The 108,418-nt window shown below is 43.5% G+C and carries 90 protein-coding genes, 3 pseudogenes and 1 other annotated feature; of the genes and pseudogenes, 17 read left to right on the top strand and 76 right to left on the bottom strand.

From position 1 onward, the window contains the following. The first annotated feature begins 175 nt into the window (after positions 1–175). The 5 genes and pseudogenes from M72_RS00530 to M72_RS16160 form a co-directional block, all read left to right on the top strand. Entirely contained in the window at positions 176–889 is a 714-nt protein-coding gene (locus M72_RS00530; protein ID WP_022046012.1) for a LytR/AlgR family response regulator transcription factor, read from the top strand. Between the two features lie 2 nt (positions 890–891). Further along, positions 892–2,169 (top strand): sensor histidine kinase, encoded by a 1,278-nt coding sequence (locus M72_RS00535; protein ID WP_022046013.1) that lies wholly within the window; start codon positions 892–894, stop codon positions 2,167–2,169. Between the two features lie 111 nt (positions 2,170–2,280). Continuing rightward, positions 2,281–3,543 (top strand): FKBP-type peptidyl-prolyl cis-trans isomerase, encoded by a 1,263-nt coding sequence (locus M72_RS17440; protein WP_055066801.1) that lies wholly within the window; start codon positions 2,281–2,283, stop codon positions 3,541–3,543. Positions 3,544–3,839: 296 nt separating this feature from the next. After that, positions 3,840–5,843 (top strand): cellulase family glycosylhydrolase, encoded by a 2,004-nt coding sequence (locus tag M72_RS16660; protein ID WP_070103550.1) that lies wholly within the window; start codon positions 3,840–3,842, stop codon positions 5,841–5,843. A 131-nt stretch (positions 5,844–5,974) separates the two neighbouring features. Next, a pseudogene (locus M72_RS16160) lies at positions 5,975–6,415 on the top strand (AIM24 family protein); the annotation flags it as partial. 83 nt (positions 6,416–6,498) lie between these two features. Here the strand turns inward: M72_RS16160 and M72_RS00555 are convergent. From M72_RS00555 to M72_RS00625, 15 genes are all read right to left on the bottom strand, one after another. Beyond that, positions 6,499–8,466 carry an oleate hydratase gene (locus tag M72_RS00555; protein WP_055066802.1) on the bottom strand — a complete coding sequence of 656 codons (1,968 nt, stop codon included), beginning with the start codon at positions 8,464–8,466 and terminating at the stop codon, positions 6,499–6,501. A gap of 230 nt (positions 8,467–8,696) precedes the next feature. After that, positions 8,697–9,254, bottom strand: a complete 558-nt coding sequence (locus M72_RS00560) for a TetR/AcrR family transcriptional regulator (protein ID WP_022046775.1) — start codon at positions 9,252–9,254, stop codon at positions 8,697–8,699. A 245-nt stretch (positions 9,255–9,499) separates the two neighbouring features. Further along, positions 9,500–9,790 (bottom strand): hypothetical protein, encoded by a 291-nt coding sequence (locus M72_RS00565; protein ID WP_055066803.1) that lies wholly within the window; start codon positions 9,788–9,790, stop codon positions 9,500–9,502. A gap of 215 nt (positions 9,791–10,005) precedes the next feature. Beyond that, a complete protein-coding gene (locus M72_RS00570) occupies positions 10,006–10,791 on the bottom strand; it encodes an endo alpha-1,4 polygalactosaminidase (protein ID WP_055066804.1) in 786 nt (261 codons plus the stop codon). Between the two features lie 125 nt (positions 10,792–10,916). Then, entirely contained in the window at positions 10,917–11,459 is a 543-nt protein-coding gene (locus M72_RS00575) for a Uma2 family endonuclease (protein ID WP_022046773.1), read from the bottom strand. Between the two features lie 199 nt (positions 11,460–11,658). Then, complete coding sequence (locus M72_RS00580) at positions 11,659–12,354, bottom strand: L-ribulose-5-phosphate 4-epimerase (RefSeq protein WP_022046772.1); 696 nt, start codon at positions 12,352–12,354, stop codon at positions 11,659–11,661. 80 nt (positions 12,355–12,434) lie between these two features. Then, the gene (locus tag M72_RS00585; RefSeq protein WP_055066805.1) at positions 12,435–14,048 is read right to left on the bottom strand and encodes a xylulokinase; all 1,614 of its coding nucleotides are present in this window, start codon (positions 14,046–14,048) and stop codon (positions 12,435–12,437) included. Between the two features lie 45 nt (positions 14,049–14,093). Beyond that, complete coding sequence (gene araA / locus M72_RS00590; RefSeq protein ID WP_055066806.1) at positions 14,094–15,590, bottom strand: L-arabinose isomerase; 1,497 nt, start codon at positions 15,588–15,590, stop codon at positions 14,094–14,096. 165 nt (positions 15,591–15,755) lie between these two features. Beyond that, positions 15,756–16,862, bottom strand: coding sequence for a GntR family transcriptional regulator (locus M72_RS00595; RefSeq protein ID WP_055066807.1), 1,107 nt, complete (start codon positions 16,860–16,862; stop codon positions 15,756–15,758). A 170-nt stretch (positions 16,863–17,032) separates the two neighbouring features. Further along, a complete protein-coding gene (locus M72_RS16165) occupies positions 17,033–17,356 on the bottom strand; it encodes an SHOCT domain-containing protein (RefSeq protein ID WP_022046768.1) in 324 nt (107 codons plus the stop codon). A 253-nt stretch (positions 17,357–17,609) separates the two neighbouring features. After that, a complete protein-coding gene (locus tag M72_RS00605; RefSeq protein WP_022046767.1) occupies positions 17,610–18,827 on the bottom strand; it encodes an iron-containing alcohol dehydrogenase in 1,218 nt (405 codons plus the stop codon). Between the two features lie 200 nt (positions 18,828–19,027). Next, positions 19,028–19,678, bottom strand: coding sequence for a YesL family protein (locus M72_RS00610; RefSeq protein WP_055066808.1), 651 nt, complete (start codon positions 19,676–19,678; stop codon positions 19,028–19,030). A gap of 142 nt (positions 19,679–19,820) precedes the next feature. Further along, a complete protein-coding gene (locus tag M72_RS00615) occupies positions 19,821–20,690 on the bottom strand; it encodes a carbohydrate ABC transporter permease (RefSeq protein ID WP_022046765.1) in 870 nt (289 codons plus the stop codon). 11 nt (positions 20,691–20,701) lie between these two features. Beyond that, complete coding sequence (locus tag M72_RS00620) at positions 20,702–21,625, bottom strand: carbohydrate ABC transporter permease (protein WP_022046764.1); 924 nt, start codon at positions 21,623–21,625, stop codon at positions 20,702–20,704. A 54-nt stretch (positions 21,626–21,679) separates the two neighbouring features. Beyond that, a complete protein-coding gene (locus M72_RS00625) occupies positions 21,680–23,122 on the bottom strand; it encodes an ABC transporter substrate-binding protein (RefSeq protein WP_055066809.1) in 1,443 nt (480 codons plus the stop codon). Between the two features lie 346 nt (positions 23,123–23,468). On the opposite strand from M72_RS00625, the gene M72_RS00630 reads away from it, so the two are divergent. Next, the gene (locus M72_RS00630; RefSeq protein ID WP_022046762.1) at positions 23,469–24,389 is read left to right on the top strand and encodes an ArsR/SmtB family transcription factor; all 921 of its coding nucleotides are present in this window, start codon (positions 23,469–23,471) and stop codon (positions 24,387–24,389) included. A 63-nt stretch (positions 24,390–24,452) separates the two neighbouring features. Here M72_RS00630 and M72_RS00635 read toward each other — a convergent pair whose 3' ends face one another. The 8 genes from M72_RS00635 to M72_RS00670 form a co-directional block, all read right to left on the bottom strand. Next, positions 24,453–25,706: an arabinan endo-1,5-alpha-L-arabinosidase gene (locus M72_RS00635; RefSeq protein WP_055066810.1), complete on the bottom strand. Its 1,254-nt coding sequence runs from the start codon at positions 25,704–25,706 to the stop codon at positions 24,453–24,455. Next, on the bottom strand, positions 25,678–25,977 hold the full coding sequence (locus M72_RS00640; RefSeq protein ID WP_070103560.1) for a DUF6171 family protein: 300 nt from the start codon (positions 25,975–25,977) through the stop codon (positions 25,678–25,680). Before M72_RS00640 ends, M72_RS00635 begins: the two co-directional genes overlap by 29 nt. Positions 25,978–25,997: 20 nt before the next feature. Next, on the bottom strand, positions 25,998–27,506 hold the full coding sequence (locus tag M72_RS16665) for an alpha-N-arabinofuranosidase (RefSeq protein WP_055066811.1): 1,509 nt from the start codon (positions 27,504–27,506) through the stop codon (positions 25,998–26,000). A 6-nt stretch (positions 27,507–27,512) separates the two neighbouring features. Continuing rightward, complete coding sequence (locus tag M72_RS16670; protein WP_176694753.1) at positions 27,513–29,036, bottom strand: glycoside hydrolase family 43 protein; 1,524 nt, start codon at positions 29,034–29,036, stop codon at positions 27,513–27,515. After that, positions 29,029–29,976, bottom strand: a complete 948-nt coding sequence (locus tag M72_RS00655) for a glycoside hydrolase family 43 protein (RefSeq protein WP_055066813.1) — start codon at positions 29,974–29,976, stop codon at positions 29,029–29,031. Before M72_RS00655 ends, M72_RS16670 begins: the two co-directional genes overlap by 8 nt. 348 nt (positions 29,977–30,324) lie before the next feature. Further along, positions 30,325–30,891 (bottom strand): helix-turn-helix domain-containing protein, encoded by a 567-nt coding sequence (locus M72_RS00660; protein WP_055066814.1) that lies wholly within the window; start codon positions 30,889–30,891, stop codon positions 30,325–30,327. Next, a complete protein-coding gene (locus M72_RS17445; protein WP_243251835.1) occupies positions 30,861–31,178 on the bottom strand; it encodes a type II toxin-antitoxin system RelE family toxin in 318 nt (105 codons plus the stop codon). The genes M72_RS00660 and M72_RS17445 overlap by 31 nt, the downstream gene beginning before the upstream one ends. Next, positions 31,175–31,498: a type II toxin-antitoxin system Phd/YefM family antitoxin gene (locus M72_RS00670; protein WP_022046754.1), complete on the bottom strand. Its 324-nt coding sequence runs from the start codon at positions 31,496–31,498 to the stop codon at positions 31,175–31,177. The genes M72_RS17445 and M72_RS00670 overlap by 4 nt, the downstream gene beginning before the upstream one ends. A 262-nt stretch (positions 31,499–31,760) precedes the next feature. Here M72_RS00670 and M72_RS00675 point away from each other — a divergent pair, with 262 nt between their 5' ends. After that, positions 31,761–32,453: a Crp/Fnr family transcriptional regulator gene (locus M72_RS00675; protein ID WP_055066815.1), complete on the top strand. Its 693-nt coding sequence runs from the start codon at positions 31,761–31,763 to the stop codon at positions 32,451–32,453. An 88-nt stretch (positions 32,454–32,541) separates the two neighbouring features. Here M72_RS00675 and M72_RS00680 read toward each other — a convergent pair whose 3' ends face one another. Beyond that, positions 32,542–34,245: a methyl-accepting chemotaxis protein gene (locus tag M72_RS00680; protein ID WP_055066816.1), complete on the bottom strand. Its 1,704-nt coding sequence runs from the start codon at positions 34,243–34,245 to the stop codon at positions 32,542–32,544. A gap of 223 nt (positions 34,246–34,468) precedes the next feature. On the opposite strand from M72_RS00680, the gene M72_RS00685 reads away from it, so the two are divergent. After that, entirely contained in the window at positions 34,469–35,038 is a 570-nt protein-coding gene (locus M72_RS00685) for a M48 family metallopeptidase (protein WP_055066817.1), read from the top strand. A gap of 73 nt (positions 35,039–35,111) precedes the next feature. Here M72_RS00685 and gtfA read toward each other — a convergent pair whose 3' ends face one another. Genes gtfA through M72_RS00710 form a run of 5 tightly spaced genes read right to left on the bottom strand, consistent with a single transcriptional unit; the run spans position 35,112 to position 42,419 of the window. Continuing rightward, positions 35,112–36,587: a sucrose phosphorylase gene (gtfA, locus tag M72_RS00690; RefSeq protein ID WP_055066818.1), complete on the bottom strand. Its 1,476-nt coding sequence runs from the start codon at positions 36,585–36,587 to the stop codon at positions 35,112–35,114. Beyond that, positions 36,577–39,384: an alpha-galactosidase gene (locus M72_RS00695; RefSeq protein ID WP_055066819.1), complete on the bottom strand. Its 2,808-nt coding sequence runs from the start codon at positions 39,382–39,384 to the stop codon at positions 36,577–36,579. The genes gtfA and M72_RS00695 overlap by 11 nt, the downstream gene beginning before the upstream one ends. Before the next feature lie 22 nt (positions 39,385–39,406). Further along, positions 39,407–40,249, bottom strand: coding sequence for a carbohydrate ABC transporter permease (locus tag M72_RS00700; protein WP_055066820.1), 843 nt, complete (start codon positions 40,247–40,249; stop codon positions 39,407–39,409). Beyond that, positions 40,246–41,121: a carbohydrate ABC transporter permease gene (locus M72_RS00705; protein WP_055066821.1), complete on the bottom strand. Its 876-nt coding sequence runs from the start codon at positions 41,119–41,121 to the stop codon at positions 40,246–40,248. The genes M72_RS00700 and M72_RS00705 overlap by 4 nt, the downstream gene beginning before the upstream one ends. Then, positions 41,118–42,419, bottom strand: a complete 1,302-nt coding sequence (locus tag M72_RS00710) for an ABC transporter substrate-binding protein (protein ID WP_055066822.1) — start codon at positions 42,417–42,419, stop codon at positions 41,118–41,120. The genes M72_RS00705 and M72_RS00710 overlap by 4 nt, the downstream gene beginning before the upstream one ends. Positions 42,420–42,588: 169 nt before the next feature. Between M72_RS00710 and M72_RS00715 the strand changes: the two genes are divergently transcribed. Then, positions 42,589–43,431 carry an AraC family transcriptional regulator gene (locus tag M72_RS00715; protein ID WP_055066823.1) on the top strand — a complete coding sequence of 281 codons (843 nt, stop codon included), beginning with the start codon at positions 42,589–42,591 and terminating at the stop codon, positions 43,429–43,431. Between the two features lies 1 nt (position 43,432). Here M72_RS00715 and M72_RS00720 read toward each other — a convergent pair whose 3' ends face one another. The 5 genes from M72_RS00720 to M72_RS00740 form a co-directional block, all read right to left on the bottom strand. After that, positions 43,433–45,118 (bottom strand): carbon starvation CstA family protein, encoded by a 1,686-nt coding sequence (locus M72_RS00720; protein ID WP_055066824.1) that lies wholly within the window; start codon positions 45,116–45,118, stop codon positions 43,433–43,435. A 96-nt stretch (positions 45,119–45,214) separates the two neighbouring features. Next, positions 45,215–45,478, bottom strand: a binding site (T-box leader). 64 nt (positions 45,479–45,542) lie between these two features. Further along, on the bottom strand, positions 45,543–46,565 hold the full coding sequence (locus tag M72_RS00725; protein ID WP_022044786.1) for an ABC transporter permease subunit: 1,023 nt from the start codon (positions 46,563–46,565) through the stop codon (positions 45,543–45,545). Between the two features lies 1 nt (position 46,566). Continuing rightward, a complete protein-coding gene (locus M72_RS00730) occupies positions 46,567–47,658 on the bottom strand; it encodes an ABC transporter permease (protein ID WP_022044787.1) in 1,092 nt (363 codons plus the stop codon). Beyond that, on the bottom strand, positions 47,651–49,150 hold the full coding sequence (locus tag M72_RS00735) for a sugar ABC transporter ATP-binding protein (RefSeq protein WP_022044788.1): 1,500 nt from the start codon (positions 49,148–49,150) through the stop codon (positions 47,651–47,653). The genes M72_RS00730 and M72_RS00735 overlap by 8 nt, the downstream gene beginning before the upstream one ends. Positions 49,151–49,264: 114 nt before the next feature. Beyond that, a complete protein-coding gene (locus M72_RS00740) occupies positions 49,265–50,269 on the bottom strand; it encodes an ABC transporter substrate-binding protein (protein ID WP_022044789.1) in 1,005 nt (334 codons plus the stop codon). Between the two features lie 369 nt (positions 50,270–50,638). On the opposite strand from M72_RS00740, the gene M72_RS00745 reads away from it, so the two are divergent. Beyond that, entirely contained in the window at positions 50,639–51,652 is a 1,014-nt protein-coding gene (locus tag M72_RS00745; RefSeq protein ID WP_022044790.1) for a GntR family transcriptional regulator, read from the top strand. On the opposite strand, the gene M72_RS00750 is transcribed toward M72_RS00745, so the two are convergent. The 3 genes from M72_RS00750 to M72_RS00760 are packed head-to-tail and all read right to left on the bottom strand — an operon-like array spanning position 51,649 to position 55,774. After that, positions 51,649–53,259 carry a response regulator transcription factor gene (locus tag M72_RS00750; RefSeq protein WP_022044791.1) on the bottom strand — a complete coding sequence of 537 codons (1,611 nt, stop codon included), beginning with the start codon at positions 53,257–53,259 and terminating at the stop codon, positions 51,649–51,651. The two genes, M72_RS00745 and M72_RS00750, sit on opposite strands and share 4 nt — an antisense overlap. Positions 53,260–53,273: 14 nt before the next feature. After that, complete coding sequence (locus M72_RS00755; RefSeq protein WP_022044792.1) at positions 53,274–54,290, bottom strand: ABC transporter substrate-binding protein; 1,017 nt, start codon at positions 54,288–54,290, stop codon at positions 53,274–53,276. After that, on the bottom strand, positions 54,287–55,774 hold the full coding sequence (locus tag M72_RS00760) for a sensor histidine kinase (protein WP_022044793.1): 1,488 nt from the start codon (positions 55,772–55,774) through the stop codon (positions 54,287–54,289). Before M72_RS00760 ends, M72_RS00755 begins: the two co-directional genes overlap by 4 nt. 162 nt (positions 55,775–55,936) lie before the next feature. Between M72_RS00760 and M72_RS00765 the strand changes: the two genes are divergently transcribed. Further along, positions 55,937–57,283, top strand: coding sequence for an MATE family efflux transporter (locus tag M72_RS00765; protein ID WP_082413711.1), 1,347 nt, complete (start codon positions 55,937–55,939; stop codon positions 57,281–57,283). Here the strand turns inward: M72_RS00765 and M72_RS00770 are convergent. The 19 genes from M72_RS00770 to M72_RS00865 form a co-directional block, all read right to left on the bottom strand. Beyond that, on the bottom strand, positions 57,280–58,731 hold the full coding sequence (locus M72_RS00770; protein ID WP_055066826.1) for a C69 family dipeptidase: 1,452 nt from the start codon (positions 58,729–58,731) through the stop codon (positions 57,280–57,282). The genes M72_RS00765 and M72_RS00770 overlap by 4 nt on opposite strands. A 102-nt stretch (positions 58,732–58,833) precedes the next feature. Then, positions 58,834–59,637, bottom strand: a complete 804-nt coding sequence (locus tag M72_RS00775) for an Rpn family recombination-promoting nuclease/putative transposase (protein WP_022044796.1) — start codon at positions 59,635–59,637, stop codon at positions 58,834–58,836. A 376-nt stretch (positions 59,638–60,013) separates the two neighbouring features. Beyond that, the gene (locus M72_RS00780) at positions 60,014–60,535 is read right to left on the bottom strand and encodes a nitroreductase (RefSeq protein WP_055066827.1); all 522 of its coding nucleotides are present in this window, start codon (positions 60,533–60,535) and stop codon (positions 60,014–60,016) included. A 41-nt stretch (positions 60,536–60,576) separates the two neighbouring features. Then, positions 60,577–61,860 (bottom strand): AAA family ATPase, encoded by a 1,284-nt coding sequence (locus M72_RS00785; RefSeq protein ID WP_261291771.1) that lies wholly within the window; start codon positions 61,858–61,860, stop codon positions 60,577–60,579. Positions 61,861–62,145: 285 nt separating this feature from the next. Next, positions 62,146–64,380: a glycoside hydrolase family 3 N-terminal domain-containing protein gene (locus M72_RS00790; protein WP_141652672.1), complete on the bottom strand. Its 2,235-nt coding sequence runs from the start codon at positions 64,378–64,380 to the stop codon at positions 62,146–62,148. A gap of 14 nt (positions 64,381–64,394) precedes the next feature. Then, the gene (locus tag M72_RS00795; RefSeq protein ID WP_055066830.1) at positions 64,395–65,471 is read right to left on the bottom strand and encodes a Gfo/Idh/MocA family protein; all 1,077 of its coding nucleotides are present in this window, start codon (positions 65,469–65,471) and stop codon (positions 64,395–64,397) included. 31 nt (positions 65,472–65,502) lie between these two features. Further along, on the bottom strand, positions 65,503–66,423 hold the full coding sequence (locus tag M72_RS00800) for a sugar phosphate isomerase/epimerase family protein (protein ID WP_022045665.1): 921 nt from the start codon (positions 66,421–66,423) through the stop codon (positions 65,503–65,505). 26 nt (positions 66,424–66,449) lie between these two features. Then, positions 66,450–67,328 carry a sugar phosphate isomerase/epimerase family protein gene (locus M72_RS00805; protein ID WP_022045666.1) on the bottom strand — a complete coding sequence of 293 codons (879 nt, stop codon included), beginning with the start codon at positions 67,326–67,328 and terminating at the stop codon, positions 66,450–66,452. Positions 67,329–67,358: 30 nt separating this feature from the next. Further along, complete coding sequence (locus M72_RS00810) at positions 67,359–68,426, bottom strand: Gfo/Idh/MocA family protein (protein ID WP_055066831.1); 1,068 nt, start codon at positions 68,424–68,426, stop codon at positions 67,359–67,361. 56 nt (positions 68,427–68,482) lie between these two features. Beyond that, on the bottom strand, positions 68,483–70,189 hold the full coding sequence (locus M72_RS00815) for an extracellular solute-binding protein (RefSeq protein ID WP_055066832.1): 1,707 nt from the start codon (positions 70,187–70,189) through the stop codon (positions 68,483–68,485). Between the two features lie 64 nt (positions 70,190–70,253). Beyond that, positions 70,254–71,138 carry a carbohydrate ABC transporter permease gene (locus tag M72_RS00820; protein WP_055066833.1) on the bottom strand — a complete coding sequence of 295 codons (885 nt, stop codon included), beginning with the start codon at positions 71,136–71,138 and terminating at the stop codon, positions 70,254–70,256. A 13-nt stretch (positions 71,139–71,151) separates the two neighbouring features. Then, positions 71,152–72,042, bottom strand: a complete 891-nt coding sequence (locus tag M72_RS00825) for an ABC transporter permease (protein WP_055066834.1) — start codon at positions 72,040–72,042, stop codon at positions 71,152–71,154. Positions 72,043–72,195: 153 nt separating this feature from the next. Then, positions 72,196–73,200, bottom strand: coding sequence for a response regulator transcription factor (locus M72_RS00830; protein WP_055066835.1), 1,005 nt, complete (start codon positions 73,198–73,200; stop codon positions 72,196–72,198). Continuing rightward, positions 73,178–74,998, bottom strand: a complete 1,821-nt coding sequence (locus tag M72_RS00835) for a sensor histidine kinase (protein ID WP_055066836.1) — start codon at positions 74,996–74,998, stop codon at positions 73,178–73,180. Before M72_RS00835 ends, M72_RS00830 begins: the two co-directional genes overlap by 23 nt. Positions 74,999–75,692: 694 nt before the next feature. Beyond that, positions 75,693–76,343 (bottom strand): HAD family hydrolase, encoded by a 651-nt coding sequence (locus tag M72_RS00845; protein ID WP_055066838.1) that lies wholly within the window; start codon positions 76,341–76,343, stop codon positions 75,693–75,695. A gap of 17 nt (positions 76,344–76,360) precedes the next feature. Beyond that, on the bottom strand, positions 76,361–76,771 hold the full coding sequence (locus tag M72_RS00850) for a hypothetical protein (RefSeq protein ID WP_055066839.1): 411 nt from the start codon (positions 76,769–76,771) through the stop codon (positions 76,361–76,363). Positions 76,772–76,783: 12 nt separating this feature from the next. After that, on the bottom strand, positions 76,784–77,671 hold the full coding sequence (locus M72_RS00855; RefSeq protein ID WP_055066840.1) for a fructoselysine 6-kinase: 888 nt from the start codon (positions 77,669–77,671) through the stop codon (positions 76,784–76,786). Positions 77,672–77,689: 18 nt separating this feature from the next. Further along, positions 77,690–79,015 (bottom strand): anaerobic C4-dicarboxylate transporter family protein, encoded by a 1,326-nt coding sequence (locus tag M72_RS00860; RefSeq protein WP_055066841.1) that lies wholly within the window; start codon positions 79,013–79,015, stop codon positions 77,690–77,692. Positions 79,016–79,365: 350 nt separating this feature from the next. Next, the gene (locus M72_RS00865) at positions 79,366–80,376 is read right to left on the bottom strand and encodes an SIS domain-containing protein (protein WP_055066842.1); all 1,011 of its coding nucleotides are present in this window, start codon (positions 80,374–80,376) and stop codon (positions 79,366–79,368) included. Between the two features lie 168 nt (positions 80,377–80,544). Here M72_RS00865 and M72_RS00870 point away from each other — a divergent pair, with 168 nt between their 5' ends. Continuing rightward, positions 80,545–81,258, top strand: coding sequence for a GntR family transcriptional regulator (locus tag M72_RS00870; RefSeq protein ID WP_055066843.1), 714 nt, complete (start codon positions 80,545–80,547; stop codon positions 81,256–81,258). Positions 81,259–81,346: 88 nt separating this feature from the next. Here M72_RS00870 and M72_RS00875 read toward each other — a convergent pair whose 3' ends face one another. Further along, positions 81,347–82,195, bottom strand: a complete 849-nt coding sequence (locus tag M72_RS00875) for a LysR family transcriptional regulator (RefSeq protein ID WP_055066844.1) — start codon at positions 82,193–82,195, stop codon at positions 81,347–81,349. A 124-nt stretch (positions 82,196–82,319) separates the two neighbouring features. Here M72_RS00875 and M72_RS00880 point away from each other — a divergent pair, with 124 nt between their 5' ends. Continuing rightward, on the top strand, positions 82,320–83,687 hold the full coding sequence (locus M72_RS00880; protein WP_055066859.1) for an MATE family efflux transporter: 1,368 nt from the start codon (positions 82,320–82,322) through the stop codon (positions 83,685–83,687). Between the two features lies 1 nt (position 83,688). Here the strand turns inward: M72_RS00880 and M72_RS00885 are convergent, their stop codons facing one another. The 3 genes from M72_RS00885 to M72_RS00895 all read right to left on the bottom strand — a co-directional run bounded on the left by M72_RS00885 (position 83,689) and on the right by M72_RS00895 (position 87,109). Beyond that, positions 83,689–84,963, bottom strand: coding sequence for a DUF438 domain-containing protein (locus M72_RS00885; protein ID WP_055066845.1), 1,275 nt, complete (start codon positions 84,961–84,963; stop codon positions 83,689–83,691). A gap of 96 nt (positions 84,964–85,059) precedes the next feature. Beyond that, the gene (locus M72_RS00890; RefSeq protein WP_055066846.1) at positions 85,060–86,724 is read right to left on the bottom strand and encodes a M56 family metallopeptidase; all 1,665 of its coding nucleotides are present in this window, start codon (positions 86,722–86,724) and stop codon (positions 85,060–85,062) included. A gap of 4 nt (positions 86,725–86,728) precedes the next feature. Further along, entirely contained in the window at positions 86,729–87,109 is a 381-nt protein-coding gene (locus M72_RS00895) for a BlaI/MecI/CopY family transcriptional regulator (RefSeq protein ID WP_055066847.1), read from the bottom strand. A 231-nt stretch (positions 87,110–87,340) separates the two neighbouring features. Between M72_RS00895 and M72_RS00900 the strand changes: the two genes are divergently transcribed. The 3 genes from M72_RS00900 to M72_RS00910 are packed head-to-tail and all read left to right on the top strand — an operon-like array spanning position 87,341 to position 89,238. Next, positions 87,341–87,550 (top strand): helix-turn-helix transcriptional regulator, encoded by a 210-nt coding sequence (locus M72_RS00900; RefSeq protein ID WP_022044860.1) that lies wholly within the window; start codon positions 87,341–87,343, stop codon positions 87,548–87,550. 6 nt (positions 87,551–87,556) lie between these two features. Further along, positions 87,557–88,030, top strand: a complete 474-nt coding sequence (locus M72_RS00905) for a DUF2178 domain-containing protein (RefSeq protein WP_022044859.1) — start codon at positions 87,557–87,559, stop codon at positions 88,028–88,030. Between the two features lie 59 nt (positions 88,031–88,089). Next, positions 88,090–89,238: a glycerate kinase family protein gene (locus M72_RS00910; protein ID WP_055066848.1), complete on the top strand. Its 1,149-nt coding sequence runs from the start codon at positions 88,090–88,092 to the stop codon at positions 89,236–89,238. 191 nt (positions 89,239–89,429) lie between these two features. Here the strand turns inward: M72_RS00910 and M72_RS16175 are convergent, their stop codons facing one another. Together M72_RS16175 and M72_RS17000 are read right to left on the bottom strand one after the other, a co-directional pair. After that, positions 89,430–91,109, bottom strand: a complete 1,680-nt coding sequence (locus M72_RS16175) for an IS66 family transposase (protein WP_082413713.1) — start codon at positions 91,107–91,109, stop codon at positions 89,430–89,432. A 14-nt stretch (positions 91,110–91,123) separates the two neighbouring features. After that, positions 91,124–91,297: a hypothetical protein gene (locus M72_RS17000; protein ID WP_006855274.1), complete on the bottom strand. Its 174-nt coding sequence runs from the start codon at positions 91,295–91,297 to the stop codon at positions 91,124–91,126. 386 nt (positions 91,298–91,683) lie between these two features. Here M72_RS17000 and M72_RS00930 point away from each other — a divergent pair, with 386 nt between their 5' ends. After that, entirely contained in the window at positions 91,684–91,863 is a 180-nt protein-coding gene (locus M72_RS00930) for a hypothetical protein (RefSeq protein ID WP_022045620.1), read from the top strand. Between the two features lie 261 nt (positions 91,864–92,124). On the opposite strand, the gene M72_RS00935 is transcribed toward M72_RS00930, so the two are convergent. The 14 genes and pseudogenes from M72_RS00935 to M72_RS01000 form a co-directional block, all read right to left on the bottom strand. Beyond that, a complete protein-coding gene (locus tag M72_RS00935; RefSeq protein WP_022045619.1) occupies positions 92,125–96,138 on the bottom strand; it encodes an S-layer homology domain-containing protein in 4,014 nt (1,337 codons plus the stop codon). Between the two features lie 129 nt (positions 96,139–96,267). Continuing rightward, the gene (locus M72_RS00940; RefSeq protein WP_141652673.1) at positions 96,268–96,846 is read right to left on the bottom strand and encodes a transglutaminase domain-containing protein; all 579 of its coding nucleotides are present in this window, start codon (positions 96,844–96,846) and stop codon (positions 96,268–96,270) included. A gap of 622 nt (positions 96,847–97,468) precedes the next feature. Continuing rightward, positions 97,469–97,867: pseudogene (locus M72_RS00945) on the bottom strand (transposase); the annotation flags it as partial. Positions 97,868–97,874: 7 nt separating this feature from the next. Beyond that, positions 97,875–98,069: pseudogene (locus M72_RS18005) on the bottom strand (LysR family transcriptional regulator); the annotation flags it as partial. A 95-nt stretch (positions 98,070–98,164) separates the two neighbouring features. Further along, positions 98,165–99,379: an ATP-binding protein gene (locus M72_RS00955; protein WP_055066850.1), complete on the bottom strand. Its 1,215-nt coding sequence runs from the start codon at positions 99,377–99,379 to the stop codon at positions 98,165–98,167. Positions 99,380–99,791: 412 nt separating this feature from the next. Beyond that, on the bottom strand, positions 99,792–100,223 hold the full coding sequence (locus M72_RS00960; protein ID WP_226948375.1) for a hypothetical protein: 432 nt from the start codon (positions 100,221–100,223) through the stop codon (positions 99,792–99,794). Between the two features lie 158 nt (positions 100,224–100,381). Next, positions 100,382–101,137 (bottom strand): DUF6033 family protein, encoded by a 756-nt coding sequence (locus M72_RS00965; protein WP_171029228.1) that lies wholly within the window; start codon positions 101,135–101,137, stop codon positions 100,382–100,384. A gap of 543 nt (positions 101,138–101,680) precedes the next feature. After that, a complete protein-coding gene (locus tag M72_RS00970; RefSeq protein WP_243241898.1) occupies positions 101,681–102,181 on the bottom strand; it encodes a GNAT family N-acetyltransferase in 501 nt (166 codons plus the stop codon). A 24-nt stretch (positions 102,182–102,205) separates the two neighbouring features. Beyond that, complete coding sequence (locus tag M72_RS00975) at positions 102,206–102,946, bottom strand: heavy metal translocating P-type ATPase (protein WP_055066851.1); 741 nt, start codon at positions 102,944–102,946, stop codon at positions 102,206–102,208. A 188-nt stretch (positions 102,947–103,134) separates the two neighbouring features. Next, positions 103,135–104,868 carry an ABC transporter ATP-binding protein gene (locus tag M72_RS00980; RefSeq protein WP_055066852.1) on the bottom strand — a complete coding sequence of 578 codons (1,734 nt, stop codon included), beginning with the start codon at positions 104,866–104,868 and terminating at the stop codon, positions 103,135–103,137. A gap of 1 nt (position 104,869) precedes the next feature. Then, a complete protein-coding gene (locus M72_RS00985; RefSeq protein ID WP_055066853.1) occupies positions 104,870–106,642 on the bottom strand; it encodes an ABC transporter ATP-binding protein in 1,773 nt (590 codons plus the stop codon). A gap of 111 nt (positions 106,643–106,753) precedes the next feature. Beyond that, complete coding sequence (locus M72_RS00990) at positions 106,754–107,377, bottom strand: TetR/AcrR family transcriptional regulator (protein WP_055066854.1); 624 nt, start codon at positions 107,375–107,377, stop codon at positions 106,754–106,756. A 37-nt stretch (positions 107,378–107,414) separates the two neighbouring features. After that, entirely contained in the window at positions 107,415–107,600 is a 186-nt protein-coding gene (locus tag M72_RS17285) for a hypothetical protein (protein WP_055066855.1), read from the bottom strand. A gap of 3 nt (positions 107,601–107,603) precedes the next feature. Continuing rightward, the gene (locus M72_RS01000; protein ID WP_055066856.1) at positions 107,604–108,032 is read right to left on the bottom strand and encodes an RNA polymerase sigma factor; all 429 of its coding nucleotides are present in this window, start codon (positions 108,030–108,032) and stop codon (positions 107,604–107,606) included. Positions 108,033–108,418 lie beyond the last annotated feature (386 nt).

The following is a 108,418-nucleotide window of genomic DNA, read 5'->3' on the forward strand; positions in this document are numbered from 1 at the left end:
AAAAGTTAATACAAAGAAACGCCAAAACCGACATTTGCCGGAATTGGCGTTTCTTATATTAGGGACTTATTTTACAGCCCCCTTTTTTCTCTCTACGTGAATGACAGCAGATTTCTATAGTAATTTGTCCGATGCTACGGTATAATAAATGTATTGAAAACGAAGGAGATTCCCTATGAAAATTGCCTTATGTGATGACGATGAGAAGGAATTGTCCAACATACGGTCGCTTTTGGACAGTTATCAGAAAACTCACAATATTCCGTTTACCTATCAAGAATATCACAGCAGCTGTGAACTTGCCCTGCAGGCATCAAAGGAACGATTCGACATTTATCTGCTAGACATCCTCATGCCACATATGACCGGCATGCAGCTTGCACGCGAAATCCGTACTTTCGACCATGCTGCCGATATTATTTTTCTTACAACCTCATCGGATTTTGCGGTGGAAAGTTATACGGTAAAGGCCACCAATTATCTGATGAAGCCGGTATCCTCCAACGCTTTCTTTGCTGCCATGGATGACATCCTACGGGTAAAAACACAGGAACAGGGGCATTTTCTTGTACTAAAAAGCCGGATTGGCGTACATAAAGTTCCCCTGTCCGAACTGATCTATGTAGAAGCCCAGAACCGCAAAGTTATCTACTATACGAGTGGAAGGGAACAGATTGTCTGCACAGAACTGTTCTCGTCCGTATGCAACAGCCTGCTGCAACACCGGGAATTTATTCAGGTACACCGCTCGTTCCTTGTAAATATGAACTATATCCGCTCGATCGGCACAATGGATATGTGTCTTCACAACGGCACAAACATTCCGCTTGCACAGCGCAGGGTTGCCGATATCAAAAAACATTATCTCGCTTTCCAGATGGAGGAATGATTATGCCTGAACTTTCATCCGTTTTTTCTTTAGTTAATTATGCTTTTGTATTATTTTTCGGCATCGTGGCGGCACTGTATCTTGCCGACATCGGTTTTTGCGATCATAAGCGTGTCTATGTCCTGACGCTTTTTTTCTTTGGTATTGCCCAGCTTCTTTTTTATCTGATCATGGGGGAGTCGGTGCTTTACAAATGCTATCCGTTTCTGATCCATATCCCTTTGATTGCCTTAATTTTCCTGCGGTTTCACCGGAATCTGTCAATCTCTGCCATCTCCGTTTTGTCTGCATATCTGCTGTGCACGCCACGCAAATGGTTTGGCACCTTTGTTGCTTTCTTTTTTGACAGAAATCCCGTTGTATCGAACATTGCCTCCATCATTATTACCATTCCGCTTCTTGTTCTTGTGATCCGGTTTGTCTCACCGTATATCATCCGGCTGAAATATGAAAGCCGCACGACACTGCTTTTGTTTTTCCTGCTTCCGCTGGTATACTATGTCCTGGAATACACGTTTACTGTCTACACGGATCTGCTCTACACGGGCGGTGCAGTCGTTATTGACTTTATGGACAGTTTTCTTGTCGTATCCTTTTTTATTCTGTCTGTTCTCTCGCTTAAATTTTCAAGTGAAAAAAATAAAGCAGAACGGGAAAATATTCTGCTTACTACGGCTGCCACACAGGCACAGAAAGAAATTGCCCAGCTTTCCGCTTCCCAGCAGCAGGCAGCCATTTACCGGCATGACCTGCGACACCATATGAATTTCATCCAGAGTTGTCTGGATCAAAATAACCCAAAAGAAGCGACTTCCTACATCCACGAAATCTGTACCAATCTTGAACACAGTTCTGTCATTCGCTACTGTGTCAACGAATCGGTCAATCTGATTGTGTCCTCCTACGCCAATCAGGCTGCCGTAAACCACATTCCAATGCAGATTTCCATTACTGCGACCGAATTTTCCCGCTTTCAGATTACAGATCTGTGCAGTTTATTTGCCAATGCACTTGAAAACGCACTTCATGCCTGCCAGCAGATGAACCCGCAGTCCCAACGCTATATTTCACTTAAGGTATATGAGAAAAATACACAGTTATGTATCCAGATAAAAAACAGTTATGAACAACCTGTCGTTTTTGCAGATGATATTCCGATATCCCGTTCCGTCAACCACGGCATCGGCGTACAGAGCATGATCTCTGTTGTCGAAAAATACCATGGTGTCTATGGATTCTTTGCAGATCATGGGGAATTCCGGTTTCAGGCTTCCATGTAACATCTGATTTTCTGTCGATTCGTGAACTTTTTGTGTCCTCCCCGCAATTTTCATCAAATAGACACAACTTCATACGAAAATATCTCCAGATTGAAACGGAGGTTATTACCTATGGGAAAAAATAAAAAAGAAAAGCCGGAACTTACTTTAGAAAACTTAAACCGTGCCATCCGCACCTATCAGCGCGAAGAAGTTTTATATCTGATCCAGCACGGTATTTTAAAAGATATTCCGGAAGATGAAAAAACTGCTACCTATCAGCAGCTGGTTTCTCTGCAGAATATGGAGATCCTGCAGTCTGTTGCCAGGCAGGAAAATTTCCTTGATCCGGAAATTTTCTGTAATCAGTCCGACTCTTCACAAAGCAAAGTATTTGTCAACCAGTGCCTGACAAAATTCCGAAAACAGTTTCTGCTTCAGGATGATGATGTCTGCAATACACTTTTTACACTTGCATGCGCATGTGGCTGCATCAGTATGCTGCATATTTTAATTGAACAAAAGAAGGTAAAAGAACGCTATCCGGAACTTGCACAATATTCTCTGGATGTATTAAAAACAGTAAAAGAAATTCCTGCCGGTACGATGTCCGGCACGGATCTGGTGCAGCTGTATTTTCTTGCTGCCATATCTGCGGACTGTGAGAAAAAACTGGATTATCTTTCCGCCAGCGGCTTTGACCTGTATGTGAAAAATGCTTCCGGAAAAACCGTCATTGACCGGTTGGAGGAACGCATCAAAGAAAACAAATACAGTAAAAACCGTCGCGGCAGCCTGATGCAGATTGAAGATAAAAAGATGCTTGCCAAACTGACCAAAGCCCTCTATGAAAAGACACACCCGTCAATAAAAGAAGCTCCATCGAAAAAGATGATTGGCTGCGGTGTGGCAATTGCCTGTGTGGCAATTCTGGCAATCGCAATCTGTGTGGCATCCTCTTCGTCCAAAAAATCAGACAACAAAAACGAGACAACCACGGAAAATTCATCCGCTTCCCTGACCGGTTCCACCGAAGCAGACAGCACTTCCACGGAAACCTCTGCATCGGATTCCTCCGAATCCTCCAGCAGTTCCACGGAAACGGATTACAGCACAGACTCCAGCCTGACGGTAAAAGACGGTGACAAGGTAAACATTGATTATGTCGGTTATATTGATGGCAAGGCTTTTGACGGTGGAGATACGCAGGGACAAGGAACCGATCTGACCATTGGTTCCGGATCCTACATTGATGATTTTGAGGATCAGTTGATCGGTGCCCATCCGGGGGATAAAGTAGAAGTGAAAGTTACCTTCCCGGAGAACTATGGTAACGATGAATTGAATGGGAAAGAAGCAACATTTAAAGTAACTGTAAATGGAATTTATGAATAACCAAAACCGTCTGAGAATCTGCATTATGCAAAATTCTCAGACGGTTTTTCTCAAAAAACAGGAAAGCGGTTGTGCATTTTGCACAACCGCTTTCCTGTTTTTTGTGTCGGTTTTACCATCCCATTTTTTCTCAATAATCATTTTCTCCAATTTTCGATGACCTGTTTCAGCACAAATTCACGAAGATATTTTTTAGTCTTTATTTAACTTGAATATTAATTTTTCAGTGCCTATAATTAAGCTAAATCAAGGTGTTAAAAACTAAAAATTTTAATCATGAAAGGAAAAGGTGTAGTATGAGAAAGCAAAAACAACTGACAAAGAAACTTATGGGGTTTCTACTGACACTCGTGATGATCTGCACATTAATTCCACTGGCTCCACAGACAGTGAAAGCAGCATCTGATGGCTTCTATATAAGCGGAACCAGTGTGTATGATGCCAATGGCAACAAATTTGTTATGAGAGGTGTCAACATCGCTCACGCCTGGTACACCAGCGAGACCGATACTTCCATTAAGGCAGCCGCAAGCAAAGGTGCCAACTGTGTACGAATTGTATGTTCGAACGGAAAACAGTACACAAAGACATCTGCTTCCGAATTACAGCACATCATTGATGTATGTAAACAGAACAAAGTTGTCTGCATCGTAGAAGTCCATGATGCAACCGGTTCTGACAGTACATCGGATCTGAATGCAGCAGTTGATTACTGGAAAGAAATGAAATCCATCTTATCTGCAAATAAGAAATATGTGATCGTAAACATTGCAAACGAATGGTACGGCACATGGAACGGAAGTGCCTGGGCATCCGGTTACAAAACCGCAATCAAAAATATGCGTAATGCCGGAATCCATAACTTATTAATGGTTGACTGTGCCGGATGGGGCCAGTATCCGGATTCCATCAAAGATTATGGAAAATCCGTTATCCAGGCAGATTCTGATAACAATATTATGTTTTCGATTCATATGTATGAATATGCCGGAAGCGATGCAAATACTGTCCGCACCAATATCGATAACGCACTTGCAACCGGTGCTCCTCTGACAATCGGTGAGTTTGGTTTTAAACATACCAATGGTGATGTCGACGAATACACAATCATGCAGTACAGCCAGCAGAAAGGTGTCGGATACATGGGATGGTCATGGAAAGGAAATGGCGATACATGGAAGTACCTGGATCTTGCAAATTCTTTCGACGGCTCCAGTCTCTCTGATTGGGGAAACACTTTATTCTATGGCGATAACGGTATCAGCAAAACTGCCAAGACATGTACCGTATTTACCGGTTCTTCCAGCAGTTCTTCCGGAAGCTCCTCCTCTGGAAGCAGCTCTTCTGGTTCAAGTTCATCCGGTTCAGGTTCTGGAAGCTCCAGCAGTACCGATTACAACACCAGCGGATTAGATGGTGTGTACTATATTAAGAATGCAAACAGCGGAAAATACCTCGATATCGTAAACGGTTCTTCCTCTGATGGTACAAATGTACAGCAGTATCAGTACAATGGCTCAAATGCCCAGAAGTTCAAATTAGTAAATGACGGCAATGGATATTACTCTATCCTTACTGCATGCTCCAAATACAAGAGCGGTGTGGATGTCAGCGGCTGGGGAACATCAAATGGAACTAACATCCAACAGTGGTCTTACCACGGTGGTGATTGCCAGAAGTTCCAGTTCGTAAAATCCGGTGATGCATACATCATTAAAACAAAAATGTCCAATTGCTACTCCTGCCTTGATGTTTATGCAAAGAGTAAAGCAAACGGTGCGAACGTAAGCCAGTGGTCATACTTAGGTGGAAAGAACCAGTTATGGTACTTAGAGAAAGCTTCTTCCAGCAGTTCCTCAAGTTCTGGATCTTCCAGTTCTTCAGGTTCCAGCTCCTCAAGCTCTTCGAGCTCAAGCAGCAGTTCTTCAAACTATAAGTCTCTGTTCTGGGGTTCTAAGTCTTCCAGCAACTGGAATCAGGCAGTATCTGTTATGACTTCTAAAAATGGTGGAAGCTTCAATGGCAGTGACGTGAAAAAAGGCGGCTGCTTCTACGTAGAATATGATGGTAACAAAGATGATTTAGAGTTAATCTTACAGAGCTGGTCTGGCGGTGCATCCTGGGCAAAGGTTTCCATCAGCGAATCCGGTTCCGCAAACGGACACCGTTACATCAAATGCTCTTATGACAATTGTGTATCTGCATTCGGTACCAGTGATTTCTCTGGAAAACTGGATCAGGTTCACGTAAGTGCAAAATCAGGTAACATAACTGTTTATTCTGTTTGCTATATATATTAAATGATGATTAAAGGGTCAAAAGGTATCATCGATGCATGCTTGCATGCAATTCGATGTATACCTTAGTGACCCGCACTACACCGAGAAAGTAGCAATTTGCTGCGAAAACGCAGAAAATTTGCGGATTTCGAGGTGGAATCGGCAAAATGTTTGGCCGCGCTTTTTCCGGCGAGAGCATGTTTGTCAACCGTTACACAGCAAGAAACGGAAACGGACTGATTGCATTCGCATCCAGTTTTCCGGGATCTATTCGTGCATTTGAAATCGCACCGGGACAGGAAATCATTGCACAGAAGAGTGCATTCCTGGCTTCAAGTGCTTCCGTAGAAATGTCCATCTTTTTCCAGAAGCGATTCGGAAGCGGATTATTCGGTGGAGATACGCAGGGACAAGGAACCGATCTGACCATTGGTTCCGGATCCTACATTGATGATTTTGAGGATCAGTTGATCGGTGCCCATCCGGGGGATAAAGTAGAAGTGAAAGTTACCTTCCCGGAGAACTATGGTAACGATGAATTGAATGGGAAAGAAGCAACATTTAAAGTAACTGTAAATGGAATTTATGAATAACCAAAACCGTCTGAGAATCTGCATTATGCAAAATTCTCAGACGGTTTTTCTTTTATGAAATGTTGTAACTATTCAGAAATATTTTAAATCATACCATCCCGCAGCACATCATGATCCCGCAGCAGCTTCTCAATCACCGTTCCTTTGATCTTGCTAAGAAGCGGTTTCTTGATCACATTAAGCGGTCCAAGATTCATCTGCAGAGGGGACTTGCCATCCATCAGCTTTACGCTGCTGTCGAGAAGCTCACGCACATCGTAGACGCTGCCCCAGACTTCCGGCACACCACGATCCACACCAAGCAGTCCATAAACGGCTTCCATAGCGGTACGCACCGAATACTCGGTTGTAAATACGGTATCTCTCGGCGTCTCGGTAAACTGTCCGAGGAATGCAAAGTTGACACAGCCATCCGGAATGACATCCGGGCGGTCTCCCTTTGTTCTTGGCATGAAAAATGCGGTGATATACGGCATCATGGTCGGTACGCAGACAGCACTGTGCTCTGCCAGATCTTCAATCTGATCTTCCGGCACACCCAGATGATACAGCCACTCTTCTGTAATCTCTTTACCGGTACACTCTTTCATTGGCTTCTTGATGTAATCACCCGGTACATCGGTAAACAAACCATATACCCATACGCAGACTTTATCTTTGTCCTGCTCCTTGAACTGTCCCTGACGGTTGATCGTCCAGCTTAACAGCCAGCTGGAATCCTTGCAGCTTACGATACCTCCGGTAACCGTCTTTCCGCTGCGCGGATCACGCTGGCAGATCTTCTCAATATATGGAAGAATCTTGTCATCCAATGTGGTAACGGTTGCCGACTCCCAATTGGTCTTTGTAATATCGGAACAGAATTTTTCCGGATGTCCGAACGCCGGATCCTGTTTTGCAATGTTCTTCCACAGGCTCCAGCAGCCACTGGTCCGCACTTCGGCATCACCGTTTGGTGCATGGTTCTGATCGCCGTAAATCGTACCTTCGGTACAGCTTCCGTTTGTGACAAATACCAGATCGTTTTCCGTCAGGACGATTCCGGTCTCTACACCTTTTACTTTGCAGTCAATGGCTTTTGCCACTTTCTTTCCATCTTTGATATCAAAAATAACGTTCGTTACTTCGGTATTGAACTGAAACTCCACACCGGCATCCTCAAGATATTTCTTCATCGGAAGAATCAGGGATTCGTACTGGTTATAGCGTGTAAATTTCAGTGCAGAGAAATCCGGCAGTCCGGAAATATGGTGGATAAACCGCTGGAAATACAGTTTCATTTCCAGTGCACTGTGCCAGTTTTCAAAGGCAAACATCGTGCGCCAATATAGCCAGAAGGTCGAGTCAAAAACTTCCTCATCAAACACATCCTCGATGGTCTTATCATACAGATCTTCATCCTTTGTCATAAACAGCTTCATGATTTCCATGCAGCCCTTCTGACTCAGATTAAATTTACCATCGGTATGTGCATCCTCACCACGGTTTTCGGTTGCACGGCAAAGTGAATAGTTTGGATCTTCTTTGTTCAGCCAGTAATACTCGTCCAGCACGGATGCCCCTTCGATTTCCAGTGATGGAATGCTGTGGAACAGATCCCACAGACATTCAAAATGATTTTCCATCTCACGGCCACCGCGCATCACATAGCCGCGGGTCGGATCAAAGATACCGTCACAGGCACCACCTGCCACATCCATTGCCTCTAAAATATGAATATGGGAACCTGGCATCTGCCCGTCTCTTACGAGAAAACATGCCGTTGCAAGTGCTGCAAGTCCACTTCCTACAATGTATGCATTTTTGTCATCGACACCTTCCGGTTTCTTTGGCCGGGCAAATGCCTCATAGTTTCCATTGGTGTAATAAATGCCTTTGCTGTTTTTTTCATATTTTCCGCGCTCGGTGTTGCGGTAATCAACCGGTGGTGCTGCCTTTGCAATCTTCTTTACTTTCTGCTGGCTGGTTTTCTGTGCAGCATATACAAGTCCTGCACCGGCTGCTGCAACTGCTGCAATTCCAAGTCCTAATTTCTTATTTTTATTTGACATAGAAAAATCTCCTTTCTGATTTCTGGGATACTTCTCATTTAGTGTTTCTTCGTTACAGGTTTCTGATTCATTTCAAAACCAATTCCCATAAAATCATAAAACCTGTAACACGACAGATCATTTGTGGAACAAATACGATATGGTTATCTTACCATCTCTGTGAAAAGATACCATTTACAAAATGCCTGAAATGATAAAATTTTTATCATTTCAGGCATTTTGATTAATTTTTATTTCTGTTTAAAATTCTCAATCGACCGCGCAATATTCCCATCGAGTGCTGTCCCCATCATCATAACGATCTTATGGTAATCCTCCTGCATGCCCTTGTCGATCCAGTCAAGCATAATTCCCACAAATCCATATTTATAAAAATCTGCAATAAAGCGTTTATCCCCGTCTGCAATCGCAATACCTTTGCATTTTTCTTCCACGACATTTACGATCAGTTCATACGTCAGCTTATACAGATACTGCTCCACTTTTTCGTGGGCAACCGCATGGTATACATTCATAATAAATGGCTTGTTTTCCAATACTGCCTCAAATATCTGCGCAATTCCCTCAAGCCACGTATCGTATGTCTTTTTGCCCTGCAACGCACGCTTTCCGTCCTCCACACATGCCCACTCCACCAGATCATAAATATCCTTAAAGTGATAATAAAACGTCATACGGCTGATGCCACAATGTTCCGTCAGATCATTGATCGTGATCCTGTCAATCGGTTTTGTCCGCAGGAGTTCTTTTAAAGATGCTTCAAGTGCAAGCTTGGTTGTATTTGCCATATCATTTCCTCCATCCGCCCTTTGTATATATTTATTGTAACGCAGCTGTATTACAGGGACAAATAAAGTTTTTCTAAATAGTCTAAAACTTTTAAAGTTCATTTAAGGAAGGCCTTCTATACTTCATGGCATCAAAAGAAAACAGGTGTTGCCGCCCAGTAAATATCAATCATTTACTGATGCGACAGCACCTCTTTTCATTTCCAGCGTTACACTATAGTATTCTGTATCGGACGCTCTGCCTTTTATCCCTGCTGCCCTGCTGCCTGCCGGATCATATCCTCGACCACGATGTCATAAATTTCTCCAACCGTATTGCAGTATTCCAGAATTTTCCACGGCTCATTGGTGTGGAAATGAATCTTGACCAGATCCTCATCTCCAGCCGCAATCAGACTGTTTCCCTCAAAATTTTCCGTGATGTAATCTGCGATCTCATCCTCGTCAAGATCCCTGTCTCTTCTGTCGATCAGTAACTGTGTATCATAACGATACGCAAACTGATCATCCTCTGCATCTATGGAATGTACTCCCATGGTTCTAATCCTCCTGTTATTTCACTGGAACCGCGGTGACAACTTTATGAAGTTCTTCCAGCTGTACCAGCAGCATTTTTTCAACAATGTAATTGTATGATATCTACTTTTTAAAGTCAAATTTAAAAACACATTGTATTAAATACCCAGCTCCAGCGAATCCGCAATATAGTAATCATATTTCTTTTTCCTGCAATACTTCTTAATCCTGCGGATCAGTTTATGGTCTGTCGTGTATTCCAGCAGATAAACATCCATTCCATCCGCTTTGCATGCCTGCAGATACTGGCAGAAATACTCCCGCTCCGTTTTTTCTGCGTATGGAATGTTTTGGTTGTAAAATCAATCCTGCTCCACACCGACTCCTGGTTTACACCCGTCATAATATCCGCAGCAGAACCAAAACGGGACTGATATGCCGTCACATAGATATCTCCTCCATTGACCACTACCGGCTTCCCCATTGCCCGGATTTTCTTTAAAATCACCGTCAGCCCATCAAAAATATCCTTTTTATGGGCATAATCATATACATCACAGTTATCAATAAAAAAGCCATCCACTCCCTTTTTCTTTAATTTTCCGGCTAATGTATCCATAAATTCCTGCCAGTCTTTATCCGCAACATTAACCCATTTTTCCTCTTCCCAGTTTTCATAATCCCCGATTGCCAGATGCTCGTATGTTTTATAATATGGCCGAAAATTTTCGACAGAGCCAATATTAAGATAGCTGTAAACTTTTGTACCGCCTGCATGTAATTTTCTGATATCTTTCTTCGAAAAATACTGTGCATCAATCACAACAGTTTCGTAATTTTTTAATTTTGGAACTGCTGTACGGTCTGCATTTAAGAATACTCCATACTCGTATTTTTGTGCCTTCCTTCTATCGGCATTACATGATACCGAAAGACACAATACTACCGTAACCAGCGACAAAATCCCCAAAAAGAGACAGGCATTTCTTTTTCCCCTGTTTTTACCTGATTTACATTTCATACTTCAAGAGCCTTCAAATCCCACAATTACCGGGATCAGGCATTCCCCATCATAAATTTTTCACTGCTGTCCGTAATAAGCATTCGCACCGTGCTTGCGGAAGAAATGCTTATTACGGATACTGTTCACACAAATTCTGAAATTCTCATTGTAAAATCCGGATAGATTCCCACCGGAATTTCATCTTCAAATAAATACTGCGTGCTGTCCTCATTTTCTCCAAACAAATATACCAGTACCGTACGTTTCATAGGATTTACGATCCAATATTCCCTCACCCCTGCAGTACGGTATTTGAACAATTTTGTCAGATAATCCATCCTCTGACTGCTTTGTGATACAATCTCAATCACCCAGTCCGGTGCCCCATTACAGCCCCTGTCATCCAGCTTTCCGTTATCACAGATCACAGAAATATCCGGTTCCACATATGTTTTATCATCCTGATTTAAAAACACCGCAAACGGTGCCGGATATACTTTACAGGTTCCTTTATGATCCGCAATATAATTTCCGATCGTACGGCTCAACTGCTGCACCAATTCCTGATGAATTCTGCCCGGAGGTGCCATATCATAAATCTGTCCATCGATCAGTTCTGCACGTTTTCCTTCCGGCAATGCATAAATTTCTTCCGTTGTGTGTGAATATTTTTCTGCTACTGGCATACGCTTTCTCTCCTGCTTTTATTTACCCAATACATCCAATTAAATATAGTATACTGAAAGATTCGTTTTTCATCAACACATGTCATTATATTTTCTCTATACATTTTCGCAATCGTCTATTTTACACAGAAAAAGGAGAGGGGCTTTTCTAAAAAAGTATCCCTCTCTTTTCTTGAGAATATTACCATAAAAATATTGTTTAATTCTGTCCATAATAAGCATTCGCACCATGCTTGCGGAAGAAATGCTTATCGCGGATACAATCCGGTGCCGGCTGCACCTTCGGATTGATCAGTTCGGTACGGGTTGCCATCTTTGCAACTTCCTCTAAGACAACGGCATTGTGCACTGCCTCTGCCGCATCCTTGCCCCACGTAAATGGACCATGGTTCGTGCAGAGCACGCCAGGTGTGTAAACCGGGTTGATCCCTCTTGTCTCCAAGGTTTCAATAATGACTTTTCCGGTGTTGGTCTCGTATGCCTCGTCAATCTCTTCCGGTGTGAGACTGCGTGCACATGGGATCGGTCCAAAGAAATAATCCGCATGAGTCGTTCCGTAAAGCGGAATATCCCTTCCTGCCTGTGCCCAAGAAGTAGCCTCCGGAGAATGGGTATGTACGATACCGCCGATATCCGGATACTTTTTGTACAGTTCGAGATGGGTTGGTGTGTCGGATGATGGCTTCAAATCACCCTCGATTTTATTTCCCTCTAAATCCATAACGACCATATCGTCTGGTGTCAGTTTATCGTAATCCACACCGCTTGGCTTGATGACAAAGTAGCCGCTCTCACGGTCAATCCCGCTGACATTGCCCCATGTATAAGTAATCAACCCTCTGCGCGGCAATTCCATGTTTGCTTCGTAAACCTGTTTTTTTAATTCTTCTAACATGCTTTCTGTCCTTTCTATATCCACAAAATCCGCCGCTGTAAACGACGGATTCTGCCTGTTTCTTATCTGTAACTATTATTTTATAAATGTTCGACTGCTGCACGCTCAATTGCAAGCCCTTCGTTGTAGCGTTTTAAAAACTGGTCAAAGCCTTCCACATCGGCAGGAACCGGATCTTCCGTCACGCCCTCCTGACCGCCAAAGACTCTCTTGCTCAGATAATCGGCAAGGCTCTCGCCCTCTTCTTTCTGAGCCATGTAAGCTGCAAGAAGTGCGATACCCCATGCGCCGCCCTCACCTGCCGTCTCCATAACGGAAACCGGTGTATCAATGGCTGCTGCCATGATGCGCTGTCCGACTACCGGAGTCTTAAACAGACCGCCATGGCCGTACATCTTGTCGATCTGTACGCCTTCCTCTTTGAGCAGGATATCCAGACCATCTTTCAATGCGCCCAGCGCCGTAAACAAATGCACGCGCATGAAATTTGCAAGATTGAATTTTGCATCCGGTGTGCGGGCAAACAGAGGTCTTCCTTCATCAAATGCGGTAATTCCTTCTCCTGAAAAATAGTTGTATGCTAAAAGACCGCCACAATCTGCGTCACCTTCGAGTGCTTTGTTGTATAAAACGGAAAACAGCTCATTCTTGTCAATCTTCATGCCAAAGCTGTTTGCAAACTCTTCAAACAGGTTGACCCATGCATTCAGATCGGATGTGCAGTTGTTGCAGTGTGCCATGGCAACTGCTTCTCCGGATGGCGTGGTCACCAGATCGATCTCTGTGTGCACATTCTTTAATGCCTTTTCCAGTACAATCATAGCAAATACGGAAGTACCTGCGGATACGTTTCCGGTGCGGACAGCTACACTGTTGGTCGCTGCCATGCCGGTTCCGGCATCACCTTCCGGCGGACATACCGGAATTCCTGCTTCCAGTTCGCCATCGGTATCGAGAAGCCTTGCGCCCTCTGCGGTCAGCGTTCCAGCATTTTCTCCGGCAACAAGAACTTTTGGCAGAATGTCACGGAGTGACCAGTCAAAGCCGTATGGTTCTGCCAGCGCATCGAACTTATCGAGCATTGCTGCATCATAATCTTTTGTATTACTGTCGATTGGGAACATTCCGGATGCATCCCCCACGCCGAGTACCTTTTCCCCAGTCAGTTTCCAATGGATAAATCCTGCAAGCGTGGTGAAAAATGCGATATCTTTCACATGCTCCTCTTTGTTTAACATTGCCTGATACAGATGGGCAATGCTCCAACGCTGCGGAATGTTATAGGAAAATTCCTTGGTCAGTGCGGCTGCTGCTTCCTCTGTGATGGTATTACGCCATGTGCGGAACGGCACGAGAAGCTCCCCAGCCTTGTCAAATGCAAGATATCCGTGCATCATAGCGGAAAATCCAATCGCACGGATCTTTGTCAGTGTCACACCATACTGTTCTTTTACGTCCTTTTTTAAATCCCGGTAGCAATCCTGCAGACCGCCCCAGATGTCATCCATGGTATAGGTCCAAATTCCGTGATCCAGGCGGTTTTCCCATTCATGACTGCCGGATGCGATCGGTGTATGGTCTGCATCGGTCAGTACCGCCTTGATACGTGTAGAGCCAAATTCAATTCCGAGAAATGTTTTCCCGGACACAATCTCGTCTTTTCTTTCCACTGTTTCTACCTCTCTTTCTGTCATAAACACCTGCCTTTGCATTTTACAAAAGCAGATGTTACCTATCTTTTATCTGTAAAATACCTCTCCAAGCATCAGATCACGCTTGAAATCACGAATCCTAGTATCTTTGTCAATGTATACAGCCTCAATGCCCATGGCTGCTGCCCAGTCGCCCATCTGCTCTGCCGTCAGGTCATAGGTAAATGCAGTATGGTGTGCGCCGCCTGCAAGAATCCATGCTTCCGCTCCAGTGTAGATATCCGGTTCCGGAGTCCAGAAGTTGGTTGCGGTCGGAAGTTTTGGCATTGGCTTTTCTGTCTTCTTGCACTCTACATCATTGATAATGAGACGGAAACGGTTGCCCAGATCGATGAGGGATGTCGCGATTCCGTGTCCTTCCTTGGATGTAAATACAAGTCTTGCCGGATCTTCTCTGTCTCCCATGGAAAGAGGCTGGCACTTGATGCTGATCGGACCGTCTGCGATGGACGGGCAGATCTCAAGCATGTGTGCTTCAAGAATTCCTTCTTTTCCTTTTACTAAATTGTAGGTGTAATCCTCGAGCATGGATGTTCCCTTTGCATCCTTCATGCCTGCGGTCATCACTTTCATGAGACGTACCATAGCTGCAACTTTCCAGTCACCTTCTGCGCCAAAGCCATAACCTTTTTCCATCAGTCTCTGGATGGCAAGTCCCGGAAGCTGTTTTAATGCACCCAGATCTCCAAAATGGGTAACAATTGCCTGATAATTCTTCTCCTGCAGGAAACGCTCAAATCCAAGTTCAATCTGTGCCTGTACGGCTACATGTTTCTTAAACTCTTCCGGATCTCTTCCCTCGAGTAAAATCTCATATTTGTCGTAGTATTCATCTACAAGTGCGTTTGTATCGGACTGGGATACGGCTGCAACAGACTCTGCGATCTCGTTTACCGGATAAGCGTCTACTTCCCAGCCGAACTTGATCTGTGCTTCTACCTTATCGCCCTCGGTAACTGCTACGTTTCTCATGTTGTCTGCGACACGCATGACACGGATGTGGCTGCTCTCTACGATGCCGACTGCGGTGCGCATCCAGCTTGCGATCTTGTCAACGACTACCGGATCACTCCAGTGTCCGACAACGACCTTACGCTCCATACGCATACGGCTCACGATATGACCATACTCTCTGTCTCCGTGTGCCGACTGGTTTTCATTCATGAAATCCATATCAATGGTATCATATGGAAGTTCCTCATTGAACTGTGTATGTAAATGCATCAGAGGTTTGCGATACTCCTGCAGTCCAAGAATCCAGGACTTTGCAGGGGAGAACGTGTGCATCCAGGTGATTACACCGGCACATGTCTCATCGTTGTTAGCCTCGTTGAATGTCTTGCGGATCAGCTCATTGGTAATGAGTGTCGGTTTCCATACGATTTCATATGGCAAAACGCCTGTCTTGTTTAACTCATCTACAATCTGTTTGGAATGCCGGGCTACCTTTGCCAGACATTCCTCTCCATACAGATCCTGTGATCCTGTGCAAAACCAAAATTTGTAATCCTTATTTAACAGCATACTCGTTCCTCCTTAGAATCAATGCTTTATATCGTTCGTTTTTATACTCTAAGTTTATAACTTGTATGCATGTATTTACAAGTTGTTTTTCATGCAAAAAATCAACAAAATTGTTGTCTTTTTTCGTTTTAATCCGGCATTGTTTTGGTCAGATTGCACAAGCTGTCACCGGTATTCCATGCAGGAATTTCCCTCAATAAGCATTGGCTGGATGAGAACACTCTCCCCTTCCTCTTTTTCTCCGTTCTGAATCATGGAAAGGAGCAGTTCTGCTGCCATGGCGCCAAGCTTTTCCTGCGGATGATCAATGGTTGTCAGCCGAAGCCCCTGCTTGTTCGCCAGCGAAGAATTATCATAACCGGTCACCGAAACATCTTCCGGAATACGCAGTCCTTCCTCCTGTAATGCACGGATGACAAGCTGTGCCGTCTGATCGTTATAACAAACGACCGCATCCATCCGCCCACGAAGCGTTTTTCCTGCCATTTCACGGATTGCTTCATAGGGATGGATTTTGCGGTCCTCCGTATGAAACCACACCACTTTATCCGGATCATACAAAATTTCCGCCTCCTGCAGTGCCCGGACATACCCTTTATGACGGTTCTGTCCCTGCATGTCATCCGCCTTAAATACTCCCACGATATTTTTGTGCCCGTGATCCGTCAGATACTTTGTGATCATATATCCCCCCTGAAAATCATCCAGCAGCACATGCGGTTTGTCTTTCATCTGTGGGAAACATCCCTGGATAAACACGTATGGAATATGCGATTTTTCCAGTTGTTCGTACAAATTCATATGCCGGCAGAAAATCTGGCTTTTACTCGGTTCAATGATAACCCCGTCAATATCCTTGCTTAAAATTTCCTGCAGGCATTCCGCTTCCCGGGTCCGGGAATTTTTTGTATTTTTTAGGACAATGCTATATCCTGCACCGGTCAGCACATCATCAATTCCCTGTATCACACGGGGAAAAATATAGTCTGACAGATAGGTTGTTACGACAGCAATATTCTTGGACGGATGTGCGTGCCGCATCATTTCCGAACAGAATGTACCGCGCCCGTGCTCTGCGTATATATATCCTTCATTCTGCAAAATCGCCAATGCCTTGCGCACCGTCTGACGGCTGACCTGATACTGTGCGGAAAGCGTATTTTCCGATGGCAGTTTCTGCCCCGGTGCAATCTCCCCGGAGACGATCTGTAAACGCAGCTGTTCGGTCAGTTCCTGATATTTTGGTGTGTTTCCTCCTGTGATACTCTCCATAATGTATATTCCCTCTTAAAAAAGCAGATACAGCCTGTCCGGACTTCTCTACTAAAGTTGTATCATGTATGTTTACTTGTACGGTCAGTGTAACACAGGTTTTTTCATATGTCACTAAAAGAATTGCACAAAAATACTGCCCTGCATTTTTATAATAAAATTATTGTGTGCTACAGTCCAAGCACTTTTTTCTTTGCGGCCGCAAACTCTTCATCCGTAAGCGCACCTTCCGCATGAAGCTTTGTCAGCTGCGTCAGTTCTCCGGAAGTGGATTTTGCTTCTTCCGGCTGTTCTAAGTCTTCAGTGTCTTTTACATAGGATGCCTGAAATTCCCCATTAATCTCTGCAATCTCTTTCTCCCCACGGATATAGGCATCATACATATCAAACAGATCCATGCCGCTTCCTCCCACGCAGTCGTCCGGCTCCTGCCAGGAACGAATCAGTGCAATCCTTTCTTCCTTTGTCGTGTCTTTGATCAGATATCCACTCATGATAATATTTTCCTCCCTACCGGCGATATAACTTCGGATTCTTCTTTTTCATTTCCAGACCCTTTTTGTCATCTTCTTACCTATCTGTTTTCAGATTACATATCGTATATTCTACCATATTTGTTCTGTTTTTGATATACTCAATGTACTTTAGCCCGGTCAGCACTCATATTTGTTCATTGAAGCACCTGTTGCAAAAAAGAAAAGCCCTGCGGTATACAAAAACCGCAGGGCTTTTCTTGCTTAGTTTCTTTTAAAAATCGACATCCGTATCGTAGTAGCAGCACTTTAAGAGTTTCTCCATCTCCTCCTGACTTGGCTGTCTTGGATTGGAACCTGTGCATGCGTCAAGAATTGCATTGGCCGCAATCTCCGGAAGTCTCTCTAAGAATACCTCCTCCGGTACAAATCCCTGCTCGGTCGGGAAGCTGTCTGCACCATAGTTTTTAATGCAGTGCGGAATGTTCAGATCATCGTTCATCCTGCGCAGATGTGCGATCAGAAGCTCCACCTTTTCATCCAGTGTGTTTCCGCCAAGTTTCATGAAATCCGCAATCTCACCGTAACGTTTCTTTGCCGTCTCATCCTTTGCATTAAATGCGATAACCTTCGGCAGATACATTGCATTGGCTGCGCCGTGGATGATGTGTGCGCCATAATCCGCAAACGCTGCACCTGTCTTATGTGCCATGGAATGTACAATGCCAAGGAGTGCATTGGAAAATGCCATACCAGCCAGACACTGTGCATTGTGCATGGAATCTCTCTTTTCCATATCCCCGTTGTAAGACGGGATCAGGTCACTCTGGATCATCTTAATCGCATGCAGTGCAAGTGGATCGGTAAAATCGCAATTTGCGGTAGAAACATATGCCTCAATTGCATGTGTCATTGCATCCATTCCGGTATGCGCTACCAGTTTCTGTGGCATTGTCTCTGCCAGATCCGGATCTACGATTGCAACATCTGGTGTAATCTCAAAATCCGCAATCGGATACTTGATTCCCTTCTCATAATCTGTAATGATGGAAAACGCAGTAACTTCTGTTGCAGTTCCGGAAGTTGATGAAATTGCACAGAAATGTGCCTTGTTGCGCAGCGCCGGAATACCAAATACTTTGCACATATCCTCAAAAGTAATATCCGGATACTCATACTTGATCCACATTGCTTTTGCCGCATCAATCGGAGAACCACCACCCATGGCTACAATCCAGTCCGGCTCAAACTCCTGCATCACTGCCGCACCTTTCATAACAGTCTCAACAGACGGATCCGGCTCAATGCCCTCGAAAAGTTTTACTTCCATCCCGGCTTCCTTTAAATAATCTTCCGCCTTCTGAAGGAAACCAAACCGTTTCATCGAGCCGCCGCCCACGCAGATGATCGCTTTCTTTCCCTTGAATGTTTTCAGGGCTTCGAGTGCTCCCTTTCCATGGTATAAATCTCTCGGTAATGTAAATCTTGCCATATAAAAAACCTCCATATACTATGTAAATCATTTCGGCTTTCACGGTTGTTTCCGGTGCTTTCCACAATGAAAATTTCAACGCCCGTCTTCCACTGTTCTGCCTTTATCACTAGACATATTGCACAAAAAATCGACCGTTGTGTGCCTGCAACTATGCATTTATTCTACCATTAAAGGTAGGAAATTTCAATTCATATTTTTTACTCTCTGCTTCCATATAATGGGTCATCCTCTCCCACCGGTTCCTCGTCTATATATTTTGCAAACACTTTATAAAAAAAGAATGAACATACATATGCAAGTAAAGCAAATCCCATCAGAAGCAGCAGCACATCCGTAATGATACTGGTATATGCCATATAGCCTGCCGCCAGTACTATCACACTTACAAACAGCGTATATGGGAAAAAATGGGCAACCGCCATGGCGGCTGCATTTTTTATCTGCACACGCAAAGGATTTTCCAGTTTTGCAATCACCGGAAACAGCCATAAGAACACAATAAAAACCAAATAGCCTACGCATACACTCACCACTGTCATAAATACGGACATGAAAGCAGGTCCCACATTGCGCCAGAAAAACAAATCAATAACAAGCAGGCACACAAAAAGTAAGCCTATCATTCCCACCACAAAAGACTGTTTAAAATTCTGCTTAAACGACCGGAAAAAAGTCTGTATAACATACCCATCTCCATAGCGTACCGATCGCAATGAAACTGCATACAATGCTGTAATTGCCGGTCCGATCGTCACAACCGGAATACAGCACAGCAGAAAAATCAGATTCAGTAAAATCAAATCTGCCATCTTATTTAAAAAAGCAATCACCGGATTTTCTTTTGGCATACGCTGCCCCCCTTTACCATGTATAAATGTCTGTTCGTTATAATACTACAAAAGCAGTCCGCATCGCGCAAGCGATTTTTATACGAACTGCTTTCTTATATTTTGTTGAGGATTGAAAAAGATGAATTTTATAATTTGTTACTTATTTGATACCGCTGATTGCAATGGACTCAATGATCATTCTCTGGAAAATAAAGAACAATGCCATTGTCGGAATCATTGCAATTACGGATGCTGCCATGATCAAAGCATAATCACTCTGAATTGCATAATAGGAATTGAAGGAACGGATAACCACCTGCAATGTCCAGTTCTTTTCGCTTCTCAAGAAAATAGTAGGTGCAAGATAATCATTCCAGATTCCCATAAACCACAACATCAGCTGCGTTGCCAGAGCCCCCTTCATCAATGGCATAAAAATCTGAAGAAACGTACGGAAATATCCACATCCATCCAATTTTGCTGCTTCCATCAGATCATCCGGAATTCCGATCAGGTTCTGTCGAAGGAAAAAGATAATACTGACATTTCCAAAGCATCCCGGAATAATAAGTGGAAGCAGAGTATTGGTCCAGCCCAGTTTGGTAAACATGACATACTGTGGAATCATGACAACCGCAAACGGAATCATAATGGTTGCCAGCAATGCCAGAAACAATGCATTTTTGCCACGAAATCTCATTTTTGCAAATCCGAATGCGGCGAGGGAGGAGGTAAATCCGCCAATAATCAATACCGGAATTGCAACCTTCAGAGAATTAAATATACCGTTTATGAACTGTCCCTTTTTTAATACTTCAGAATATTTTCCTATCAGAATCGGATCCGGAAGAATTGTTAATGTACCGGACAAAATCTGATTTTTTGTCATGAATGATGTCGCAATCATGTAAATTAACGGGAAAACCATTACAACTGCACCAAGAAGAAGTAATACAAAGATAATCCAGTTAAAAATTTTCTCTTTTTTTGATACAAGCCGGGAGCTTGCCAAATCTTTTTTTGAACTCATATGACTCCCTCCTAGTCCATGGTCTTCACCCATCTATCCTGACCCGCGAAATTAAGAGCCGTGATAATGAAGATGATGATTGCAAGAATAACTGCCAGTGCACATCCGTAGCCTAACTGTCCGTTTGAAAATGCTTTATCATACAAATAATAAACAACGGTTGCTGCACTATAGTTTGTTCCACCTTTATTCGTCATAACCTGTACTTCCACGAACACCTGGAAACCGCCAATCAGGCTGGTAATTAAAATATAGAACGTAACCGGCGAGACCAGTGGAACGGTAATATGACGAAATTTCTGCCATCCATTTGCTCCATCAATGGAAGCAGCTTCATAGTAGTTACGCGGAATGTTTTGCAATCCGGCAAGATAAAGAATAATAGAAGTTCCCAATCCTTTCCATACCATGAAGATGATTAAAGCTACTTTTACCCAGAACTCATCTCCCAGCCAGTTTGGACCATGATGTCCGGTCAAAAGTTTGATGATTGAATTAAATAATCCATAATCGTAATTATAAACCCATGCCCACAAAATAGACACGGCAACCAGTGAAGATACTACTGGTACATAATACATTGTCCGAAGCAGCCGGATTCCCGGAATCTTACGGTTCATTCCCATTGCCAGAAGCAGTCCAAGGATCATTCCGATTGGAATACCGATCAGATAAATAATGGTTGTAAGCAGAGATTTCCAGAATTTTTCATCATGAAAAATATTGATGTAATTCTGCAATCCACAGAAATTATCCACCAGAGAATTCATTCCCGTCCACTTGCTCATACTTGCAAACACTGCAAAGCAGATCGGATAAGCCATAAAAAGTAAAAATCCAAGGAAAGGCAGGGCGATGAACAGCCACGCAGTTCTTTCTTCTTTCTTCGCCATTGCCGACATCTTATGTTTCGGTTGTTTTGTTTTTCCGCTCATATGCCCACTCTTTTCCTACGGACTGCCCCATGACAGGGGCAATCCGTTTTAATCTTAATTATTAGTTGCTGCGTTCTGTAATTCGATCGCGTTGTCCAGTGCTTCCTGCATCTTTGGCGCTACCTGTTTACAATAATCATCTACGGAAACTTCTCCGGTCAGAACATTCGGCATTCCTTCCAGGAAAGTATCCCACCATTCACTGTTGTAAGTGTAGGTTGTTTCCGTAAAGATTCCTTTATATTTGTCACTTCCCTCAATATATCCGAAAATAACATCTACATTGCTTGCATATGGAATTGTTCCATCATTTACTTTGTCTTTAAATGTTGTCTGTGCATAATCCATAATGTTTGGAATCTGTAAAGACTTACCGGATGTCTCGCCGCAAAGTTCTTTCTGTCCGTCCAGATCTGTTGATAAGGACTGTATTAACTCTGCACATAAATCCGGGTTCTTTGCCTGTGAAGAAACTGCGAAACCAACGGTTCCGAGCCATGCTGTGGACTTTCCGTCTCCGTTTGGTCCTACCGGCCATCCACATAAATCCCAATTGTATGGGAATGTTGCATCATCCATAAATGCTGCGACATCCCATGTACCACATGCATAAAAAGCAACCTGTCCGTCCAGCCATCTCTGGTATCCGCCAAGCGCAGTATCCTGTTCTACCGTTGGCGTTACTTTATACTTTAATGTCAGATCCGTATAATACTGGAAAGCATCCTTAAAATTCTGATTTTCATCAATGACTACCTTTGTCTGATCATCATTTAAGAACTGACCGCCATTGCCGTATACATAAGGAGTAAAACCAAATGCATTTGCATTTGCAACACCCCACTGATCAATTTCGCCATCACCGTCTTTATCCTTTGTCAGTTTCTGGCACACATCTGCAAATTCTTCCCATGTGTATGGATTTTCCGGATCCGGATACTCCAGTCCTGCTTCATCAAAAAGATCTTTGTTGTAGGCAAATGCAAAGCAGGATAAATCTTTTGGCAGGCAGTATAACGATCCTGAACCAATATTAGATCCATCATACATATATGCGCTCTTGATCGCCGGCCACAGATTGTCAACCGCAGTAGCATCTACGAGATCATCCAACGGCTGTACATATCCGTTATCTACATAACTTCTGACTGCTTCCGGTCCCACATAGAAAATGTCCGGAAGTTCTCCCGCTGTCATGGCAGCTGTCATCTTCGTTGCGTATTCATCCTGTGTTGTTACCTCAAAGTTTACTGTAGAAATCTCATCTGCATGCTCTTTTGTAAATTTATCAATTAGTTCCTGATAAACGGCTTTTTCGTGATCCTGTGCATAAATAAGAATATTGATCTCATTATCACCGGTTCCTTTCATCTCTGCAACGGAGCTTGCCGAGCTTTCTGTGTCTGATCCCCCATCGCTCTTTTCAACTCCGCATCCTGCCACCATCGTTGCGAGCATTGCTGTACAAAGCAATGTTGATATGATTTTTTTCTTCATAGTTTCCTCTCCTTTTTACCACTTTGATCATAATGAAATAAAATATAAGCTCCCCTGTTCATTATTCTGACCATCTGATTCCGACGCGCCTTTGAAAATCATTCGGCAGATTAACTAATATTTTGAAATTTATCAGGTCTTATTGGTTACATTATATAATTGTCCAATAGGTATGTCAACATGTTTTTTAGATTTTTCTAAAATATTTTATTTAATTGTTGTTATTTAGCGTTTTTTAAATTATTTTCGTTTTTATTCCTTTTCTTTCACTCATGCGTTGACGCATTCCGGAAATGATACTATAATTTATAAAACAGAAATGAAACAAATCAAAAGGGGGTAATTTATGCTTCACATCACTTCACTGGATGATGGACTGGACATTTTTAAAGCACTTGGCTCCGATGTTCGGATTGAAATTATAAAACTGTTGATTGAAAACAAAGAAATGAACATGAACGAACTGGCAGCAAAACTGAACATTACGAACGGTGCTCTGACGGGACATATAAAAAAACTGGAGGCATGCGGAATTGTCAATACCTCCAATGATTCCAGCGGGCACGGAAACCAGAAAATCTGTACTCTGCATCTGGATAAAATTCTCATTGATCTGGACGCACCGGAAGAAGCGCAGAATGTTTACAATGCAGAACTTCAGGTCGGACATTACTGCAATTATGAAGTCTATCCGACCTGCGGGCTGGCTACCGCTTCCCATCTGATCGGTGAAGTGGATGATACGCGCTACTTTGCACATCCTGATCGCTACAATGCAGATATTCTCTGGTTTTCCAAAGGATTTGTGGAATATGAAATTCCAAACTTTATTCCAGGTTCCCAGAAAATCACGCAGATTTTAATCTCTGCCGAGCTCAGTTCCGAAGCCCCGGGAATCAATAATGTCTGGCCATCCGATATCAGTTTTTATTTAAATGATGTCTGCATCGGCACCTGGACATCCCCGGGAGATTTCGGAGATGTCCGCGGTATTTTCACTCCGGACTGGTGGTTTCCGAACTGGAACCAGTATGGATTGTTAAAAATGCTTGTGATCAATAAAAAGGGAACTTTCATTGACGGATTGCAGATTTCAGATGTCACCATCCGGGACTTTAATCTGGACTATCGCAGCAGCATGAAGCTGCGCATGGCAGTCAATGACAATGCAGAGCACGTTGGAGGACTCACGATTTTCGGTAAATCTTTCGGTAATTATGGACAGGATATTAAAGTCAGCATTAATTACGCACCAATTGAAGAATAATTTTATTAAAAAAGGCCTTTGCATGTTATTTCTCCATGCAAAAGCCTTTTTAACCAGCATCCATTATACCAGATTTCCGATTCTTTTCGCCCAGAATGCAACACCATCACTGCGCAGTCCGCACAACAGAATTGTTTCACACTTCCGCTGTGCATCCCAGCCACAATAAACCCGCACCTCCTCCGTATAAGGTCCATATGCAATCATGCCCCTGTGGTCTGCAGTATACTCCCATTTTCCCTGAACAGAACAGTTCTCATAATATCCATCCGGTGCAAGTTTCATTGGCACAGAACAGGTAATTCCCTGCGGCAGTGCCGGCGCAAGCGTGATCCGCTCATAAAAACCGCATATCTGTTCTTTCGTTACCGGCTTTATCCCGTCTCCTGTATCTGTCTTCGCAAGGGGCTGTGCTGCCACAAACGGCCACCCATCCTCACTCCAGAAAATTTCACGTATCTGCATCTCAGACGGTTCTTCCTGTTGTGTAAAGTTTTTCCTGCGGATATGACATACAAGATACCACCGTCCGTTTACATCATGTAACACTGAATTATGTCCGGGACCCATATATGCCTGCCCTTCATTCCATTGATATCCACACATGGCGAGTAATCCTGTGCTGTTATCCTCATCCTCATCTGCAATCAGATCCTTTCCGTGGAAATCAATAAATGGTCCGCAGATACTCCGGCTTCTTCCCACCCGGATATTATAATCGGATTTTAAAGATCCGTAGGACACAAACAGATAATAATAATTATTCTGCGCATTGTATACCATATACGGGCCTTCCATACTGCCGCTCTGCCACTTCGGGCGTCGTGCAATGCATACCCCGATTCCTTCTTCTTCGGCAAAACCTGTAGTCTTGTTCAGTTTTAATACATGGCAGCCACCCCAGAAAGAGCCATAAAGCATATACTGCTCCCCTGTTTTTGCATCCTCGATAATATTTGCATCAATTGCATTGGTAACACTCTGCGGAAATTTTTCTGTAGTTTTAAGCACACACCCTTTGGGTTCGAACGGACCTTCCGGGCAGTCTGCCACTGCCAGAAAGATACAGGACTGGCGCACACCCCAGCTGGAATTGGAGCAGTACAGACGATATTCTTTTCCCACCTTTACGATATCCGGTGCCCAGATATCTTCACTGCCGGTCCATTCCACCGACTCCTGCGGCGGACGTTCCACAACTTTTCCGATTTCCTGCCAGTGCACCAGATCTTTTGATTTCTGGCATATAGCACCTGTACTGTATGTATAATAATTTCCACTAACCTCATCATAAAATATTGCCGGATCGTGTATCATGCGTCTCTCCTTCTTGTTCCCATTTTTCATAGGGACAGTTCTGTCCTTTTACCGCAGCACGAAGCTGCACATAGCATCCGCAGGCACGGCACATATGCTCCCCATACCATGTGCATTTCCCACAACATGCCAGACGCCTTGCATACGTCACATCTTCTGCCTGTTCTTCCGGCGTAAGCTGTGCAAGGTACCGCAAAAGATATTCCTCCAGACCGCCCCCGTATTGTTTTGCCAGTTCGCATTTTCTGCAATACCGTTCTGATTCTTCCATATGATCCTGTCCATTTTGCATTATTGCAGGCGCAGCTCCACCACACTGCATGGAGGAAGCATGACTTTTATCCCATTTCCACACTTTTTATATGCAGTAAATTCTTCTTCTTTTACAAGTTCCGGAACATCAAACGTATTATGTGCGTGCATCTCTGCCGAGACAACCTTTGCTTCTTTCACTGAATATACGTGTTCATCTCCGGCAAACGCAATCTCTATTTCCTTTTCCTCATCCGCAGAAAGATTGTTTAATGTAACCGTAATGATATGCTCCGCATCCTCGGATACGGATTCCGTCACCTCCGGAACTTTCCATTCTCCTATACCGGTTTCGCCCACTCCTGTCAGTGTACTGTTCAAAAGCGTTGCACCCTGATGGTGCCGGTACATATGGAATACATGATACGTCGGTGTCTTAATCATCTTTGGTCCTTCTGTGAGAATGACAGACTGCAATACATTTACCATCTGTGCAAGATTTGCCATCTTCACGCGATCACAGTGCTTATTAAAGATATTCAGGGTGATCCCTGCAACCAACGCATCCCTTATCGTGTTCTGCTGATATAAAAAGCCCGGATTGGTTCCCGGTTCAACTGTAAACCAACAGCCCCACTCATCCACGATCATTCCGATTTTTTTATCCGGATCGTACTGATCCATAATCTTTCCGTGGCGTTCCACAAGAGTTTCCATATAAAGTGCTTTTTTTAATGTCTTATACCACACTTCTTCATCAAAATCCGTTGCACTTCCCTTGATTTCCCAGCCTTCCGGATGCACATAATAATGCAGGGAAAGCCCATCCATAAATCCATGAAATTCAGGAACGGTGTGATCATGGGTTGTCTCTAATACCTTCCTTGTCCAGTCATAATCATCCACATTTGCTCCGCCACAGATCTTTTGGATCGGTTTCTGCGGATCATAATTGCGCACATAGGTCTGATATCTGCGGTACTCATCTGCATAATACTGCGGTCTCATATTTCCCCCACATCCCCAGTTTTCATTTCCAACACCAAAATAATCAATGGTCCACGGCTCCTCATGTCCATTTTTTTTGCGCAGATCTGCCATCGGGGACACCCCGTTAAATGTCATATATTCAACCCATTCCGACATCTCCTGCACGGTTCCGCTTCCAAGATTTCCGTTAATGTAGGTTTTACATCCAAGCTGACGGCAAAGTTCAAAGAACTCATGCGTTCCGAAACTGTTGTCCTCTACCACACCACCCCAATGGGTATTAACCATTTTCTTCCGGTTCTCTTTCGGTCCGATTCCGTCTTTCCAGTGATACTCGTCCGCAAAACATCCCCCCGGCCAGCGCAATACCGGAATCTTAATCTCTTTGAGTGCTTCCACCACATCTGTACGCATCCCATTGACATTTGGAATTTCAGAGTTCTCACCCACATAGAGTCCTTCATAGATGCATCTGCCCAGGTGTTCCGAAAAATGCCCGTAGATCTCTGGTGCAATGGTACCTTCTTTTTTATTTCTGTTGATCATTAACTTTGCCATATCTCTTTACTCCTTTTGGATATATTGTACGCCCCAGAGAGTTTCCTCGTTGTCTCCTGCAGCCGAAAAACAAAACACCGGATTTTCCGCTTCATCGGTCATTTCCATTAATACCCCTTTATAAACGACACCGTCCAGTGTAATGGTAATGTAATTTGTGCCTTCCCTTACCTCATATGTACCGCTTTTTTCTCCACCGGTTACTTTTCCATCCGCAAACGTATATGCCTCCGCTTCGCGAATCTTACTGCTGATATCTGTTCCATGGTTTACTACATAAAATGTACCGGATACATCCGATTTTTTGTACCCCTTTTCCGAGAGAGTTTCTCCCATTGTGGCAAATGGTGCTGCAACAAACCACCCATCCTCATTTGTGTACATCTGATGTACACGCGGTTCATGATACTCTGTGCCATCGTCAAACCGCTGATGATATGTAATGTAATATTTCCCGTCATCATCCTGAAATGTGGACTGACCGCCCGGTGCCATATAGGTATAATTTAAACTCGGGAATGTATAATTCCCCATCATTTTTAAACCATAATTGAAATGATCGTCCTGATCTTCCAGTGTATTTCCTGCCACATCCACATATGGTCCCGTTGGCTTTTCACTGCGAAACTGCCGAATCTGATACCCACCATCACTCTGCAGGTCTCCATAAGAAACAAACAGATAATAATAGCCGTTTTCTGCGTCATACTGGATATATGGACCCTCAGCAGAGTGATGTCCACCACCAATCAGCCGATATCCATAATACGGATCGGCATCCTTGTCATCCACCGGATAAATCGGGTATCCAGTGGTGGGATCAATCTCCAGCAGAAAGATACCACCTGACCATGAGCCATAATTCATCCACATCCGCCCGTCTGCATCGGTAAAAATCGCCGGATCAATACAGTTTGGCCACTCCTTATTGTTGTATCCACCATATTCCAGATATCTGGAAATATCTGCATTTTTTCCGAGTACATCGTACAAATTCGTTTCGCTGATATTGCTTTTTCCATATCCGGAATATAAAATCGTATCCACATAAGTATACGGTCCCTCTATATTGTCTGCAGTTGCAAAACAGAGAGTCGATTTCACATAAGAAGATGTCGTACAGAAATACATGACATATTTCTTCATTGTCTCATTGTAAATTACATTTGATGCCCAGACAGAATACCCATTATCTGTGTTTTTTCCGACAAAATCAAAGGCAGCGTACGGCTCTGTCAGCAAATTGTCAAACAGTGTATTCGCTGCATCAACACCATTTGCAAAATAATTCCATTTACGCAGGTCCTGACACTTTGCCCCTACCATATGACTGCCGAACATATAATATGTATCGCCTTCCCTGATGATCTGCGGATCGTGACAGGATGCTGCAACCGTAAATCCGCCTTTTTTTATCTCATCTGCTGCGGCCTCCTTCCCAACGGAAGAACCGCCGGAGGCGCAACCGGATGCAAGGCATGCCAGAAGCCCTGCAACGGTCAACACACGAACTATTTTTTTCTTAATCATACGCAAACACCGGCTTTCCGTTTTCATCCCATTGAACCTGCATCAGATGTGCATGACGGTTTGGATTATAGAGAGGATTTCCCTCTATCTCTGTTTCTGTGCGTGCATGGTATACCATGATATCATTTCCATCTTCATCTTTGGTAAAAGAATTATGTCCCGGTCCGTAAATTCCTTTTTCATAACTGCTTTGTAATACCGGATGACGCTCCTTTCTCCAATTTAACGGATCCAGCAGATCCGTTCCGCTGGTTGCAGTAAGCATACCGACACAATAGGCAACCCCTGTGTCACTCGCCGAATATGTCAGGTACAGTTTATCCCCGTGATGAATCACTGCCGGTCCCTCATTTACCCAGAATCCCACACGTTCCCAATCATAATCCGGTGTTGTAAGAAGCACCTGCACCGTTGCCAGCTTGCACGGAGACTCCATTTTTGCAATATAAAGATTGGAAATCTGCTTGCCTACTCCAACCTTTTCTGCCCACACGTAGTAATAATCTCCGGCATCCTCAAATACGGTTGCGTCCAGGGAGAATGCTTCAAACGAGAATTCATCCCCATCTGCACGCTGCATTTTGCCTTTTTCCACCCATGCATCTGCCAATGGGTCCTGCCCCTGACATTCCAGCACATATGGACGGATTTTCCAGATATCCTCTTCTTCACCACCGGCAAAATAGATGTACCATTTTCCTTCCAGATAGTGCAGTTCCGGTGCCCAGATATGCTTGCTCATCGGACCACTCTCATGCTTTTTCCAAATGACCACTTCCTCTGCCTGTGGAAGATCTGCCAATTTTTTTGCCCGGCGCAGTACAATGCTGTCATATGCCGGAACCGATGCCGTAAAATAATACCAGCCATCCTTTTCATACACATACGGATCTGCTCTCTGCAGAATCCAAGGTTCATTAAATTTCAGTCTCTTATCCATATGTTTTCTCCACTATATTTTATAATTTTATAAATTATTTTATTTATATTTAAAATTATATAGAGGATGAACATAAAATGCAACTATTTTAGATTTCTTTAAACAATTTTAGTTATGTTGAACAATATTGTGCATTTGTTTTTGTGGAAAAACCTGTATTTGACATTTCTCACTTTATGTAATATTATTTATTAGGCTTCTAATAATTAGAATACTAACAAAGGAAACTTTTTATTTTATGAAAGAATCACTTCATTATCTTCTGATGTCCGACCATTTCCTGTTTCAGAAGAAAATGGGCGTGTGATATAAAAAACGGGAGGCTTTTGCCTCCCGTCATGTGTTTTTCTATAAAACAGCCTGCAAAATCAGTGACATAATCACAATGACCGCACATACCACACCGCTTATCCGCATCGTTCTGCTGACATCTTTTTTCTCACTTATCCGTTTGAGCCATCCCGTTGTATACAGTATGTTTGCAATAAGCGTGCCAAGCGTCCACGCATACAGATCCCGCTTCACACTTTCCCAAAACGGAGACACTGCCAGTCCACCTGCGTCCATGACCATTGCAATCAGTATTGTGATCACACCGGTAATTCCTATGATCCGTACCCGTTTTAAGAGCCTTGCGTTGTTTGTCTCTGTATAATCCGTTACTTTGATTACGGTTTCCTTTAATTCCTCATTCATCTGCTCGCTTTTCCTTTCTCCATCAATGATTTCCCGGATATCAACTTCATAAAAATCTGCAAGTTCCAACAGCATGCTGATATCGGGCATATTGCTTCCCGTCTCCCAGCGTGACACCGTGCGGCTTGTGATCTGAAATTTTTCCGCAAGCTGCTCCTGCGTCAGCTTCTTTTCATTGCGCAGTTGTTTTAAAAAATAACCTGTCTTTTTCTGATCCATAATGAAATCTCCTCTTGCTTTCCATCCATGTAAATCTGCTCCTCCTTTCGCAGATTACAATACCTGTTTTTTCCGGCAAAAACCACGACATAAAGCGAGAACTGCCGTATTTTCTGCACCGGACATGAAATGTCTGCCCGGAATGGTTTCCCATATCCACCTTCCCTCAATGACAACGGATTCTGGCTGACTTTTTTAATTCCTTTTAACACCTGTATCTGAGCTGAATGGTCAAGTTTTTTCATATCCTTTTCCGCTTCCTCTAAAAACTCAATACTCCATATCATTCGATATCTGCATCCTCCGCTTCCAAAAGTTCTGCTTCACTGATGCCCAAATGTTTCATCACTGAATCATATGAAACGGTCTCTTTATTCCCGTTATCATCCAAACGTTTATTTGCTTCCAACAAAAGAAAATAATCTTCCTCAATCTCCGTTAATCTTGTATACTCTTCGGGTGACAGAATAATTGCAGAAGGCTGGTTATTTTTTAAAACAATCAGTTCTTTTTCGGAACGAAGTCTATCAAATATCTTTGCAGCCTGCCCTTTGTTAAATTGTGAAATTGGAACAAGACTCTGTAAAAAATCAGATGCAATTGCCATAACAGACACCTCCATTGTTTAATTTCACTTATATTATATGCAGGAACAAGCCAAGAATCAATATAAAAAATGTATTATTTTCTTTATAATTTTCATTATTATTTATTGTTCTTATTTCATGTTCACAGGACAATACACGATATATGTATACGTTCCATCCTCATTTTTCACAGTAGAATCTCCATTGGGCGGTTCACTTTTTCTTGCCCTGTGACACAAATTTGCATATACTTATTTTATCAAATAACATCAGGAGAAACCCATGATCTATTTAAAAAATCCCCTGTGCCTTGGCATGGAAGAATCAGAATATAAAGAAATGCTCGCTCTGGGCGGTATGCGCCAGAAACATTTTGAAAAAAATGAAGTGATTTTGTCTGCCGGATGCACCACGCACGAGATCGGGCTGGTGCTGTCCGGAAGCGTTAATATTGAAAATCTCGACCTGTGGGGCAGCAAAAGCATTTTGAGCAACATCGGTGCCGGACAGGTTTTCGGGGAAACCTATGCATTTTTCCGCGAAACACTGATGGTCGATGCGGTTGCTGCCCAGCAGACCGATATTCTATTCTGGAATCTGGATATTCTTGTCCACACGCCGCATCCCGCAAGCACCTGGCAGCCAAAATTTATCCGGAATCTGCTACAGATCTCCCTGCGCAAAAATCTCGCGCTCTCCCAGCGGATTTTCTGTACAACCCCGAAAACGATCCGCGGGCGGCTGCTTGTCTATCTGTCAAACCAGGCGGCAAAAGCCGGCAGCAATTATTTTAAGATTCCGTTTGACCGGCAGGGGCTGGCAGACTATCTGAACGTCGACCGCAGTGCGCTTTCCAAAGAGCTTGGCAAAATGCGGGACGAAGGAATTCTGACCACCCGGAAAAATGCGTTTACCCTATACGGATTGTCTCATGAGCCGCTCCTTTATGTTTCATTTCCAAAGGCCTTTCACTAATAATACAAACGAAAAATCGGAAAGGTTACAAAAAAAGGAACCCTGTCCGGATATCTTTCCGGACAGGATTCCTTTTTATTATGTTCTCCTACTCTGCCAGCTTAAACCTGCCAACCAGATTCTTCAGTCCTTCCGACTGTGCGGAAAGCTCCTGGCTTGTCGCAGAAGTTTCTTCTGCAGCTGCGGAGTTGCTCTGTACGACACTGGAAATCTGCTCGATTCCCTGCTCGATCTGCTTTAACATATTTGCCTGCTCGGTAGAACTCTCGCTGGCACCCTTTACCGCATTCGCAAAATCATTCATGGATTCAAGAATCTTATTTAATGCAGCAACCGTCTTTTCTGTAATCTGGTTTCCGTTTTCAATTTCCTGCAGAGATTTTTCAATCAGATCGCGAGTATTGACTGCCGCCTGTGCACTGTCACCCGCCAGTTTTCCGATCTGATCTGCCACAACCGCAAAACCTTTTCCGGCTTCCCCGGCACGTGCTGCCTCAATGGAAGCATTCAGGGACAACAGGTTGGTCTGACTTGCAATCTCCTCGATGGAACCGATGATGTTTTGGATTTCCTGTGAGGTACTGCTGATCCGCTCCATGGCATTGGTCAATGCCTGTAATTCTTCTCTGCTTTGATCTGCCTGTTCTACGGCAGTGCGTACCATCTGGTAAGCCCCGGAAGCGCTCTCTGCGCTGGATTCTGCAATTCCGCTGACACTCTCTACCGTTGCTGTCAGTTCTTCTACTGCACCTGCCTGATCGGTGGCACCTTCTGCCAAAGCCTGTGCCCCGCCTGCCAGCTGCCCGGAACCGGATGCAACCTGCTCAGATGCTTCATTAATCTGTGTCATGGTATCACTCAGTTCATGTTTTAATTTGCTCATGGACTCATACTGCTGTTTGAAATTTCCAATATAAATCTGTGGATTATTACTGGATACATTGAAATTTCCTTCTGCCATTTCTCCCAGAAGATAACTGGTATCCTGCACAATCACCTCCAGAGTTTTGCATGCCTGCCGGAAATTACCGGCAAGTTTTCCGAGTTCGTCTGGAGATTCATAATTTATTTCCACATCAAGCTGTCCTGCTTTCAGTTTCTCAGCTGCACTTTCCAGTTCCTGAATTGGCTTTAGCATAATTCCGGTAATGGTGGTCCGGATGACAGTGGAGAAAGCCACTGTTCCTGCTCCTATGAGAATCATCAGAATAATGCTCACAAGTCCCGTTACCCTGGCAGATGTATACTGACTCTTTGCCTCTGCGGATGCCACTTTTCCGATATCAACCAATATATCCTGAATTTTCTCTGTTGCATCATTATAATCGGAATTAAACAGTGCCAGAGCTTCGTCATTTTTATTCCGCTTCGCCAGTTCCACGACCGCTGCCCGCTGTTTTTTCAGTTCTTCTATCGCATCTTTTAATTCCGCAACTTTCTTTTTATCATTATAAGACTTCTCCAGTGCGGTAACATTTTTTCCAACCTGATCTGCATACTTCTGTGCCAAATTAGAATAACTCTGTGTGGAACTTGCATCATCGGTTGTCATCGACCACAAAATATATTTTCCCACAAGCTGTATATCTTTACGGATTTCCATCTGCAATGTGCTGTTTGCATATGCTTCCTTGTAAAACTTATAAGTATCCACATTCATCTTTACAATGGAAACAAGCGAAACAACCACAGCAATAGCAAGCGTTACAATGACTGTAGTAAATGCATACTTCAACTTCGTTCCTACCTTCAGTTTTCGGTAAAACTCTTCTATATTTTTTCGTCCTGCCATTTTCTCTGTTCCTTTCTTTATTCCGCTTTAAAATATTTGTTTTATCATACGCTTTTTTTCCTCCCACTGCAATGTTTTTGTCGAAAATATGCAAATTTTATCTTTTTCCACACTCAGAAATTCCCCCCTGGTTTGTCCCCTTTGCATTCCAATAAAATGATGGTACAATGATGACATAACACAAAACATCTGTTTTACATATATTGTTGGAAATGGAAATGAAATGGAAAAAGCACAGATTCGAATAATCCGAAGCAAAAGAAAAACCGTTGCACTGGAAATCCGTCCGGATTTATCGGTTCTGGTAAGGGCACCTTACTGGATGGCAGACTGGCAGATCCGTAAATTTGTCGATGAAAAATCAGACTGGCTGTATGCCCATCTCCGGGAAATGGAACAAAAACAAAAATTGGAAGCTGCACGCCCGAAAGCCGCACCTTTAACTCCCGGGGAATTGCAGGTGCTTGCAGATGAAGCACTGCGCGTAATTCCGGAACGGGTACGGTTTTATGCCCCGGTTGTCGGCGTGACCTATGGCAGGATCACCATACGAAACCAGCGTACACGCTGGGGAAGCTGCAGTGCAAAGGGCAATCTTAACTTTAACTGCCTGCTGATGAAAGCACCGCCGGAAGTGCTGGATTACGTGGTTGTCCATGAGCTGTGCCACCGGCTGGAGATGAACCATTCACCACGCTTCTGGGCACAGGTGGAGCGTGTGCTTCCAGACTATAAGGTTTCCCGCAAATGGTTACGGGAACATGGCAATGAGCTTATGGATTTAAACCCATAAGAAGGAGATACCGGTATTCCTGCATCTCCTTCTTGCTTTCATGTTATTTTTTACATGTAATATCGTTCTGTTCTCAATTACTTTCTATTGTATAAGTCCCCTCTTCAAAATTTACATGCAATTCGGCATATGCCCCGTCATATTCCCAGCGGATTTCCAGAGAACTCTCCTCTCCGGAGATTGTCACCTCTGCACCTTCCGAAAATGCCTTATGGGTATTTCTCATACGGATTAGCGCAAGCTGTTTTTGAACCACATCTTTTTTCAGTCCTTCCGCGATCTGATCAACGGAAATATTTGTCCGATTGATTTCCTTATGTCCGGATTCCCCTGCACGCTGCACCGCTTCATGGTCATTTTTTCCGGCAAACAGATCCAGATACCAGATCTGCGGTTTGCCCGGCATAAACATCTGGATGGCCCGCGCCAGAAGCATTTTTTCATCCGACTCTCCCAATGCACTGTAGTACGTGGCATTTACCTGATAATACAGATTCTTTTGTCCATGTAAATTTTTGACCATGCCCCCACGGGATACAATCCGGTCAATTAACGACTGGATCTCCTCTTTTGGAAGCAGTCCCTTTAAATCCAGAAGCGGGATACCGTCGTGACAGCCAAGCATGTTGACCGTGGAGATCTTCTTTTCCACAATTTCCTTCGCCCATGCTGCAAGGTATGTTCCGCGCCTGTTCTCAATCGCATCAATGACCAGTCCCGGCAGGAAAAAGTCGTAGGTCGCATAGCCTTTTTCTGCAAGCGTCTGGTATATTTTTTCGTCATACGCTGCGTGGATCTCCGGCAAAAGCGTAAGTCCCAAAGGTTCTGCCAGCGCATGAATCTTCTGTAAAAGTTCCCATGTCTCCGGATCATTGAGGAAGTTTTTCTTTCCCGGTGTCTTCGGCGCATAGGCAAAGGCATCCAGCCGCACGATCGCCGCTCCATAAGAAGCTATTTTCTCCAGTGTTTCACGATAAAACTCCCACACCTTTGGCGACTGGATGTTTACATCCATCTGTCCAAGATAGTGTCTGCCATGCACTTCCTGATAAAAGGTATTCCAGTACGGCACCTTTTTTCCATCTGGAAATTCCACCATCAGGATCGGCAGCCCGGGTTTGCGGAAAAACATCTGCTTCAGGCAGCTTTCCTCCGGCTGGATATAGCCTTCCTCCGTCATGGTTCCATGCCCTTCCCAGAAGCGGTTCCAGTCGATGAAAAAATCGCGGTACGCAGAAGCCTCCCCTTTTTCCACAAGATCCTGAAACTGTGGGGACTGTGCGGAAGCATGGTTTAAAATAAAATCCAGTTTCAGGTCAATCCCCATATTCTTTAACTGGTCAAGGTCTTCCCGGTTGGCAAGCTGCTCATTCAGGTCATAGTCGATCACGGAAAATCCCCGGTCGAGATCGGAATGATACAGGCTCGGCAGAATGTAAAAGGAAGAAAATACATCCTGCATTGCCTCAGTTTTTAGCAATGTTACAATATCTCCCAGATTTCCTCCAAGACTGTCGGGATATGCATTGAGCATCGGTTTATGGTTCATAAACTCTTCCGTCCTTTCCCACGATTAATCCTGCATTTTTGCGCTGCACTTCAAGTTTTTCCTGTTCCAGTTCTACCACGCGGCAGATAAACGGGCTTGCGGCATTCTCATCGCGGTTTCTGCGGATACGCCGCTCCCTGGTCTCCTCTGGGGAACTTTCCAGAAAGACGGGCAGATCCACACCATGTAAATCGTCACTGCCTCCGTGTGTCCACTCCAGAAGTAATACGGATATTCCGGAAAAATCGGTTTCTTCCGATGAAATCTCGCCATCTTCCCGTCCCATATGCCGCAATGTGATCGTATCTTTTCCCTCATGAAATGCCGCAAGCACTTCATTGATCCGGTCGAAGTCAATCTCTTTCTTTGTTCCGAGATATCCACGCAGTCCATCTTCCCCCGTTTCTTTATACACACGCATCCGTTCTTCATCATTGCGTTTTGGAATCCGGTGTGGATAATCATCGCCCGAGAGCAGATAACAACCAGTTCCGTCATTTAAAAAGTACTGCTGCAATGCCGTTGCGAGTGTTGTTTTTCCGGAACCGGAACCACCGTAAAGGCTGATGACCACTCGATTTTTGGCATTCCTGTCACACCATTTCTGCACTTTTTCATATAATGTTCCAGCCTCTTTCAGCTCTGTAAGAGAAAACTGATATGCCTCATATTCTCCGGTAAACGGCGGAAGCGGAATTCCCGCATGCATCAGTGCTGCACCGGAATACTGCCTGCCGCTCTGTTCTTCCAGATACACGGCATCCGGTTTTAACCCACGCAGGCGGACATAAACGGTCGCCTGATTTGCCTCTGCCATAAGACGCACTACGCTTACCAGTGCATGATCCTGTTGCTCTGAGACGGACATCCATGCCGCAATTTCATCCGTAAACGGATCCGACAGCCGCCAGTACGTTCCCTCGTTAATGAGCGTTTCATACTTCTTGTACGTTTTGATCTGCTCCCGGATCTGCTGTTTTTCCTCATCCGATAAAAGCGCCGGGTTTAATTCGTAACCGAAAGTTCCTGCCATCGCCGTCACTCCACGGGTATGCAGACTTGTCAATCTTCCTGTCTGGTGATTCGGCACTGCGGAAACATGTGCCCCCACAGCAGAAACCGGATAAAAAAAGGAGGTTCCGTACTGAATCCTTGTGCGGTTAATCGCATCCGTATTGTCACTGCACCAGATCTGCGGAGAATAATAAAGCATTCCTGCATCAAATCTGCCACCTCCGCCGCTGCATCCTTCCAGCAGCAAATCCGGGTAACGGTTCGTCAGACGTTCGAGGAAATCATAAACACCAAGTACATAATCATAGGAAAGATTTCCAGCATAGACATCTGCCATGCTGCGGTTCATATCCCACTTGACATAATCAATTTTTCCCTGATCGAGCACGGCACAGATCTGGTCAAATACACAGTCGCGCACTTCTTTTCTGGAAAAATCAAGCAGTAGCTGGTTTCTCGAGCGCACCGGCTTTTTCCCCGGAATCCGGATCGCCCAGTCCGGATGCGCCCGGTACAGATCACTGTCTTCATTGACCATCTCCGGCTCAATCCAGATGCCAAATTTCACGCCCTGCTCATGCACACGGGTAATAAGATCTGCCAGACTGCCCCCCAGTTTCTTTTCGTTGACCTGCCAGTCCCCAAGGGAAGAATTGTCATCATTTCTTTTCCCGAACCAACCGTCATCCATCACTACCATATCAATCCCAAGGGAAGCGGCTTCTTTTGCCAGATCCACAATCGTATCTCCCGTAAAATCGAAATAGGCTGCCTCCCAGCTGTTGATCAGCACCGGACGCTGCATATGGACATATTTGCTGCGGCACACATGGTTACGGATGCAGTTATGATACTGCTGCGACAATGCAGACAATCCATCTGCCGAATAGGATAAAATGACTTCCGGCACCGTAAAGGTTTCTCCAGCCGCGAGCGGGTAGGAAAACAGTTCTTCATTTAATCCAAGAAGCAGGCGCGTCTGGTTGAACTGGTCTTTTTCCGCCTCACAGGAGAAATTGCCGCTGTATACAAACAGCATGCCATAGCAGCTGCCTGCCGTCTCTGTTGTCCCTTTTTCTGCCAGAATTACTGCCGGATTATACTGATGGCTGGATGTTCCCCTGCGGCTGCCAAACGCAATCGTTCCATGTCCCAGCGGGGTGCGCTCCAGATTGCGCTCCATGGCATGCTTTCCATAAAACCGCAGGACATCAAACTCTCCCTGTACAAAATCCAGACAGGCTGCCGCTGCCTTTTCGATCGTAATCTGTCCGGTTCCCATATTTTTAATCCGGACACTCCTTGTAATGATATCGGTTTCTTCTAAAACGCCATACAGCAGATGCACTTCAACCTGTGCGTTTTCATCTGCAAGGACTATTTCCAGTGTCTGTGCTTCGTTTTCATCTGCCCAGACAGCCGGAAGTCCCTGTAACTGATACTTGCCGCTTCGGATCTCATAGCTCTTAAAAAGCAGATCTGCACTTTCCACCCCTTTTTCATTTTTGATATTCAGCGCGATATTGCGGTAATCCCCTGTGCCAAGGGACGGATACTCCTGTGGCAGCGCATCCAGCGAATAGGTGCGGTCCATGCCCGCTGCATAAGGATTTCCGGAAAATCCGCGGTCTGCATAGGTTAAGACATAATCCATGGAACTGTTTGTTTTTTCCCCATAGTACAGATGCAGCAGATATCCCAATGGGTCGACCTGCATCTGATAGGTTGTATGCGCTGTATGCAGGGTAAAGATTTTTTTATTTGGATTGTATATAATTGCCATAGAAGCCACCTCGTTTTATTTTTTATCCTTTGACTGCACCGTTTGCCACACCATTCAAAATCTGTTTCTGACAGATCATATAAAAGATCAGGATCGGGATCAGTGCCAGAATATAGGAGGCAAACGCCAGATTGTAATTGGTTCCAAACTGTGTCTGGAAGTTAAGCTGTGCAAGCGGCAGCGTATTCTGTCCGGTTCCGGACATGATAACAAGTGGTGTCATTACATCATTCCACGTTCCAAGTGCAGTCAGAATCGCAACCGTTGCATGCATCGGTTTCATCATCGGAAAAACGACTTTCCAATAAGTTGTCCAGGTGCTTGCGCCATCGATATCTGCAGCCTCCTCCAATGCTACCGGAATATTTTTTAAATATCCACTGTAAAGCAGGACATTCATTGGCATGTAAAATACCAGATACAACACGATGACACCGGCACGGTTTCCAAGTCCCATGTGTGCCGTCTGTTTTACCAGAGGCATCATTAAGATGGAAAATGGAACAAACATACCACTGACAATATACAGATAGATAAAACGGAAACTTTTTCTTCTTGCCATGCCCCGCCCGATCACATAGCCTGCAATCGAGTGGATCAGAATTGCCAGTACGATCGTTACCAGAGTGATCAGTAAACTGTTTCCAAGAGAACGCCAGAAATCGGTCACTTCCATTGCCTGACGGAAGTTTTCAAAACTCCATTGTTTCGGGAAAGAAAGTGCACCCGCCACATCGTTTGTCATCTCACTTGGTTTCTTAAACGCAATGATCGCTGCCATATACAGTGGAAAAAATACGGTAACCGTACCCAAAATCAGAACAATCGTAAGTACCCGGTTTGTTTTCTGTTTTTCTTTCATCATAACTGCTCCTCCTTCTTATTCATGACTGTCATCTGGAAAAGTGAAATTGCCACAATCACAATAAAGAAAATAACTGCATTTGCACTCTGGAATCCAAACTGTCCGCCATCCATACCATTTTTATAAATCAGGTAAGAGATCGATTCGGTGCTCTGTGCCGGACCTCCCTTGGTCAAAGACATGATCTGGTCGAATACCATGAGAAAATTCTTTGTGCTCAATACTAGATTGATTGTTACAAACGGCATAACCAGTGGAAATGTTACTTTCCAGAACTGTTTCCATTTACTTGCTCCATCAAGCATACTCGCCTCGTAAACTTCCTCCGGGACGGTCTGCAGACCGGAAATATAAATAATGGTATTCATGGCAACTGCCTGCCATACACCAACAATCAGCACACCAATCCATGCGTATTTTTCACTTGCAAGAATACTGTTCTGCAAAAATCCAATATGGAACACATTTCCCACAGTTGGGAGAATGTAAGTAAAAATAAAACTAAAAATATAACCGATGACAAGTCCGCCTAAAATATTCGGCACAAAATAAATACCGCGCAGTGCACTTTTGCAACGGATCTTACTGTTTAATCCAACTGCCATGATCAGACTCAGCACATTTACCAGTATCGTTCCTGCCAGTGCATATTTAAACGTAAACACATAGCTTTTTCCCACGCGGGAATCCGTAAACAGATCTGCATAGTTCCGGAACCCGACATAATCGTACGTTCCATATCCTTTATAATTGGTAAAGCTGTAAATCACACCTTTAATCATTGGAAGTGTATTGAATGCAAAAAATAAAATCACAACCGGTATGACAACCGCCCAGAATGTTTTGTCCCTGTTTGACATTTTCTTTTTCATTGTTCATCCCCCTGTTCTTTCTGATAATCCTGTACTTTCCGAATCAGATCCCGGTTATAGCGCTTCCAGTCGGAATCAAATTTTTTCAAAAACTTTTCCTGTGCATTATCGCTTGTATCCAGCAGGAACGTCTGGATCATGGCATCCACACTCATCTCACTCGGATAATGGTGATCCTGATAATCTGCCATGCGGTTGTTTTCAATGTAAGGACGCATATCCTTGAGTGTTTCCGGAATTGCAAAATCCCCATCCTTGCAGGCAATTCCGCCCTGATCATCCAGATAAATCTGAATGGTTTCATCGTCATACAGATATTTTAAAACTTCATATGCTGCTTCTTTGTTTTTGCATGCTTTCATCACAGAAAACTGTAAATCAATTCCTGAATTTAATACATTGTCTGATTCCTCATCATTTGCAGGAAATGTAAAAGAGCCGATATTCATGTCCGGGTTGACCGATTTGATCTGCGGGATCGCATAGCTTCCGATCGGATACATGGCAGATTCCCCGCGGGCAAATGCTGTACAAGCATCGTTATAACCGTATGCATACGGATTTTTTTCGGCGTAATCCAAAAGCGCACGCATCTTTTCTGCTACCGGTCCATACGTATCGGAAAATGTGGTATTTCCCATATTTACCTGATTGCAGGTGTCCGAATCGGTAAGTCCGACTGCCAGCGCATTCCACGGAGCCAGACAGGTCCAGGTATCTTTAAAGCCCAGATACAGCGGAAGTGTTCCGCTTTGCTTTATTTCATCACACAGTGTGGTAAATTCCTGCCAGGTGGTCGGAACTTTCCAGCCATTTTCCTCAAACAGATCTTTGTTATATAAAATTCCTGCCGCGTTTGCCACATATGGAAGTGCATACGTGCCATCCTTTGGAATAAACTCCAGTTCCTTATCCATATCCAGATATGCCTGTTTTACGGTCTGGACTTCATCCAGACCGGAAATATCTTCAAACAGGTCTGCATCTAAAAAATTGGAGTAGTTGATATCACCTCCGATTGCGATGATATCCGGATAATCCTCCCGGATAAAACGTGTCTTTAAAATGGTCATTGCTTCATTTGGAGATGAAATCGTCAAATGAATGTCATCATGTGTTTCATTGAACCGCTTTTCAATTTTTTCAAATGCCTTAACTGCTTCTGGTTTGTAGGAAACCACTTCAATCTCCGTTTTTCCATCCGCCCTTTTTTCGCTTCCGCATCCAGCAAGTCCTGTCATACACATACCAAGTGCAAGTACAGCCGCAAGACCACGGAAAATATTCCTTTTTGCCATATTCCTCTCTCCTTTTCTTAAATATATCCGCTTGCCTTTTTGATAATCTGATTATAACATACCTTTATGCGTCCTTAAATACCCACATTTTTTTAATTTTATACCCAAATGCAATATTTTGTGCTATAATAGATACTAATATCGCATTTTGGTATATACGGAGTGTTTTATGAGTAATACATTTTTTAATATTTTTCCAAATGAAAATTTTATCGATCTGTGCATGTATCAGTTTGGATACGAACAGTGTGATCCCGGTCATTCTTTCGGACCTGCAACACGCAACCACTATCTGTTTCACTATGTTCTTTCCGGAACCGGAACGCTTATGGCAGACAATGCAAAGGGGGATACACAGACCTATTCCGTAAAAAGCGGACAGGGATTTATGATTTTCCCGGGGCAGATCAATACTTACATTGCCGATGAACAGCTTCCATGGGAATATATGTGGATCGAATTTGACGGCTTACGTGTAAAAGAGGCTTTAAGTGTCACAGATTTGTGCAAAGACGCGCCCGTTTATCATTCCCATTCCAAAGAATTACGGGAAAAACTTGCCGATGAAATGCTTTATATCGTCAATCATCCGCAGGAATCCTCCTTCCATCTGATCGGGCATCTGTATCTGTTTTTGGATTATCTGCTGCAGTCGGCAAAGTCAGCAACGCTGATCTCCAGTGGGCGCATGAGTGATTATTATATAAAAGAAGCGATCAATTATATGGAACAGAATTTTCAGAATACTATTTCGATTGAAGATATCGCTGCGGTATGTGGCATCAACCGGAGTTATTTCGGAAAAATCTTCCGCAACTCGACCGGTCGCTCCCCACAGGAATTTCTTATGAACTACCGCATGGTAAAGGCTACGGAATTATTAAAGCTGACTTCCTTATCCATTGCAGATGTCGGCTCTGCTGTCGGATACGAAAATCAGCTTCATTTTTCCCGTGCTTTTAAAAATATTTATGGTGTTTCTCCGCGGGAATGGAGAAAACAGAACAAATAGCTTATGCTTCCTGCTTCTTTGCAGTAAACAGTTTCTTCAGACAGCTGAATGCAACCAGCACACCGAGAACCATCAGAAGAATAGCCACGATAAACTGCAGACCGTCTACCAGGAAAGTTGCCTGACCACCGGAAATATTGGAAACCAGTGCAATGGTCTTCTGGATCAGTGCGGTAAACGTAACTGCCAGCATAACAAACATCGGTATGTAAAGTGTCCAGCCGGTTCTTCCAGTTGTCTTTAAGAATACCGCAAGTGCAATCAGTACAAGTGCTGCAAGCAGCTGGTTCGCAGAACCAAACAGTGGCCAGATATTATTGTATCCGCCAAGAGTCAGTAAATAACCAAAGAATAAGGTAATAATTGTTGCAAAATATTTATTAGTCAGAACTTTCTGCCAGCCCGGCATCTTGGAAGTGTCAGTAGTATCCCCGTAAAACAGCTCCTGAAACGACATACGTCCGATCCGTGCAACAGAATCGAGAGAGGTCAGTGCCAGTGCAGATACACACATCGTCATAAATACGGTAGCAACCTGTACCGGAATACCGAATTTTTCGAAAAATCCTGCAACACCAGCAGAGAAAATAGAAAACGGAGTACCCTCCGGCTTTGTTCCGTTTACGGCAACCGCACCAACAACAACCAGTGCAATGACTCCGAGCAGTGACTCTACCACCATGGCACCATAACCGACCATTGGCATATCTTTCTCATTACTGATGGTCTTTGATGATGTTCCGGAAGAAACCAGACTGTGGAATCCGGATACCGCACCACAGGCAATCGTTACAAATAAGGTAGGGAACAGATAACTGCCATCTACATTAAATCCGCTAAATGCATTCAGCTTCATAGTCGGATGCTCGGCAATGACACCGACAACCGCACCAATGATCATGCCCAGCAGCATGAAAGTGGTCATGTAATCACGCGGCTCCATGAGCAGCCACATCGGCATGACAGAGGCAAGGAACAGATATGCCATAACAATATAGATCCAGGTACTCTTTGTCGCATACATTGGAAGTTTCATACCAATGATAAACATGACAACCAACAGGGCAATGGCAACCACTGCGCGAACCCACTCTTTCATTTTCCCGACCTTTTTCTGAATCAGGCCAAAGATGATGGCAACAACGATAAACAACATGGAAATGGATGCTGCTGCGGAATTCGCATAGCCTGTTGCCTTTGTCATCCCTTCCACACCTTTTCCGACAAACGTTCCGGCAACCATATCGGTAAAAGCTGCCATAACCAGAAGGGTAAACAGCCAGCAGAACAGCATAAATAATTTCCGTCCGGTTCTTCCGATATATTTCTCGATGATCATTCCCATCGATTTTCCTTCATTTTTAACGGAAGCATACAGTGCACCGAAATCCTGCACGGCTCCGAAAAACAGACCTCCGATCAGCAGCCATAACAATACCGGCACCCAGCCGAATACGGATGCCAGGATCGGTCCGGTGACAGGTCCCGCACCTGCAATGGAAGAAAACTGATGGGCAAACACTGTCAGTTTGGAGGAAGGAACATAATCCTGTCCATCTTCATGCGTATAAGCCGGAGTTTTTGCTTTCGGATCCAGCCCCCATTTGCTGGCAAGCCAGCGTCCGTATAACAGATAGCCGGCACCAAGTACTACAATTGCAATTAATACGATAACTAAACCATTCATTGTTTTTTCGCCATTTGGCGACTCCCTTCTTAAATATTTGCAAAGAGACAGGAACAAGAATTTAAAAAGCCTCCGTCCCATATACCTGTTACAGTATATAAAGACGAAGGCTTATTTTATGCTTCCGCGTTACCACTTTATTTGCCGTATCAAACGACCGCTCACTCTCATCTCAACAGACTCCCCTCTGCAGAAATAAGGTTCCTGATAACGGTAGAATACCGGTGAAGCTTACTGTCCTGACGGAATTCAGCCCACAGCTCACAGAGGATGGTCACCATATCTGTCTGTTGTCTCGCACCGCCCGACAACTCTCTGGAAAAAAGTATATTGTGATCGTATTCTGTTCTATGCATTTGCTCTATGACTCTTCGTTAACAAAAAACATAGCACTTGATTCGACAATTGTCAATACACCTTTCAACTATTTTCTCTTTTTTCTTGCAAGAACGACACTTTGGATCACCAGGAACAGACAAAGCATTGCTGCAATTGTGATGCCTGTCCACCATGCCTGATCCAGTCCGGCGGAGGAAACAATATTCTGAATCGTACTGAGGGAGAGTACACCGAAGAATGTTCCAATGATGTTTCCGACACCGCCGGTCAGGAGTGTTCCACCAATAATGGATGATGCAATCGCGTTCATTTCCATTCCGCTTGCATGTGTTGCCGCACCGGAACCGACATGCAGGAAATATACATAGCCTGCAATACCGGCGAGCAGCCCACTCAGCAGATGCGCAAGAAAACGTGTCTTTTTAACGTTAATTCCAAGCATAAGAGCACTCTGGCGGTTACCTCCAACCGCATAAAACGAACGGCCAAGCTTCGTCCAGCGAAGCATGACAAACATAATCACAACGATCAGGATTGCCACAATCACACCGATTTCCACATATGCATTCACATATTTGCCAATACGGTTGACAGATCCCATTCCCGGAACAATTACACGGGTATCTTTCAATTTCACAAATGCCTCATTTTGTACATTGAACGGATCTGTATGTACGATAGAAGTCATACCTCTTGCAAAGAACATACCTGCAAGTGTTACGATAAATGGCTGAATATCCAGATACGCTACCAAAAATCCCTGTACCAGCCCAAATCCAAGTCCAATGGCAAGTGCAATCAGGAGAGATACAAACACATTTCCGCCCTTGAAATCCAGATATACCGCGCAGCACATACTTACAAGTGCAACGACACCGCCGACTGAAATATCAATGCTTCCGGTAATCATAACCAGACTAAGTCCGCATGCTGTAATGATCAATGCGCCATTGGCGTTTAAAATATTAAAAAATGTCTGTGGTTTTAAAAATCCGCCGCCCTCAAAAATCATCGCGCCGATATACATCAGGAAAAATACAACGATGGTGATTGTCAAAAGCAGGTTGGCATCGGAAAGTGATACCTTTTTTAAGGATTTTGATTTCATATTAGCCTACCTCCTTTGCATTTCTTACTTTCATCTTCTGTGAAAAAGATGCAAATTTTTCCCGTACCACCGGAGCACTGATGACAACTAGGATAATAACAACAATTGCCTTATAAGCAGAGATTGCTTCGGATTTTACGTTGAACTTATACAGTGTTGTGGTTAAAAACTGAATGACATATGCACCCAGAATAGATGCCGGCAGATTAAATTTGCCACCGCTTAATGAATTTCCTCCAAGTGCTACTGCAAGGATCGCATCCATCTCAATATCTTTTGCAATAACAGAATAGTTAATTGTGGAAATACGACTTACTTTGATCAGTGCTGCCACTGCCACACAAAGTCCTAAAATAACAAAGCTCAAAAACTTGATAAATGCCGGATTTAATCCGTTTAATCGTGAAGAACTCTCATTAATACCGACTGCCTGCGTATACAAACCAAGGCTTGTAAATTTCATAACCAGTCCCATAACGATCATACATGCTACCGCAATAAAAAACGGAGTCGGAATTGGAATTCCCGGAATAAAACCACCAAAGTATCCAAACGACGGATCACTGATTACCGGAAGTTCGTTATTGTTGATCCATGCTGCAATGGAACGCCCTGCAGTATAAAGAATCAGGGTTGCTACCATCGGCTGAATCTTAAATCCGGCAACGAGGATACCATTAAATGCACCAAAGAGCATAGCTACCACGCAGCTTACGAGAAAGGCTACAATGATTGGAGCCTGCAGATGATCCGGACGGGAATTTGTGCCGCAAAGTACACGAAGGATAACCGAACCGGCAATCGCGATACCTGCACCAACAGAAATATCCTGTCCTCCAGAAGCTGCTGTAACTAACGTCATACCGATTGCCAGAATGGCAAGTTCTGAGCCGTAGTCCAAAATTGTGATCAGATAACCGGATAATACATGATTTCCGGCGCTGTTTACGTCCAGTGTTATTTTATAGAACGATGGATCGGCGATCAGATTAAATACCGCCAGCAGCACCAGGGCCACGATCGGAATCAGAATCTGCTTTCCGCTGAATATATCCATAAAGTTCTTTTTTTGTAATGTTCTTGTTTTAGCCATTCTTTTTTTCACCTCCGGCAATGGTATCCATAATCTTGCTCTGCGTTAAGTCTTCACCTGAGATTTCGCCTACTTTCCTGCGATCGCGCATAACGATCAGACGGGAGCAGGTACGCAGCATTTCATCTGTTTCCGAAGAAATAAAGGTCACACTCATACCCTCGGATGCAAGCTTTAACACCAGCTTTTGAATTTCAATTTTTGTTCCGATATCAATGCCTCGCGTTGGCTCATCCAGGATCAGATATTCCGGATGTGTCAGAAGCCAGCGGGCAAGAATTACTTTCTGCTGATTTCCACCGGAGAGAGATTTAATCGGTGTATCCGCCGATGCCGTCTTGATTTCCAGCAGCTTGATATATTCGTCCGCAAATTTGTTTGCCTGCGCTTTGCTGAACGGACGGAAGAAACCGCGCAGCACCTGTGCTGCAAGAATGATATTATCGCGGACGGAGAGGTCTCCAACGATACCATCCACCTTTCGGTCTTCCGGCAGATAAGCAATTCCGTTTTTCATAGCATCTATAGGTTTTGTAATTTTGATTTCTTTTCCGTTCTTTTTGATCTTTCCACCAATGATACGGTCCGCACCAAAAATTGCACGCACACACTCACTTCGTCCAGATCCCAGCAGACCGGTAAATCCATTGACTTCTCCTTTTCTTATATAGAAATCAAATGGTTTGATGCCTGCGTTACTCTGTAACTGTTCCACTTCAAATACCGGTGGAACATTTTCATCCGCATGATATACCTGCGTCTCATCTTTGATCTGCGCCTCATCGTCCAGCTCTTTGCCCAGCATCTTTGCAACAAGCTGCACACGTGGAAGTTTTTCAATCTCGTATTCTCCCACCAGTTTGCCGTCCCGCAGCACGGTGATACGGTCACATACCTCATATACCTGATCCAGAAAGTGTGTAACAAAGATGATTCCTACACCTCTGGCTCTTAAGTCTTTCATTAACCCAAACAGCTTCTGCACTTCTTTATCGTCAAGAGAAGACGTCGGCTCGTCAAGGATAAGCACCTTACAATCCATGTCTACAGCCCTGGCAATGGCTACCATCTGCTGGATTGCAATGGAACAGTTTGCCAGCTGCTGTGTTGCTTTTGCCGGAATATCGAGTGATTGCAGAATTCTGTCTGCATCGGCGTTCATTTTTTTCCAGTTCTGCATTCTTCCTTTTGTTCGTCCGATAAACATGTTTTCTGCTACCGACAGATTCGGGCAAAGCGTAATTTCCTGATACACGGTACTGATTCCAAGATTCTGTGCATCCTGCGGCGAATGAATTGCCACTGCTTTGTCGTTTCCTTTGAGGAAAATTTCTCCCTCATCTTTTTCATATACGCCGGTCAGCACCTTAATCAATGTAGATTTTCCCGCGCCGTTTTCACCCATCAGCGCGTGAATTTCTCCTTCACGCAGGGAGAAATCAACCGCCTGCAATGCCTTTACCCCTGTAAAGTTTTTGTGGATATTTTTCATTTGTAATACAACATTTTCTTTCACCAGCTTATTCACCCCTTGCTTTTTTGGTTAGAAAACGCGGCGCTACGTTTTCCTCATACGCGGCGCCGCGCCAAATGTTTCCTGTTTTGTTTAGATACCGTATTTATTTACATCATCCTCTGTGATGGTTGTTGCATCAAAACCTTTCTCATCCATGATGATGGTCTTCTCTGTGATTTCCTCGTTGTTCTGTAATTTCTGGATAACATCGGCAATGTAAGAAGCCTGGAATGGATTACACTGTCCATCATAGTTCCAGTTCTGATCTAACAGTTCCTGTAATGCCCACTTGTTGCAGTCAAATCCCATAACGACAACGTCTTTGCCAACACCGTGAGAAATATTTGCTTTGTCAAGAGCGGCAACAGCACCCTTTGCCATATCATCGTTCTCTGCATAGATAACGTTGAATTTCTCTCCACTGTCGATAACGGACTGTACGATCTGCTGTGCTTTTTCTGCATTCCACTCTGCAGTCTGCTCATTTACAATGTTCCATCCTTCAGCTGCTGCTGTATCTGTTAATGCTCCGGATCTTCCTTTCTGTGCTGCAGATCCCATAACACCCTGAATGTGAATGATGTTATACTCATCAAGATTCTGTGCCTTTAACCAGTCACATGCAGTCTGTCCTTCTTTATCCATATCAGATACGATTGATGCTGCATACAGGCTTTCATCTGCATCGATAACACGGTCAAAAAGAATTACCTGTGTTCCTGCATCCTGTGCATCCTTTAATACGGAATCCCATCCGGATGTGTCTGCTGCGGAAAGAAGTAAGTAATCCACACCATCCTGAATGAATTTCTGTGCTGCTGTAATCTGTTCATCGTTCTTTAAGCTGTATGCAAATGATGCATCGTAACCGTTTTCTTTTGTAAACATGTTCTTCATGTCTTTATCGTTTGCGGTACGATATCCGGACTCGTTTGGATCATTGTTAATGATTCCGACCTTAATCAGATCTCCGCTCGAACTACTGCCGGCTGCTGATGTATCTCCGGCTCCGTCCTTTGTATCGGTAGCCCCGCAGGCTGCCAGTCCAAGTACCATCATTGTTGCTGTCAACATTGCTAAGATTCTTTTTTTCATACCCTTTTACCTCCCAATATGAAATCTTTTGTTTGCTTGTGCATTTACTATACCATCCGTATTTTTCTGTTTCAATCCGATTTATGCCTGTTTTAAACGGTTTGTAATATGTTTACAATACATATTTTGTATGATATCATCTAAAAAAAATACAAATTTATTTTTATGTGGAAAGATCTTTGATTTGAGGTGGAAAATCTTTTGATTTTATGGTATTTTCTGTAATTTCTGATGAGATTCTGTCTGAAATCTTATTGGTGAAAACGATAAATTTCTCTGGAAAAGTGGATTGTTTTTGAAAAAGGTAGAATCTTCTTTGATAAAAAAAATAATTACACGCCTGTTTCCACCAAAGAAAGGAAAAATTTTATGGCAATCAAATATAAATGGCTGGCAGGACACCTGCGCGAACAATTACCGGATTATACAGCCAATGGAATTCACCGGCTTCCAACCGAAGCTGCCATCAGCCAGCGCTATAAAGTGAGCCGCCAGACCGTGCGGCAGGCACTGTCCGTTCTGGAACAGGAGGGATTAATCGAAAAAAGGCAGGGAAGCGGGTCCTATATCACGGGACGCAGCCGCGGAGAAGACCGGATCGACCTTCTGCTCTCCAGTGACTCTGCTTATTTGTATCCGATGCTTTTGCATGACATCAAAAAAACACTTGCGGCACAGGGCTTTTCCACGACTGTACACATCACGGAAAACACCTTTTCCACAGAACATACTCTTTTACAGAAGATTCTCCACCAGCCGCCGCGCGCCCTGCTTGTGGAAGGTGTAAAAACTGCGCGCACGAACCCGAATCTGGATCTGTACCGTAAACTGCAGAAAAAGAAATGCCCTGTTCTCTTTTTACAGGAATCCTATCCGGAACTGACCAATTGCCCATGCGTCACCATGGATGACTTTGGCGGTGGCATTTTGCTCACCCGGCATCTGCTCGCCACCGGCCATACCCGCATCGGTGCGATCTTTCCTGCGGATATGCGTTCCGGACTTTTGCGCTGCCAGGGGATGCTGCATGCCCTGCGGGACACAGGTGCACTTCCGGAAGATTCCCTGATATGCTGGTATTTTTCCAATGATCCGGACTATGGCATACAAAAAGCGATGCAGAAACTCATTTCTTCCTGCACCGCTATTGTCTGTTATAATGATACCATTGCCTATGCACTTTGCCGTGCTGTCTCAGACCTGCCACAGCCACCGGAGATTACGGTTGCCTCCTTTGACCACAGCTACCTGTGCCACTTTGGACACACAGAGTTTCTCTCCCTGACCCCGGCCGAAGCGCCTGGCAGCCGCGCCGCCGGGGTTCTCCTCCACCAGCTGCAGGGGATTTTAGTCTCTTCCACAGAAATTCCCTGGAAGCTTTAAATACTGCTGCGGTATTCACGCGGACTGCACCCCTGCGTCTTTTTAAATACAAAACTGAAATAATGAGGATCTTTGTACCCCACCTGTGCGGCAATTTCCGATGTCGGAAGTTCCGTACTTTTCAGTAGCTTTTTTGCCTTTTCCATACGTTTTTCCGAAATATATTCGGTAAATGTCTTCTGCATATTCTGACTGAAGACAGAACTTAAATAATTAGCACCCACCTGTACCTCGCACGCAACGGTACCCAGCGATAAATTCTCACTCGTGTAATGCTCATCAATATAAGCAAGTGCTTTTTTTAACGTTTTACTGCTCAGATTGGTGTTCTGTTCATCACGCAGATCGATTGCCGTCTGTAAAATACTCAGGAAATATTCAAATACCTCGTCCTGCTGCACATGCACATTGGTTCCGTATTTGCCGATATGCGCCAGAAATTCTTCTTTTGTCACACCGTTTCGCTCCATAAACGCAATCGCCGTAAACCGGATATTAAGCACAACATAGTCACGGAATATCACGGAATGTATTACCTCGGATATGCTCTGCAGATAAGACTCTACAAAGTTGTATACTTCTTTGCTGCTTCCTTTTGCCAGAAATTCCGAGATAATTTCCGGTGACATTTTTGTCGCATCTACTTCCGCAATCCGCGTGTCATCCTGCGCCGGCAGATAACTTTTTAATGTCTCTTCCGAAAGTACATGCATTTGCGGATACAAAAAACGATATGCACCATAATGATTTACACGATCATAACACTCTTTCAGCATCGACAGCCGTTCCACAGGCGTTCCCACAACAACATACCAGTCTGCATTGGCGTTTTGTGACTCGCAGTTCATCTGGATCTGTGCAATCGCCCGCTGTGTATAATCTTCCATTTCCTCCGCATCGCATTTGACTAAAACCCCATAACAGTTGACGTTCCAGCGAAACAGGATATATTGCGGAAAACGCAGAAAATACTGCAGAATTTCTTCCTGCAGGTGCACAAAAGTATTCATCTCCCGCTCGGAACCATTCTCTTTTTCCTGCTGCACGTACAAAAACAGCAGATTGTAACACGATGCTGACAGATCCAGCGACCATTTGGCAGCTTCATCATAAATTTCTGTTACACAAAGCTCGCCTTCTAACACCTGCTCAAAGAAATGCCTTATGGAAAACTGCTCATATTCGTGCATTTCGTTTGCCAGTTTGCTCTGAAAATCTTCCTGCTCCTGCTCTGCCTCGATTTTTTCTTTTAATTCCTGCAGCACCTTGCGCAGACTCATTCTCGTAACCGGTTTCAGGATATACTGATCCACGCCAATGGAAATTGCTTCTCTCGCATATTCAAAATCATCATAACCGCTGATAATGAGTATCTTTGTCTTCGGGAATTCCTCCCGCACAATCCGGCTGAGTGACAGCCCGTCCATAAACGGCATCTTAATATCGGTAATCAGTACATCCGGACGTGTCTTTCGAATCAGCGGCAGTGCAACTTCACCGTCTGCTGCCTCCCCGACAAACCGATACCCATACTGTTCCCAGGGAATCCGGTCCCGCAGCCCCTCACGGATAACGGTCTCATCTTCCACCAAAAATACTTTTAACATTTGTTTTATCCCCTTTAATACACTCTGTCTCCCAAAACAGAAAGCACATTTTTTTGTGTATACACTTTTTCTTCTACATAATTAATTTTGTCTACCGACTCACCGTCTTCCAGCCGGTTGATAATTTCCTGTATGTATGTTCCCTGCAACGGATTACATTCAATATCCACATTGATCACGCCGGACTTTACTTTTTCAAGTGCACTCCTCGTTCCGTCAAAAGAAATCAGCGTAATATCGCCTCCCGTCCCGGTCGTCTTTCCGGCCGCACGAATTGCCTCGATTGCACCAAACGTCATATCATCATTCTGCGATACAACCACATCAATATCTTTATATTTCTGCAGATATTTTTCCATCACTTCTCTGCCTTTTGCCGTGGTAAAATCAGCATCATCGGAATCCAGAATTTCCCAGTTCGGATGCGTCTTTGCAATCTCTGCAAACCCTTTTGTGCGCCCTAACGTTGCAGATGCATTGGAAGTCCCTCGCAGTACCACGATATGTACCGTTTCCTTTTGATCAAATTTCTTCCCCTTCAGGTCTTCCTCCAGCCAGCGCGCGGCATTTCTTCCTTCTTCCGTAAAATCGGAACCGACCCACGCCGTATACAGCGATGGATCACAGCTGACATTCCGATCCATGACAATCACCGGAATATCAGCCTCTTTTGCTTCCTGCAGCACGGTTTCCCAGCCATCCTCCACAATGGGTGAAAAGACAATATAATCCACACGCTGCGAAATATAACTGCGAATTGCTTTAATCTGGTTTTCCTGTTTTTGCCTGGCATTGTTAAACAGTAAAAAATAACCGTTTTCTTTGCACAGTGCCTGTTGGATGGATGCCGAATTTGCGGTACGCCACATAGACTCGCTGCCAAGCTGTGACACCCCTACCACAATTTGATTCTGACTGGGAATCTCCTGCTCTGCCGTACTTTGAATATCTATCGTTTTTCCACAACCTGCCAGAAAAAGCACCAGCATCAAACACCCGATGACCGGTATCCATCTGCCTTTCTTTTTCATGTTATCGCCTCCCCTGTTACGTTGTGCACCGCCGGAATCACGATCGTCACCTGCGTCCCTTCCCCCGGTCTGGATGCAATCTTTACCCCATATTCCGCGCCAAAATACATGTGCAGGCGTTCATTGACGTTTGCGAGTCCAAAGCCACGATCCGTCTGTTTGCATGGCTTTTCAATCTCTTTTTGCAAATCCTGCAGATCGGCTTCCTCCATCCCCACGCCGTCATCTGTCACCGTCAGTATCAGCAGATCCTGTTTCTTTTCTCCACGGATACAGATCTGTCCTTTGGAGCGCTTGCATTTGATCCCATGATACAGTGCATTTTCTACGATTGGCTGCAATGTCATTTTAGGAATCTGATAGCCATAGAGTTCCGGATCTATTAAAATATGATATTCCATAATATCATGATAACGGGTCTCCTGAATCTGCAAATAACTCCTGACATGCTGTTCCTCCATGCGGATACTGATAAATTCCTGACCATGACTGAGTACAAGTCTGAAAAAATCAGACAGGGTAACAACCATTTCCGTTGCCTGTTCTGTCTCGTTACACTCAATCAGCCACACAATCGTATCCAGTGTGTTGTATAGAAAATGGGGATTAATCTGCTCCTGCAGCAGACGTAAATCTGCCTTCCGCATTTTCTGTTCATCCTCACGCACCTTATTCACCAGAATCTGTATATTTTCCGCCATATCGTTAAATCCGTGTGCAAGCACCGCCACTTCATCGTGCGATTTTACGTGTGTCCGCACAGCAAAATTTCCCTCCGAAATCTCTCCGGTCGCATTGTAAAGCTGTCTCAGCGGGCGTAATATTCCGGACGTAACAAAAAAACCTGCGCCTCCGACAACAATCCCCAGTGCCGCAAGAACTACAGCAAACACAATAACAAATGTGTGGATCTGCTGGTTTAAGGTGTTTGTCACAGCCTCCATGTAATTTGTCTGATAATAAATATAGTACTGAATGTCCTCCTGAATCAGTTCTGTCAGGATATAGATATTGTCATCCAGCTGCCGGATGTTCTCATCGTAGCGATCACCCTTTTTGACATTTTCTGCAATATCATCCACACGGTTTTTAAGTGTATCTACATTGCGCAGCAGACTATCCAGCCACATACGGCTTTCATAATCACTCGTCACATCCCGCAAACCGGTACAGCTCTTCTTCAGGTTCCGGATAAGCACATACGGGTCTTTAAGCGTCTCATCATTTGCAATATTGTCCATCGAAACATATCCCACAACGACTTTGTAAAGACTTTCATCCATCTGTTCTTTGAATTGAATATTGTAGGTGTTTGCAATGGTAAGATGATCCACAATCTCATGATATGTCTGGTTGTAATTAGCTATGGAAATTAACAGATATACTGCAATCAGCAGAAATGGCAGCATTGATGCAGACAGCAATAACAGCAGCTTGCTCCGAATGGAAAACGCTACCTTCTTCGTTCTTCTTTTCTTTTTCATACCCTACCTTTATTTTGATATACCTCTCCCTGTCTCCTTGTTGATTATATACCCAATTATGCAAAAGGTCAAAACCCGTCTGCCTGGCTATTGACTTTTGTTTTTGCCCGGGATTATAATCGTGTTTGCCAGTAAACAGGATAAAAAGAAGGTTTTATAACTATGAAAATAAAGCAGAAAAATACAATTGATATGACCCACGGAACACTGTGGAATAAATTACTGATTTTTGCTCTGCCTCTGGCTGCCAGTAGCATCTTACAGCAATTATTTAATTCTGTGGATACCGCAGTGGTCGGCCGTTTTGCAAGCAGCCGTGCATTGGCGGCCGTGGGAAGCAACAGTTCGCTCATCGCACTGATGATTAATCTGTTCATCGGAATTTCGCTCGGTTCCAACGTAATTATTTCCCGCTACATCGGACAGAAAGCCGAAGAACATGTAAAAGGGGCAATTCACACCGCCATCGTTGTCGCTTTATGCAGTGGCATTTTCGTGCTTGTACTGGGGCAATTCATTGCCAGACCGGTACTGACACTGATGGGAACGCCAAAAGATGTTCTCGATCTGGCAGTTTTATATCTACGGATCTATTTTCTCGGCATGCCATTTATCATGCTTTATGATTTCAGTTCCTCAATCCTGCGCAGCATCGGTGACAGCCGCCGCCCGCTGTATGCCCTGATTGCCGCCGGAATCATCAATACCGGACTGAACCTGATTCTTGTCATTGTATTTCATCTGGGAGTATCCGGTGTCGCAATTGCCACCGTTGTTTCTAATATTGTAAGTTCCGGTATTCTGTTTTATATTTTACTGCATGAACAGGAACCAATCCGTGTCAAACTCTCCGGCTTGTCCATTGACTGGGGCGAACTGAAAAAAATTCTGATCATTGGTGTTCCTGCCGGCCTGCAGGGCATGGTCTTTTCCCTTGCCAACGTCTGCATCCAGAGCATGATTAACAGTTTTGGATCAAACGCTATCGCAGGATCTGCAGCTGCACTGAACTTTGAATTTTTTGCGTATTTTATGGTAAACGCATTTGCCCAGACTACCGTAACTTTTACGAGCCAGAATTACGGTGCCGGAGATTTTCAGCGGTGCAAAAAAGTATACCGTCTCTGCATGATTTTTTCCGTGATATTCTGTGGTCTGTTATCCGGTATTTTTGTACTTGGCCGGGACTTTTTCCTTCGCCTGTACACGACCGATCCGAATGTCCTGACTTTTGCCGTACAGCGCCTTCTGATCGTCACCACACTGGAACTTCTGACCTCCACTTACGAGATCAGCGGCGGTGCCATGCGTGGCTTTGGCCATTCCCTGACACCGGCTCTGATCACCGTGGTCGGCTCCTGTGTGCTGCGCCTTATCTGGATCAACACCGTCTGCCGTGCCGTACATGAATTCTGGGTTGTTATGATTATCTATCCGATCTCCTGGGTACTGACCGGTACGGTTATGATCACGGCGTATCTGCTTCTGCGGCGGAAACTGATGCGTTAAGCATCGGAACGGGCAAATGCATTCTTCATCTGTCCACACAGTTCAAACAGAACTTTATCAAGTGTATCGGCAGCTTCTTTTTTTACCATATCTGCCACCGCATTGTTTGCTTCTGTCTTAAGTGCCATGCGCTTTCCTGCGTCGGTTTCTTTTTCCAGCAGCTTATCATAATGATTGATAATCTCATGTCCTTTAGACAGCACTTTCTCCTGATACCGCTCGACATGGAACACCGATTTCTTATAAGAGGCATCTGCCATCGCACCAATCATCCGGCTTACCCAGTAAAAATTATCTGTAGAAACTTCTGCTGTCGTATTGGCCACATATTCCGGAGTTTCCTCCACCTGCGCATAAAACGGCACCATGGCATTAAAAGCATTGGAGCCATATGCAACCCACTCCAGTACATTGGCATCCTCTCCATGCTCCGGGCGGATATGCACAAGACCAACAAAATCATTGCGGTTGATACCGATGGAACGATACATGCCGCGCTGCCCCGGATCTCCATACGCTCCATATGGATCGTAAGGTGTTCCCTGATAATGCGAAGAAAGCACATATTTCACATCTTCCACCGTAATCCTGCGCTCCGGTACCAGTGTCCATGGCAGATCATCGGACTCCGGTGTAAAATCCGCATCCGGTCCATCCCAGTTGTATGTGTGTGGATTCAGGCAACGCAGCATATACCACGCACGCGGTGTATTGTACACATGATCTGCATCGTCATGGCTGCCAAAAGCTTCGCGCGGATTCAGAGTGCCATCCATGGATAGATTCAGGTGATGGTTCGCAATAAACTCCCGCATATCTGCAGAACACATATGATTTTCCTGCATGGTAAATGCATCATCCAGATCAAATGCATCAATTCCAAGCTGATTTGGCATAACCACATACGCATCATCCGGCACACGGCGTGCAATCCAGTGATGTCCGCCAATGGTCTCCATCCACCAGATTTCATTCTGATCGGAAAAGGCAATTCCATTCATTTCATAAGTGCCATATGTTTCCAGAAGTTCTCCCAGCCGCTGGACACCCTCTCTTGCATTGTGGATATAAGGAAGTACTAACGATACAATATCTTCCTCTCCAATGCCGTTTTCCACCAGCGGATCTGCACCGAGTACACGTGGATTGGATGTGATTGTCTCGGTTGCCGTCATTCCGGTCCGTGCTTCATTAACTCCGCATGCACCCCAGATTCCTTTCCCTTCCACTGCATTTGGCATAGCTGTATAGCAAAGTGGATTTTCTGGAAGCGGAATTTCTACAGAAGAAAGTACCGCTTTGTATACACGCGGCTGCTCCTTTGGCTGCACCACAATCATTTTCTTTGGCGTAAAGTGATCATTTCCACCCGCATCATCATTCCTTGCAATCATGGTTGAACCATCATAGGTTGCATTTTTTCCTACTAATATCGTTGTACAAGGCATATTTTTTGTCTCCTTTTCTTTCTATTTGCCATTACATTTTTATTTCCGGTTGCCAGACGGACAGTTCTTCTTCATTTTCATAATAAATATGATAATCTTCTCTCATGGAAGCTCCCTTATAAAATATCCTGCTTCTTTCATGGCTTTTGCGAACTTCTCCACCGGCATCTCTGCCTTTGTTGCTGCAATCTCAAGAGACAGTGTTCCGTCCTGCACCAATGAAAAAAGCATATCATTACGGCCCTTTTCCATCATTTCATTGTCTCTCATAAGTAACGTCATGTATTCCACCTTCCATTCCTCATGTTTTTTTGCCTTCAGAACAGCATTTTCAAGCTTATTCACGAATTGGCTATTGCCTGTCTGTCCTGTCGTAAGCCAGTTTAAAAAGTCCTTCATTTCATCCGATACATCATCTGCATGCCCACCGGCACACAAGAATATTTTCGTTGACTCATCTCCCAATACAAGTTCTGGTATCTCTTTACATTGATTTTCAAATGTGTACTTGTGTAACCCCTCCTGAAATTGATCAAATGGACAAATAAAGATCACATAGCTCTTTTTCAGTTCTTTATAATCCGCACCCCTTTCAAGTAAATTTAAATCTATCATTCCCTGATAATATCTCGTACGCTTCGGAAGATTATCTTTTTTGCTCGTCTGCATTTCACAATCATACACAATCCCGGAATCATCCTCGCTGTACACATCAAATCGTATGCCCTTTCCATCAGCCGTCATTTCTATTGGTTTCTGTTGATCAAGTCGGGTGAAAGCACCTACTTTCTTTCCAAGAATAAGTTCTAACAACTCGTGACAGAGTTCCGGGTTCGTTGTCATTACTTTACAGAACATAAAATCATCTGTAAACGTTAAGTCATCATACTTTTTTGCATTTGCCATATCATTCTTCTCCTTCTTCCTTTTGTGAATAGAGAAGACACTGGGAGCATCGATATTGTTATGAAAGTCTTTTTTATAGTATAACATACACTATTAATTAAGCAATCATTCATCCGCAGAAACAAGCCATTTTCCCAAATGCCATCCCATATTTAATTGTTAAAACTCGTGGTATTGTAAGCACCTGAACTTCTTGTGCTTTAAACGATTTGTCCAGCCTGTTTTTGACTGAATTTGATTGGTGTGAGTTTTGTAAATATAGAATAACGTATCTATCTGTTCTCGTCAACTCATATTTACAATTGTAAATTTTCCACTTTCGGAAGTGGCTGGAAAACAGGTGCAGTTACAACACCTATTTCCCAAATTTTTATCTTTATTTCAAATAGAAGACGCGGTTTTCTTTTCTAGGAATAACATCCGGATAATCCCCGTCCACATAGCCGAGCGCACAGTGTCCGATTCCCTCATATTCATCCTCAATCCCAAGGGATGCAAGCAGTTCCCTGCCCCAGCTGCTTTCAAATTCCTCTTTCGCGCGGTGAATCCAGCAGCTGCCGATTCCCAGATCATGGGCTGCAAGCATCAGGTTTCCCATCACAAGACTGCCGTCATAGACATGTGTCGGCCAGTCTTTTTTTCCTAAAACGATGAGTATTGCCGGTGCGCCGTAAAACGGATCACCCTCACTTCCCATGATTTCTGCATTTTTCTTTGCGATTTCATCGCGCTTCTCTTTGTTTGTCACCTGAATGATGATGACATTCTGTGCGCCTCTGCCGTTTGCCGCATAGGTTCCCGCTTCAATGATCTGGTCTAAAAATTCCTGTGGGATGGCATCCGGTTTGAATTTACGGATGCTTCTTCTGGTTTTCATTTCTTCTAATACGTTGCTCATTTTGGTTTCCTCCTGTCAGTCTTCTTTTGTTAATTGCTCAATCACACACGTATGCGTTTTTGTCTCTCTGTTGTAGTTGATTCCAGCAGATTTTTCGACGCTTCGACAGAATCAATCACCTCATGCCAGTCCATGGTACTGATTGCATTTACATATTCCTGTGACACTTCTTTGTTTGGAATCGACACCGTTTTGTCCATCCAGTGATAACTCAGATAACCCAGATGAACCAGGAGTGTCAGAACATCATCCCGGTTCTGGAATGTTGTCATATCATTGGAAAATGTCCCTGTATTGATTTCCACACGATCCCCGGCAAGCATCCGCACAATGGCATCTTTTAACCCGTCAAAATTCATCTGGATATAAATTTTTAATGCCTCATATGTTTCGGTCTGATTCCAGTAATTATCATACAGACCGCTTAACATTGCATCGACCACTGATTTCGGGCTGTACATGGAATAGATTTTGGGGTTTTCTCCGTCCATTGCGACAAGTTCATAGCCATCATACCACGCCTGCGCTTCTTCAAAATTGCGCTTGTATGTTGCGCACAATGCGTGCACTTCCTCTTCGGTAAAACCGAAAAACTCCGCCATCTCGCGTGGATTGGTCATGGAATATTCCGTAAACATGTTGAGTGCCGAATGCGAACCGTATTTTTTTATCGGTAAAATTCCGGTCATGTAGGCAAGTGCCACATATTCCTGATCTTTCATCCATACCCGCAGGAAATCCAGATATTTTTTCTGTGCCTCTTTGTCCTGCTTGTACTCGCGGAACAGACAGTCCCATTCGTCGATCAGTATGATAAACGGGCACTTCGTATGTGCATATACGTCTTTCATCGCAAACACCAGACTGTCTTCTCCATCCATGACATAATCAGGATATCCTCTTTTCAGATCTGCAATCATGCGTTTTTGAAAAACCGCAAGCATTTCATCCATACTGTGCGTCATGCTTAAAAATTCCTGCATATTCACTTTCAGCACATCATATTGATTCCGGTATTTCTGATAAGTCTCTGCCTTTGCAATCTGCAGAGTATCAAACAACCGCGCCGTATCGACGCTCTGATCGTAATATGCTGCCAGCATATCCGTCGCCATAGATTTTCCAAATCGCCGCGGACGGCTGACACAAATATATTTCTGCCGTGTGTTAACAACCGCATTTATTTTTTCGATTAACCCAGTTTTATCTACATAAATTGCGGAATTTAAGCTCTCCTCAAAGCCTTTGCAGCCCGGATTCAGATAACTTCCCATGCCTAACACCTCCGTAATGTCATTCGTAACCATCCACCATTTTACCAACAAACCGTTACGACCAGATTTCTGTCTTTAGCATACCACAAACATTCTGTCTTTGCACTTATATTTTTTCCGATATTCTATCCATGATTTTACAAATGGTTCCTGTCCATTGATGTTTTCTGCCCATAATACTTTCTTCATATTTTTGGGGTAGGGATTTGTATATCCCGAAAAAATTTCAGGGGACATTGTGATTCTTTCCATCACAATGTCCCCTGCTTTAAATTATGTTCTTCCTGACATTTGAGATTCTCAAAATGCCCGGAGAATCATTCATCAAATGTCAACTCAAAAGGCATAAAGGATACTCCCCGCTTCTGACCTACTACTGTTTCCAACAATAAAACGAAACTGGACATCTCCATCTATGAGTTCCATATTCTCTCCATAAAAAGCTAGTTCCTTCCGATTAACCGTAAATTTTACTTCCTGCTCTTCACCCGGCAACAGAAAAATTTTCCGAAACCGGATAAGTTCTCTATCCGGTCGCACAACAGGAGCACAAAGTGTCTCCACATAACACTGCACGACTTCTGCCCCAGGCACTTCTCCCACATTCTTCACCTTGCAGGATATGTCAATCTTATCCTCTCTTTCCTGTTTCTCAAATATGGGGGGCGTAATGGTGAACTCTGTGTAAGAGAGACCGAATCCAAATGGATAAAGCGGTTCATTCGGAATATCCATATACCGGCTCGTAAAGCGATTCTCCGGATTCGTTTCTACCATCCGGTGTCCGGTCTTTACATCCCAGTAACTGACAGGCACCTGTCCCACACACCATGGTATGCTCACAGACAGTTTTCCTGATGGGGTCTCTTCTCCATACACCAAGCGAACAACAGCCTCAGCTCCCATTGTTCCCGGTCTCCAGACAAAAAGGACAGCCTGGGATTTCTCCGCTATTTTCCGTATATCCAACGGCCTGCCCGATAGAATGACCGTCACAATATGGGAGGTACGGCCAGCTACTGCATCAAAAAACTTCTGCTGCCCTTCCGGCAGATCAAGAAATGCCCTGCTCGCGGCTTCACCTGACTGTGCCTCATGTTCTCCAAGTACAAGTACCACGGTATCCTCCGGTTCAATTTCATCCAGTGTGGCATATTGTTTTCCACTATTCACGCATATTTCAGGTATCTCTTTATCCTGTTCTCCGCTGTCCTGAATTCTACAGTTTTCAGCCTGCCACAGCCTCCTTTCCTCTTCTGTCAGAATCTCACATTCTGGCAGAAAACGAACCGGCATCTTCCGGGCTTTCAGGACTTCTCTGATCGTTTCCACATCATCATAACGGCCGAAAATTGCCCATCTGCTCAGCAATTCCCTTGACTCCACATAAGGTCCGCCCCAAAATACCTTCCTCTCCGGTTTCAGAGGAAGCATATCATCATTTTTCAGAAGAACCGAACTCTCACATGCCAGCGCAAGCGCGGTTTTCTTTGCCTCAGCAGACAACGGTTCTTCTCCCTGCATTCCTGCAAATGGATTTTCAAACAAGCCAAGCCGATTCTTCATCACCAGCACATTCCATGCACTTTTGTCTATCAACGAAGTTGGAATACTCCCTTCTTTAACCAGTTCTTCCAGATGGAACATATATGCCGGACTCATCATGTCAATGTCAACTCCCGCACGGACTGCGGCCTCTGCGGCCTCTTTCTGGCTTGACACTACATTCTGTTCCTCCAACTGCCCTATGGATCCCCAATCTGAAATCACAGTGCCACTGAAACCCATTTCTTCCCTGAGAGTGCCTTCAAGCAGTTCCTTGTTTCCACTGACCGGTCTGCGGTCAACTGCATTAAACGCTGTCATCACCATTGCCGGATCTGCATGCATTGCCATACGGAATGGTTTGAGATACTGTTCCCGGAAGGTTCTCTGTGATATTTCCACATCATTGTATTCTCTTCCCGCACTCACTGCACCATAACCTGCAAAATGCTTTAAACAGCCTGCGATACCGGACTCCGGTATTTTTTTGTTCCCTGCCGGGTCTTTTCCTTCTTCGCCCTGATATCCTCTAAGCATTGCGGTTCCCATAACTCCGTTCAGAAAAGGATCCTCTCCGAAAGACTCCATTATCCGCCCCCACCTCGGGTCTCTGGATACATCAATCATTGGAGAAAACGTAGCCCTGATCCCCTCAGAAGCAGACTCTGCTGCGGCATGTCCCGCCATCTTTCTAACCAGTTCCGGATGAAACGAACAAGCCTGTCCCAAAGGAATCGGAGCTATGGTCCTGCACCCATGTATGACATCTGCCATAAACAGCAATGGAATATGATGCGGATGCGCTTCCACATATTTTTTCTGAATTCCCCTGAGCTTTTCTGCCCCGATCATACCTAGTACAGAACCAGCATACTGAGTCACCCACTGAGGTGGCTGGTCTTCCCCCACCTCCCCGGTAAGTACCGCATCATCATCAAAGTAAATTCCAGTCAGCTGTATCATCTGCCCAATCTTTTCACGCAATGACATCTCAGACAACAACTTTTTTAATTTTCTTTGTTCCATAATCTTCTTTTCCCTCAATCAAAATAAATGGTTTCTCCACTCTCTGCTGAACGGTACACCGCTTCCAGAATACGTGTGACAACTGCAGCCTGTGCAGGCTTCACAACCTGTTCTGCCCCATCAACAACGATGTGGTAAAACAATTCCTGTTCATAGTCTGCTGCTGACTTTTCTTTTCCTGAGAAAAATGCTACTCCACCGCTTGATAATTCCGGTTTCTCTACTACCTGTGCATTATGGTGGATGTAATTGATCCTAAGGCCATCTTTCATATCAGCTCCGGCTTTGGTACCACACAGGCTTGTTTTTGCCTCATCAACCTCCAGTGTGTTCAGTGCCCAGGCTGATTCCAGTTCGATCACTGCCCCATTTTTCATACGGATAAAGCCAAAAGCAGAATCTTCTACACAGAACTTATCCGGATCCCAGTTACCAAATGCATTTCCCTGGTCTGTCTGATCAGACAGCTTGTGGAAGGAAGCTCCCGTAACAGACTGCACTTCATAATTATCCATCATCCATAATGTCAGATCCAGTGCATGTGTACCAATATCAATCAGGGGACCGCCGCCCTGTTCTTCTTCATTCAGGAACACACCCCAGGTCGGAACAGCTCTTCTTCTGAGTGCATGTGCTTTGGCAAAATAGATTTCTCCCAATTCATCACTTTTGCACATTTCCTTCAGATACAATGAATCTGTACGATAACGGTTCTGATATGCTATGTTGAGAACTCTGTGTGTTCTTTCAGCAGTTTCGACCATCTTCTGTGCTTCTGCATAATTTTTTGCCATTGGCTTCTCACACATGACATCTCTTCCTGCCTCCATTGCTGCTATAGAGATTTCTGCATGGGAACGGTTTGGGGTAGTTACATATACAACATCCAGATCTTCTTTTAGAAGTTCACGGTAATCTTCAAATACTTTTGCATCTTCTGTGCCAAATTTTTCTTTTGTCTCCTGCGCACGCTCTATGATGATGTCACAAAAAGCCACCACCTCATAGAGACCACTTTTCTGCATAGCCGGGAGATGTTTTCCGTTAGCAATCCCTCCACAGCCTACGATTCCTGCTCTTAATTTTCTCATGGTATTTCCTCCTTATTTGCACTTTTCTGTGTTATATAACATATTTCTCCAGATATCTTTTACTGAGAATTAAAGACTTCTCCACCTTTTCCTTGGAATCCTCAAATGCTTTATCTTCTATTTCGATACATGTACAGCCATCATATCCTATATCAGTAAGTGCTGACACGTATTTTCCCCAGTCCACATCGCCAAGTCCCGGAATCTTAGGTGACATATATTCCAGCGGATAAGCCATGATGCCACAGGACTCTAATTTATCCCTGTATATCTTGATATCCTTGTAATGAACATGGAATATTTTATCCTTAAATTCATAAAGCGGGCGGATATAGTCGATCATCTGCCAGATAAAGTGGGATGGATCGTAATTAATGCCAAGATTATCACTGTCCAGGATCTTGAAGACCTCTCTCCAGATTGGCGGAGTTGTCATCAGATTCTGTCCTCCGGGCCACTGTTCCTCACCAAAAAGCATCGGGCAGTTTTCAATTGCTATTTTTACGTCACATACCTCTGCCAGTTTTATGATTGGTGGCCATATTTCTTTTACAAGTTCAAGATTTTCCCGTACATTTTTGGTCTGATCCCTTCCGATAAATGTTGTGACCATGCCAACACCTAACTTTTTACTTGCACGTATGACATTCTTCAGATGTTCAATAGCAGCATTTCTTTTCTCTTTATCTGCCGTCATTACGTTAGGATAATATGCCAGTGCAGAGATTTCTACTCCCGCTTTTTCTGCATATGCCATAATATGGGCTGCATATTCATCATCCTGGTTTACCCGTTCTGCATCTATATGGCTTACACCCGCATATCTTCTTTCTGCTTTTTCTTCTGGCCAGCATGCCACTTCCACACATTCAAATCCCTGCTCTGAAGCAAAATCCATCATTTGTTCATAAGTCCATCCGTCAAGGATTGATGTAATAAACCCAAGTTTCATAGAAAATCCTCCTGTATCTGTTTTCCCTATTTTTCCCATGGAGTTTGTGTAAAATCTCCACCCCTGCACCATTTCAGATAATTCAGTGCATGAAGCTGTCCGGTCATCTCCAGTTCTCCGGAATATACAGGATCATGGTATCCCTCAATGCAGATATCGTCCTCATATCCGTTACTTCTTAAAATAGAAATGATATCTCTCCAGTTCGTGTCACCAAAGCCCGGCATACGATGCCATACAAATGGGACTGCGCCTGATATGCCACTATGTCTTACAGCATCCCAGTCTATTGTTGCATCTTTTCCATGTATATGTACTATTTTTTTGCACCATTTTCTCAGCTCTGTTACCGGATCGATAAGCTGTACCATCTGATGTGTCGGCTCCCATTCCAGTCCGAAGTTATCATTCTTTACTTCCTCAAACATCACTTCCCACGCTTTAGGGTTAAAACCGATATTACATGTCGCATGTTCCCATGTTCCATCCATAAGGCAATTCTCAATTCCCAGCTTCACTCCCTTTTCTTCTGCAAGATCAGCCAGTTCCCGGAATACCTTGCCAAACTCTTCATATGCGGATTCTACCGGCTTTCCTTCCCACGCTCCTGCAAAAGTACTCACATGTGTAGCTCCGAATTTTCCGGCAGTGCAGATTACATTTTCCAGAGTTTTCCTATGCTCTGCATACTGGATAGGATTGCAATAGTATCCAACTGTCGTGATTTCGGAATCCGTACCTGCCAACAGTTTTTCCGTGCTCAATGCCAGCTTATCAAGGTCAGTCCCTTCCAGTGACATATGGAAATTAAGAGAAAATGTCTCAAATCCTTTTCCAATAAATCCCTTTAACCATTCTTCTGCCTTAGTTCCAGGAACGCATGTTCCTATTTTTATCTGTTTCATACTTATTTTCTCCTGTTCCTTCATAAATACTTATGATTCATACTGTCTATAATCAATCACCTGGTTTGTTTCTGCTGATTGGAAAATAGCTTCCATTAGTTTCATTACACGCATCACCTGGAAGAGCTTAATCTCCGGCTCTGCCCCATCTCTTATAACTGCTGCTACATTCCTATGGAAATCCGCAATATCTCCGGACACATGTGGCAGCTCTTCTTTCACGATTGTATCTTCCCGTCTCGGAGCCATGGTTTTGGTCAGACCTGCTGCTGTCTTTACCGGCACTACTTTCTCTTCGGTTATGCCTGTTTTCCGTATGATCTCACCATTTAACTGCCAGTCCCTGATTACCGCAGTACCATCTTCACCCAGTACATACCATCTTGGCAGGGAAATATAATTATTGGTACCTACTTCAACTAAGACTTCCGTTCCGCCTTCAAATGTCAGGATTGTGGTGAACCCATCATCCACTTCCTGATTGGTAATATGGGTAAGTGATGCATATACAGTTTCAATTTTTCTATCTCCGTAAAGATACAGAATCTGATCCAGCAAATGTACACCCCAGTCAAGAACCATTCCGCCACCATGTATTTTTTCTTTTCTCCAGTCACCCGGAATACCCCTTGAACCATGCACACGGCTTTCTATCCGGAAGACATGCCCCAGCTTCTGCTCCTCTACAAGCTTTCGTATGATCAGGAAATCATCATCCCAGCGCCTGTTCTGGTGTACTGTCAGGAACTTTCCGGTTTCTTTGGCAACATTTTCCATCTCCTGAAGATCAGAAGATGACAGAGTCACCGGTTTCTCTGATATCACGTTTTTCCCCGCATGCATAGCACGGATTGCAATCGGCTTATGGCAGTCATTTGGAGTGGCAATCAGCACGACATCAATATCCGGGTCTGATAACATTTCCTCTTCCGAACCATACACAGAAAAACCTTTTTCTTTTGCTTCTATTCTCTTTTCTTCCTTGATATCATAGATACCACCAATTTCAATTTCCGGTACATTTGACAGGATTTCTGTATGCCATCTGCCCATTCCACCATATCCTATCAGTCCGTAGATTACTTTGTTTTCCCGCATTTTATACCTCCAATTAAGGAACAGCGGCTAATGAACACCATCAGCCGCCGTCTCTTTTACTTACTTAATTCATCGTTGATTTCTTTGAGAATCTGATCACCACCCTGATTCTTCCAGTTTTTAACGAAAGTATCGAATTCGCTGATATCTGCTTTTCCCATAATGATCTTTGCGAAAGTCTCTTCCTCCATCTTCTTCAGATTTGCCCATTTCGCTTCCATTGTTTCCGTCTGTCCGTTGTAAGCGTTGTAAACCGGAACATATTCCTCATTTACAAGTGGCGCGTCACCTACCATGATTGCAACCAGACGAGGCAGATTTGTTTTTGCCAGATCACTATCCAGATTCCAATATTTAAGACTGAAATCATCGTAAGGCTTTTTCTTAAGTTCCGTAACTGCTTCCATATCGTTCTTCAGCAGTTTATGTGTCGAAAAATCTACATCATCCATACTGATATCTCCTGCAAGATATTTCGTCAGCGCTTCATTAGATGTCTCTATCTCATCAGCATTGTCATACGCATTATACAAAGGATAGAAATCTGCGGTTCCCATCTCCGTAGATGTTACGCCCTCTTCTACCCATGTCTGCTCATTTGCAATCAGGTAGTTAATGATCTTAAACGCAGCTTCCGGATTTTTGCAGTCCTTGCTCGCTACGACATACTGTGTCGTTGGCTCAGCCATATGCGTATAATATTTTCCATCCTCAGAAAGAGGTGTGAAATATGCCCGCCAGTCTGCTGAACCTGACAGAGTTGTATCCGCAAATGTATATGCACACCACCACGGTCCGAAAAAGATTCCTACTTTTCCAGCAAGAAGTGGCTCCTTGCTATCACTTCTGACAAGTGTCTCCGGATCAATAACACCATCCGCATAAAGTTTGGAGATATTTTCCAGTGCAGTCTTCGTCTCCGGCTGAATCGAACCATACTCTACCGATCCGTCCTCACTCTTCAGCCAGTACTGCGGATATGACTGAAAACAGCTGAACAATGGGTCAAGTCCAAACTGGTTGCCGCCTACTGCATTCATGTGGTCCGAATTTCCTGGTCCAAGAATACCGATAGTGTCATTCTCTCCATTTCCATCTGGATCCCTTGTCACAAATGCTTTAGCCACTTCTGCCAGTTCATCCCATGTGCGTGGTACATCCAGCCCAAGAGCATCCAGCCAGTCCTGACGAATCCACATTTCGTTTACACCGCCTGCTGTCAGGTTCGGGGCAGGAATCGCCATCAGTTCTCCATCTTCATTGGTGATACATTTCTGCAGTTCTTCACCGCCGGATTTCACATAACTTTTCAGTGCATCTGAAGCATAATCATCAAAATACTTATCCAGTGGCTGTATCATATCGTATTTCAACAGAGCCCTGTACTGGGTTGCATTTACATTCATGATTTCCGGAATGGTATTACTTCCGATACAGAGACTCATTTTTTCATCATAGTCTGATGTAGATGCAGTCCAGTCATATACTACCTGGATGTTCAGGTTCTCTTTCAGAAGCCTTGTATAGGAGTTGTCTTCAAATGACATTCCTTTCGGAATCTTTGCATTCGGATTCATTTTTCCGCCCAGATGTACCGTAACCGTCTCCGGGTATTTTGCCAGAGGCAGATCTTCTTTCGCTGTTCCTTCTGCTTCCTTGACCGCTTCTTTCTGCCCTTTGTCTGATGCACCACCACAGCCTGAAATCAAGGATACCGTCATAGCTGCCGTACACGCTATAGCAATTATTCTTTTTAGTTTCATAATCCATTTTCTCCTTTTCGTTTTTACTATTCTCTATTTTGGCCAGACTCTTTCTGACCGGATACTATCCTTTTACCGATCCCAACGTGATCCCAGATACAAAATATTTCTGCAAAAACGGGTATATGATCAGCACCGGGATCATGGCGATAAATATCTTCGCTGCGTCCAGCGACTGGTTATTTAGTTTCATTGCCTGTGCGATCTGTTCAACATTCATACTGGAATAATCCAATGTTACTACCATCTGCTGTATGTATGTCTGAAGCGGATAGCTGCTTTGTTTTGTACTTAGAACCATTCCCTGAAAGAACTCGTTCCAGTACTGAACAATCGTAAAAAGCGAGATCGTTGCCACCATCGGTTTTGCCAAAGGAATGTAAATTGAGATCAGATTCCTCCATGGTCCACCACCGTCTATAAAGCATGCCTCTTCCAGTTCAACTGGCAGATTCTTGAAAAAGTTTACTGCCAGAATGACGTTGAAAACCTGAAGCCCCATACCGAGGACAAGTCCCCATATGCTGTCCATGAGACCGTAATTCTTCATTGTGATATACCACGGAACAGTACCTCCATTGAAAAGCATGCAGAATACAAAGATCCACATGAAGATGCCCCTCTTCGGAAACTGTTTTTTTGTTCTTGACAACGGATATGCTGCCAAAAGTATACACACCATGCTGGCCCCTGTACCTAACACAACGCGTTTAATAGACACAAGAAAAGAAGTAAAGAAATTCCCCTCTCCCAAGATCTTCTTATATGACAGGAGATTAAATCCCACCGGCCAGAGAGCAACTTTCCCTGCACTGACAGCCTCCCTGCTACTTAAGGAAACGCAAAGGACATACCATACCGGCAGGATGCAGACCAGTGTGATCAAAATAAGGATCACAACATTTACTACGTCGAATACTTTTGATCCTATACTTTTATTTTCTATCATTTACTGCACCTCCTTAGAATAGTTTGTAACCGGTAAACTTATCTGCCAGCTTATATCCTATAACAATTAAGATAACGCTGATCACCGATTTAAACAGTCCAACTGCTGTAGCCAGCGAGTACTGCAGGTTCTCAAGCCCTGCACGGTATACCCATGTGTCTATGATATCACCAGTGGAATAAACAAGCGGATTATACAAATTGTAGATCTGATCAAAACCTGCATTGAGCACATTTCCAAGTGACAGAATTGCCAGAAGGGCTACCGTTGTCCTTATTCCCGGGAGCGTTATGTGCCAGATACGTTTGAATCTTCCTGCTCCGTCTGCCGCTGCTGCTTCATAAAGGCTCTGGTCTACCCCAAGTATTGCTGCCAGATAAACTACCGTATTGTACCCAAATCCTTTCCAGATATCTGTGCCGATCACCAAAGGCTGGAACAATGATGGCTCCCCGAAAAAATTGATCGGATTTCTACCAAATGCCTCCATCAGCTGATTAATTGGACCAGTATATCCAAAGATATTTAAAACAATCTTTGCCAGAATAACCCACGACAGAAAATACGGTAGGTAAACAATTGTCTGGATTGGACGCTTGAGCCGCTTAATACAGAATTCATTAAGCAGAAGTGCAAAAATCAATGGGAAAATAATATTCCCAATAATCTTTCCTACCGCGATTACAACGGTATTACACAGTACCTGTTTGACATCGTTCATTTGAAACATGTACTTAAAATTTTCAAGCCCGACAAACTTAGAATGCAAAATACCCTGGCCCGGATTATAATCTTGAAATGCCATGACAATACCGAACATCGGAACAATGCTAAAGAAAAACAGCCATAAAAGTGCCGGAATCAGCATAATATAATAATGCTTCACAAATCGTTTGATATACATTCCAGGACCTCCCTTCCTTTTTGTTTAATATACACCATGATACCTCCCTTCCTTTTTTTAATTATTTTATCTTCTTCCCCCATATCCTGCTAGATGATATTGTTTCTAATCTTACCAAATATTTTTTATCACAAAAAAAATGTCCGATGAAAATCAGACATTTTTACTCTCTTTTCTGTATTCCGAAGGCGTACACCCATGCTCCCGTGCAAATACTTTTGCAAAATAATGAAAATTATCATATCCAAGTTCTACGGCAATCCTTGTAATGCTCTTCTTTCCATCCTCTATCCATTCCGCCGCAGTCTTCATTTTCCTGTGTATCACATATTGGTGAAATGTTTCCCCCGTCATCTCCTTAAACCTTGTACTAAAATAACTCCTGCTCATCCCTATCCGTTCTGCCACGTCTTCAGAGCGAAGATCCTCCCCGATATGTCCATCCACATACTTGATAACCGCTGCAAAAGCACTGATATCATTTTTCTGTGATGAGCTAAGACTCTCTTCATAAATATGTTCCCTCCAGCGGTGCACCCAGTCCAGCATCTCTTCAACCGTATCCAGCGATGGAAATTCCCCTTCTTCATCTGACAGGAGCTGAATGTTATGAAAACTCTTAACAAAAATCCTCTCCGCACTCCGCAGACTGATTTCTTTTGTTTTCTGACAGAGATCTTCAAATTCTTTCTCACTGAAAATCCATCTGGTGTGCATCCATCTTCTGTTCAGTTCTTCAACTTTTTCCTGATTTTCCTCTTCTGCATGTCCATCTCTGCATGTCTGCATGTACTTTGCACTGACCCGTTCCAGTATCGTTCCACACTCTTCCGGGGAAAAACTGATCTTTGAGATATAGTCTAACGCACCCATACGGATTGCCGTCTGTGCATAACTGAAATTCTCATATACAGAAAGAATTACAAATTTAATTTCCGGAAATTCCTCTCCGCACATCTGCATAAGTTCCAATCCATCAATTTCCGGCATATCTATATCGGTAAATACAATATCCACCGGATGATTTCGGAGAAATTCAAGGGCTTTTCTCCCATTCTGTACATCTCCCACTACCTCGAATCCATACTTTTCCCAGTCCATAATAGCGACCAGACCTTTTCTGGCAAGTTTGTCGTCATCTACAATCAATACTTTCATCTGTCTGTCCCACCTTATTTTCTTCCAATGTAACCTCTTTGTCTTTCTCTTTTTTTTCTTCCGGTTTCCGGACAGGAAGAAGGATCGTAATTCTGGTTCCGAACCCTTTTTTGCTGTTTACAAACAAACTCGTCTGTCCATCATAAAATGATTCCAGCATAGCCTTGACGTAGCGCAGTCCGATACCTCTGTTCTCATTCTTCCAGTATCCCCAGTCATAATCAAACGGCTGGTTAATCTCATCTATCTCCTCCTGATTCAGTCCCTTTCCGCTGTCAGAGATAGTTACAACAGCAAGATGCCTTGCCACATCTTCAAACACCTGGATGCTGATCTTCTCATCATCCCCAAGACCATAGCGGATCGCGTTCTCCACAAGTGGCTGAAAAAGCATACGGACCGTTGGCTGGTCAAGATAACTGCCATCTTCTATATTCATCTCAATAATAAAATCATACCGCATCTGCTGAAGTGCAATATATTCCTTTACAATCTCCAACTCCATCCGCAACGTTGTCTGGCGGCCTTCTTTGCCCAGATTATAGGAAAGAAGCTTCTTTAGTCTCTGTACAAACTCACTGATCTCTCTTTGGTGACTCATTTGTGCCATCCACTGAATCGAATTCAGTGTATTGAGAAGGAAATGAGGATTAATTTGATAGAGAAGTTTCTCAAACTCCATCTTCTGTATGCTTTTTTCCTTTTCTACCATATTGCTGATAAGATTCTCAATCTGTCTCTTCATCTGTTCTACTTCCCTCATCAGGCTGTCAAACTCTGCAATGTCCGACTCTTCATGTACTGCCTGAAGAGTGCCATCCCCAATCTGCACCATCTGTCTGCGGAATTGACTCAGCGGTCGGCAGATCATACGATAAAGATAGAGGACAGACATGGAAAAGAGCAGAAACGTTACAACTATGATGAGTGTCATCATCATTCTCCACTGGTTAATCTTCTTCTGATATATATTGTCCGGCAGTGCCACTGCATTAATGTATCCCATCTGACTCCGGTATGCCATGATCTTATAGCCCTCTCTCGTCTGGACTTCATACTCCCCCTTTGAGAGTGATGCAGAAAACAGTTTCTGTCCCTGTATAATGACAGGATTTGCGCTGTATTGTGCAACCCCTTTCTCATCCGTCTGAATATAAGTGTAGGGATGTCCTTCCTTATTTATTTCTTCCGGGGTCTTCATATCAGCCTTTATTTCTGTGTAGATTTCCAGTTTTTTCCCATTGCCAAAAACTACTTCCCTCATGACGGAAAAAACTGTTTTCTCACTACTCCCAAGAAAAGACGCATGGGCTGCCTGCATAACATTTCCCGCACACTCCGCAACCTTAGGCAATGCGTTCTGTCTTCCGTCCAGTGTTCTGACATTCATACTGCTGATAAGTTCCTTTTTCTCTTCCTTGTCATAATAGGTAGCGCCTACCAGTTTTGTGTTGACATATCCGAGTCCCGAAAGTTCTTGTCTAAGAGATCTCTGTTCAACAAACCTGTCAAAATTATCCACAGCATCAAGATAACTGTCCGTTACGTTTCCGATCAGACCGCCCGGTCCCATATAGTTCACAATACTGAGCATATCATAATAGGCTTCATCCGTATTCTTCGTAATCTGATCCAGATACATTTTCATGTTATTCTCTATACTGTCATTCTGTATCATTCTCAGTGCCATATAGGATACAATTCCCGCAGCCAGAAGGCTTGTCATCGCACACATCGTCAATATGCCAAGCATTTTTGCCTTTAATGTTTTCTTCTTTTTTTCCCGAGCTATCCCCATATACCTGTTTCTCTCCTCAACTGCATCACTAAAAAAGACTGCGCATCGGCAATATCCCGCCAACGCGCAGTCTGTATTCTCTGTATACAAAACTCCTGACAAACGCCTGTCATCAGATATCCGTGACAGTTGTTGAATTTTATATAGTATATCACACGGTCTGAATAATGTAAAGCAGTTGTCCTGCTTTCCTTTATGATATTCTATTCATAATTTTACAAATACTTACTGTTCATTGATGTTTTCTGTCCATAATACTTTTCATATTTTATGAATATGCATTCTATGAAAAACCGGGACATATGGAGAAAAATTTGTATATTATGTCCTGCTTTTCCTGTCAGCTGGGACATATGCGAAAAAAAGTTCTTATTATGTCCCATACAAATGTCATAACAGGACATTTGTAGCATCTTCTCGTCCATATGTCCCGTTAGACTTTTACAGAAGGACTTTTTTATTATCTTTTTGTCTATATGTCCCATACAGATATCACAGCAGGATATTTTAGGCGCCTTTTCATCCATATATCCCATTTGTCTTACACAAAGGGATTTGCCCTTTTTTCTTTATATGTCCTATTTTGTTCTTCTGGCAGACTTTTTTCATAGAGGAGCTATAACTACAAATATTGATAAACTTAACAGGCGGCAGAAATCATCTGCCGCCTGTTATATAACGTATGCTGTTACACTTATAAAATTGCTGTTTCCAAAAAATGCTGAATGTCCTGAAATGAAGAAAAAACAGCAGTCGCCTCTCCAGTATCCTGTTTTATTCCTGAGCCAGTATAACCAATCACATCAATTCCTGCCTGTATTGCCGCATGAATACCGGTTGAGGAATCCTCAATTGCAACAACCTCATCTTTTTCAGCCTGCAATAACTGTATCGCCTTTAAGTACCCATCCGGATAGGGCTTTCTTTTTTCACACATATCCCCACATACAATAACTGAAAAATAATCTGTCATTTTGATCCGGTTTAAAGCCGTAATAATATATTTCGCGCTCGTTGATGTTACCAATCCGGCTTTCAGATTCCGTCCCTTCATCCATTGAAATAATTCCTGTAATCCCGGCATGGGACAGATGGCATCATTTTCATAGGTATTTCCCATCTCTTTTCTTCTTTTCTGGTACATTTCCCATGAAACATTTTCTTTCGACCGGCTCAAATAATGCAATATTTTTTCACGGCTGTTAACTCCAATAAATCCTTTTAACTCTTCGTGATCCATATATACACCAAACGATTTGAGAGTTTCCTGCAGATAATGTGCATTTTGAGGTTCCGTGTTTACAATAACACCATCAAAATCAAAAAGAATATATTGTTTCTTCATATAAATCTATCCTTTAGTTATGCCAGCAGCCGTGATGCTTTTTCCTGAATCCATGCTATTTCTTCTTCCGAAAGATCACAAAAATCACTGTTTTCCATAGAGCAATTGGAATCTTGTACATATACTATTTTTGTATCTTTCTGGGTGATTGAATAAAACCAGCATTCTGCCGGAACATTATATACTTTTCCCTGCTCCATCAATGTCAGATCAATAGAAAAACCATTTTCCTTTTTTTCTGCGGTAATCAGAATCGCTTTACCATGTACAAGAATAAACTGCTCATCGGTCGAATGATGGATCTCCAAGTGTTTAATCCCATTAATATCATTGTCCGGTTTCCAGTTTTTAATACATACAAGCCACTTTGGATTTTTATAGACACATAAAATTCCCTCTTCGTTATTTTCATACATATCTGGTTTCATACTTATACCTCCCTAAATTTCTGTTCTTCCTGTAATTGGTACTCCATATCCAAATGCACCTTCTTTTGCGCACATCTTTGCGGCAAACTCCGATGCCTTTTTCATTGCATTTTGAATTTTTACATACATCTGTTCATCTGAACCATCTAAAATCTTATGTTGTGGGGAATTTTTTAACATATCACTTAGGAATGCCGCAAAATAAGAATCTCCCGCTCCCATAGTATCTATAACATCCTCTGCCAATACTGCTTTTGTATATAAAAATTTATCTTTATATAATACATAAGAGCCTTCTTCTCCGACAGTTCCAAGAACAACAGAAACACCATATTTCTGTGCCTTTTTCATTTCTCTCTCCCGTTCATCTTCTGACAAATGTGCACATGACATAATTGCAACAGTTACATACGGACATACATCCCTCAAATACTCATCTGTCCAGCGCATTGAAAAATCATAGGCAATCGGAACCTTTGTCTGATACAATTTTGAAAGATCCTGTTCAATATAGCTGTTAAGATTTGTGTAAATCAAATCATATTGCTGAATATAATCCATATCTTCTTCGTTGAAATCAAATGCATGATCTTTTGCAATTCCACCTTTATTTGAGCCAAGAAAAACACGGTCTGTTTCTTTCAGTGTTACCAAAGCGAAGCCGTTTTCTCCCTGAAAATGCCGGCAATGCGTATCATCAATCTCTAATTTTTTTAATGTCTCCTGCACACATTCAGCTACTTCATCATTACCGTATTTTCCAAGATATGCCGAATTGACACCATTCCATTTTGCATATACACATGTATTGACACATTGTCCTCCCGGATACATTTTCCCACGAGATAAATATTTATCACATACATTATCTCCAATCGCTATAATTTTTGGTTCTTTCATAGATTTTCTCCTTATGTTTTAAAATACTACTGCTCCTATCAAAATTGCTGACACTACTGAAACTACAGTACATACAAGGCCAGGAAGCATATAGCTGTGATTTAACACATATTTTCCAATTTTTGTTGTTCCCGCGGTATCAAACGCAATTGCTGCAACGCACTGACCGGAAGCAGGAATAAAATAATTTGATGAACATGCAATCCAGCCAGCAACAATAATATTTGCCGGAAGCCCTAATGCAATACCAATTGGAACCATAATCATTGTAGAGGATGACTGACTTGTTGTTATTGCCCCAACAATAAACACTGCTATGATATAAATCCATGGATGTTCATTCGTGAGAACTGACATATTATCTGTAATAAACGATGACTGATCTGCAATAAATGTATTCACCAGCCAGCAAAGACCAAATGCCAGAACAACAGCAAACATTCCTGTTTTAAATACTGGCTGATCCAGTACCTTATTGCTGTCAAGTTTTGTAATTAATACCGTTACGGCTGCTGCAACCAGCATAAAAATCTCAATTACTGTGGTAAGCGGTAATTTGCTTCCATCTGAAAGTGTTGGAACTAATGCACTCACTGCGCCAAGCAATACAATACCTACCATGGCAACCAAAAATACTGCAACAGAGATTTTTGCCTCTTTTGTTGTTTTAACTTCTGCAGCATTCTCATTTTTCACAAGAGTCTGAACCTGTCCGGATGCTACACGAGCCTGAAATTCCGGATCCTCTGCCAGTTCTTTTCCTTTCTTCATTACAGCAAGAGCACATGCGACTGTACCAATCAGTGTTGCCGGGATACAGACTACAAGCAGTGTAAAAATATTAACCGTTTTATAGTTCGTTGCTTCAGCCATAAAAGCCAGAATACCTACCGTTGCTGCTGAAATCGGACATGCCGTGATTGCCTGCTGGGAAGCTATAATGGATGCTGAAATCGGGCGTTCCGGTCGAACTCCTGTCTCAATAGAAATTTCATTAATTACCGGAAGCAAACTGTAAATAATGTGACCTGTACCACACATAAATGTAAAAATATATGCTACAACCGGTGCAAGTACCGTAATCATCCTAGGATTCCTGCGAAGAATCTTTTCTGCTATGCGAACCAGGAAATCCAATCCCCCACATGCCTGCATTGTTGCAGCTGCTACAATTACCGCAATCATAATTAAAATAACGGTAACTGGCGGATCTGCCGGTGTAACATGAAAGAAAAATGTCATAATTAACATTCCAACACCACCAGCCATTGCTAAAAATGTACCACCCTTACGTACCCCCAAAAATATAATGGCAAGTACAAGTATTAATTCTACCCAGAACATATTCATGTCCTCCCTCTCTTATATATATATCTTTTTCAGTTACATTTTGGATGTGCGCATATCCGTACAATACAAACTTTAATACAATTCTCGTACATCGCTCTTATTTGTATTGTTTTGTATCTGCTTTAATATTATATTTGTATCATACCTTTGTCAAGAACTTGTGTGTTTTTCGTCAATTATCCTATATTTTAGTTCCAATTTTTGTGCATATTTTTGTTCTCAGGCTATTTCAGTATCGTATCTGTATTATTTTGTATCTATAATACAATAAGCAGACAAAAACATAGGATACAATGTCTTTGTCTGCTTATAAATTCTTTTGCCCGAATTAAATATGTTCTGAATTAATACTCTACTTTCCACATATATCTACGTGTTGAAAGCGGATGTTCTTTCTTTTCAGCCAGTTCATGGTTATAAATAGGATATACATTATTAAACAGTGAATGGTTAAAGTAATCCACAACAGAAGCATCAATTGTAGATAATCCAAGTTCTTTTGCGTCCAGAACTTCAATCCTCTTTGCATATGTATGAAGGAATTTTAAAGCCCTTTCATCCAGTTCACGGGTAGATCCTTCTGATATCTGAATCATAAACGGACGGTTTGCATCTGTGATTTCAAACGGTCCATGGAAATATTCTCCTGTATGAATACTGCTGGAATCAAGCCACTGCATTTCCATGAAAATGCAAATACTTTCCATATATGCAGCCCCATAGCCGGCTCCGCTTCCCATCGTATAAATAACGGTATCGTCCTTGTATGTTTCAGCAAACTGTTCAGCTCTTGCCTGTACATGTTTTCTTGCATTCCGGATAATTCCGGTAATCATACCAAGTCCTTCGTAGAATTTATCATAATTTTCATATCCTGCGGTCTGTTGAAGTGTTTCCACTGCTACGAGCAGCGCACACATTGTTTTTTCTCCAGCATAATCAATATCACCTTTGAGATGATCCGGACTTGCATCAAATGAATACTGGATAATATAGTCACCAAACTCCACAATTTCAGATTCTTCCAGCCATGTAAGAATAATTACTGCTGCTCCTTTTTCCTTACCAAGCTTTGCTGCTGCAATCGTTTCCGGTGTATTTCCCTTATGGCAGGACAGACAGATGATCGAATTCTCTCCAAAATCTTTTGGTGTACTGTGAACAAATTCGTTGCTGTTGATCAGCGCGGATTTAATATTTGAACACTCTTTCTCCATAAATGTTTTTGCAGGATACAAAGCTCCAAGAGACCCTCCACAACCAACAAAATACAGGCTCTTAACACCTCCTTTGTCTTTTTTGTTCTCCAAAATCTCTGCTACAATGTTTTTAATGTCTTTGCTTGTATAACTCATATTCATTTCTCCTTTTTTTATTTGTCTCGTTTGTTTCTATCCAAAATATAATACAATATAATACATTTGTCAATATAAAACAGCTTTTAAAATAAATATATACAATTCTGAAACTTTGTATTATAATATATTGTATAATACAAATCAAAACACATTACGAGGTTTTTCATGGAATTAAACAATACAATTGCCAAACCACTATACAAACAACTTGAGGATCAGTTAAAAGAAGAGATTGACACCGGAAAACGTAAAGCAGGCAGCCGTCTTCCAACAGAAAATGAGTTAAGTACAACCTACAATGTCAGCCGGGTCACTGTCCGAAAAGCTCTTGCAGGTTTATCAGAATTAGGATATCTGGACCGCAAATCCGGAAAAGGAACTTTTGTTGCCGAAAAAAGAATCCAGCGAAATATCTCAAAAGGTGTTACCGGATTTTCTGAAATGTGCCGTACAATGGGAGCAGTTCCAGGTGCGAAAACCATTAAAATTGCAATAGAAGATCCTACCGAAAAAGACATGGAACTCATGCATATTACACCCGATAAAAAGATTCTCGTATTGGAACGTATTCGTTATGCCGATGAAAAACCGGTATTGTTAGAAATCAACCGGTTTCCTGAATCCTTTTCTTTTTTATTTGGAGAAAATTTAAATGACACTTCCCTTTATGATGTGCTGCAAAACCACAATATTATTTTTGATCATTCCGACAAAACTTTAGATATTGTGTTTGCCTCCGCACAGGAAGCAAAAATTTTGGGGATTTCAAAAGGTTATCCACTTCTTCGAATCGAGAGTACAATCTATAATACTGATTGCTCACTTGTTCAAAGATGTAAGCAATTATGTATCGGCGATAAATTTAAATTCACAATTTAAAAACTCCGGGCACATATACATTTGCGCCCGGAGTTTTATATTATTCCATGGCATACCGGATAAATTCCGGGAGAATTGCACGATACTTCTATCTCCACATTTCAAGAAACGCTTTCACTTCCCCCGGCATGCGTCCTTTGCGCCATGCAAGAAGAACCTCCGTTGCAAGATCCGCATGCAGAATATCACAGGACTGCATCTGATCCGACAGTTTGTGCATAGAAGCCGGAAGAATCGCAATTCCAAGCCCTTTTTCCGCCATGGTCATCGCTGTTCTGGCATCCTCACACTCACAATAAATATCACACAAAAGCCCCTTTTTTTCGAACGCGGACAACAGATAACTGCGGTAGCGGTGGGACAGGATCAGTTTCTGCTCTGACAGTTCCTCGAGCGTGATCCCATCTTTGTTTTTTTCTAAAACTGGGTTCCCTGCAGCCGCCATTGCAAGCAGCTTTTCCTGCATCAAAGTCCTGCTCTCACATCCTTTGAGCACAATCGGTGTCCGGAGTGTCGTGATATCGACTACGCCGTTTTCCAACTGCTCCCGCAGCGTAAATGTCGATCCCTCGTGGATATCAAAGCGAATATCCGGATGCGACGTGGAAAAACGGATCAGGTAATCGGACATCATAGAAACCGTGGACGGCGTAAATCCGATGTGGATTGTTGCCGCCTGGCTTGCCTTTATGACTTCCCGCTTGGTAATATCCGCCATGGTAAGAAGACTGCCCGCCCTATCATACAGTGTTTTTCCTGCTTCCGTTAATGTAATCTTTTTGGTGCCCCGCAAAAAAAGCTGCACCTGAAGTTCTTCTTCGAGCATCTTTACCTGATAACTCAGCGGCGGCTGTGTCATGTGGAGAACGCGCGCCGCACCGCTGATCGTACCGGCATCCACAATTGCCCGAAAGTATTCCAGTTGTTTTACATCCATAGCTTCTCCTTATATAATTTTTATTTGTTTAAGGCATAAAAGTAATATTTTTCATATATGTTAATCTATGGTATACTAAATGTCAACAGAAAGTCAAAATGAAAAAGAAAGAAATGAAATGATTGTGAAAAGAATTGATTTTGAACACGGGTCCATCCCAAGTAACATCTTAAACGCAGCGATTCCCATGCTGGTGGCGCAGCTTTTAAGCCTGCTTTACAACATCATAGACCGCATTTATATAGCAAGAATCCCGCATATCGGCACAACCGCTCTCGGCGCGGTCGGCTTATGTTTTCCGATTATTGTGATCATCACGGCTTTCAGCAACCTGTTCGGCAGCGGCGGTGCTCCGCTTTTTTCCATCCGGCGGGGGGAAAATAATTCCCGGAAAGCTTCCGAAATTATGAATACCTCCTATACGATGGTCTGCGGCGGCGCAATTGTTTTAATGGTCATTGGATTTTTGTTTGCGCGCCCGATCCTGCGTCTGTTCGGCGCTTCCGAGTCTGCTCTGGTTTATGCATACCCGTACCTGATGATCTATCTGCTCGGCACACTTCCGTCCATGATCTCCACCGGTATGAATTCGTTTATCAACGCGCAGGGATATGCCATGACCGGCATGACATCCGTTGCCATCGGCGCGGTGGCAAACTGCATTCTCGATCCGGTTTTCATCTTCGTCTTTTCGCTTGGAATCCGGGGTGCAGCAATTGCAACCGTGATTTCCCAGACACTCTCCGCTGCATTTGTCCTCTATTTTCTGAAAAAACGATCGGAGCTTAACGTACGGTTTCTGACCAGAATCGAACTCTCCCAGTGCACGGAAACTGCCAAAAACATCGTAAGCCTCGGAACCGCAGGATTTATTATGCAGCTTACCAACAGTTTAGTCAGCATCTGCTGCAACAACGTACTCTCCGTGACCGGAGGCGATATCTATATCTCCGTGATGACAATCATCTCCAGCGTCCGGCAGCTTGTCGAGACACCAATTTATGCCATGAATGAGGGAAGTTCCCCGATTTTAAGCTACAATTATGGGGCACGCCGCCCGAAACGTGTAAAACAGGCAATTGGTACAATGGCGGCTATGATCTTTGCATACACGGCAATCATGTGGTCGGTCATTATCGTTGCACCGCATTTCCTTATCGGGATTTTCAGTTCTGACAGCGAGCTGATCAAAGACGCGGTTCCTGCCTTAAAACTTTATTTTGCCGCATTTATTTTCATGGATCTGCAATACATCGGACAGACCACGTTTAAATCATTAAATAAAAAGAAGCAGGCAATTTTTTTCTCCCTGCTTCGTAAAGTATTTATTGTTGTGCCACTGACCTACCTGCTCCCATATGCGCTTGGCATGGGAACAAGAGGTGTGTTTATGGCGGAACCGGTCTCAAATGTAATCGGTGGAAGCCTGTGCTTTCTCACGATGCTTGCTACCGTGATTCCGGAATTAAATCATATGGAAAAACAAAAATAAGTTAATCCTCCATACCTGCGCGCAGCGCTGCTTCTTTTGCTTTTACGTCGGAAAGGAAATGCTCTTTTGCAAAGCCCATATCCTGCACCAGCTCCATGGTCCCGAGATATGTGCCTGCTGCATCCCGCACCGCCATATAGGTAACCAGCATGGTTTTTCCGTTTTTCTCCATCCAGATCGGCACTTTGTCGAGCGTTCCTTTCCGGAATTCCCCGATGATGTGCCGCACCTGCTGCTCCACTTTCGGGGGATGGCAGGAAAATACCTCGCGGTCGATCGCCATGCCCGGACGCTTGAAATCCTTTGGCCCTTCATTGAAAAAGCGGTTGATATTGTCCTCATCGACAAATGTGATCTCCAGAGGAATCGTGTTGAGCATTGCGGTAAGCTGCGCAACGGTCAGGTGCCCGCCCGGCATGATAATTTCTCCATTCCTTACATCTTTACTGCAATTTTCTGTATGCAGATACTTCTCTGCCGCCTCCCATGTCGCATTTTCCACACCAAAGCAGACCGGATAATCTTTCGAATCGCGGTAAATTCCAAACCACTCTTCCTCCGTGAAATTCAGGGCACAGTTCGGGAAGAAAATATTGGCTTCCTTGTAGATCATATCCTCCACGCGCTGCAACACAATGCGAAAACGTTCCAGCCAGTGATCTTCCGTCTTTTGAACCGGCAGCTGCTTTGCCAGTGCCGCCATTTCATCCCTGATCTCATCATCGGTTGTCCACATCACATCCGACGGGCCGCTGATCCCGTATTTTACTTTCAGATGCGGATACAGAAGATCCCCTTTCTTTGCATAATGGATCGCAACTTCCCGCAGCTTTCCAAACCGCTCCAGTGAAAGGGTATTGGTTTCCTCTATTTCGTTCCTGCATTCCCGGATGACGTTTTCCAACACTTCATTTTCGCGGGTAAACGTCTGCAGCGGATGTCCGGTGATTCCGGTTAAAGCCGCGGTAGCCGCCAGCTTTTTCTCTTTTACCGATGCCGCAACCGCTTTTTCCGCGTTGGCAACTTTTTCCTCACTCGTTGCACCGCGGAACAGTGCCGCATGGACATCACACAATTTCTGCACGGTCTCAAGTGGTGTGCCGCCCTGCAGAAGTTCCTGCTCCGCCTGCATGATCTCTGCCGGATCAACCGCTTTAAATTCTTTTGCGAAATCCGCCCTTACTTTTTCCAATTCTTCCCCGGCGCTCAGCCGCTCCAGATATGTTTTGATCTGTTCTACCCGCTTGTTGTGTTCCATGATTTTATCCTTTCCCATTTATATAGACTCTCTTACAAACAGTTTTTTCATTCTTCCGTTACAATATACACAAAAACAGGAAAAGAATATGTTGTTGCAACCACATTTTATATTTTATTTGTCGTACTGTACAGTTTTCGCAAAAGCAATTGTATCCTGCTTCGTATAATTTTTTGCATTTAATGCAATTGCATATCCATATGCATCGCCCTTCCTTGCCATCATAATACACCAATAGTTGCTTACCGGTTCCGCATTTTCTGTGTTCTCCAATTCACTCCATTCCGCCGCCGTATACAGATCATGTTCCGTCTGTATCAGATAAGCCGAAGATGCTAATCCAGACAGATTTCCCAGCCTTTTCATCTCTGTGTGGTTCCACTGGATGGTAACATCCGAAATCTGATCCCCCTGCCACAAAACACCAAAACTTCCCTCATTGTTTTGTGTAGAAAAGCGCATGACATATCCGGCGGCTTTCCATTCATCTGGCGCATAACCTCCAACATACGCATCCGGTTTCAACAGGCATCCGCCATAATCGCCAAGCGCCGCATCATAACTTTCTAATGTCAGACCTTTTGGTACCTCAAGCGTGATATCCATCACAGTCTGTCTCTGCGTTACTGTTTCTGTGTCCATTTCTGTGCCTGATTCTGTTAGTGTTACTGTTTCTGTGTCCGCATGACTGGTTTTTACCGAAGTGGTCATGCCGCATCCACAAAGTGCGATTGCAAGAATAAGTACCAGTGCAGTGACACATTTGCTCTTTCTTTGTTTACTGCATATACAGCGGATTCGTTTTTCCAATTGTGATTTACTCCCCTGCATATTTGTTGCTACTGAGAAAAAGCCCGTTTTATGCTGCAAAGCCGCGACAAACAACAGACTTTTTCCATATGCAGTTTTCTGCTTCTCCGATAATTGTGCCGCCACAGCCTCATCACATGCGAGTTCACAATCTTCCCGTGACAACCTTGCTGCCAGCCAGACCAGTGGATGAAACCAATAAAGCGCAACAAGAAAATTTCGCAAATACGACCACCAGATATCCCCATGTCTCTGATGCATCGATTCATGCAAAACAGCATAGTCAACAACTTCATCTTCTGGAAGTATCTGCTCCGGAAGATAAATATCCAGCTTTATTCCACGCGAACGAAACAAAAACGGGCTTCCTTCCAACGGTATTCCATAACATGTCCGTCTGCTGCCTTTTTCAATTGTACTTTGTACAGATACACAGCTTCTTTCCTCCAGCAGATATTTTCTGAATTTTCTTTCCTGCACAAACTGTCTGACCGCAAGAAGCAAAAAGCCTAAAAGCCAGATTTCATATAACCCATATGTTTTCACATAATCCTTCCATGTCTGTACTTCTTCCTCCTTTAATCGTGCAGGATCTGTTCGACTGCTTTCATCAATTATATCCCCTTGTTGTGAAAGTTTATTCTGCGCTGTTTCCCCCGTGGATAAAGATGTCTTTTTTACTGAGTTATATTCATTTTCTGATTTGTTATCCACAGCTTTCTGATTTTTCTGCGCAAGATCCACAAGATTCATTACACTGAATTTGCTTTGCTGTTGAAAAAGTTCTCTTCCTGCTACCGCCTTATAAACCATCTGTGGAAATGGCAAAAGCAGGCTGATCGCCACAAACAGCCACAATGCATAAACTCCGATACTTCCCACAAATCTACGCAGGCCTTTCCTTACAGGTAAAAGAAACAAGGTTAACAAAGAAGAAACCAGAACCGCTGCTAACACATACTTTCCCATATATTTACCCTTTCTCTTCTGTCTCTTCCAAAAGCTGCCGCAATTGTTTTAGATCCTGCTCGCTGAGCTGTTCCTGTTTTACCATTGTCGTAAGCATCTCTCCAAAACTTCCCCGATATACCCTGTCCAAAAAACTCTTTGTTTCCTGCTGCACAAAATCCGCCTGTTTTCCGACCGGATAGTAATGTTTTGCACGTCCGACGGTTTCGTAGGCAACCACGCCTTTTGCCTCCATGCGTTTTAACATGACAATAAGCGTATGTTTATCCCAGTCCGTCACCCCTGCAAAATCCTCGACCATCTCCATGATCGTGCGGTTTTTCTTCTTCCAGAGCAGATTCATAATTCTCCATTCTCCCTGCGAAAGCATTGTTTTTTCTTCCATACCGTCTCTCTTTTCCTTTCATCTTCCCATTTGGTAATCTTTTGTTTACCTCATCGTAGCACTTAGGTAAACATATGTCAACCTTTTACTTTTTTTGCAAAGTTTGCTTGACATTTTATGCAAAGTATACTATTCTATTTTTGCAAAGCAAGCTATGCAAAACGATAGTGTCAGCCCATTTGCTGAAAGCAAATTTTGCATGGGCTGATGTTCAACAAAAGGGGATCACCAATGAAAAACCGTATCAAAGAATTGCGCAAAGCCAATAAACTATCGCAAAGCGAACTGGCAGATATCGTGGGAACTACCCGCCAGACAATCACCTCTATTGAAGTAGGTAAATATACCGCTTCTTTAGGACTCGCCTATAAAATCGCACATCACTTTAACTTAACGATTGAAGAAGTTTTTGACTTCAGTGAAATTGAGAATGAGGAGTAATTTACTATGGAAAAGAAAATGGAAAAAATGAAAAAGGAAATCAAAACACAGAACCGTTTCTATCTGATTATCGCAGCGCTTTTTCTAATTGCACAGTGTACCAACACCTCCGGTGTACTGACCTCTGCCTACACAAATCCGCACTCTGCAGAATTTGTGCATGGGTTTGTACTTGGTCTGGTTATTGTAGTGGAAATTTTTGTAATACTGCAGTTTTGTAAAAACAGCAAAGCGCTCAAAGATGAAGCACTGTTAAAACGTCTGTACAACGAACGCCATGATGAACGCGCACAGCAGATTGAGGCTCTCGCCAGTCAGAAAAGTGTACAGATTGCACTTATACTCGCTGTCGCTGCCGGATTTATTGTCTGCTATTTTAGCCTGGAAGCCTTTCTTGGTATGCTTGGCGTCGTTATACTGACAGGTGTCGTAAGAAAATGCTGTAAAATTTATTATACGCGTACTTACACATTGCAATAACTTTGACAGTGCTGCACACCATTGTAATACAACCATCAGATATCAGGAGGAGAGTATACATGAACGTTGTTATTGCCATCGATTCTTTTAAAGGAAGCATGACTTCCCTTGAGGCCGGGGAGAGTGCCTCTGCCGGAATCCGGCGCATATATCCGGATGCAGATATCACCATCCGCCCACTTGCAGACGGTGGCGAAGGCACGGTGGAAGCTTTGACGCTTGGCTGTGGCGGCACACGCACACAGGTATGCGTAACCGGGCCTCTTGAAAAACCGGTGCTTTGCAGTTACGGCATTCTGGATGCTGGCAAAACTGCAGTCATCGAAATGTCCGGAGCTGCCGGAATTACACTCCTTTCCGAAACCGAACGGAATCCTTTGTATACAACAACCTACGGGGTTGGGGAAGTCATCAGAGACGCCATTTCCAGAGGCTGCAGACATTTTATTATAGGAATCGGCGGAAGTGCCACAAACGATGGAGGAATCGGTATGCTGCAGGCACTGGGATTTGACCTGCTGGATCAGGAAGGGGTTCCGGTACGTCATGGTGCTCTGGGCTTAAAGGATCTGGCTGTAATTTCAGACTCCCATGCGCTGCCGGAACTGAAAGAATGTACGTTTCGGATTGCCTGTGATGTGACAAATCCGCTCTGCGGTTCGCAGGGATGCAGCGCCGTTTTCGGTCCTCAAAAAGGCGCAGATCCTGCCATGATCCAGCAGATGGATCAGTGGCTTTCCTCCTATGCCGCACTCGCCGGAAAAAGCTTTCCGAAAACGAATCCCGCGCATGCAGGAGCCGGGGCTGCCGGCGGTCTTGGGTTTGCTTTTCTCACCTTTTTCCATGCCACTCTGGAATCCGGTGTAAACATCATTCTGGAAGAAACACATCTTTCCGACTATATAAAAAATGCAGATATTGTCATCACCGGAGAAGGCTGTCTGGATGGTCAGACCGTCATGGGGAAAGCGCCTGTCGGCGTTGCAAAGATTGCCAGAGAATTTCAAAAACCTGTGCTTGCATTTTCCGGCTGCGTGACAGAGGATGCAAAAGCCTGTCATGCAGCAGGAATTGATGCCTTTTTTCCGATTGTGCGGGGCGTTATTTCGCTTGAAGATGCCATGCAGACCGACCATGCAAAACAGAATATGACCGATACGGTGGAACAGGTATTTCGCATGCTTCGAACGTTTCAGAATATAAAATAATGAAGCAGATTGGTAAATCCCTGTTCGGTTGCATATTTCTCCAGCATTTTCTTCTGGTTTATGATACTGTTGCTGTCACCACTTTGCTCATCATCACGGACCTTTGCGGAATTTTCGTTACTGTTCAGAGGTAAACTTGTAACAAAAGAACCGATGGTATAGACTAATCGTAGTCAAAACCATCGGTTTTCTTATGCAAATATTTCTGCAATCTCGCGGAACAGATTGGCCTGCTCTTTTCTGCGCATCAAAACCAGCATGCTCATGCATTTACAGAGATGGTCGATGCTTGACGGACTCCGGAATGACACAGCCTGCGCCTGTTTTCTTTTATATTTTCTCAGCAGCCGTTCGGCTTCGTTATTCGTGGCAGGTACATTCTTATTATGGAGGAAAAGAAGATGATCTTTCTTATACTTTTTCATCCTTTTGTACAGGTTGTATCCATCACGGTAGTATTTCCCATGCGGCTCATAGTCGTATTCATCCCCGGCTATGGACAGGATTGTTTTATAACGTTCTTCAAATTCGGAGACGGTCTGCGGATCTGGCTCTTCTGATTCAGATAAACCATTCCGGTAATGGATCATTTCCTGTATCAGGGAATGCATCTGCCTGTTCCAGGAACGGTCTTTTTCGTTGTCCATGCTGTCTTTCAGATAACGCAGTACATGTGCAAGGCATTCCTGGTGGCCGGTTCCATACTTATAAAAGGTTACATCATGATCGTGGACCAGTGTCCCCTGATAGTCTTCAACGACCGTGCCCTTTATTCCATCGTGTCCCTTTTTGCCCCTGGCAAAATAGAGCACACCGCCATCCGGAACCGCACATACAAATACATACGAACTTTCCCCGTTTACACGGGCATTGGTACAGTCTGTATGCATGACAGGGGAAAGCAGCATGTCACGGAAAAGCTCTTTGCGCTGGGATTCTGTTTTTTCTGCAAATGACTGGCAGAGATTATTGATCATGCCTTTTGATATGTTTATTTTTCCATCTGTCAGATCAGACAAAAACCTGCGGCTTTTATCAATTGATGTACAGCAGCCATTATTCAGCAGAAACAGGAAAGCACGTAAATTTCCTCCATAGTTAACGTCATCAATGACTCCCTGTGGAAATGGTGCATGGATCCGTTCACCTGTTTTGGAATTATAGTGCACATCGGCATGATACCCGGTCACATGCACTTCTACGCTGATGTCGATTTTCTGCTTTGTAATGGTTTTCGATGTTTTCTTAAAGTCAGGGTCATGGAGTACTTCTTCGGGTGCAGGAAGATAGATTTCCCTTGTCGGGGTGAGTTTCTTTCTGCAGTGCCCCCTGTGTCCTGGCTGTCCACCGGGTTTCCTTCCTGTCTTTTCGCGGCTGTTGGATATTTTTTTGCGGGCGATAGATTTTGAAGACGGGATGGATGAGTTTTCATAGTTCCGGTTAATCTGTGCCGTCAGTTTCTGTACTTTTTGTTTTTCATCATCAAGCTCTGTCTTTACTTTGTAAAGTTCCCGTCTCTGGAAAGTTACTTTTTCAAGGGCAGTGTCGCGCTGTCTTTCTGCACGGATGGCCCTTTTTTCCATCATATCCGCCTTTTTTACTGCTTCGGCGACCATACGGTCGCATTCTTTTTGCAGCTGTTCAAAAATCTCAAACCATTGATTCCGAATCGTAATGGCATGGCTGTGTTCTTTTGCTACAGCTGCTTCCAGTTTTGCAATTCTGCGTTCCAGGGCACGCACCTGTGTAAGGTGCTGTTTTTCCATTCGGATATATTTTTCTCCCGATTGAAAGGCTGCAAGTTCTTCCTGTGCTTCTTTCAGCCTGTATTGAAGTACTGTAATGGTTTCAAAAGAATTTCCCATCCCCATGCCGCGTCCTTTCCTTAAATGTTTGTCAGATCATCAATGATTTTTTCTAATTCTGCATTATGTTCCTCAAGGGATTTGATCAATGAGGACTGGGTTTCAATGACCCTGTGCTGCAGTCCGTTTGTATGCTCAAGACTGCCTATAAGTTCTTCATATGCTTTGAGTTTGCTTTTATCATCTGCGTTCATTTGTGCCTCCTTAAGTATAGGATAAGTACAGCAAAAACAGGGACGAATGGGAAATCGGACGAATTCCGGGACTGGCAGAATGACGGTGGATAACCGGAAGAAAAATGAAAGAAGCAGGACTGGAAATCCGTATTCCAGCCATGTAAAAGCAGGAAAATATGCAGGTACTGTTTATAATTTCAAAAGAAAAAGCAGGATTCGGAAGTCGTTAACGAAACTTTCCATCCTGCTTGAGTTTATCCACAAATATATTTTTTTAAATTTCGTCAGTTTTTACAATGGTCTGAACAGTAACGCTATGGGCAGGCTCTCATATACTTCATCAGCATAAATATATACATCACACCTTCCTCTGTGATAGAATGTAAAAAACGGAGGAAAATACTATGTCAAAACGTTCAGATGAAATCAGAAACAAGTACATACAGAATCCACCTGAAGGCATGACTGCTGATGACATCCGCCACATGAGTGAGGATGATTTGCTTGATATGGATTACTTCTTAAATGAAGACGATGAGTTTGGTGAAGACTTTCCTGGAGCTGAAGGCTTCTATATCTTCTAAAACCTATCGTTTACTTGTCGTGCCCGCTAAATTGCGGGCCCTTTTCATATCTAGCTATCCCAAAGTTAGAACTTTCCTATAAATTAAAAAAGACGAAAAATAAACGATACAGATTTCTCTGTATCGTCCATTTTTCTTTTTTGATTAAATCAATGTAAAATCAAGCCGAGGCAGACTCCTGTCAAAATGATTTTTGCAGTTCTTTTCAAATCAGGTATCTCCTTCCTGCTATCTTTATACCAGATGGTACATGTAAACCGTTTATTCACTCAACGACATCCGATACAGGAATGCGGCTATTTCCGCTCTTGTACAGGCAGCATCCGGATTGAATCGTCCTTTGCTATTCGCTTGTGCGATACCCTTCTCTTTGGCCCACGCCACTGCCTGTGCGTAGTATTCATCAGAAGAAACATCTTTAAAAGCTGTCTCTTGCTCTGCTGCCGGTTTTCCTTGCGCACGCCATAGCATTGTGATCGCCTCGGCTCTCGTTATCGCAGCATTTGGTCTGCTGCCATCCGAAATTCCCTGGTTTTTAGCCCATGCACGTGCTTTGCTGTACCACTTCTTTCCACCTGTCAGATCTACGTCTTCCCATCGTGCGAGAATCGTCCATAGCCGTGCCCGGGTAATTTTTGCTTCCGGTGCAAAAGCCGTACTGCTCTTTCCATTCATCAGCCCGCGTGCACTTACAAAATCAATGGAATCCTTCGCCCAATGTTTTTTTGTATCCTTAAAGTTTTTCGCCTTATCTACGAGCTTCACTGTAGTGTCTTCGTCCACGATCAGCTGAACTCCATCTTTTGCAGCCACTGATTTCTTCACAATTTTCTCAGTGCCATCGGCATTGACAAGCACTGCGACTGTACCTACGGTCATATTTTTTACCGGAATCTTCACTTTCGTTTTCCCTGCACCCTCCGGTAGATTGATGGTCACAGTGGATGCAGCTTTTATATTTTTACCTGCCTTTACTTCAACCGGAAGTTTAACTGCTTCACCTGATTTTTCAGCATTTGCGATCGCCTTTTCACTAAGCTGCACTTCTGCTGTGATCATTCCTTTTTTACCGTTCACTATGGCAACAGTCGTTCCATCCGAATCCTTGATGTCCGGCGTAGTTGTTGCAGATGCATTTCCGTTAGCTGCGCCGCCTCCCGCGGTGGCACCTCCTGCTGCTGCACCGCCTCCTGACGATGATCCGCCCCCTGCTGAAGATCCGCCTCCTGCTGAAGATCCGCCTCCTGCCGTGGAACCGCCTCCTGACGATGATCCACCTCCTGACGTTGTTCCTCCGCTGACATCCGCTTTTTTCGTTACGGTTACGGTAACACGATTACTGTCGGCCGCAAGATATTTCTCATTATCACCGGAATAATGAGCAGTAAATGTATAAGTACCAGCTTGATCGAGCCGGATCGTCTGAGCCTCCCCTGTGCCGGATATCGGCAGCGAAGGATCTGCCGTGTAAGTTACTCCGCTTAAATCCACACCAAATCCTGAGGTTTCGCTGACACTTAACATGACCTGTTCTCCTTCGGTCACTGTATCCGGGCTTGTCGCCAGCAGAATGACCGGAGCTTTCTTAACATTCGGTGACGGTGCGATATATTCACTCCATCTTGCATACAACACCGTATTGCTGCTATATACTCTTGTCAAATCAACTTTCTCACCACCTGTCGTATACCATCCGTCAAACACATATCCTTCACGGGCCGGTGCCGGAAGATCACCGAGTTTTCCATTGATTCCGGTCGTTTTTGTTGTATTTTCTCTTCCGTCATTATAACAAAAAGTAACTGTATAACTCTTTGCAGGCTCCGGTGCCGGCAAGATATCCTGACCTTTGTTTGGAAGCGTTCCTTCGTAAGCAAGAACAGTTCCCTGCTCATCCCTCACTGCATATCCGACCGTGTCACCGGTTCGCAGATCTGCATTGGACGGGATGGTATATAAGAGGGAACAATTTTTCAAACCGGAATTAAAATCGCTTCCATGATATTCCAACGTTCCCTTCGGGCGGAAATTGCCCTTTTCCGTCCAAAGCGGAATCTTGAACGTTTCTGACGCTGCTACAGGCTGACCATCAGCAGTAGCAATGGTTCCGTCAGCATGGTTTACCCATACCTGTAATGTCACCTGACTGAGCTTTGTATCGGAAAGGTTCTGCACGATTGTACGCAGCTCAATCTTCTGCCCCTTCATCTCTGTCGGTTGGAAAGTAATTTTATCTGCCCCTGTCAAAAGGCGTGTCTTTTTGTCTGCGTCAAATTTTGTATAACCCCAACCGGTTGCATCACTAAAATCTGAAAGCTTCGTATATGCATCTGTGCGCTTTGTCACTTCCGGTTCTGCCACATACAGATCCGGACCCTCTGTGACCAGCTGGCGCATCCGCTTATTTCCCTGCAGCTTACATACCTCGCAGAAACCATTCCAGGTCTGGCGCATCATACATTCACGGCTGGAATTATAAATCTTATCCGTATCATAATCTGTATGAGGAACACTGTATGTCTTCCGGAAGCCAAGCAGCTGTCTCCATTTTACCTGTTCAGGATCACTGATCCCCGTTCTGTTTAGCGAAGTTTTTTCAGACGCTTCTCCCATAAAAGATCCGCTGTTGTACTCGTCTCCAAGCCATAACAGACCATGACCAAGCTCATGCGTAAGCGTTTCGACTGCACGCTGGCTGTATGCAGGGCTGACAATATAATGGAATCCGTAATCAAGATCGTTGAATGCCCCGCCAAAATCATTTGCAGAATTGACCAGAAGTACGAACTGGCTGATGTAGTCATGTACATATTTATACTTTTCAAAATCCCAATCTACATTCGGATCTGCCTGCTGCGGAATATGGGCATCATGCACTTTCTCGATAAACGCCGGTCCGATACACCGTTCAAAAATATGGTTCTTCCACTGACTTCCATTCACGGATATATTCTTTCCCCATACATCGAAAAATGTACTGTCATATCCATCAATGGCACTGTACGTTTTATCCGATGCCGTACATAATGCATATACATTGAAGCGATCCTTGTACGTCTTATATGGCTCATACTGCATCGCGCCTTCCCATAACCGTTTGGCAGCTGCAACAAATTTTTGCTGCTCGCCTTTTGTGTAACCTTCACCGCAGATGACGACAACCATATTCTCATTATCGCTGCGCGTCTTCTGGATGACCTGGATAGGTATCGTGGCAGATTCGTATTTCTTGCTCTTGGAATAATTCGGTCCAAGATATAACTGTATACTCTTGTCAAGCGAAACATCCCACTCCTGCCCCGGTGTTGGTCCATCTCCGGAAACTGTAAAGTTCTCCTCCGGTTTATTTACGGCTGCACCGCGGTAAGGGGAATCAGCTGTACCGTCTCCACCAGTCACCTGATAATATTGCGTATCAAGATAAAACGCCGGACGGACACCATAAAAGCCTAAATACGGAGCGTTTCTGTCTATTCTTCCATCCGTCTCCACATAGCGCATATCGTGGTTGCAATCCGTCACCGGAGTCCGCAGCCAGTAAGGCCACCTCACGCCACCCTTATAAGCAATATGATAACTGTCTCCAAGCTGGCTGTTATTTTGATAGACTTTGTTTATCTGCTTTACATCCATTAAGAATACTTTATCCGTAACGTTCTCATAATAGGCCTGATCAAATCCGTTAGCGGCTGCTTCTATATTTGTGTCATAAGGCAGATCTGCCCCCTGGCCTTCGATCATTCCCGCATTATATTCCGGATGGGATACGATCGAACGCTGGGTTACCGTTTTAATCGCTGCGATCTCGTCCTCCTTAAAGCCGTTTAAAAAGCCTGCTGCCTGGTCATATGGATTCTCTCCTACAAAGCCACTCTTTGGAGGGTTTCCGCAAAGCCATTCTACCTTCCCGGCTTCCGCCTTGGAATTCAGCCAGGAACGCATATTGCTGTCACGCCATTGATTTGAGCCATATGTCCCACGCTTTAGGTTACGGCTGTGCGAACGCGTAGCGCTGTTTTCACTTGTTTTGGCATCATAAGCCATCGTTGCCAGCACCTGATCGGAGAGCATGAGCGGTCCCATCTCATCAACATCGACGCAGCGCCATAAGATTGGCTGCCCGTTATAGTTTCCCAGCCTGATATAGTCTCCGATGCTAATATTGCTTGTGCCAACACTGCTCGTCTCCTCTGCAGCTGCCTGTGTACTTGAAAATGGCAGCACCGACAATACCATACAAATACATAAAACAAGTGCTGTAAGCTGTTTTTTCATAAGTAGTATCCTCCCTTTCATCTGTTATGTATTCCCGTAAATAAATTTCCGCCGACTCTATAAAGCATTCTCTACCTTATCCCATGTGTGGGTCAGTTCAAATTGTGCCTGTGTCAAGTAAAAATAAGTCTATTTCACGGCAGCCTTCGCACCCTGATCCTGCACCGGATCATCCCAGGTCACATCAATATAGCGGTAGCTGCTTCCGTCTTTCACATAATTCCACGCATGTGATCCGCCACCGGCTTCACCCGGAACGGCGATCGAACAGATGCCGGCTTTTGCGGCAAGCAGGTTAAAAACACCTGCATAGCCCTGACATACCGCCTTTTTCTCAATCAGACAACCATATGCGGTATAGGCATCATCATATCCGTATCTGCGCGCGTTCTCATCGTAGACACAGTTTTTCACGAGATAATTGTGGATCGCACGCAGCTTCTGTTTGCGCGTCATTCCGTCCCTGATAATCCGGGGAATAATCGCGTTCGCCTTTGCATTCGCCTGTTTTATTTTACCCGTGATCTGCGCCGCACTCAGGTCATTACCTGCCCGGTAATCAAATGTTCCATCGGTACTCTTCCAGATGACCAGACTATAATTGTACTCCGGATGATGCTGCAATGCGAGTACAAATGTCTCGTAATACACCGCTCCGTCCGCACAATAGCTAGTGCTGTAATCACGCTTTTTCATCGCCTTAAGCACATGCTTATAGGCATCTTTTTCGGACTTGACGACTGTGATCTTTTTCGTAAACCGAAAAGATATGTCAAAGTTCCCTTTCTATTATACAGGAAGTCTCCTATAATGTCAAGCCCTAAATCACTGATTTTTCAGGCTTTTCTTTAAATATTTACCTCATAAAACAGAGCCACAAGTGTATGACAGTCATTGTATCTTGTACTGAATAGTTAGAAGAGGGTGCAGTTTATAAAGCGTCCCTTTGTTTTGCTTTATAAAGGCTATAAATCCTCTGTTAACTATGATGGTGAACCTTCCGTGTCTAATGGTATCGTGTACCAACTTCCTTCGTCCCACCTGCTCATACACCGAGTGCCCGCTAAGCTTTCTAACAGGGTCATTGCCCTACGGAGTGAACTACTGCAGGCTACAGCTCTTGTTTATATTTTGATTTTACTGACCTGCCCTTTCCGCAGGGTACGGATATTCCGTGGACGCTTCCCTTGTTTCGTTACCTGCTGGTCATTGTGCTGATGCAGTGCTTGTTGCACTCCATCGTTATCGGGTTTCTTTCCAGAACCCTGCCCGATTTCGGAATCATCCGCAACCCGGCAAGGCTCTGGAATAAATAATGCTGTCGATTGTCTTATGCTGCAATCGCTTCCTTCTTTTCCGGCCGCCTGATGTCCATCAGCATCTTCTTCGGATCATAGACCGTTCCCTTCTTCAGAATCGTATAAACGATTCTCAAAAGCTTGCAGGCTATCACAATCAGTGACTGCATCTTTTTCAGCGGATTGTCAGGGCGTGTCGTGTAGTACACATGGAGTTCTTTAACTTCCTCCGCATGAGCCACTGCTGACTTTGCCGCCTGGAATAACCAGTATCTGAGTCGTTTGCGTCCTCTGTGACTGATTTTGGTCTCTCCCTTATGCTTTCCTGAGCTACATGCTACAAGACCTAATCCGCTTAATTTTTGTATTTCCTTAACATCATCAAATCTCGAAATGTCTCCCATCTCTGCAAGAATTCCGGAAAGAATATTTATTGTGTCAGGCACCATTGTTTTCAAACTGCATAACATCATCCGGCGGATTCAGAGCATACAAAAGTCCATACGGCGAGCTGTATTCCCATTTCACTGGGATACTGACAAGCGCCGGGTGGACATCCTGCCAACATTCCAGTATTAAGAGAACATTCCCGGTTTCTATACAGCGGTTAAATACAGACATATCATAATATTTATTGTGTCAGGCACCATTGTTTGTCAGGCACCATTGTTTTTTCATTCTCGGCATTGGAAGAACTTCTGCATATCTTCTGGTGAAAGAAGAACATTTCAGTTCCATTCCTCTGCCAGCAGGAAGTCACGAATATTGCGGTGTTTGATTCCATCTCGGCTCATATCCAGTTCGTCCATCGTTACAACGTATTTCGGGAAATTGTCACGAACACCGGCAAACGCCCCAAACTCACGCTGGATGGTTTCCTCCGAGGCAAGTAGATAGGAAACCTGAACATACAGCTTTTTCCCATGATCTTCACATACGAAGTCAATCTCCTTGTCAGAGACTTTCCCAACAGTCACAGAATAACCACGGCGCAGCAGCTCCATGTAGACAACATTTTCAAGGACAAGGTTAATGTCCTTCATGTTGCCACCGTACACGGCTTCCCGGACACCATGATCTGCAACATAGTATTTCTCGTTGACGGTCAGGATTTTCTTTCCCTGGAGGTCTTGGCGCTTCACCTGATAAAACAGGAATGCGTCCGTGCAGGCTTTGATGTAGTTCAGTACCGTTTCTGGTGAAACGGAGCGCCCTTCACTTTTCAGATACTTGGAAATGGCTGTGGAAGAAAAGGTAGTGCCGATGTTGGAAGTTATATAAGCAATAATTCTCTCCAGCATATCCACATCACGGATATTGTTTCGCTTGATAATATCTTTCAGCTCTACGGAGTTGAACAAGTCCCGCAAATACTGACGACTGGCGGCATCGTCGTAGCGAAGGTTGCTCAAATAGGGCATTCCTCCCAGCGTCAGATATTTTGTAAAGCATTGTCTTTCGTCTGCACCTTCGTAAACGGTGTGATACAGCTCCATAAACTCTCTGAATGAAAACGGGTAAATCACGAACTCCACATACCGTCCGGCAAGATAAGTGGCAAGCTCACCGGAAAGCAGCTTGGCGTTGGAACCGGTAATGTATATATCACAATCCAGCTCCACCCGGAAAGAGTTGATACATTTTTCCCAATCAGCCACCTCTTGGATTTCGTCGAAGAACAGATAAACCTTGCCGCTGATTTCTTTTGTTCTGCGAAGGATTTCATCATGCAATGCAACAGCCGTACAAAGGTGTGCATTGCTCATGTTCTCAAAATTCAGGGAAATAAACTGTTCTGGTTGGACCCCGTTTTGGGCAAGTTCCTCTTGGATCAGGTTCAGCATGACAGATTTTCCACTACGGCGAATCCCTGTCAGAACCTTTATCAGCTCATTTCCGATAAAAGGACGAATACGGCTCATATAAATTTCTCGTTTAATCATGTAGACCAGCCTCCCTTCTGAAACTGTCTATATGGTACCACGGCTATAACTGATTTTCAATACCGCAAATCCAGTTTTATCAGATATAATTGATAAAATACGAATTTCGACACAATCAGACAGTTATACCGAACGAAGTTGGGCTATGCGTTTTTATTGTGTCAGGCAGCATTGTTTCATATTGAAATATAGTGTCTCTGTGCATGTTCTATATACCTCTGATTATATAATATTCAATTTATATAATCTCTCAAATGCTTTTTTATCAAAGTCTGCTTCTGTAATATATAGCTTTCTATCGCTATCAATGTCATTCTAACTCAATAGTCATATCAATTATACAATTAAAAGCAAAGATGCTGCTAACTGAATAACAACATCTTTGCTTGTTTAGAATGGGGATTATAAAATTTTAATGATAGTATACTGTGACATAAATATTTTTTAATGTTGCTGCTGCAACAGTTCCCGTTGAATACCTTGTAGATTCAAATTGAACATAATAATTTCCAACAGGGCTTAAATTATAATTGCCAAAATCTGCAAAAGTAAGAGAACTATTCCAACTTTTGCTGTCTGTATATCTGTCAAATGTGCCATCTCCATTATCCTCATCTTTAGCAACAAATAATTCGATGTTTCCACTACTTCCACTACTTTTTGTGGATGTAACCACTATTTTACTGATTGTGGAGCCTGACGGAACAGATGTGCTGCTGATTGTAAAAGAACCAAGAGCGGAAGTTGCCACTGTATCATTTGTTCCAAAAAAGGAATTTAACATTCCAACAGAATGTCGTGATGATCCAGAAGTTAATGCTGTCGGAGTTATTTCAAATGTCATTGTTTTCTCCGTCTCCGAATAATTTTCCTGAGTTTCTGCCGCAAAAGCTGTGACATTCATTGTAAAAAGCATGACAACACATACAATAATAGAAAAAAAACGTTTTCTCACAATGAATCTACCTCCATACTTTATGTAATCATCCCCATCTAAATATACTAAATTGAAAAATCAAATCTTCCACCGATTTTATTATCCTCTGGTTTGATAGAATTCCATTCAATATTTTTAATTTTATCCAAAAGTTCATCTTTTGAATTTGCTTGAACAGTAGCTTTTTTTACTTCAATTTGCTTTAATTGTTCCTTTTTCTTCGCCTCTTTCTTCTCCGCAGCTTTCTTTTCCTGAATTTTTTCAAGATATTCTTTCTGACTAGCTGATGTTTTTTCTAATTGAGCAAAGAATGTTGTAGTTCCATCACTATTAAAAGAAATACCAAACTTTGTTATTTTTGTATCAGTATCTGCACTGTTTTCTATTCCGTTTGTCTTACCAAATGCTCTTTCAAATCCAAACTGAGCATTGATTTCATCCGACATACGCAAAGCACCTTCAATACTATGCATCTTTTCAGCATAATATTTGGGATCGGATGCCATCTTCTCCATTTCTTCCTTTGAGAAAATAACCGTAAACTCTTTATCACTTTGTGCTAAAATATCTTTAGCATTATCACCATTTTCAAAATCTGCAACCATAAAGTCCATATCTGTTCTTGAGCCACGCATATCTTTAAGCATTTTTTGTGCCTCTTTACTTAGATTTTTTTCGGCTATACTTTCTGTCACATTTTTCTTGACCTTATCATTTTCTGTTGTTTTCGCTGTTTCTTTTTTCTTATCTACTGTACCTGCCTTGTAGGTATTCTGATAACTTCCATAAACAGTACCCGTTGTATTCACATTCATTGACATATCCTTTGTCCTCCTTCTCTGAATCCGTTCTTTATTATTTATTGTTTCTAATATTATATATCGGCTTTATTCCGAAAACTATAATCCTCCCTGTTATTTTTATCCCATGATTATTGAAAATCTAAAATTTGAAATTCACTCTTAAATCAGATTATGCATTAAATATTATTGCTATTGACAAACCACCTAAATATGAATTAAAAGATACTTCTTGCTCAACAGAAAAAAGCAGCCTATTGCAAGTTTATTGTGTCAGGCACCAATTGTTCTGTCAGACTGGAAGTAAACATTTCACATTTTTTAAATGTGGCTGGTGGAATTTAGTCTGACACACCGAATTCCAGTAGCCTGTTTTTCATGCCATAAAAACAACAAAATTTCGATAAGCTAGCTTAATTATAACAGAAAGCAAGAGATTTTGTTAAAAAAACTCCTGCAAAATCAGCAAAATTTAAAAGCCGATGGAATTTACTCTTGCACTGGAATTTACTTTTTCAAGTCAGCTTTATGATTCATATTTATTGTGTCAGACACCATTGTTTTTTATGAAATGTAATCATATGCTATCCGTTCCGCGCCACCTTTAACATATATATTTCCACATTTGTGAAATCCAAATCGCTCAATTGCTGTCTGCATAGAAATATTATCTTTGTGCGTATCAATGCGAATATAGTCTATCTGTTTTATGCAATATTCAAAACATGCTCTGGCAATTCCTTTTACTATTCCACTAGATGCCAACCGATGAATCGTCCCATAGAGTCTGTCATCTGTCCATTTTCCATTTTTAATAACCTGATAAGTTGGTTCTTCTCCAATAATAAAAGAAAATGTTCCCACAATCATTCCATTATTTACAATTACATAGCTGTTTCCTGCATCTATATCCGTTTTTAGTATCTCCTCGCCAGGGTATCCATCTCCCCATTGTGTTTTATTTCCATGTGCAGCCATGTACTCCTTAGCAGTTGTAAAAATAGCCATAATCTGCTTAATATCTTCTCTTGTGCTTTTTCTAATTTCCATATTTCCTTTACTCATAATTCCCCTCTCTATGTTCCGGATTTAAAGTTGACATTTCCTCCATTTTAACAGCAATGCTGAATTTGTGATTACAAGCACTGAGCCGGCATTATGTACCAATGCACCTATGACCGGATCAAGAGTGCCTGTGATTGCCAGAATGATAGCTATGAAATTAAGTCCCATGGAAAATGACATATTAATCTTTATTGTAGTCATCATTCGCTTGGAAAGTGCCAGTAAATGTGGCAATTCCTTTACCTCATCATCCACCAGGGCAATGTCTGCCGCATCCACAGCAATATCACTTCCTACACCGCCCATAGCAATGCCGACATCAGCCGCCTTTAAGGCTGGTGCATCGTTGATTCCATCCCCGATCATACAGACAGCTTCCTGTCTGTTCTGATATTCATTTATGTATTTTAACTTATCCTCCGGCAGACAGTTTGCTTGAATTTCGGAAATACCAAGCTGTCTTGCAATGGAAGCAGCCGCTTTTTCATTATCACCGGTAAGAAGTACCGGCTGTACATTTAATGCTTTTAATACCTTTATTGTACCAACACTCTCACTTCGTATCGTATCAGACAATACAACATAACCAATGAAAAGGCTGTCCAAAGATATGTAGATCATGGTACATCCCCGGTTAATAAATTCTTCCGCCTGTGTTGTCATTTGCTGTGGAAACGTTATGTTATTTTCATTCAACATAGCCCTATTTCCAGCAAGAACATGATAGCCTTCCACCTTTGCTGCCACACCTCTGCCCGGTATCATTTTAAAATCTTCTTTATTGTGTCAGGCACCATTGTTTTTAGGGACAAACAGGGTATCCTCCACGACTCCTAACTTGGACATAGCCAAACCTCCTGTTTTGACACATTACTTTCTGCCGACAAGCAGCCGGGAAGACTCCAGCATCATCATGGCAGCCCGACGGTGGGAGCCAAAAGCTTCCTCCTTCTTTACGCAAGTTTCCAATTCTGGCTTTCTGTCTGCAGTTTTACCATATGGGCATATACACCATTCTTTTCTTCCAGATCCTTTGGTGATCCTTCTTCTGCCACGGTGCCATCAGAAAGGACAACGATCTTATCCGCTCCGGCTACGGTACGCATTCTGTGGGCGATAACCAGAACCGTTTTATCTGCGATCAGACGAGAAAGGGCTGTCTGTATCAGAGTTTCATTTTCCACATCCAGGGAAGCAGTCGCTTCATCCAAAAGAATGATCGGCGCATTTTTCAGAAATGCACGGGCAATAGAGATACGCTGGCGCTCTCCGCCGGATAGTTCACAGCCATTTTCTCCGATATTGGTATGCCATCCATCCGGCAGTTTTTCCGCAAATTCATCCACATTGGCAAGTTTCGCAGCCGCAATGACCTGTTCATCTGTGGCGTCTTTGTTTCCAATTCGGATATTCTCCAGAATCGTATTGTCAAACAGTGTGACATCCTGGAATACGATGGAATACAGAGAAAGCAGTGTTTCCGGGTCTATTCGGGATACATCCATACCTCCCACGGTAATCTTTCCTCTGTTAATATCCCAGAACCTTGCAGCCAGCCGGGATACGGTTGTTTTCCCGCCGCCAGATGGGCCGACCAAAGCCGTAACCTCTCCCTGTTTTGCCGTAAAGGAAACATCTTTCAATACGGTTTCTCCGGTATTGTAGGCAAACCCAACATGGTCAAAGACAATATCATACCCCTGATTGGAAAGCCTATCACTGCCCTGCTGGATGGGATGATCGAGAATTTCATTCATACGGGCAATGTTGGTTCGTGTACTGATGACTGCCGCAAGATTCTGGAGTTCGCCCTGCAGAGGGTCATACAAACGGGATACTACCAGAAGGAACATAAAGAATGTAAGCACGGAGAGGCTTCCTTGCATGAGTAGAACAACTCCCACCAGTGCAACCGTTGCAATACCAAGCTTCAGCACCAGTGACGCGGAAACCACAAAAGCAGCAAGACCAAATTCATTGAGGATGGAACGATGCTCCACAGCACGGATCTTCTTTTCCAGCCCTTTTAAATATGCCTGCTCCGCATTATTTGCTTTCAGGTCACGTACCGTTTCAATACACTCCTGTATCCCGTCTGCGCAGGCCATCTTTACATCCATGGCTTTCTGATTCAGATTTTCCTGAATCTTTGCGGAAAATCCCACAATCGCAAAGGCAACCGGCAGAACCCATAAGGCAGCCAGCGCCATTCTCCAGTCCGTAAAGAGCAGACCGATGGAAATCAGAATCGTAGAAATGATTGAACCTGCAAGCTCAGGGATAAAATGTGAAAAACTCTGCTCCAGGAAGGTGCAGTCCGCCATAATGGTACTGGTAAGATCGGCTAAATCCTTTTTCCCGAAAAAAGAAAGGGGGATTTTGCGCAGATGCTCTGCCAGAGTAATACGGCGGATGCCGCTTTCTTTGTAAGTGGCAAAATAGGTCGCATTATATTGAAAGAAAGTGGCCAACAGAATCAGGCCGATACACACCACGCAGCCTGCCACATAAAATGGAATTTTCCCACCGGGAACACCCCCGTTCATCAGATCGCTGACTAGGTAATATAAAAGTCCTACCGGGAACATAAAAGACAGATTCTGAAGGACACAGGCCAGGCAGCCTTTGATCAGGTCTTTTGCTCCCTGTTCAGACAGGGCATATTTTTTCTGCAGTTTTTTGATCATATCACTGCACCTCCTTTGTTACCTTCCATTGCACGGAAGTCTGGTAATTTTTCCACATACGGCTGAAAATGCCGTCTTTTGCAAGCAATTCACGGCTGTTGCCGCACTCGGCAACCTGTCCGTTGCAAATGACAAAAATCTGATCCACATTTGTTACGGTAGAAAGCCTGTGGGCAATCATAATCACCGTCTTTCCCTCGGAAAGTCTTGAAAAAGCAGCCTGTACACGGCTTTCGTTATCCGGGTCAGCAAAGGCAGTGGCTTCATCCAGAATGATGATCGGTGCATTTTTCAGCATTACACGGGCAATGGCAATTCGCTGCTGCTCGCCGCCGGAAAGATATACACCCTTTGTACCAATGACCGTATCCACACCCTGTGGGAGTTTTTCCAGAATATCATCGCATTGTGCGTGATGAAGGGCAGCCAGAACTTCCTCACGGGTAGCTTCCGGTTTTCCCATACGCACATTTTCCAGAATGGATGCCTTGATCAGACGGCTGTTCTGAAATACGAAAGACACTGTATTCATGAGTTCCTCTTTCGGGATGTCTTTCACATTGACACCACCGATTTTTACCATTCCGCTCTGTGGATCAAAGAATCGGGAAATCAGGTTGGCAAGGGTTGTTTTCCCACCGCCGGATGGGCCTACAAAAGCTACCGTCTGTCCTGCAGGAATGGTGAGTGAAATATCTTTTAATACTTCTTTTTCTCCATCATAGCTGAAATGAATCGATTTCAGTTCCACAGAAGCATTTTGCGGGTGCATTGGGTGTTTGGTTTTCTCCAGAGGCTTCAAATGCAAAACGCTGTCAATTCTCTGTAAAGCGTCATCTACGATCATGGCATTTTCACTTTGGAACATGATGCGTGTCAGTGTAACAGAAATAACCGGTGTAATGATAATATAGAAAATGAGATCCAGTAAGAAACTGGAAGTCACACCCTCTTGCGTAAGCAACAGTCCTCCGGCGATCAGTGTGGCAAAAACTCCGTTAATTGCAGCTGTATAGAACATCATCGGTGTCCGAAGCTGCTTGGTATAAGCAATCACCCATATTTTATACCGGTCAATGGAGTCTTTAAACTTCTTAAAGGAAAAGATCGTCTGGCCAAAGGTTTTTACCACCGGAATCCCGCGGACATACTCTACCGCTTCATTGGACATATCATCCAGCGCATTCTGGTATTCTTTCATCTTTTCCTGCATCTGCTTTCCGGTCATTGCCATCATGATCAGAAACCCCAGCACAACCGGAACAAGGCTCAATAGTCCCAGTCTCCAGTCAAACACGAACAACAGCACCAAAAGACCGCAGGGGGTTGCAATGGCATTGGCTCTGTCGGGAAGCTGATGGGCGAGATAGGTTTCGGTGGCTGCGCTGGATTCGTTGACAATCTTGCGCAGTTTTCCGCTGCCAAAACTCTCGGCAAACCCAAGAGGCAACTTAACAATATGCTCCATGGTCTGGATACGCAGGTTTGTGGCAATACGAAATGCTCCCAAATGGGAACACATCAGCCCTGCTATGTAGACAAGCACCGCTATAACTGCAAACAATACTGCCATCCAGCCATTACCGGTCAGGCTCTGTGCCTGGCAAAAATTCGGTGCCACCTCCAATACTTCCTTGATCATTTTCCAGATGTAATAGAATGGCACCAGAGCAATCAGGGCACTGATGGCAGAAAGCACCCAGGAAGCATAGGTCAGGTACTTATGGCTGCCTGCAATTTCCAGCAGGCGTGATAAATTAGATTTTTTTTTCAAAAAAAATTCCTCCTTTTCTTTGTGTCTATGATAAAGAGAACACGTCTATGTTCTTACAATATCCAAATTTAGGTTAGCTGTAGCTAACTGTCAAACAAAAATTATAAGGCATTACTGCCCCATAATTTTCATCCATCCTGCTGTATAAAAGGCGCGCATTTCTTTAACGTAGTTTTCGGCATCTTTTAGCGGCATTTCGTGGATGATCAATTCAAAAAAAGTATGAAACATTCCGGTGATCAGAATATGCTCCAGCGAAGGATCGATATGCGGAGAGGACCGTCCAAGCTGCCTTAAGACATCCTGATAGGCATGCGTCCCATCTACCTCAATCTCCACCATTTCATCAATTAGCCCGGCAAATTTTGTCCCTTCCGAACAGCAGAGGATCAGTTTACATTCCTCTAAATGTTCGTACGCATAATAGAGAATATCGTACATGCAGATTCCCGAAATATCACTCATGACTTCCGGCTGCTGGGCAGCTGGTAGTTCGGCGAACTCCTGCTGTGCCTTTATAAAACGGTTACGAATATATTCATAATGTTCACCAACGATGGCTTCAAAAAGTTCTTCTTTGCTTTTGTAATATCCGTAAAAGGCTCCGGTAGTCATTCCCACGGATTTCACAATATTCCGCAGGGAAGCGTCTTTATATCCTTTTTCTAAAAATTCCGCTTTCGCTGCCCGGTGGATATTTTCTAAAGTCGTTCCATTTCCGTTTATTTTGCACACCTCCTATATAACAGTGCTATATAACACTGTTATAATTTTAATCTCTAAAAATGATTTTGTCAAGAGCAACAAGAAATAGTTGCATAAAAACAGTAATCCAAACATCCTTCTGCACTTTATTACTGATAAAATTTTTAAATACTGGTTTTGACAAAAGTTTTATTTTTTCTAAAATGATAAGCAGGGCGGAGTTTGTTCTCACACCCTGCTTTGTGATTATCATGAATTATTCAAAGATCTTCTTCACTTTTTCTTTCAGCCTGTCCACGCGCCTGTAAATCGCCTTTTCGGTAATCTTCAGATACCTGGCGATTTCATGAGTGCTGTACCCCTGGATCTTCATCAGAACGATCTGCAGGGTAAGCCTGTCCACTGTAATCAGTACATGATACAATTCCTGATTCTCAATATGATCCAGAAAGTCCTGTACTGTTTTCGGTTCTGCCTGATCTGTGGATGCTGCTACGGTATCCAGATATGTACCTGTCTCCTGCACACGCTCATAATAGCGTCTGTCTGAATTAAATGCCCGACGGTCATAGAGACGGATTGCTTCAATCGTATCTTCGGCAACACCGCTGTCTCTTAAAATCTTTTCTTCTTTCTCTTTCCAGAGCTTCCATTTGCGCTCTGCTTTTCCATGGTTATATGCCATTTCCCTTACCTCCAATCTGATTTGTTTGAACATTCAGATTGGAAAGGGCGGAGAACGGCAGCCGATTCATTTATGTTTTCAATCGTTATGATTGTAATGTCAACACTTATGGGAAGCATTATGTAGCATCATAACCGTTTAAGCTTCACGGATTAAGGTTATTATCCGTTCCATCCAGCTGGGTGCCACTGTAGATTATGCAATTCTGTTTACTGAACGGTATAAAGAAAACAGACAGACGATTACCTCCATCTACAAGTATCGATTTTCTCAATTCTCAAAACTGGAATTTATATAATTATTCCTCTAACTTTCCCCATTTTATAGGCTTTCCCGCCTGTCCATTAGTGAAATGATATGTAGTTTCCCTTATTTTTGCCCTTATG

Origin of the sequence: Roseburia faecis (genome assembly GCF_001406815.1) — a bacterium.
Taxonomy (GTDB): domain Bacteria; phylum Bacillota; class Clostridia; order Lachnospirales; family Lachnospiraceae; genus Roseburia; species Roseburia faecis.

Coding starts and splice junctions, on each gene's coding strand:
- M72_RS00620 (WP_022046764.1), bottom strand. CDS start 21,625: ATGAGCGGAAAAACAAAACAACCGAAACATAAGATGTCGGCAATGGCG.
- gtfA (WP_055066818.1), bottom strand. CDS start 36,587: ATGAACCATAAACCGATGCTCAATGCATATCCCGACAGTCTTGGAGGA.
- M72_RS00710 (WP_055066822.1), bottom strand. CDS start 42,419: ATGGCAAAAAGGAATATTTTCCGTGGTCTTGCGGCTGTACTTGCACTT.
- M72_RS00755 (WP_022044792.1), bottom strand. CDS start 54,290: ATGAAAAAGAAAGGCAGATGGATACCGGTCATCGGGTGTTTGATGCTG.
- M72_RS00675 (WP_055066815.1), top strand. CDS start 31,761: ATGATCTATTTAAAAAATCCCCTGTGCCTTGGCATGGAAGAATCAGAA.
- M72_RS00705 (WP_055066821.1), bottom strand. CDS start 41,121: ATGAAAAAGAAAATGTCAAACAGGGACAAAACATTCTGGGCGGTTGTC.
- M72_RS00815 (WP_055066832.1), bottom strand. CDS start 70,189: ATGAAACTAAAAAGAATAATTGCTATAGCGTGTACGGCAGCTATGACG.
- M72_RS00865 (WP_055066842.1), bottom strand. CDS start 80,376: ATGAGTTATACAAGCAAAGACATTAAAAACATTGTAGCAGAGATTTTG.
- M72_RS00565 (WP_055066803.1), bottom strand. CDS start 9,790: ATGGGAGTACATTCCATAGATGCAGAGGATGATCAGTTTGCGTATCGT.
- M72_RS00535 (WP_022046013.1), top strand. CDS start 892: ATGCCTGAACTTTCATCCGTTTTTTCTTTAGTTAATTATGCTTTTGTA.
- M72_RS00615 (WP_022046765.1), bottom strand. CDS start 20,690: ATGAGTTCAAAAAAAGATTTGGCAAGCTCCCGGCTTGTATCAAAAAAA.
- M72_RS00955 (WP_055066850.1), bottom strand. CDS start 99,379: ATGATTAAACGAGAAATTTATATGAGCCGTATTCGTCCTTTTATCGGA.
- M72_RS00580 (WP_022046772.1), bottom strand. CDS start 12,354: ATGTTAGAAGAATTAAAAAAACAGGTTTACGAAGCAAACATGGAATTG.
- M72_RS00845 (WP_055066838.1), bottom strand. CDS start 76,343: ATGAAGAAACAATATATTCTTTTTGATTTTGATGGTGTTATTGTAAAC.
- M72_RS16175 (WP_082413713.1), bottom strand. CDS start 91,109: ATGGGGATGGGAAATTCTTTTGAAACCATTACAGTACTTCAATACAGG.
- M72_RS00800 (WP_022045665.1), bottom strand. CDS start 66,423: ATGAAACTTGGGTTTATTACATCAATCCTTGACGGATGGACTTATGAA.
- M72_RS16660 (WP_070103550.1), top strand. CDS start 3,840: ATGAGAAAGCAAAAACAACTGACAAAGAAACTTATGGGGTTTCTACTG.
- M72_RS01000 (WP_055066856.1), bottom strand. CDS start 108,032: ATGGCATATAACCATGGAAAAGCAGAGCGCAAATGGAAGCTCTGGAAA.
- M72_RS00760 (WP_022044793.1), bottom strand. CDS start 55,774: ATGAAAAAGAAAAGAAGAACGAAGAAGGTAGCGTTTTCCATTCGGAGC.
- M72_RS00680 (WP_055066816.1), bottom strand. CDS start 34,245: ATGGCAGGACGAAAAAATATAGAAGAGTTTTACCGAAAACTGAAGGTA.
- M72_RS00935 (WP_022045619.1), bottom strand. CDS start 96,138: ATGAAAAAACAGCTTACAGCACTTGTTTTATGTATTTGTATGGTATTG.
- M72_RS00575 (WP_022046773.1), bottom strand. CDS start 11,459: ATGCCAGTAGCAGAAAAATATTCACACACAACGGAAGAAATTTATGCA.
- M72_RS00820 (WP_055066833.1), bottom strand. CDS start 71,138: ATGATAGAAAATAAAAGTATAGGATCAAAAGTATTCGACGTAGTAAAT.
- M72_RS00895 (WP_055066847.1), bottom strand. CDS start 87,109: ATGGAAGAAAAAACAATGCTTTCGCAGGGAGAATGGAGAATTATGAAT.
- M72_RS00790 (WP_141652672.1), bottom strand. CDS start 64,380: ATGGAACAAAGAAAATTAAAAAAGTTGTTGTCTGAGATGTCATTGCGT.
- M72_RS00960 (WP_226948375.1), bottom strand. CDS start 100,223: ATGACATTTGAAATAACTCCGACAGCATTAACTTCTGGATCATCACGA.
- M72_RS00595 (WP_055066807.1), bottom strand. CDS start 16,862: ATGGAGAGTATCACAGGAGGAAACACACCAAAATATCAGGAACTGACC.
- M72_RS00835 (WP_055066836.1), bottom strand. CDS start 74,998: ATGGGGATAGCTCGGGAAAAAAAGAAGAAAACATTAAAGGCAAAAATG.
- M72_RS17285 (WP_055066855.1), bottom strand. CDS start 107,600: ATGATAATCACAAAGCAGGGTGTGAGAACAAACTCCGCCCTGCTTATC.
- M72_RS00980 (WP_055066852.1), bottom strand. CDS start 104,868: ATGATCAAAAAACTGCAGAAAAAATATGCCCTGTCTGAACAGGGAGCA.
- M72_RS00610 (WP_055066808.1), bottom strand. CDS start 19,678: ATGCCAAAAGAAAATCCGGTGATTGCTTTTTTAAATAAGATGGCAGAT.
- M72_RS00725 (WP_022044786.1), bottom strand. CDS start 46,565: ATGAAATCAAAATCCTTAAAAAAGGTATCACTTTCCGATGCCAACCTG.
- M72_RS00570 (WP_055066804.1), bottom strand. CDS start 10,791: ATGAAATGTAAATCAGGTAAAAACAGGGGAAAAAGAAATGCCTGTCTC.
- M72_RS00695 (WP_055066819.1), bottom strand. CDS start 39,384: ATGGCAATTATATACAATCCAAATAAAAAAATCTTTACCCTGCATACA.
- M72_RS00715 (WP_055066823.1), top strand. CDS start 42,589: ATGAGTAATACATTTTTTAATATTTTTCCAAATGAAAATTTTATCGAT.
- araA (WP_055066806.1), bottom strand. CDS start 15,590: ATGCTGTTAAATAAGGATTACAAATTTTGGTTTTGCACAGGATCACAG.
- M72_RS00875 (WP_055066844.1), bottom strand. CDS start 82,195: ATGGATGTAAAACAACTGGAATACTTTCGGGCAATTGTGGATGCCGGT.
- M72_RS16165 (WP_022046768.1), bottom strand. CDS start 17,356: ATGAGTGGATATCTGATCAAAGACACGACAAAGGAAGAAAGGATTGCA.
- M72_RS00635 (WP_055066810.1), bottom strand. CDS start 25,706: ATGATACACGATCCGGCAATATTTTATGATGAGGTTAGTGGAAATTAT.
- M72_RS00965 (WP_171029228.1), bottom strand. CDS start 101,137: ATGTCAATGAATGTGAATACAACGGGTACTGTTTATGGAAGTTATCAG.
- M72_RS00720 (WP_055066824.1), bottom strand. CDS start 45,118: ATGAATGGTTTAGTTATCGTATTAATTGCAATTGTAGTACTTGGTGCC.
- M72_RS00530 (WP_022046012.1), top strand. CDS start 176: ATGAAAATTGCCTTATGTGATGACGATGAGAAGGAATTGTCCAACATA.
- M72_RS00795 (WP_055066830.1), bottom strand. CDS start 65,471: ATGAGAAAATTAAGAGCAGGAATCGTAGGCTGTGGAGGGATTGCTAAC.
- M72_RS00900 (WP_022044860.1), top strand. CDS start 87,341: ATGAAAAACCGTATCAAAGAATTGCGCAAAGCCAATAAACTATCGCAA.
- M72_RS00745 (WP_022044790.1), top strand. CDS start 50,639: ATGGCAATCAAATATAAATGGCTGGCAGGACACCTGCGCGAACAATTA.
- M72_RS00910 (WP_055066848.1), top strand. CDS start 88,090: ATGAACGTTGTTATTGCCATCGATTCTTTTAAAGGAAGCATGACTTCC.
- M72_RS00630 (WP_022046762.1), top strand. CDS start 23,469: ATGCTTCACATCACTTCACTGGATGATGGACTGGACATTTTTAAAGCA.
- M72_RS00555 (WP_055066802.1), bottom strand. CDS start 8,466: ATGTCAAATAAAAATAAGAAATTAGGACTTGGAATTGCAGCAGTTGCA.
- M72_RS00770 (WP_055066826.1), bottom strand. CDS start 58,731: ATGCCTTGTACAACGATATTAGTAGGAAAAAATGCAACCTATGATGGT.
- M72_RS00890 (WP_055066846.1), bottom strand. CDS start 86,724: ATGGGAAAGTATGTGTTAGCAGCGGTTCTGGTTTCTTCTTTGTTAACC.
- M72_RS00625 (WP_055066809.1), bottom strand. CDS start 23,122: ATGAAGAAAAAAATCATATCAACATTGCTTTGTACAGCAATGCTCGCA.
- M72_RS00750 (WP_022044791.1), bottom strand. CDS start 53,259: ATGTTAAAAGTATTTTTGGTGGAAGATGAGACCGTTATCCGTGAGGGG.
- M72_RS00605 (WP_022046767.1), bottom strand. CDS start 18,827: ATGGCAAGATTTACATTACCGAGAGATTTATACCATGGAAAGGGAGCA.
- M72_RS00870 (WP_055066843.1), top strand. CDS start 80,545: ATGGAATTAAACAATACAATTGCCAAACCACTATACAAACAACTTGAG.
- M72_RS00660 (WP_055066814.1), bottom strand. CDS start 30,891: ATGGATCAGAAAAAGACAGGTTATTTTTTAAAACAACTGCGCAATGAA.
- M72_RS00735 (WP_022044788.1), bottom strand. CDS start 49,150: ATGAAAAATATCCACAAAAACTTTACAGGGGTAAAGGCATTGCAGGCG.
- M72_RS00655 (WP_055066813.1), bottom strand. CDS start 29,976: ATGGATAAGAGACTGAAATTTAATGAACCTTGGATTCTGCAGAGAGCA.
- M72_RS17440 (WP_055066801.1), top strand. CDS start 2,281: ATGGGAAAAAATAAAAAAGAAAAGCCGGAACTTACTTTAGAAAACTTA.
- M72_RS00740 (WP_022044789.1), bottom strand. CDS start 50,269: ATGAAAAAAAGAATCTTAGCAATGTTGACAGCAACAATGATGGTACTT.
- M72_RS17445 (WP_243251835.1), bottom strand. CDS start 31,178: ATGATATGGAGTATTGAGTTTTTAGAGGAAGCGGAAAAGGATATGAAA.
- M72_RS00585 (WP_055066805.1), bottom strand. CDS start 14,048: ATGACAGAAAGAGAGGTAGAAACAGTGGAAAGAAAAGACGAGATTGTG.
- M72_RS16665 (WP_055066811.1), bottom strand. CDS start 27,506: ATGGCAAAGTTAATGATCAACAGAAATAAAAAAGAAGGTACCATTGCA.
- M72_RS00830 (WP_055066835.1), bottom strand. CDS start 73,200: ATGAAAGTATTGATTGTAGATGACGACAAACTTGCCAGAAAAGGTCTG.
- M72_RS00825 (WP_055066834.1), bottom strand. CDS start 72,042: ATGTATATCAAACGATTTGTGAAGCATTATTATATTATGCTGATTCCG.
- M72_RS00670 (WP_022046754.1), bottom strand. CDS start 31,498: ATGGCAATTGCATCTGATTTTTTACAGAGTCTTGTTCCAATTTCACAA.
- M72_RS17000 (WP_006855274.1), bottom strand. CDS start 91,297: ATGAACGCAGATGATAAAAGCAAACTCAAAGCATATGAAGAACTTATA.
- M72_RS00685 (WP_055066817.1), top strand. CDS start 34,469: ATGGAAAAAGCACAGATTCGAATAATCCGAAGCAAAAGAAAAACCGTT.
- M72_RS00860 (WP_055066841.1), bottom strand. CDS start 79,015: ATGTTCTGGGTAGAATTAATACTTGTACTTGCCATTATATTTTTGGGG.
- M72_RS00930 (WP_022045620.1), top strand. CDS start 91,684: ATGTCAAAACGTTCAGATGAAATCAGAAACAAGTACATACAGAATCCA.
- M72_RS00975 (WP_055066851.1), bottom strand. CDS start 102,946: ATGATACCGGGCAGAGGTGTGGCAGCAAAGGTGGAAGGCTATCATGTT.
- M72_RS00970 (WP_243241898.1), bottom strand. CDS start 102,181: ATGAGTAAAGGAAATATGGAAATTAGAAAAAGCACAAGAGAAGATATT.
- M72_RS00780 (WP_055066827.1), bottom strand. CDS start 60,535: ATGAGCAACGTATTAGAAGAAATGAAAACCAGAAGAAGCATCCGTAAA.
- M72_RS00905 (WP_022044859.1), top strand. CDS start 87,557: ATGGAAAAGAAAATGGAAAAAATGAAAAAGGAAATCAAAACACAGAAC.
- M72_RS00850 (WP_055066839.1), bottom strand. CDS start 76,771: ATGAAACCAGATATGTATGAAAATAACGAAGAGGGAATTTTATGTGTC.
- M72_RS00775 (WP_022044796.1), bottom strand. CDS start 59,637: ATGGCAAATGCAAAAAAGTATGATGACTTAACGTTTACAGATGATTTT.
- M72_RS00805 (WP_022045666.1), bottom strand. CDS start 67,328: ATGAAACAGATAAAAATAGGAACATGCGTTCCTGGAACTAAGGCAGAA.
- M72_RS16670 (WP_176694753.1), bottom strand. CDS start 29,036: ATGATTAAGAAAAAAATAGTTCGTGTGTTGACCGTTGCAGGGCTTCTG.
- M72_RS00765 (WP_082413711.1), top strand. CDS start 55,937: ATGAAAATAAAGCAGAAAAATACAATTGATATGACCCACGGAACACTG.
- M72_RS00730 (WP_022044787.1), bottom strand. CDS start 47,658: ATGGCTAAAACAAGAACATTACAAAAAAAGAACTTTATGGATATATTC.
- M72_RS00885 (WP_055066845.1), bottom strand. CDS start 84,963: ATGGGAAAGGATAAAATCATGGAACACAACAAGCGGGTAGAACAGATC.
- M72_RS00700 (WP_055066820.1), bottom strand. CDS start 40,249: ATGATGAAAGAAAAACAGAAAACAAACCGGGTACTTACGATTGTTCTG.
- M72_RS00640 (WP_070103560.1), bottom strand. CDS start 25,977: ATGGAAGAATCAGAACGGTATTGCAGAAAATGCGAACTGGCAAAACAA.
- M72_RS00855 (WP_055066840.1), bottom strand. CDS start 77,671: ATGAAAGAACCAAAAATTATAGCGATTGGAGATAATGTATGTGATAAA.
- M72_RS00560 (WP_022046775.1), bottom strand. CDS start 9,254: ATGGCAAATACAACCAAGCTTGCACTTGAAGCATCTTTAAAAGAACTC.
- M72_RS00810 (WP_055066831.1), bottom strand. CDS start 68,426: ATGCGGGAAAACAAAGTAATCTACGGACTGATAGGATATGGTGGAATG.